Below are 113,371 nucleotides of genomic sequence, written 5' to 3' on the forward strand. Positions count from 1 at the left end.
GATTCACTATATACGCCAACACACTAAGAGCAGAAAGTTCTAACGGTTACTATAGGCATCGTGTTCGCTCTCCACTTTGACTCAGTTGGGAACGCGTCAAGTCCAATAACGCAGCGTGCTTCGCTGAAGTCCGGCACGGCTTGGAGCAGCCGGATATTATACTCCTTGTCCAGCACAATTCGTATTTGAATGCGTTGCTCCGGGCTGTCCGCATACGGATTGAGGTCCGGATAGAGGTAAAGCGTCTCACCGACCCAACGGTTGTGAGATTCCTTCTCCGCCTTCAGGATTGCTTCCACAATCCCTGGTATCAGGGTATGAGCATCGTCGGCCTCAAAAACCAGTTCGTATCCGGTGTGGGGAACTCATGCTGTAAGAAGAGGTTGACATCCCTGTCGAGATACTGAGTTACGAGGTCTTCATGCGTCTCTACCGGCGCGTCTATGTGATTGAGATAATCCGTAACAGACCTACGGATATCCGACACACGCACGTTTTCGGTGAAATCAGGTTCGCTCGTCTACGACGAGGAGCGCGGTACGTCGGTCTGTAGCGTCTGTGGCGCCGCCGACGAGAGACAGGGGGAGTGACCGCGTCTCGGGCGGTGGCAGGGGGCCCAGTTCCCGTCGGCACACATCCCGTGTGGACTTTTGTTCCTGGACCCCGGAACTGACACCGACGTGATAGCCCCCCACGCCCGGTCCCCGACCGAGGACGTCCGACCCGACAGCACAGCCGGCACCACGACCATCGCCGGCCGGCGCCGCGTGGACACCGGTGCGGTCACACGGTACCAGGCCGAGCACCCGACGACGGGCCGACAGTCGTGAGCGACGCCGAGGAGCCGACGAAGGTCGCCATCGCGTGCCAGGGCGGCGGGAGCCACACCGCCTTCACCGCCGGCGTTCTCGAACGGATGCTCGAGCGGTGGGACGACGAACGGTACGAACTCGTCGGCATCAGCGGCACCTCCGGCGGCGCGTTCAACGCCGTCGGCACCTGGTACGGGCTAGTCACCGGCGACAGAAACGACGCCATCGACGTGCTGAACGGGCTCTGGTCGGACCTGGCCGCCAAAGGCGTCAACGACAGGGTGTTGAACGGGTGGCTCACCGGCTACTCCCGGCTCGAGGGCGCGGGCTTCCCGCTGCCGATGACCAGCCCGTACCAGGTCGCCGGCGACGAACTCGGCAAACAGCGCATCGTCGACGCGCTCGAACGGCACATCGACTTCGACGCCGTCCCGGAGCTCTGCGGGCCGGACTGTCCGGAGCTCGTCGTCGGCACGGTCAACGTCAACGAGGGTATCTTCGAGACGTTCACCAACAGCGACGTCACGCCCAAGACGGTGCTGGCCTCGGCGGCCGTCCCGAACCTCTTCGAGGCGGTCAAGCTCAACGGCCACTACCACTGGGACGGGCTCTTCTCGCAGAACCCCCCTGTCGACGACCTGCTGAAGGTCCCGCGGGAGCCGAAGCCGGACGAGCTGTGGGTCATCCAGATAAACCCACAGGAGTACGAGGGCGAGCCGGCGAGCCTCGACGCCATCGCCGACCGGCGGAACGAACTGTCGGGTAACATCTCGCTCAACCAGGAGCTCCGGTCGGTCGCCCGCATCAACACCTGGATAGAGGAAGGTTACCTCCCGGAGGACCAGTTCAAGTACACGGAGATTCACCGCATCGAGATGGGCCAGCGCTACAGCTACTCGACGAAGCTCGACCGCAGGCCGGCGTTCCTCGCGGAACTGTGGGACCTCGGGCGCAGCCAGGCCGAAGCGTTCCTCAACGAACGACAGGCCTGACTCCGGGTCCGGCCGCCGACACCTCGACCGAGCGGACAGACTGGCCGCTGCGGACACGCTTACCGCCGTCGGCCGTCTGTGGCCGGTATGGTCCGGTACTACTGCTCCTCGCACCGTCGTGAGACGACCAGTCCCGGCTACCGGGGCCACTCCGACGCGGACTTCCGGGAACTGACCCCGTCGGACCTCGACGGCGGCGAGACCTGTGGCTGTGCGGACGGTCGCTGCACCAACCGCGCGGAGTACGCCTGGGACGGCGGGGGCGACGGCCCCGACCCGGAGACGGCGGACTGAGACCGGTCGTCGAGGCCTTAGGTGGCCACAGACCCGTCCACGCGGCGCCGTGAGCCCCGTCGGTACCAGGGAACGGACCGAACGATTATACACAGTTGTCACCTACCTCGAACAATGACCGAGTCGGTCCGGCTCCTGCACGTCGAGGATGACCCGGAGTTCGCGGAGCTGACTGCACAGTTGCTCCAGCGCGAGGACAGCCGACTCAGCGTTGAGACCGCCGCGAGCGTCGAGGCAGGGCTCGACCGCCCCGCCGAGAAGTCCTTCGACTGCATCGTGAGCGACTACGAGATGCCGGGGCGGAACGGGCTCGAATTCCTCGAAGCGGTCAGTGAGCGGAACTCCGACGTCCCGTTCATCCTCTACACGGGCAAGGGGAACGAGACGGTCGCCAGCGACGCCATCTCCGCAGGAGTCACCGACTACCTGCAGAAGGAGGGTGGCGCCGACCAGTACACCATCCTGGCCAACCGCATCACGAACGCCGTCTCGCAGAAGATGGCTTCGACCATTGCCTCATCGGCTCCGTCAGTCTCTTCGCGGATAGTCGTATCCCCACATTCCGCGCACCACACTCGCCGCAGAACCCACCCGTCTCGCTCGTAGTGAGTCGCATACGCTCGCACAAGGTCGCCCGTCCGAACACGCTTGTTACATCGGTCGCAGATGTGGCTGAACGGACTCGACTGAGAGTCTTCGCAGGATTCGACCGGCTCATTCGTTGCTCACTTCGGCAGGCTTCTTGAAGCCGTCACGGTAACACGGCCAGCAGGGAAGATCCTCCATTGACGGAACGCAGTCGCAGCCGTCCGGTCACCTGTCTGGGTGATTGGACATGAAGTTCTCCACAGGAGACCACTGCCACCTTCTCGAAGCTGAGGTTGTGATTCTCGGCACACGCGAAATCCGATACTCAAGGATGGGCCTATGTGATACCGGATTCTATTTTTTTGAGCTTATACTCAGTTGAACATTTATTATCGTTTACCCGACTTGCGGCACAGTCGGGCCTTCGCTGCAGCGAGGTCCCGCCCGCTGGTCAGGTCAGAGCCTCACCCCCGATGCGAACGCGCTCTTCCTTTGGCATAGACCTTCGACGGATTAATCGGTGATGAGTGGTCAAGCCAGACCTATCAGACCCGAGGTGTGTCAACCAGTATTTGACTAACCTCTGCGATTACTCGTGGTCGTTTCGGGGTTAGGCCGTGACCTACCGTGTGTTCCTTCGTTAGTCCATCCGTCCGATTCCCCAGTTGGCCCATAGCCAAACCTCGATAACTATGCCGCACCTACGGATTCTGCTCCAGTCGCTCCACCAGTAGCGGAATCTACATCGCCACACACCTCCCGCCGGACTCCCTTGCCACTCATGGCTGGGTCGGTGGTGGAGTCACATGGTTGGCCCATGGTCATCGGTCACCCAACAGGGGAACCCCATCGCTGGTATCGAACCACTGGAACGGGCTCGCCCACGCTACAACCTCACCTTCGAGAGGGGTATCCTGTGAGTTGTCTCTATCTGAGTCCCAGAAGTCCTCGGGCGGAAGACGAGTTGACTGTAAAGAGATGTTGGGCCCCTCGGGCGTGCGTGACAAGCCCAGACGACCCCTCGATTCGGTTTTCTTTCATCTACGAGTGCTTTATTATAACGAATTGAAATAGTCGAGAATGACCGAACCAACCAATTTGTATAGTTAATACTGGATGACCTCAGCAAATAAACAGCACGGCAGCCAAGCATTCATCGTCATTTTGAAAACAACAGTGGACGCTGAGAACGCGTGGGGACTGTTCCCCTCGATGCTATCTGGAGATGTGTCATAGAAGGTCGGGGGCAGCCGCACGTTTCGCAGGATGTGTCCAACTGGTACCACGACCGTGCAGCAGAAGCCATAGAAGAAGAGGAATCTCCCTGTCCGACACGCAGGCTGGAGAAAGATTTAAACCTCCACAGTATAGGTTATTAACTGAGGGGAATCAGTAGCTACCGAACTGCTGTCTTCTCCAGCCATCACCGACACAGTAGTCACTACCAAGTCGGCTGCAGTTCACCAAGCTCCACTCCCCTGTTTTACATGTATACTGGTAGTCACAACTCTAAGACTGCTGATTCATCGAGTATCGAACCCGCTGACCCGGATTCTGTGGACCACGAATCGCGCTATGGAGTCTCGCTGGCGAATCAGGTATCACTGATAAACGGCAAACAAGTCTATACTGAATGTGGGTGTGAAGAATGCCCCGAACTTGTAGACCCACTCTCCGACGCCGATATCGCTGAGCCTGCCAACTACACCGCCTTTGAGCAATGTGAGTCGCCAAGGGTGGTCGACATCGGGCGCGCACGAGAGATTAACGTGACCTATCAGCAGGCATCACGGAGGACGGACCGGACCTCGAAATACGAACGACATCGATACCAGCTCTATCCGCGTCTGCTTGAGGCAGACCGCCATTTTCGACAGAAGTATGACGGACTCACTACAGTCATGCTCACTCGGCGGCTCCGACCCGTCGACAAGAACGGCGAATGGTTCACCCCGATGATACTCGACAAGCTACTTCACAACAACATAGTGATGCGATGTATCCGGGAATGCTTGGGCTATCATCTCCGTGAGTACGATTTTGAATATGTCCGAGTGACCGCGACAACAAAAAGTGCTGCAACACCCCACGAGCATCGATTCATCTGGATAGATGACCCTGGCGACGAGATTACGGTTGAGGACGTTTCCCCAGCGTTAAACAAGCATCTCAATTACATCCCATGTGCGCACGAGCGACATCATGAACTTGACCCAGCCGGAGACGACGGCCCCATCCGCATTCAGCACGACCCATCGCTCGTAGATGAGGTTCCAGAAAAAGCCGAATCTGTCAAACTGAATTGTAAAAAGCGGTACGACACCGATGGGCGAATCCGAAACACACGAGGCGCACAGTACATCGCTTCACAGCTGGCGCATCTCCCCCTTGGCGACAAATGGGATGCAGACAAAAACGACCCGCAGGACACGCTACTTGAGGGCAGTGCGATAGCGTGGGCCAGCCCTAACCGCTGGTTCGGGGCCAGTCATGGTGTTCCCAGTTTGCGAGATTGATTACCATGGGCCAATCAAGAGAACGATACCCCTCGGGGAGCAGACTCGGGATGTTCCGTGCGGGTTCGCCTGGGAAGCCTCTGGAGTGCGCCCGGCAATCTCAACTCCTGAGCTGATTCCGGGTGGTAGCACATGGTCGTCGGCCGGGCCCTGACAACGCGGTGAGTACCGGAGTCACACAGAACGTAACTCGACACCTAGAATCCCGTAGGATAACGAGAAATAATAGTGGAGACGGCAGCGTCTCAGTACGATATGAGGTCGTCGGGGTGATGGGCTAATCCAGAATTAACGTGAAGGTTTCAACAATGGGCTAAGCGTGGAAGCACCCGAAACATGAAATTCCGCGAGTCAAGAGGATAGCTCATGCCGCTCCGTGGTCCAGATTGCCCGGATTAGGCTGCATTGACGTTCTTGATACCTGCAAACTCTATGACTGAACCTGGATACTATCTTAATTGTATAACAGCTGATTGCGCCGGTGCGAATTATGTCGGAAAAGTGTAAGAATATTTACTATGAATCAATATCATAAGAATAATTATATTATACGGGCGGATATCTCGGCATACCTATCAACCCATTGGCCGGAGCCGGGAGTATCAACGGGTCATGTAGCGCCAATACGAAGTTTATCATATTCTGTCGCGAGTATTGGTGGTTATTAAATACTGGCAATTATTGAATACTTTGCGCAGTAGCTTACATAAATATCGAGATTTTTGCGTTGTTTGTTGTCAAAATCGCATTGCTATTTATATACCTGTTGTGCTGATTCGAATCAGTCGAAATAGGTGGGGGTTGCAGTAGTGTTGGGGGCATCATACTACAGTCTATATAACACTATAACATGTACTCTAGTACTGTTTGAGTTGCATTGAGGCGCAAGATAATAGTATGAATCTGTATGATAGAATTAATATAAAGAGGCATATAGTAGAGTTTGTACTGCATTGAGGACTCTTAGATTAAAGTATAACAAGCTGCATTATAATATGGGGTGGCCCTGAAACCACAACCGCGGTCCTCACCGCCAAGCAAACGCAGTCAGTACAACTGGTGCAGAGCATCTGCGGGTTCCAGTGTCAGCAAATGCTATCGGTGATACGATTCTGGAGCAGTAGGTGTGGGCTGGAATCCAGTTAGACGACGCTGGTGGCCTTCTAAGACGTTTCTCAGAAGATTTTGATGCGTCCCTCTCGACGCCTGATAGAATCGCTTAGAGCCTTGCTGATAGATTCTGGCGGCACAGGTGGTCTGTGGTACTGAGTAAGTACGAGTTGCGAGCCAGAATACTCGGAATCGTATAATAAAAATTACTATTATATAAGTGTGATACTTTGACCACTGTAGCAAAGCCAATTGTATGAACCCCGATAATAATAGTAGTCCATGCGAGACGTAGGGTAGTCTGACACAAACTGAGTTTAATAATAGGGGATTGCTCGCGGCTCTATGTTACTCCAGCTAACGGTTCAGTGAGTTCCTTCGCAAGAGCCGTTTTGCTCCAAGTGCGTCGTCGGTGACTGCTGAGTGAATTACTTCCAGCTCTGACTGGCTGAATTTTGGCTTCTCTGTCTGTGCTTGTGAGCGGGTTTTCCATACGGTTTCGGCAAGCACCCGGTTCTCAATTTCTCGCTTCCTCTCGCGGCTGTCTGCTTCCCGGTACTGCTCCATGCATTCGGCAAGCTGCTCAGTGTCAATCTGGTTATCATCAATGTTCTCAGTCATGGTTTACTCCATCCTGTCGAGTGCATCTCTCCGCTCCTCTACGGGAACTTGGTCATACCGCATGGTCGTCGTCTCGGAGTTGTGTCGGAGCTGTGCCTGTGCCGCCGCCAATCCTTCCTCACGGGTCATGTACGTCCCGACAGAGTGACGAATCATGTACCAAGAAATCTTCCGCCCCTTCGCCTCAATGCCGCTAATTTCGAACAGTCGCTTGAGGACGTAGCGAAGCGCGGCCGTCCCGTAGGGGTTTCCCTCGCGGGTCAACCACAGCTCCTCGCGCCCGTCATAGACCTCGTATTGGTCACGTTCAGTCAGCCATGCGTCAAGAGCGTTTGCCGTCTGTCGACGCAGGCTGACGGTCCAGTTGCCGACGTTCTTACTGCTCTCCTCTTTCGGGATACGGAGCACCGCGCTCCCAGTATCGACCCACGAGACTGTTGCCCGCTCGACCTCGATGGGCCGTAACCCGGCGTCCAAGGATGTCCACACGAGACTCGGGAACTTCCAACTATTCACCTTGTCCCAGTCGTCTGGTGTGACCTCTGATTTGGGCTTTGACAGTCGTTGTGCGAGATATGCCTTCCACTGGTCTCGCTCTGCTGCGGAAAGGCCGTTGTATCCTGGAATTGAGCCGTACTCCAGAGCTGCCTCGCGTATTTGCCGCCGCTCCTCTTTGAGCAAGAAGTCGCGTGGTTCAGCGCTTGCACTCGGCTCTGTGAAGCTAATCTTTGGTTCCCATGGGTCGCCGCCCCGCTCGTGGGCGTGCCACTTGAACAGTCGCTTCAGCGCGCTCTGAGTGTTGTTTCGGGAGTAGTCTCCCTCGTCCTTGCGCGCGAGGTGACGCATGTAGGCATCTGCATCGTCGTGGCTGATGGCGGTTGTAAAGCCGCTACGCTTGCTCCAGACCCAGCGATAGAACAAATCAAGCCGCTGTGCGGTGTTGAGGACAGTCCGTTGTGCGTAGCCCTCGGCTTTGTCTGGGTTTTTACCGAAGACCAGCAGCCAGTCGATGAGGTTCCGCCGGTGGTCGCGGTAGGTCATCCGCTGGCGGTCATCTAGTCTCGCGCGCGAGGGTTCCGGAACGAGTGGGATGCCGTTCAGTTCTTCAGGCATTGAGGGACACCTCAGCAGATGGGGGCTGTCGCGCCGCTCCATGTTGTCTGGCCGCGCAGTTCTTATACTTGGTCTGACAGGTTGGTCGAATCGCCGGACGGCGGCGGGATGGTCGGTTCAACAGAGTCGTCTTGGCTATAGGCGGCATCGTTGTGTGCTCCTGTCGATGCCGGAAAATTGTCGATAGAAGCCGTGGCACGTCCGGTCAGCGATTTGAACGCTGGTCCCTGGCTCCGCAAGCCAAGAGGATAGTCCACTACCCTAACCGGACTCATGAACCGGTAGCGCGGACGTTCGTATAGGGGTTTCGGAACCACCCGTCTCCCCCGATTCCACCTCGACCGACTTGACGGACCATTCGGGCCCTCTAACGACCGATCTCTCCCGTGGCCTCCGGGACGGGCCGCCCCCGGTGCCACCCCGGTCCGGCCGTTCCGCGGGTAAGCACCGTGTTTATGACACACGGGGTAGTACCAGAACAGTATGCCGGCGGGGGAATCGGCAGAGACGGAGCCCTCCACGGGCGGAGCGGCCCCCGACCTGACCGACGCTGCGAACGTGCTGGTCCTCTCCGAGCGGCTGGATAGCGCCGCGCGCGCCACCTACGTCGACGACCTGGTCGCCTCCGGACTGGCGAACCTGCTGGTGGTCTCGTTCACCGAGGACCCCGCGCGGTGGCTCGACGCCTGGGGGACGGTCGACGAGCGCCCGGGCACCACGGTACTGGTCCAGGAGTCCGCCCCCGAGGCGGCCGACCCGCCCGGCGTCGAGCGCGTCGCGGAGGAGCCCGCTGACCTCACCGGCCTCGGTATCACCGTCAGCGAGCGGCTCACGAACTGGCAGCGCAGCGAGTCGCTGCTCATGTTCGAGTCGCTGAACACGCTGTTGGCCCACATCGAACTGAAGCGGGTGTTCCGCTTCCTCCACGTCCTCGTCAACCGCGTCAAGTCCACCGGCGCGACCGCCCACTACCACCTCGACCCGAGCGCGCACGAGGACCGCACCGTCGCCACGCTCACCTCGCTGTTCGACACCGTCGTGGCGCACGAGGAGGGGCGCTGGCAGGAGACGACCTGGCCGTAGCGCCCCGCACGCTCGGGTCCCGGAGCTTCAAACCGGAAGCCGCGGCAGACGCGGTATGGAGCCGAACACGGCCGACGAGCCCCCTGATGAGCGGGGGTCGGGGGCTCGCGACGGCGACGCGACGACAACGCTTAACGGAACTGCCACCCCCAACATCCACACACCGATGGGCGCTATCGAGGACATCTACGCGGAGGTCGATGCGGACATCCCGGAGGAGGAGTTCCGGGCAGCCGTCGAGGAGAAGGTCGATGAGATGGGGGGGCTCGTCGACGAGGAGGTCGCGGCCATGCTCATCGCCGAGGACCTCGGCGAGAGCGAGGTCGAGGGCATCGCCGACATCGAGCCGGGGATGGAGGAGGTGCAGTTCCTCGGGAAGGTGGTCTCCGTCGGCGACGTCCGCACGTTCGAGCGCGACGAGGAGGACGCGGAGGGCCGCGTGGTCAACGTCGAGGTGGCCGACGGGACCGGCCGCGTGCGGCTGGCGCTCTGGGACGAGGACGCCGCCGCCGCGACCGAGGAGCTGGAGCCGGGCCAGGTGCTGCGCATCAAGGGCCGCCCCAAGGACGGCTACAGCGGGCTCGAGGTCAGCGCCGACCGCGTCGAGGTCGACGAGGAGGCCGAACTCGACGTCGACCTGGAGGGCGGCGCGACCATCGACTCGCTGGCGATGGGCCAGTCCGACGTGACCCTCGCGGGGGTGGTGCTCGACACCGAGTCGGTCCGCACCTTCGACCGCGACGACGGCAGCGAGGGCCGGGTCGGCAACCTCGTCATCGGCGACGAGACCGGCCGCGTCCGGGTGACGCTCTGGGACGAGCAGACCGAGGCCGTCGAGACGTTCGAGGCCGGCGACACCGTCGAGATCGTCGACGGCTACGTCCGCGAGCGCGACGGCAGCCTCGAGCTCCACGTCAACGACCGGAGCGCCGTCGAGGCCGTCGACGCCGACGTCGAGTTCGTCCCCGAGGCGACCGACATCGGCGCCGTCGAGATCGGTGAGACGGTCGACATCGCCGGCGTCGTCCGCTCGGCCGACCCCAAGCGGACGTTCGACCGCGACGACGGCAGCGAGGGCCAGGTCCGGAACGTCCGGCTGCAGGACTCGACGGGCGACATCCGGGTCGCGCTGTGGGGTGACAAGGCCGACCTCGACATCGGCCCGGGGGACGAACTGCTGGCCGCCGAGGTCGGGATAGAGGACGGCTGGCAGGACGACCTGGAGGCCTCGGCCGGCTGGCAGTCGACGGTTACGCCGCTGGACGGCGGTCTCGCCGCGACGGGCGACGAGGGCGGCGGGAGTACCGACGGGGCTGACGATGGCGGCAGCACCGGACTCGACGCGTTCGCGGACGAGGACGATGCCGGCGCGACCGCCCCCGAGACGACCGACGACGGTCCGGTCGAGTTCACCGGCACCGTCGTCCAGACGGGCGACCCCGTCAAGATCGACGACGGCGAGGAGACGGTGAAACTCCGCGGGGACCCGGACGTGACGCTCGGCCAGAGCGTCACCGTCCGCGGGACCCGCGACGGCGAGTTCATCGACGTCGAGGAGACGTTCTGACGGCCGCTCGAGGTCGGTCGTCCGCCATCTCCTGCCTGACGACCCGCTACCCGGGCGTCTCGAACGTCTCGCCGCAGTCCGGACACTGGAGCTGCATTCCGTCGTCGCCGGGCACGAACCGGAGGCTGTCCGACTCCTCGCAGGCCCCACAGGGCTGCGGGACGCGCACGTCGGTCGAGCCCTTCGGCGCGCCGATGCCGAGCAGGCGGACCGGCCCGCCGGAATCGTTGACGCCCTGCTGGTAGTCGCCGGGCGCGAACCGGACGACCTCGCCCGCGCCGACCGCGACCTCCCCGTCGGGGGTGCGGAAGGTGAGCGTCCCCTCGAGGACGTGGAAGATCTCCTCCTGGTCCATGTGGGTGTGGATGCCGCCGGAGAGGTTCTGCCCGGCGTCGAGTTCGTAGTAGCTCAGCCCCACGTCAGCGGTGCCGAGCGCCTCGCCGACGCGGCGGGCGGTCTCCCGGCCGCCACCGGGGTTGTTGTCCGGGGCCAGCGTCTCGACGGTCACTTTCTCCATACCCGGCACCACGGCTGGCGGTCACAAGAAACAGGAGGCCACGGTGCGGGCGGCCCGCCCACGCCGGGCTGCGACGGTCAGTCCGCCCCGTCGGGGGCCGCGACCTCGACCGCGGGCTCGTCGACACCCTCGGGGGCCAGGAACAGCCCGAGGATGCCGACCTCGACGAGCAGCCCGACGACGCTCTCTCGCGTGACGGCCTCGCCGTGGCGGAAGGAGAGGATCCGCGCGATGACGACGCTGAGCCAGACGAGCGCGACGGGGCGGTCCTCGCCGGCCAGGCCGAGGAGGCCGAGCGTCGTGAACACGCCGCCGAAGACCGCGGCGATCTCCGAGCGGCCGGCCGCGTCGACCGGTGCGAGCGAGACCGCCCCGGCGATGGCGTCCGGTTCGACCAGCGAGACGACGCCGAACAGGAGCGTCGCGAGACTCCCCAGCAGCGAGGTCGGTGCCATGCGAGTACGGGCCACGCGCCGCCCGGTTAGCGGTTGTGGTCCGGGCCGCCGGCAGGGTTCGGTCGGGGCGCTCGCCCCTCGCGCCAGCCGCGTTCAGGTGACGCCGCCGCCCGGCTCGCCGTAGGCCTCGTGCGCGCCGGTGTCGAGCACCTCGCGGATGGCGTCGACGGCGTCCCAGCAGTCCGCGAAGCCGACGTGGGTCGGCCCCGGACAGAGCCGGACGACGTCCGGCGGGCGGTAGTCGACGACCACGTCCCGCTCGGCCAGCGCCTCGCTCACCCCGTACGCCTCGGGATGGGCCAGCGCGACGTGGCCGCCGCGCTCGGCCGGGGCTCGTGGCGTCGCGACCTCGGTCTCGGGCAGTCGCGCGTCCGCGAGTTCGAACAGGTAGTCCGTCAGCGCCAGCGACCGCTCCCGGAGGTCCGCGACCGTCACGCCGCGCTCGTCGAGCAGGTCCAGCACGCCCCGGAGCGGTGCCATCGCGAGCAGCGGCGGCGTCCCGATCTGCCAGGCGCCCGCGTCCGCCGCGGGCGTGAACCGCTCGTTCATCTCGAACTGGGTGGCCTTCTCGTGGCCCCACCAGCCCGAAAGCGACGGCATCGTCCCGTGGTGGCGCCGATGGACGTACAGCCCCGCGACCGCGCCCGGACCGCCGTTGAGGTACTTGTAGCTACACCAGACCGCGAAGTCGACGCCGTGGTCGGCGAGTTCGTGCGGGACGACGCCGACGGAGTGTGCACAGTCGAAGCCGACGACCGCATCGTGTTCGTGGGCGGCCTCCGCGATGGCCGCGACATCCAGCAGCTGGCCGGACCGGTAGAGGACGGACGGCATCAGGACGACGCCGACCTCGGGGTGGGCGTCCAGCGCGGCCGCGACGTCGGCGGCGTCGATGGTGCGGCCGTCCCGCGAGGCGACCTGTACGAGATCGGCTTCGGGGTCCAGTCCCCGCTCGCGCAGCCGCGCGCGGACCGCGTAGTGGTCGCTCGGGAAGTCCAGCTCGTTCACCAGCACCTTCGAGCCCGACGACTCCCGCAGGAAGGTCCCGACCAGCGTGTGGAGGTTGACGGTCGTGCTGTTCGCGAGGACCACCTCGTCCTCGCGGGCGCCGACCATCGGCGCGACTCGCGAACCCAGGCGCTCGCCGTAGTCGAACCAGTCCGACTCGCTCCACCCCGCCACGCCCAGCTCGCGCCACTCCGCGAGCAGCGCCTCGACCGCCTCCGCGGCGGCATCGGAGACCGGCCCCAGCGAGTTCCCCTCCATGTACGTCCCCGGCGCGTCGAAGGCGTCCGCCAGCGACCAGCGCGCCCCGTCCGCGGCGACCGCCCACTCGCGGGTACGCCGGTCGGCGTCGGTGTCGTGAGCGTTGCCGCCCGGTGTCTCGGTCATTGGTCCGGGATACGCCCGCTCGGGTATGCCTCTTGTGCGTCGCTCGGGCCGGCGGACGGTTCGCCGCCGTCCCGCTCCTGTGACGACCACGGGACCGGGAGCTGCGTCGCCGGCCCTGTCGCTCCTGTCCCGCTACCTCGATCCGCGGCCAGTCGAGCGAAAGGATTAGTCCGTGCACCCCGAACTGCTCGCAGTGGTCGAACCGCGACGTCTCGATGGCCCCCTGCGGGTGCTCTGCGTGACTGGCGAGACGGCCCACGGCGACACCGTCCGCGCCGCGCTCGAGGACGACAGCCTCTATGTCGCGACGGTGTCGGGCGCCGCCGCCGCGCTCGAATCGCTGTCCGAGTCCCCGGTCGACTGCCTGGTCACCGTCCACGACCTCCCGGACGGGACCGGGCCCGAACTCATCGGGGCGCTCGCCGAGCGGCACCCGGAGCTGACGACGGTCCTGTACGCGGACCGGCCGGCCGACGCGGTCGCCGTCGAGGCCAACCGGGCGGGCGCCGAGGCGTACATCCCGCACCGACCCGCCGAGGACACGCTGGCGCTGCTCGCGACCCGGGTGAACTCGCTGGCGGAGACGGCCCGGGACCGGCGCCGGCAGGGACGGACGAACCGCCGGCTGGAGTCGCTGGTCGCGGCGGCCCCCATCAGTATCATCGAACTCGACTGCGACGGCGTGGTCCAGCGCTGGAGCCCGGGCGCCGAGCGGATGTTCGGCTGGTCGGCCGAGGCGGCCGTCGGCGGCCCGCTCCCCATCATCCCCGAAGGCGAGCAGGAGACGTACCGGGACCGGCTCCGGCGCGTGCTGGACGGGGGGACCATCCGGCGCGAGGAGACGCGGCGCCGGACGAAGTCGGGGCAGGCGATCGACCTCCTGCTCTCCGTGGTCCCCGTCCCCGGCACGGCGGGTGAGCCGACTGGCGTGCTCGCCGTGTTCGAGGATATCACGCCACAGAAGCGCGTCGAGCGACAGCTACGAGCCCTCCAGCGGACGACCCGCGAGCTCAACGTGGCCCGGTCCATCCCGACGGTCGGCGAGATCGCCGTCGAGGCGGCGGCCGACATCCTGGAGTTGGACATGACCGGGCTCTGGCGCTACGACGCCCGGCAGGACGCCCTCGTTCCGGTCGCGATGACCGAGCGGAGCTACGAGGTCATCGACGAGCAGCCACGGTTCGAGCCGGGCGGGAGTCTAGCCTGGCGGGCGTTCGAGGACGGCGAGCTCGAGGTGTACGACGACCTCACCGACGTCCCGGGCCGGCAGAACCCGGACACCGCCATCGGCAGCGAGATCATCGCCCCGCTGGGTGAGCAGGGGCTGCTCATCACCGGCGCCACGACGACGCGGGAGTTCTCCGACCGCGACGTGGACCTGTTCCGGGTGCTCGGCGCCAACACCGAGGCCGCGATGGCCCGCGCGGAGCGCGAGGCCGAACTCCGCCGGCAGAACGAGCGTCTCGACCGGTTCACCAGCGTCGTCAGCCACGACCTCCGGAACCCCCTCTCCGTCGCGAAGGGCTACCTCGACCTCGCGCGCGAGAGCGAGGCCCCCGAGGACTTCGCCCGCGTCGAGGAGGCCCACGAGCGGATGGGCGACCTCATCGAGGACCTGCTCGCGCTGGCCCGCGGCGGGACGACCGTCGAGGACGGAACCGAACTCGACCTCGGTACCGTCGCCCGCGACGCCTGGGGCCACGTCGACATCGGGGACGCGTCGCTGACCGTCGCGGAGGACCTGCCGACGCTCCACGGCGACCGGAGCCGCCTTACGCAGCTGTTCGAGAACCTGTTCCGGAACTGTGTGAAACACGGTGCCACCGGGTCGGCGGCCGACGACGCCGTCTCGGTCACGGTCGCCTCCCTCCCCGACCGCGCGGGCTTCTACGTCGCCGACGACGGTCCCGGCATCCCCGCGGACCGCCGCGAATCGGTGTTCGACCACGGCGTCAGCTTCGCCGACGACGGTGGCACCGGGTTCGGCCTCTCCATCGTCGCCGACATCGCCCGCGCCCACGGCTGGGGGGTGTCGGCCACCGAGAGCGCGGACGGCGGCGCCCGCTTCGAGTTCAAGACCGACGTCGTGCCCCTCGACGCGTAACCGCTCGCCCCGCTCGCCGGCTGCCGAAGCCGGGGCACGACCCGGTCCCCGGGCGGCCGGAGCGGGGAACGCGCTTGCCGGACGCTACCGACCCCGGAACGTACGGAGCGCACGCGGGTCCGCCACGCCCTCCCGAACCGGACCGTCCTCGCGGTGCACTCTGCCTCCCCACTGCTCACGGGTGGGTTGCCGTTCGACTCGTAGGCCGGGCCCGGGAACTCGCCACCGAGACGGGCGGCCTCCTGGGATGCGGGTCGGTGTCGTCCGTGCCGCTGTTGCTCGTCGCGTTCCTCCGCTACACGCACGCACTGGCCGTCGCGCTCGGGACGCCGTGTCGTGTCTCGCACGATGCCGTCCGATGAGACGGGTACCGAGCGGTCTCCCTCCGGAACACACCTGAACCCCGGGACGGCTCCTGCCGGGCCTCCCCCGAGCGCCCGGCCCGTGCTACCCCCGACCGGCGCTCGCGACGGCCGTGGCAACGGCGCGATGGCTCGGTGGCGTCGTCGCTGGGGTCGTGGCGGAACGGGGTGTTGGAGCTGGCCCCTCGTATTCAGCGCGTTCCCCTCCGATCACCGCTCGAACCGCATCGAGCGTGCCACCCAGCAGTTCGGCATCGTCATCGGAGTAGACGAACCGAACCTGCATGTTCCCGGTCCAACGGAAGCAGACAGGAGTGTATGCACGGGTGCCGCCGCCGGCCACGGTGGCTTATGACCCATCGCGGGTAACGACCGGTGTTGATGGCCCGGTCACGCCCCGACGCGCTCCTCGGCCCGGACCGCGACCTCCGCCCGGACGCTCCCAACGGTGTCCTCCCGTGGGCCGCCGACCTCGTGGCCGGTTGGCCGACCGACCGCCGCGAACGGGTCGCCACCCGCGCCCGACTCCTCTTGCGGGCCGGACTCGCCGTCTTCCTCTCGCTGACCGCCCTGTTCGTCCTCCTCCCCGCGCCGGACGGCCTCGCCAGCCGCCTCGTCACCGGCGCCCGCTGGGCGAGCCTGCTGTCGCTGCTGACCGGCACCAGCCTCCGAGCGCTCCTCGGCGTCGTCCTGACCGACACCGGTAGCCGCTCGCCGGACATCATCCCCTACGACCCCGACGCCGACCCCGAGGCGGTCGCCCCCGCCCCGGACGATACCACCACGGACGGCGCGGGCACCGACGACACCACGCCGGCGGCCGCCCGCCTCGGCCCACTCGTCGTCCGGGGTGACAGCCTCCGCGTCGAGGGCGACCGCACGCTCACCCATGCCGGCGCCTCTCTCGGCGCCGTGTTCCTGTTCGCTCTCCGGTTGGCCGCCGCCCGGCACCCGCTCGGGACGGTCCTCTACATCGGCGTGGCCCGCCCCACGCTCGCGGCCACCGACCCGGACCCGGGAGTCCCACGCTGGCGCCGTCGGCTCCGCCGGTCGCTGCTGGCCTACGCCGCTGTGCTGGTCGCCATCATCGGTGCCCAGGCACTCCCCGCGCTGGCCCAGCGTGGGCTCATCCCACGGCCCGACCGCGGCGGCTCCGTCGACCCCACCACGCTCCCGGCGCTCGACCCGGCCAGCCCCACGGGGGGCCTCCTGCCGGCGCTGGGCCCGGGCGGCTGGCTGGCGGTCGCGGTCGCCGCCGCGCTCCTGGGCAGTGTGGTCGGTCTCGCCGCCGCAGCCGCCCGCGACACCTGACCCGGCGCTGTGGGACCGCTGCTCGCCGCGTTGCTCGCCGTCCCCAGCTCGGCTCGCGTGCCTCGTCGCCCCCGATACGGCCAGTGCTGTCGCCGGAGCCCCGGCCGCACCGACGGTTCCGTATCGTGGGGACTGGTTTATCGAGCGTGCGCGTGGCCCCACGGGCGCCGGCAGGATTCGTGGGTTGCTCCCGAAAATCATCTGTACAGGGACTGTAACGTGAAAACATGGCACGAGATGACGGAAACGCACAGGTATCGAGAGATACGCCCGATGCCCGTTCCCCGTCACGGGATCGCCCGTCGGCACTCACCGCCGTGTTCGTGGACCACCCCGCTCCCGACGGTCAGCGTGCAGCCACCATCGCGGAGCCACGTCCCGGAGGTCGGCGTGATGCCGGGCCTCACCGTAGGCGGCGACGCTGCCGCCACCGGGAGCCGTGGCCGTCCGAGTGCCTGGCCAACCGTTCGCGGTCGAGTGGTACGGCCGCCGTCCCCGCAACGCCACGGGCCGCGACCGCGGTACCGGCCAGTCCCCGGACGACCGAGCGACGCGTCGGTGTCATCCCGATACCCAGTGCGGCCCCGGGCTCCCCGTGACGCCGAACCGTCCGGTCCCCTTGCCCGGACCGTTTTGCCCGGGGCCCCGCGAGGGGGGACATGGACCTCGACCCCGACTGCGCCGCGGTCGTCCGCGAACTCCCCGACGTCCCCGTGTGGTCGTCGCTGTCGGTCGCGAGCGCCCGCCGTCTCGAGGCCGAGCTGTTCGCCGGGAGCGGAACGCCCGAGATGGCCGCGATCCGCGAGTTCGCCATCGAGGGCCCCGCTGGCGACGACCTGCCGCTCCGGGCGTACCGACCGGTCGGCGACCCGCCGGGTGACGATGAACCGGATACCGCGATATCGAACCGGCCGACCGTCGTCTTCTGCCACGGCGGGGGCTGGACGCTCGGGACGCTCGACTCGGCCGACGACGTCTGCCGGGCCCTGGCGGACCGCACCGGCGCGCTGGTGCTGTCGGTCGGCTACCGACTCGCACCCGAGCACCCGTTCCCCGCGGCCGTCGATGACGCGTACCGCGCGACGCGGTGGGCCGCCGCCAACGCCGGGTCGCTCGGCGGCGGTGGCCCGCTGGCGGTCGCGGGCACCTCCGCGGGCGGCGGCCTGGCGGCGGCGACGGCGCTCCGGGCCGGTGGTCCCGACGGCCCCGACATCGCCGCGCAGGCGCTGCTGTATCCGATGCTCGACCGCCCGGGCGCGGACCCGCCCGAGTCGTACGCCGAGCACGGCGACGCCCCGCTACTGACCGCCGCCGATGTCGAGTGGTTCTGGGCGCAGTACTGTCGCTCGCCCGTCGACGCCCACAACCCGTTCGCGGCGCCGCTCCGGGCCGACGACGACCTGCTGGCCGACGCTCCGCCCGCGGTCGTGGCGACCGCCGGCGTCGACCCGCTCCGGGACGAGGGACGGGCGTACGCCGACCGCCTCGCGGACGCCCCCGTCGAGCGGGTCCACGGATCCGACCTCCCCCACGGGTTCTGCTCGCTGACCGACCGGGTGTCTGCGGCCGACGCGGCGATGGACCGTGTCTGCGAGGCGCTGGCGTCGTGGTTACGGTAGCGCCGCCGCCCCTCTACGGCTCCTCGCCCTCGGGCGCCTCCTCGGTGTCGGGGTCGAGGAACCCCTTGTACGGGCAGACGTACTCGTCGCGGATGAGCTGCTCGTCGACGATGTCCAGCCCGAGGCTGTCGAGCTCCTTGCTGATTCGGTTGAGGTCGTCGTGGTCCGTCCCGATGGCGTTGACGTAGACGTTCCGCTTGCCGGTCATGATCTCCCGGACGGCGGTCACGCCGCGGATGTCGCGCGCACGGTTCGCGAGCACGTCCCGCTCCGGGATGGGCGCGGTGCAGATGAGCTTCGTGTACAGCGGGTAGCCGGCCAGGTCGTAGTCGATGTCGATGTGGTACCCTCGGACGATACCGCTCTCCTCGAGCCGCTTGAGCCGGGTCCGGACGGTGCTCGAGGAGAGGTCGAGTTCCGCCGCGATATCGCTGGAGGAGGTCCGTCGTGCGTCCTGCTGGAGGTAGTACAGGATACGGCGGTCCGTCGCGTCCAGTTCGCCGTTCTTCATTGGTCCCGTGCGGGCGCGCACGGCGTATCAATGTTTCCGCCGGCCGCCGACGGACGCCCGCCGCAACCGGCCCGCTGCCGGGGGGACATCGGAACGAACGTTGGTGACAGTTTCTGGTATGAGACCAACTCGTATTGACAGTCCGTCGGCAGAACCGGCTAGTTTATAGGGTTCCGTCATCTAAGTCCTGATAACGCCGCGTGCCCGGTGCCCGCGGAGACCAACACGTCATGAGTCTCAGCCGACCAACCGGTACCGACCGAGCGGAGGAGGAGCCAGCCGACTACTGCGTGCTGAGCGGCGATAGCGTCGGGAGCGAGATCGCCGACCGGCTCCACGCCGACGGCCACGACGTGCAGTTGCTCGACGTGGGGCCGCCGGTGGACGACAGCCGGGAGCCACAGTCGCCCGTGGTCGCGGAACTCGACGGCGTGCCGACGGTCGTGGTCGCGACGCGCTCGGACGGCCGGAACCTGCTCCTCGCACAGCAGGCCGAGACGCGGTTCGATGTCGACAGGGTGCTCGTCCTGGTCCACGACCCGCCGCGACTGGAGTCGTTCGAGGCGGCCGGTCACGAGCCGGTCTGCGCGACGACGGCGCTCTCCGATGCGGTGATCGACGAGCTATGAAGGAACTGGAACGCGACCTCGGGCTCCCGTCCGTGCTCGCAATCAGCGTCGGCGCGATGATCGGGAGCGGCATCTTCATCCTGCCGGCGCTGGCGCTGAAGATCGCCGGCCCCGCGGTCATCCTCGCCTACCTGCTGGCCGGGCTGCTGGTGGTGCCGGCCGCGCTGTCGAAGTCGGAGATGGCGACCGCCATGCCCGAGGCCGGCGGCACCTACATCTACATCGAGCGGGGGATGGGCCCGCTGCTCGGCACCATCGCCGGGGCGGGGACCTGGTTCTCGCTGTCGTTCAAGGGCGCGCTCGCGCTGGTCGGCGGCGTGCCGTACCTGCTGTTGCTGTTCGACCTGCCGCTGAAACCGGTCGCTCTGGCGCTCGCGGCCCTCCTCATCCTGGTGAACGTGGTCGGTGCCAAGCAGACCGGCCGCCTCCAGGTCGGCATCGTCGTCGTGATGCTGGCGGCGCTGGGCTGGTTCGCCGCCGGCAGCGCGCCGTCGGCCCAGACCGGCAACTACGCGGACTTCTTCGCCGACGGCATCGGCGGGCTGCTGGCGGCGACCGGCCTCGTCTTCGTCTCCTACGCCGGCGTCACGAAGGTCGCCAGTGTCGCCGAGGAGGTCGAGGACCCCGGGCGCAACATCCCGCTGGGTATCCTCGGCTCGCTCGCGTTCACGACCGTCCTCTACGTGGCCATCGTGGCGGTCCTCGTCGGCGTGACCGACCCCGGCAGCGTCGCCGGGACGCTCACGCCGGTCGCCGTCGCCGCGGAGGTCACGCTCGGACGGGCCGGCGTGGTCGCGGTCATCCTCGCGGCCATCCTGGCGCTGGTGTCGACGGCCAACGCCGGCATCCTCTCCTCGTCGCGCTACCCGTTCGCGATGAGCCGTGACAGCCTGGCGCCGCCCTCGTTGTCGGCCGTCAGCGACCGGTTCGGGACCCCGGTCAACTCCATCACGCTCACCGGCGTGGTGCTGCTGGTGCTCATCGCGTTCGTCCCCATTCTGGACATCGCGAAGCTCGCCAGCGCGTTCCAGATCATGGTGTTCGCGCTCATCAACCTCGCAGTCGTCGCGTTCCGCGAGGGGAGCGCGGAGTACGAGCCGGAGTTCAGCTCGCCGCTCTACCCGTGGATGCAGGTCTTCGGCGCCGTCACCGGCCTGGCGCTGCTGACGCAGATGGGGACCGTCGCGCTCGCCGGTGCGGCCCTCATCACGGTCGCCAGCGTGGTCTGGTACCTGGTCTACGTCCGACCGCGGGTCCGTCGCGAGGGCGCCGCGACCGACGCCATCCGGCGCCAGGTCGGCCGCGAGTCGCTCACCGAGGTCGAGACCGCCCGGGCGGAGGCGCCCCGCGAGGTGCTGGTCGCACTCACCCGTGCGGGCGACGCCGACCGCGAGCGGTCGCTCATCAGCATGGCCGCGGACCTGGTCCGCCCGGACGACGGGCGGGTCGTCGCCGTCCGCTTCCAGGAGATCCCCGACCAGGCGCCGCTGACCGACGCCGTGACCGTCCAGTCCGAGTCGGACATCTCCTTCGAGACCCGGACGGAGGCGTTGGCCGACGAGCTCGGGGTCGCGGTCGAGGCCGACGAGATCGTCAGCCACGACACCAAACACGCGGTCGTCAACTTCGCCGACGAGCGCGGCGTCGACACCGTCCTGACCGAGCACGAGCCGCTCCGGCTCCGCTCCCGGCTGCTCGGCGACCCCATCGACTGGGTCGTCCGGCATGCCCCGTGCGACGTGCTCCTCGTCGACAACCGCGGCTACGACCGCCCCGAGGGGGTCGTCCTCTCCGGGGCGGGGCCGTACCCGCCGCTGTCGGTGAACGTCGCGGAGGCCATCGCGGCCGCCGGCGACGGCCACGTCTCGCTCTGGTACCCCGCCGACGAGCACACCGACCAGCAGCGCCGGACGGTCGATGACTACCAGTCGGAGCTCTCGGAGCTGCTCAGCGTCCCGGTCCGAGGGCGGTCCCTCCGGACGGACGGGGGGCAGCCGTTCCGGCCCGACCTGCTGGTCCGTCGGGGGGCGGACGACCGCCTCCGCAGCCTGCTGCAGGGCGACGGCCCGCGCTTCCCCAGCCCCGGCTGCACGACGGTCACCGTCTATCCCCACGAGTCCAGCCGACCGTCCCTGTCCCGGCGGCTGTTGGAGCGACTCACCTTCTGAACCCCGGTCGCGGGCTGACCGCCCCCGCGAGAGGCTCCGAGTTTCGGGCGCAACGATGCCGGCCGTGACGGTGTCCTGCGCCGGACGCCGAGCGGCTCCCTGGCTCCGCGGCGCCACCCGACCCGCACAACGTCAGGCCTCCGATTTCGTATCGTCGCATACCGTTTACGCCGGTGACCGGGGCCGTCGCGGCCCGAGAGGTGGCGCTTTTGCCTGTCGCCGCGCTACGGCTGTCATGGTCCGGAACGTGGCCGGCGAGATGGCCGAACTCGAGCCGGAGGATTTCCACCTCCTGTCCGGCCTGGAGCACGGGATGCGGTTCTCGCGCTGGGTCGCTGAGGGGAAGCTCCCCGGCTTCTCCGGCCTCGACTCGGAGAACGTCGACTACCGGCTGGACCGCTGTGAGCGCCGCGGCCTCGTCGAGCGCAAGACCATCCAGTACACCGGCTACCGACTCACGTTCGAGGGATACGACGCCCTGGCGCTGCACACCTTCGCCGAACGGGAGACCATCGACGGCGTCGGGAGTTCGCTCGGGGTGGGCAAGGAGTCCGACGTCTACGAGGCCCGCTCGTTCCAGCCGCTCGCGCTGAAATACCACCGCGAGGGCTACACGAACTTCCGGGAGGTGGACAAGGAGCGCGACTACACCAGCGACAAGGAGCATATCTCCTGGTTCTACACCGCGCGCAAGGCCGCCGAGCGGGAGTACGAGGCGCTGGAGGCGCTCTACCCGGACGTGCAGGTCCCCCGCCCGGTCGACGGGAACCGCCACGCCATCGTGATGGAGAAGATGGACGGCGTCGAACTCTCACGGGCCGGCCTCACGGACGAGCAGGTGGTGCCCGTGCTCGACCTCGTACTCGAACAGATGACCGCCGCCTACCGCGAGGGCCTCGTCCACGCGGACATGTCCGAGTACAACGTCTTCGTCGCCGCCGACGGCGTCACCGTCTTCGACTGGCCGCAGGCGGTCCCGACCGACCACGAGAACGCCGAGGAGCTGCTGGCGCGCGACATCGAGAACCTGCTCGGTTACTTCGCCCGGAAGTACCCCCACGAGACCCCCGACATCGACGAGCGCGCGCTCGCAACGGCGATCCGGGACGACAGCTTCGAGACCGTCCGCACGTTCGCGTGAGGGCCGGCGTGCGTATCCGGCAGGTGATCCGGTGATGGCGACGACGGCGCCGCTCGCCTACCCCGTCCCCGCGGCCGCCTCGATGGCTTCGATGCTGATCTCCACGGTGTCGGGGTCGGGCGTCGCGTCGAGGGCCGTCTCGCCCGCCCGCAGCTCCGCCGGGGTGAACCAGTCCCAGACCTCCGGCCCGTCCTCGCCGTCGGCGGGGTCGACCTCGCGCGACGGGACGGTCGCGTAGTAGACGTGGTCGATGTGCTGGTGGCCCACGCGGCCGTCCTCGTGGACGTTGATGTCGTACAGTAGCTGGTGGCGGGGCTGTGGGAGCGCCCGGCCCGCGGGCGCGGGCACCTCGGGCGTCGCGTCCAGCAGCGTCGGCTCCAGCCCGGTCTCCTCGCGGACCTCGCGGAGCCCGGCCTCGTGGGGGAGTTCGTCGCGGTCGACGTGGCCGCCCGGCGGGATACAGCCGGGGATGCGGTGGTGGTCGTGCAGCGCCGTCGCCCCGTCGTTGACGATGTAGACGGTCGCAGTGAAGTGGCGGGTGGTCTCCATCCGTCCGTTCGTCGGGCCGCGGGCGGTTGAAGCCTGTCGGTGCCGGCTCCGCCGGCCGCTCGTTCCGGGTCGCTTAACCCCCTACCCGCCGCAGCGGCAGACATGACCGACGCGAACGCGGACGAGCGCGACGGCCTCGTCACGGCGCTCCGGGCGGCCGACGCCGTCCGCTTCGGCGAGTTCGAACTCTCGCATGGGGGTACCTCCGACTACTACGTCGATAAGTACCTCTTCGAGACGGACCCGGACTGTCTGGACCGCATCGCCGGCGCCTTCGCCGGGCGTGTGGGCGATGCCAAGCTTGCGGGCGTCGCGCTGGGGGCGGTCCCGCTGGTGGCCGCGACCAGCGTCGCCACCGGCAACCCCTACGTCATCGTGCGCAAGGCGGCCAAGGAGTACGGCACCGGCAACCGTATCGAGGGTCGCTTCGAGGCCGGCGAAGCGGTCGTCGTGCTGGAGGACATCGCCACGACGGGCCAGTCGGCCATCGACGCCGTCGAGGCGCTCCGCGGGGCGGGGGCGGTCGTCGACCGCGTCCTCGTCGTCGTGGACCGGGAGGAGGGCGCCCGCGAGAACCTCGCCGAACACGACATCGAACTGGAGTCGCTGCTGACCGCGTCGGACCTGCTGGCGGATACTGACGACGCCTGACCCGCCGGGGCTGCGGATGCCGCTGTCGGATCCCGACACCGACCACCGCTCGACGGTGGAGCGGCAGCGGACCCGGACGGTCTGGTGGGCCCGTGAATAAACCATTAAGTGCCATCTGCTCGCGTCGGACGTATGATACGCGAGCAGTTGGCCGAGTTCTTCGGTTTCGACGAGCACGGTACGACTCTCGAGACGGAGGTCCTCGCCGGGGCGACGACGTTCCTGACGATGAGCTATATCGTCATCGTCAACCCGGGCATCCTCTCGAACGCCATCACGCCAGAGGGGTTCAGCCAGGGGGCGGTCATCCAGATGCTGGCGGTCGTCACCATCCTCTCGGCGTTCGTCGCGACGCTGACGATGGCGCTGTACGCGAACCGGCCGTTCGGGCAGGCGCCCGGCCTGGGGCTGAACGCCTTCTTCGCGTTCACCGTCGTCCTCACGCTGGGGGTGCCGTGGCAGACGGCGCTTGCCGCCGTCGTCGTGGAGGGGGTCATCTTCATCGCGCTGACCGCCGTCGGCGCCCGCCGCTACCTCATCGAGGCGTTCCCCGAACCGGTCAAGCTCTCCGTCGGCGCCGGTATCGGCGCCTTCCTGGCGCTCATCGGTCTCCAGGAGATGCGGGTGGTCGTCGCCGACCCTGAGGGCACCATCGTCACGCTCGGTGCCATCGCCAGCGACCCCGTTGCGGCGCTGTCGGTGCTGGGGCTGCTGCTGACGTTCGCGCTGTACGCCGCCGGCGTCCGCGGCGCCATCATCCTCGGCATCCTGCTGACGACTGCCGCCGGCTACGCCGCCGAGTTCGCCGGCATCGTCACGTCGGGGACCCTCACCAACCGGATTCCCGGGGCGACCTACGACATCACGCCGCTGGCCGGCGCGTTCGTCGACGGCCTCCAGCAGGTCGAGCCGTTCAGCTTCGCCCTGATCGTGTTCACCTTCTTCTTCGTCGACTTCTTCGACACCGCCGGCACCCTCACCGGCGTCGGCCAGGCCGCCGGCTTCCTCGACGACGACGGCAACCTCCCGGAGATCGAGAAACCCCTGATGGCCGACGGCATCGGTACCACCGCCGGCGGCATCCTCGGCACCTCGACCGTCACGACCTACATCGAGTCCGCCACCGGCGTCGAGGAGGGCGGCCGCACCGGCATGACCGCGCTCGTCATCGCCGTACTGTTTCTCGCGTCGCTGGCCCTCGTCCCGCTGGCCGCGGCCATCCCGCTGTACGCCAGCCATATCGCGCTCGTGGTCATCGCGGTCGTGATGCTGGGCAACATCGTCGAGGTGGACTGGGACGACATCACCCACGCCATCCCCGCCGGAATGACGATTCTCATCATGCCGTTCACGTTCAACATCGGCTACGGTATCGCGGCCGGCATCATCTCCTACCCGGTGGTCAAGACCGCCACCGGGGAGTGGCGCGACATCGGCGCGACACAGTGGGCGCTCGCCGCCGCGTTCGTCGTCTACTTCTTCGTCCAGACCTCCGGCGTCCTGCAGGGTAACCTGTAGGCGCGGGGTTCAGGGTTCCGCCGTTCCTCGTCCCGTTCGTGACCGACGCCGCCGACCTCGAGGCGCTGCTCGCCGCCGCCGGCCCGCTCCCGGACGGCTGGACCGGCGGTGAGGCCACGCTGGCGGACGGGACCCTCACCCGCCGCTTCGCCACGCCGGACGGCGAGCGTGTCGTGTTCTACGCCGTCCGCGAGGGCGGCCCCGCCACCCTCGCACGGGCGACCCGAGCCGACGACCGCGGGGAGTACGTCGTCGGCCCGGACCTGTCCGAGCGGTTCCTCGACGACGGGCGGGCGACCGACGAACGGCTGTTCCGGGCCGCGCTGGCGTTGATGGCTCCCGACTGACCGCCCGCCACCCTCTCACTCACCGTCGGCGTCCCGCACCGCGTCCAGCCGCTCGCGGAGGTCGCCGAGTTCGACGGGCCCCCACGTCTCCAGGTCGTAGCTCACGTCCAGTAGCCGCTCGACGAGGGCCGCGTCCTCGCTCGCGACCGCGCGGGCCACGTCGCCGCGGAACCGCTCCTCGACGGCCCGCCCCAGCGCCTCGCGGTCGACCGCGCGCGACTCGATATCGAGGATATGTGGCAGGTCCGCGGCCCCCTCGGGCAGCGTCGGGAACGCGGCCGGCCCGGGGACCAGCCACGGGTCGGCCCCCTCGCCCTCCCCGTGCGGGTACGCGACCAGCGCGTACTCCCGGACGGCCGCGTCGACGGCGTCGTCGGGCGGCGGCTCGGTGCCCACCCGGAACGCCAGCTCCCCCAGGGCCTCGTCCAGCTCCGCGCGGGTGAGCCCGCCGAACAGGTCGACCACGCCGGCGAGCTCGTCGGTCGCGAGCGCCAGACGACCCTCGCCGTCCGTCTCCAGTCCCTCCGCGCCATCGTCGCTCATCCGTGTGCCTCCTCGGCGGCGTCCAGATCCGCCCGGACGGCGGTCCGGACCGCCTCCGCCGAGATGGGCGCCTCGGCCCACGGCGGCAGCCGCGTGTCCGTGCCCGGCGGCTCGATGCTGTCGGCGTACGAGGCGACCTGCTCGCGCTCGCTCCCGCGGTCGTACTCCAGCCCGTTGAACGCCGCGTCGGTCGCGTAGGCGTCGACCAGCCGATGGGCGGCGCCCCGGTAGCGGGCCGGGAGCGTCCCGTAGTCGGGCTCGACCCCGCCGTCCTCGACGGCGCGCAGTAGCGCCGCGCCCACCTCGTCGGCCATCGTCGACAGTCCGGCCGGCCCGCTCACCGCGCGGTGATCGTGCTCGTGGAGGCCCAGGTCGACCTGGGCGCTGCCGTCGAGGCCGGCGGCACGGAAGGCGTCGCCGAGTGTCCCCACCTCCAGCCCCCAGCCACGCTGGACGTGCAGCGAGCGGATCACGTCGCTCGTGGCGGCGAACTCCCCGGCCAGCGCGTAGCGGAACGCGCCGAGGTAGTCAAGCACCGCGGCGTCGTGGGTGTCGGCCAGCGCCCGGACCAGCGGCGCGTAGAACAGCCGGAACAGCCGGCCGTACAGTCGCCGGTTCTCCACCCGGGCGTAGTACCCCTTCGAGAACCCGAACCCGTGCGCCAGCGGGGACAGCAGCCGCGGCACGTGCGCCCGTGAGTAGGTCGAGGCGTCGGCGTCGTGGACGGCGACGTACTCCGACTCGGCCGCCCGGCCGAGCGCCAGCCAGACGTCCCGGCCCTTCCCGCGCCGGCCGTCCAGCCCCTCGTCCGCCAGCAGCTCGCCCAGCCGCGGCCCGTCGCACCACAGCGTCTCGACGGCGAGGTCGAACGAGTCCAGCCAGTCCCGGACCGCCGGCACCCGCTCGGCCTCGGCCCGCAGCGCCACCACCACCCGCCCGGGTGCCACGTCCTCCAGCGCCGTCAGCACGCGCTCGGCCGCGAGGCTGGCGTGCTCGCGCTCGGTCATCGGCACGACGACCGCGGCGTCGTCGACCGGCGCCTCGGGGACCGGGTCCGTGAAATCGTGGAGCGTCGTCACCCGCTCCTGGACGTACTCCATTGCCGTCAGGTAGTGGCGCCCTGCGTATCAATCCCGTCACTCGACGCCGGCCCCTCCGGGTCGCGTCCACACCGGACAGGCGCGTCATGGTGCTCGCCAGAACGGGATGCACGCGTCGTGGAGGAAACGACTGCGTGTGCGCCCCGTCACGCTACCAGGGCGTAGACGTCGGAGTCGCCGTATAACGAGTTTCTGCCGAGTATATCGAATCGAATTCAGATGTTGATCGTCTAAATGTGAGAATAGGGATGAAACACCCAAACAACCGACTACTCCCGTTCGGGCCAGTCGGCGGGGGCGTCGTGTTCCCCATCCGGGTCGGGACCCAGCGCCGCGCCGCGGTCCGGTGGGTTCCAGTCGGTGGTGAGGTCGAGCAGCGTGCGGACGATGAAGCCGGTCAGCCCCCAGACGACGTGGTCGTCGACGCGGAAAAAGGGGAGGCGGGCGGTCCCCCGGTCGGGGTGCGAGCGGGTCTCGTTCTCGTAGACGCCGGGCGCCGTCAGCTCCGAGACGGGGATGAGGGCGACGCTGGCGACCTCGCGCTCGTCGGGGTCGTACGTGCGGTCGGGGACGCGGGCCACGAACGGGCGGACGACGTGACCGTAGGGGCCGGGCAGGTCGTCCAGCGGACCGACGACATCGGCGGTCATCGGGGCGAGACCGATCTCCTCGTCCGCCTCTCGGAGCGCGGTCGTCTCCAGGTCACCGTCGTCGGCCTCGTAGCCGCCGCCGGGGAAGCTCATCTCGCCGGCGTGGGTCCGCATGTCGGCGGCGCGCTCGGTGAACAGGAGGTGGTGGCCGTCCCGGCGCTCGATGACCGGGACGAGGACGCCGGCCCACTCGCTCCGGTCGGTGCCGGTCACCTCGCGGGGGCGGTGGGTCCCGACGGCGTCGAGGCCGAGTCGGTCGACGTGGGGCGGGCCCGCGTCGCCCGTGCCGTCAGTCATCGTCCACCTCCGCGAAGAAGTCCAGCAGGGCGTCGTTGAGCGGCCGCGAGGCCTCGACGTGAGCGAGCCGCCGCCCGGCGACGGCCTCGAACCGGCCCCGCGGGAGGTCGGCGGCGAGGGACTCGACGGCGGCCCGGTCGACGACGGGGTCGTCGGTCCCGCGGCAGACGACGGCCGGCGTCGTCGCCTCGTACAGCGGTTCGGGCTCGTAGTCGAGCCAGGCGTCGACCTGGGCGTGCCGGACCCGCGGCGGGGCGTCCTCGGCGCGGCGCCAGTCGACGACCCGGTCCAGTAGCGACGGGTCGGCATCGCGGAACGCGCCGGAGAACAGCGCGGGCAGGGTCGCCCGGACGGCGGCCGCGTCGGCGGCGCCGGGGTAACAGCGTGCCAGCCCTGCCTCGTCGACGGCGTCGCCGGGGGCAGTCCCGACGAGGGTGAGCGAGCGGACGCCCCGCTCGCGGGTGTAACGGAGCGCGACGGCGCCGCCGAGGCCGAAGCCGACCAGATGCGCGGGTTTGGCGTCGGCGGCTGCCAGCACCGCCCCCAGATCGGCCGCCAGCCGGTCCACGTCGTAGGGGCCGTCGGCGTCCGGGTCGCCGGTCCCCCGGTGGTCGTAGGTGACCACGCGGCGCCGCCCGGCCAGCGGCTCGTGCTGCCAGCCCCAGGCCCACGCCCCGTAGCCGGCGTCGTTGACGAGCGCGACCGGCGGTTCCGCCCCCTCGCCTGCGACTGCGTACCGGAGTTCGGTCCCGTCGTCGGCGGTTGCGGTCGGCACACTCCGGTCTGGGGCGGGTCGGCACATACGGTTTGCGGGGCCCCGCCGCGCCGGGACCGACGGGTCGGATTCTTGAGTCGTCGCCCCGAACCGGGGGTATGCGACCGACGGACGTCGCCGCCGACATCGACCTCGACGGAACGGCGTATCTGAACTGGGGGGCCAGCGGCCCCTCGCCCGAGCGGGTGCTCGCGGCCGCCCGCGAGGAGCAGCGCCGCCACGAGCGCCACGCCCACTCGACCGCCGACCCGTACGAGTACGCGAGCGAGGCGTTCGCGGCGACCCGCGAGGCGGTCGCCGGACTCCTCGACACCGTGCCCGAGCGGATCGCCCTGACGGATTCGACCGCCGACGGCATCAGCCGCGTCGCCAACGCCATCGACTGGGCCGAGGGCGACGTCGTCGTCCGGACGGACCTGGAGCACCCGGCCGGGGAACTCCCCTGGGACCGCCTCCGCGAGGAGGGCGTCCGGGTCCGGGAGGTGGCCTGCCCGGGGGGGCGTTTCGACCGCGACTCGTACCGCGAGGCCGTCGACGGGGCGCGGCTGGTCTGTTTCAACGGCATCTCATGGTACCACGGCACCCACCTCGACGTCGGGTGGGCGACGGAGGTGGCCCACGACGCCGGCGCCGAGGTGCTGGTCGATGCGGTCCAGTCGCCGGGGCAGGCCCCGCTCCCGGTCGAGGACTGGGGCGCCGACTTCGTCGTCGGGGCCGGCCACAAGTGGCTCGCCGGCGTCTGGGGCGCCGGCTTCTGCTACGTTCGGGACCCCGAGCGGTGGCGCCCCGGCCACCTGGGCTACTACGCCGTCGACGACTACGATGCCGACGACCAGCCGGCGTACCACGCCGACGCCCGTCGGTTCGAGGTCGGCACCAACTCGCTGGCGCCGTACGCGGCGCTTCGCGAGGCCGTCGCGGTCCACCACGAGGTCGGACCCGAGGCCATCCGGGAGCGCCAGCGCGGCCTCGTCGAGCGGCTGGTCGACGGTCTCGGCGACCGGCTGGTCTCCCCCCGCGACCCCGAATCCGGACTGGTGACGTTCGACTGCGGCGACGAGACCGCCGCGACGGACCTGGTCGAGCGGACCCGCGAGGCCGGTGTCGTCGTCCGGTCGGTCCCCCGCGACGGCTGGGTGCGGGCCTCGGTCCACGCGTTCAACACCGAGCGCGACGTCGAGCGGCTGGCCGAACTGCTGTAGCCGCTCGGCATCCGCGGCGTGGCGCGAGGTTTAACCGCGGGACCGACCCACTACCGACATGAGCGATTCGGAGCGACGCGACGACCGTGGGTTCTGCCCGCGCTGTGGCGACCCCATCGAGCGGCCGCCCGGGGTCGACCTGCCGGGCGCGCCCGGCGACGCGGACGCGGTGCTGTGCGACGGCTGCTACTTCGAGGACTTCGACCTGGTCGACGCGCCCGAGCGCGTGGAGGTGCAGGTCTGCTCGGACTGTGGCGCGGTCCAGCGGGGCAACCGGTGGGTGGATGTCGGCGCCCGGGACTACACCGACGTGGCCATCGAGGAGGTGACGGACGCGCTGGGCGTCCACGTCGACGCCCGCGGCGTCGAGTGGGTCGTCGACCCCGAGCAGGTCGACGAGAACACCATCCGGATGCACACCATGTTCACCGGCGTCATCCGGGGGACGCCCGTCGAGGAGGAGGTCACCGTCCCCGTCTACATCTCCCGGGGGACCTGCAACCGCTGTGGCCGCATCGCCGGCGACTACTGGGAGGCACTGGTACAGATCCGGGCCACCGACCGCACGCCGACCGACGAGGAGTGCGAGCGGGCCGTCGAGATCGCCGAGTCCTACATCGCCGAGCGCGAGGCGAAGGGCGACCGGAACGCGTTCATCACGTCGGTCGGCCGGACGGAGGGCGGGGTGAACCTGAAGATCAGCGCCAACCAGATGGGCGAGGCCATCGCCCACCGCGTCGTCCGCGAGTTCGGCGGCGAGGTGTCGGCGGCCGAGACCCTCGCGACGGAGGACAGCGACGGCAACGAACTCTACCGCGTCACGTTCGTCGCGCGCCTGCCGCCGTACACCCCCGGCGACGTTATCGACCCGGCCGACGACGAGGGGCCCGTGCTCGTGCGGAGCGCCCACGGCAACCTGAAGGGGGTCCGCCTGACGACCGGCGAGCGCTACGAGGCGGCCTACGAGGAGGGTATCGACCCCGACGCCCGGCGGCTCGGCACCCGCGACGACGGCCAGCGCACCACGGTCGTGGCCGTCGAGGACGAGCATGCCGTGCAGGTGCTCGACCCGGAGACGTTCGAGGCCCGCACCATCGCCCGGCCCGACTACATGGACCCCGACGCCGACGAGGTGCCCGTGCTCCGGTCCCGGGCCGGGCTGCACGTCCTGCCCGACCGCGACGGGACGGCCGACGACGGGGCGGACGATGGCTGAGACGGCCGACGACCCCCGCGATACCCCCGGGCTGGCGGCGCTCGTCCCGAAACCAGCCGCCGAGCGTGCCGAGCGCGAGCTGTCGGCGCTCGGCGTCTACGACGAGACCCGCGGCATCGAGGCGTACGACGAGACCCGCGTGGCGCTGCCCGTGACCGGGACCGACCCCGCCGACCGCGAGGGGACCGTCGAGGCCGTCGCCGCGGTCGAGTCCGTCGTCGCGCACGCGCTCCCCTCGCGCGACCGGACGCTGGCCGACCGCCCGCGGGCCCGCGGCTGGAACGAGGCCGACATCGCCCGTGTCCCGGGCTCGTGGGCCGTCATCGGCACCGTCCTGCTGGCGGATTTCGACGGCTGCCCGCGGCCCGAAGTCGTCGCCGACGCGCTGCTGGAGCTCCACGGCGAGGCCGACACCGTGCTCGACCGCGGCCCCGTCGTGGGTCGGACCCGCGACCCCGACGTCCGGGTGCTCGCGGGCACGGGCGACACGGAGACGGTCCACACGGAGCACGGGACCCGCTACGCGCTCGACCTGTCGGTGACGATGTTCTCGCCCGGCAACAAGGCCGAGCGCGCCCGGATGGGCGAGGTGGCCGGCGCCGACGAGCGTGTCTTCGACATGTTCGCCGGCGTCGGCTACTTCGCGCTCCCGATGGCTCGGGCCGGCGCCACGGTCGTCGCCGCCGAACTCGACCCCGCGACCTACCGCTACCTCGTCGAGAACGCCGTCCTCAACGACGTGACCGACCGGTTCCGTGCCGTCCGAGCCGACTGTGCCGACGTCGACCTGGCCCCCGTCGACCGCGCCGTGATGGGCCACTACGACGCGCACGAGCGGCTCCCGGCCGCCGTCGCGGCGCTGCGCCCCGGCGGCCACCTGCACATGCACGAGGCGACCCCCGAAGCCGACCTGCCGGACCACCCCGTCGGGCGAGTCGAGGCCGCGGCGGCGGACGCCGGACGCTCCTGTGAGGTGCTGGACGTCCGCGAGGTCAAGAGCCACGCAGAGGGCGTCCAGCACGTCGTCGTGGACGCGATTATCGGATAGTTCTCCAACCTACCGGGATGTTCCACGATCGGACGTAATATTCGCCGTATTACCCACCTGAGACGGGTTCCCTGCACTACTCCCGCGACTGGCATACGACGACGGGACCGTCTCCGAAGCCCTCGCCTCCGGCCGGGTAGCGGGCGGTCGGCAGGAGACGCGCGAGCGCGGGGCGGTGTTGGGGGTGCCCTGCTCCGCTGGGACCATCATACGCGAACGTCCGGGGCGACAGGCACGGGGCGGGCCTGGGAGCGGGCGGGGGCTCTCGAGGGCTGTCCGTCGGCGTCGGCGGGGGAACGACGCCGAGCGATCCCGCTCCGGGCGACCCTCACCCCCCATCCACGAGGGCACGGGCGGCCAACAGCGCGTTGGACGTGCGCTCCATCACACGCCGGTAGGAGTAGGACAGCCACTCCGTCCCGTGCGGAGCGTACTGGTAGACCGGGACCTCCGCGGCCAGATCCGTCTGCGCTGCCTCGGACGCCCATGAGCATCCGGCCCTCGTACGAACTGCCGTACCAGTCTGGGGGCCGCGAGCGGGGTCGTGGCTGCCGACGGCGACGCCCTCGTCGAACGAGCGGAACGCCTGCTCCAGCAGGTCGCGGTACGCCCCGTCGACCCGGCGCTTCTCGCGGTGGGCCACCTCGTGCGGTGGTTCGTACGCACCCTCCACCAGCCACACCGTGCCGGGGAGGGCGGCCAGCCGGTCGGGACCGTCCGGCGTCCGCCTCACGTCGACCTGCGGGCAGAGCCCCATGCCGTGGTGGTCGGCGACGAGGTCGCAGAGGGCGGCGTGGTGTCGACCCGGATGAACGCGCCCCGGCGGCCGGCGTGGGCGGCGATGTCGCCCAGGTTCCTCCGGAGGAGTCCGGTCCGACGTCCAGATCCGAGCGGACGATATCGTCCTCTGAGCGTGGCCCCACATGTGGCTGTTTCCGTCCGATAAACTTCATGACGCGATACCAAACTGCGGGCGGATGGACGTTGAGACTACAGCGGGATCAGCGGGGCTGTGATACGTGAATCTGACCGATTCGGCCAGGGGTACTGCCCCGGATGGCCCTCCAGGCGGCTACTCTCGTTACACATCCAACTACATGGACGGGTTTTCGGGACCTCCAGCAGCGTAGCCACTCAGACGGCACGCCAACCCGAACAGAGTTCCTCACTGCCTGATTCAACTTTCCTTCTTCAGCAGTGTCAGCGTGTTGTCCGCTGTAATCACCGGTGAGTGCTCATACTCGCCGGCCAATCCGGTTTGGACGAGGAGACCGACAGCGCGCCAAATCGAGTACAGCAGACATGCGAACGCGAAACACAAGAGTCGCAGCCCGAAATCCTCCGACGTCGCCGCCGGTATGAACCGTTTGATCGACCTGTTCCCCTCTCGATTTCCCACCGGCAGCCGTACCCCGTGAGATGTCCGCTCCCCCGATCGGTCATGAACACCGAATACTGCCGGTGATCGTCGTGCTCGGAGTCCCCTTTCCGGTGGTAGATCAGGGTCGTCTCGTGCCACTCATTCTTGCCCGGATTGAGTTCGCGGTCGGTCTCGTATCGGTCCTGATTCCGCTGGAGCAACCGCTCGGCCTTGGCCTTCTCGCTGGTCTGCATCCGTTTCGGGACGACGTAGGAGAGCCCACGCTGGCTGACCATCCCCAGGACATGCTGGCTATCGAACTCCCGATCCATTCGCACATTATCGACGTGAACGAGGTCCTCAGCCGAATCCAGCAACTCCTTGAGGATCTCCTTGCGTGACTCGCCTTTCCCCACGGGGCGAGCATCGGGGACGAGCGGAACAGCGTTACCGACCAACTGGACTGTGGCCCACTGGCAGGCGTACTCGTCGGTGTTCTCCTTCTTCCGATGATCTCGTCCTCGTGGCCCGTACGGTCGCCCCTGAAGGGGTCAGCTTCGGTGATGTCGATCGCGACGATGCCTGCGCGAGGGACCTCCCCCGCCTTTGCGACCTTGCCGATGAGTTGCCGGATCGCCCGTCGATACATCGCTCGAACCTCCGGTATCGAGAGGTCACGCAGGTGGTCGCGGTGAGCCTGTCCGAGTGGTGTCCGCTCCCGTGTTGACTCGTAGATGAAGCTGCGAGCGCCCTCGTTGGCGGCCAAGTTCTCACGCAGTCCGAGATAAGTTTGTAAACCCCAGTAGGCGTTCTCGTGAATCTCACACCCGTTACCACGGTCTAGCGAAAACGCCGGGAAGACAACGCGGCTGACCTGTTCTATGATCGTCTCTGCCCTGCCCAAGATGCGTTGCTCGTTCGGTGCCGAATCCTCGACGTCGCTGTCCCGGTAACAGAGCTTCTGCTCAGGGTCGCGTGGAACCGAGACATCTGCATTCTGGGCTTTAATGAGAAGAGTCCGGGCAGTTGTCTCCACCGTCTCACGAAGGTCGGCGGTGAACCGGGTGTTCCAACTGCGCCACAGCGTCGACTGATCTGGAACCGTCTCTAACCCCAACTGATCGCATACGACTGGCGCGTTTCCCAGATAATCAACGAGGGCCGTTTCGTGCTCCCAGCCGTGGAGTTCCTTCAGTACAAACATCCGAAAGAGTGTGTCCATCTCGTAGCGGGTTGAGCCCTCGTAGCGGTCGTGGACATTGAATTGGAAGTACGCCATGGGAAGTGAACAGACGAGCTGCTCAACCGAGTCGTGACTCTTGTGACCGAACCACGTCTCCGAGACCGTCCGAACATCCGATTCTAGTCCGGCAAGCGACGTCCGATCATACAACGGCGACGTATCGTAGACTGGCCAGTTGGCGTACGGTCGTTGCGCGATGTCTCGGAAAACAGCTCGGCGAGACTCAAGAGTCGGAGCCATCAACAGACGCTGGATAGGGCACGCTCAAGAACGCATCCACATCTTTAGATACGCCGACGTACGGACTACAGGACTCTGTAACCGTTCTGTACGAGACCCGCATATAGTTTTCCACGGAGCGCCTCGTCTGGTTTGTACCGACCAACTACCTCAACTGCCTGCCACAGCTCCGGGTGGAAGAGTCCGCTGAGAGCGCTCGTTCCTCTATTTTGGGGTTGCACGGGTTGCTGTCGCCTTGAACGACGCGACGATGTGACGACCCGACTCGAGTTGGAGCCGCTCTCGACTGTCTTCAGTTACAAGAGCATACAGAGGGTCTTCGGCCCCTACATCGACAGAAACCAGCGAAATCGCGTCACCGCGGTCGATACTGAGTACGCACCCGTCGAATCGGTTTCGGGCACTCGTTGCGCTCTCCGTCGGCGTCTCAGCCGGATCGTGTAGCGTTACCGTATCAGCACGAAGACTCACCTGCACCGTGTCAGTATCGACCGGGACAATTGCCCGTACATTTCCAGCAGCGGTCGTTACAGTTCCGAGTTCGCCAGTCCGCGTCACGACGGTCCCGTCTAATACTGCTTCGGTGGTTTCCGCAACCGACGAGTATCCCGTACAAAGCCGCTCAAATCGGGAGAGTAACTCGTATGCATTTTCAGTGAGCGTGCTTCCGCCACCACCAGATCCTCCGCGCTGTCGTTCGACCAGCGTCCCGAAAGCTTCCTCCAGTACAGTTATGCGCTGGTGCGAGCGGGAGTACGACCGGCCGAGTTCGTCAGCAGCCTTATGAATCGATCCGATCTCGTCTACAGCTTCGAGGAGTGACACGTCCTGCTGTGTGAATTCCACACTATCTGCCCGAAGCTGTGCGTCGAAGCTCGCGTCCATACCGGGTCAAGATGGGCAGGGAGCAAAACAGTTATGCCGGTATCGAAATAACGCCGATGTATCGATGACAGAACATCGTACACGACGTGCGTTCCTCGCGAGTAGTGCAACAGCAGCGGCCATCGGTCTCGCCGGTTGTACCGGTGACGGCGGTAGCGATGGCGGTGGCAGCGGTGACGGCGGTAGCGATGGCGGTGGGGACAGTGGAACCCCGACAAGCACGCCGATGTCGGACTCCATGACCATCTTCCACGCCGGATCGCTCGCGCCGCCGTTCTCGGCTGCCGAACCGCAGTTCGAGGAGGAGTTCGACGTCGACGTGAACCGAGAAGCTAAGGGATCCGTGGCCTCGACACAGAAAATCACCCAGCAGGGTCGGTCAGCCGACGTGCTCGGTACCTCCGACTTCCGGCTCATCCGCAACCGGGTACTCCCCGACTACGGCGACTGGTACGCCATCTTCACGACGAATTCGATGTCGATCCAGTACCGAGAGGACTCCCCCGGGGCAGACGACATCTCGGCCGACAACTGGTGGGACGTGCTCTCGCGGGACGGCGTCACCATCGGGCATTCGGACCCTGCGGTCGACCCCGGCGGCTATCGCGCGGTGATGACGCTACAGTTGGGCGCCGAGGAGTTCCAGGGCGAGCGGCTCTACGACGAGGGAACGCTTGACGCCCTGATGAGCAACACGACCGTCCCAACGGGCACCGAGACGAACCTTGAGGGCCAACTCGAGTCTGGCGAGCTCGACTACGTGCTGTACTACCAGTCCATCTCGGCCACCTCCGGGCTGCCGTACGTCGACCTCCAGCCGGAGGTTGACCTCTCGCAGGCGACGAGTGAGTACGCACAGCACTACGCCAAGGCAGAGGTCGAGACCGACAGCGGCACCTTCACCGGTGCACCGATCGCCTATGGTCTGACCGTTCCGAGCGTTGCCGAGGCCCCTGGCCGCGGCGCACAGTGGATCGAGTATTTCGCCACCGAGCCGGGTCGGGCGATCCTCGAAGAACAGGGCCTCGTTCCTGTTGATCCCATCGTCGTTCCCGCGAGTTCGGAGGACGCCGTCCCCGACAACGTGATGGAAGTCGCCAGCGCACAGAGTTCTCTCGGGCCACTGGAGCTCTAGTGGGGTCTGTCGCCATTTCATCGATATTTATGCACAACGTGCCCCGCTTCACAGACCATGGCAACGGAGACTGAACGCCGGTTCGAGATCGCCGCAGTCGGGCGGACACCACTAGTCGTGGCGTTCGTCGTCGTCCAAGCGCTGGCATTCGCCGCTGCGTACTCGGTCGGCCAGCCGACCTGGTACGCCTACTTCATCGTGGGCAGCACGGCCGTCACCGCGTACGCGCTCGACGGCACCTCATTCACCGTGGCGACAGCGACCGCCGGTAGTCTCCTCATGGTCGCTTTGGGGCTGCCCCTGTTCATGTTCGTCGCACGGCAGACGCCTGCACTCGTGATCGAGAAGGCACTGGATCCAGACGTCCACCGCGTACTCTATCTCGGTGTGTATGGTCCACTGTTAGCGGCCCTGCTCAGCCTCCTGTTTGGTGTCCCACTGGCACACCTGCTGGCAAAAGGGTTCTCAGGTCAGCCACTCGTCGAGAGTCTCGTCGATCTCCCGCTTGTCGTTCCCCACTCTGTCGCAGGTATTATTATCCTGTTCGGCTTTGGGAAGGGCGGCGCTTTCCCGCAGTTCTCGGTCCTCGGAACGATGGTTGGACTGGTGTTGGCGATGGCGTTCGTCTCGGCCCCGTACGCGGTCAACGCCAGCCGCGAGGCGTTCGAGGCCATCGATGACCGTCTTGAGTACGCCTCTCGCATCCACGGTGCTAACAACTGGGAGACGTTCCGGCGAGTGACCGGCCCGCTCGCTGTCCGCGGCATGATCACCGGCGGCGTGCTCGCGTGGGCCCGCGCCGTCTCCGAGTTCGGTGCCGTCGCGGTGGTTGCTTACTCCGTGGAGTTCTTCTACCCGTTCGCCGGTGGGACGGTGACCGCCCAACACGCGCCCGTCTTCGTGTACAACACGTACCTCCAGGGAGGACTCGAGGAGAGTGGGGCGGTCGCGTTCCTGCTCCTGGCCGTCTCAGCCGTCATCTTCCTCCTCGTCCGCTACCTGACCGACGATGGCACAGCAGGAGGGATGCCGTGACCCGGCTTACTGCCGACATCCGCTCGACGTTTACCGCCGACGGTGCGGAACCGTTCACCGTCGATGCCGCACTCGAGGTCGAGTCCAACGAGACCTGCGTTGTGCTCGGTCCGAGTGGGAGCGGCAAGACGCTGCTGTTAGAGACGATCGCCGGCTTCCACGAGCACACCGGGGTAGTGACGGCGAACGGAACGGATATCACGGGGCAACCGCCGGAGGAGCGGGGGTTCGGCTTCGTGTTCCAAGATTACGCGCTCTTCCCGCATATGACCGTCCGAGAGAACGTCGAGTACGGCACCCGGTACCGGGAATCGTCGCGTGATGCCGCCGAGCTGCTCGCTGAACTCGGTGTAGCCCATCTCTCGGAGCGAAACCCGCCGACGCTGTCGGGCGGAGAGAAACAGCGGGTCGCCCTCGCCCGAGCGCTCGCGATTCGCCCCTCTGTGATGCTGCTCGACGAACCGCTGGCAGCACTCGACGTCCCGACACAACAGGCCCTGCGAGACGATCTCGTCGATGTACTTGCCGACGTGACCGCGGTATACGTGACGCACAACCGCACGACGGCCCGCGCTGTCGCCGACCGGATCGTCGTGATGCAGGACGGGCGGGTCGTTCAGCGTGGCACGCCCGAGGACGTGTTCGAACGGCCCGCTTCGCCGATGGTCGCCCGGTTCACCGGGGCGAACGTTATCGACCTCTCGGCGGCGCCCTCGCTACGCCGTATTCTCGATGACGACATCGGGTCCCAGGCACGCTCCGACGGGAGCGGTCGGGGGCCAGTCGATCGCGACAGCGGTACCGACGCGGCGGACCACGTCGCCATCAGACCGGAGGCGATCACCCTCAACGACGCTGACGGGGATCTGTCTGCGACCGTCGAGCGCGTCGTGCGCGAGGACGCAACGAGCCGCGTGACGCTCGCGTTCGACGACGTCACTGTTGAAGCGTTCGCCACCTCGCCACCGGTCGTGGGCACAGAAGTCGCTCTGTCGTTCCCGCGCGATCGCCTCCATCCCTGTTAGCGGCGCGCCCATTCGGCTCGGTAGCCCGTTCAGCCGTTCGTTTCACCCGGTTTGACCGGGCGATGCCAGCGGCATCCGTGTTCGATGTATTGAGAACAGTAGTGGGAGTCACACCCACTGCCGTCGTATCGTGGTCATGTGCGCTACCGGCTGAGTCGATGGACTATACGGCACTCACATCGGTACATCGGACTGTCGTTCGGAGGAAGCACTCGTTTCACAGTTCTGCCGATATCCCAGGAATTGAGGCCGAGAAATCCGACTTTTCGGCCACAATGGGTATCTCTCCGTCGTGCACGTTTAGACGCTGTGGCACTCAGTGCACGCAACAAACTCACCGGCACCGTCAGGTCCGTAGAAGAGAGCGAGATTATGCCAGAATCGTGATAGAGCTTGGCGACGGACAGATCATCACCTCCACGATTACGCGCGGATCAGCCGAGCGACTAGAACTGACCGAAGATGACGAAGTGGTGCCGTGATCAACCCCAGCGAAGTGCTGGTAAACAAGGACTGAGACGGTTTCACCTGCTTGTAGCGAGTCACTCCGATTTAGAGACCCATTACTGACCTATCAGCTCACATCGGCTGAATGACGGAGCGTCCTCGAGTGCAAATACCGAGGGCGGCGATTCCGGGAGCGTTCAACGGAGAATGAGAGTTCTTCCCTATGAACTGGTTCAGAACCGTATGTATCGAGATGGCCAGCCTCACCTTCTGTCGGGCGGACGCCCGCCGGCGCGTGTGGACGCCCCGTCCCGTGTGCCGTCTGCGGCTCTCGGGGCCGGCGGGTGCACGCGACCCCGCCGGAGCATGGCCCGCCCCGCCGCCGACGGGGATGCACCGACGCACGGTGCTCCCGTCTCGCTCCGGGTGTGGCCGCCGGACGGGCCCCATCGCGACGAACCCCGGCGGTTAAGCCCCGAGCGGCCGCACGACCGTCATGTCGCTGCTCGGAACGACGCTCGGCGCGCTGTGGGCGATGCTCCCCGCCTACGTCCCGAACAACGCCGCCGTGCTGTTCGGGGGCGGCGAGCCCATCGACGGTGGCCGCGAGTGGGGCGGTCGCCGTCTCCTCGGCGACGGGAAGACCTGGCGCGGGACCGCCGCCGGCATCACCGCGGGCGCACTCCTGGCGGGGGCGCTCAACCTGGTCCGCGGGCGCGCGGGCGAGGCCCTCGGCACCCCGGCGACGGGCGCGGACGCGCTCCCGTCGTTCCCGCCGCTCGCGGCGGTGACCCTCCCGGCGGGCGCGATGCTGGGGGATATCCTCGCGAGCTTCCTGAAGCGCCGAGCCGGCCGGGACCGCGGGGCCTCGTTCCCGGTGCTTGACCAGTTGGACTTCGTCGCCGTCGCGCTGGGCCTGACCGTGCTGGCCGTCCCGGACTGGTTCGAGGAGACGTTCACACCTGCCCGACTGCTGGTCGTGGCCGTCCTCACCCCCGCGCTCCATCTCGCCACCAACGGCGCGGCCTACCTGCTCGGGCTGAAGGAGGAGCCCTGGTGAGGACGAAACGACCGACGGAGCGGCCGTGATCGGGCCGCTTCGACCGGTGGCGGCCGCTGTCCAAGCCCGAGCGGTTCCGGGCTCGGGCGGGTAGTGACGTCGCGACGCCGGTCCCCGGTGGCGGTTCGGTCCGACATCGCATGGATACGGACGTCCCAGGGACCGTCATCTACGGGGCCATATACAAACCTGTCCGGCCCAAGTGGTAGTACGGCTATACATGCAGGCCAACTTCGCGACGGTCGGGAACCTCGTCGACTTGCTCACGTACCTCGCCGAGGAGATCAGTGCGGGGTTCGACCAGTGGGACGACCGGTACGCCAAGGGGCCGAGTCTCTACTTCCTGGTCGTCTCGGAGGTCCGGATCGACGCCTTCGCCGACCCGCTCGGCTCCAACCGGTGGCCGGTCGAGACCGCCCGGATACTCCCCGAGGAGTTCACCGCCGCGGTGGAGGCCGCCTCCGAGGTCGCCTTCGACAGGGACGGGGCGGTCGTCGTCGCGGCCGACGGAACGGTACAGGAGCAGATGGTCCGGGTCCGGTCGGCGCCAGACGAGACGACGGCGAGAGCGACGTACGCCGACTGGATGAGCGCGAAACACCTGAGCGCGCTGGAGGTGTCGACCCGCACCGAGGTACTGGCGGCAGTCACGCTCAGCGAGGAGGACGGCCGCGTGACGGTGTTCAACGACGGTCAGTACGAGAACCGCCGCCGCGACGAACTCGGCGGCCGCTGGCCCGCCGCCGACCCCGCGCCGTCGATCGGCGCCGACCACCAGCCGGCGGGGGAGCGATGAGCGACTCCAGAGACCCGGGCGACGTGACCGGGACGCTGACCGGTGACCCGCTCGCCATTGTCCACTCCCGGACCGACGAGATAATGAGCCGACTGCTGGACGTCGCCGAGAGCCTCAGCATCGGGTTCGACCGCTGGGACGAGCAACACGTGAGCGGCCCCAGTCTCTACTTCATCGTCGTCGCGGACGTCGACTACGGCCCGTACGCCGACCCGCTCGGGGAGAACACGTGGCCGACCGACGTCTGCCGGTCGGTACACGACGGGGGAACGTCGCTCGTCGGGGCGGCCAGCGAGGTCGCCTTCTCCTGTGACGGCGCGATCGTCGTGACGGTCGACGGGACCATCCAGGAGCAGATGGTCCGGGTGAAGAGCCCGAGCGTCGGGACGTCCGAGCGGAGCGATGCCATCGAGTACGCCGACTGGATGGGGACGAAGCATCTGAGTGCCGCCGAGATATCCACCCGTGAGGGGGTCCTGGCGGCGGTCACGGTCAGCGAGGAGAACGGTCGCGTGACCGTGTTCCAGCAGGGACAGTACGACGACCGCCAGCGCGACGAGCTGGGCGGTCGCTGGCGCGCCGGCCGGGGTGAGTGAGCGTGCACGAGGAGGAGATGGCATCGGATGCGTCGGAGTTCTGGGAACGCCGTCGGGACCTCCGCCCGTCGTCGGACGCGGGCGACGGCGAGGGTGCGTGGCGACTCGTCCTGCTCGTCGACATCACCGACCCGCTGACCGAATCTGCCGGAGGCCAGGTCGTAGACAGGCTCGGGCAGTTCGACTGCTTCAGTGGGTCCGACGCCAGCGCGCTTCACCTCACGGTGAAACTGTTCGACATCCCGGTGGCCCCTTCGACGACCGAGGTCGCCGGCTCCGGGCCGGCCGTCCAACGCGTCGACGCGGTCGTCTCGGACGTCGTCTCGGACCGTGACCCGTTCGAGGCGGCGTTCACCCGACTCAACCTCTTTCCGGACGTGGTCTACAGTGAGGTCGCCGATGCCGGGCTGCTGGGCGAGATGAACCGCGCGCTGTGCGACCACGCCGGGATCGCGACACTCGACCGCGACGGGGACGGGTTCATTCCACATCTGACGCTGGGCCACTTCGCGGGCGACTCGGACTACGACGAACTGGTCGACTTCCTCGAGGCCAACCGGGAGGTCCGACTCCCGACGCTGACGGTGACGGAACTCGCCCTGGTCGCGTACGAGGTCGGCGGCCACCCGCCGGCGTACGACCGTCTCGAGACCTACGAGCTGTGACCGGCTGACGACCGTCCCGGCCACACGGCCCGAGACGACGCCGGCCGCGGCCCTCGTGCCACGCCGGGCGCGGGACGGGTGAACCGAGCCCGGGCGCACGCGGCTCCGGGCCCCGCGAACTCCGCGCCGCGGATTCGGTATCGCGATATGCGGTTTACCCGACCGCGCGCCCCGGCAGACGTCCTCGCGACCCGACAGCGGTTTCACGCCCGCTCGCGGAGGGGAGGACATGCCAGAGACACCCGTCCGGCTCGCGACCCGCGGCTCGGACCTGGCGCTCCGCCAGGCCGCCGCCGTCGCCGAGCGGCTGGAGGACCGCCACACGGAGGTCGAACTCGTCGAGGTGGAGACCGAGGGCGACCGGATCCGCGACGAGCTCATCCACCGGCTGGGCAAGACCGGCGCCTTCGTCCGCGCGCTCGACGAGCGCGTCATCGAGGGCGAGGTCGACGCCGCCGTCCACTCGATGAAGGACGTCCCCACGGACTTCCCGGAGGCCCTCGTCGTCGCGGGCGTCCCCGAGCGCGCCCCTGCGAACGACCTGCTGCTCACCCCGGGCGGTCGCTCGCTGTCGGCGCTCCCCGAGGACGCCACCGTCGGCACCTCTAGCCTCCGCCGGCAGGCCCAGCTCCTGGACGAGCGGCCGGACCTCGACGTCCAGCCGCTCCGCGGGAACGTGGACACGCGGGTCGAGAAGCTGCTCGCGACGAGCGTCGGCGCCGAGCACGAGCGCCGGGTCATCGCCGACGGCGAGCTCGACTCGCCGTCTGCAAGCGGGACGGAGTCCCGCCCTGCCGAGGAGGACCGGGACGAGACGTTCGACCAGCCGGTCGAGGACTGGCTCGACTCCCTCTCGGTCGTCGAGCAGGACGCCCTGGCGCGCTACCCGGTCGACCCGGCGTACGACGCCATCGTGCTCGCCGAGGCCGGACTCGACCGGATGGGCCTACTGCACCACGTCCCGCACCAGCGGCTCGACCCCGCGACGTTCGTCCCGGCACCCGGCCAGGGTGCCATCGCGGTGACCGCGCCCGATACCGACGCCGAGCGGTTCCGCGCGGCGCTCGACCACTCGCGGACCCGCGTCGAGACGACCGTCGAACGGACCGTGCTGACGGAACTCGGGGGGGGCTGCGTGGCGCCGCTTGGGGTCCACGCGACGCTCCGCGGGGAGTACGTCCACGTCGTCGCGCGGGTGCTGGACCGGGCGGGCGACGAGACCATCCGCGAGACTGCCGACCTGCCCGCCCGCGACCACGCCGACGCAGCCCGAGAGTTCGCGGCGGGACTCGCCGACCGCGGGGGCGCCGACCTCGTCGCCGAGGCGCGCCGGACCGCTGCGGAACACGAGGAGACGGAGGGGGCGCGATGAGCGGGGCCGACGACGCCGACGCGGCGGACGGGGCCGACGGCATGGTCTACCTCGTCGGGAGCGGCCCCGGCGACCCCGAGTTGCTGACGCTGAAGGCCCGCCGGCTCGTCGAGGAGGCCGACGTCGTCCTCCACGACAAGCTCCCGGGCCCGGAGATCCTGGGCTCCATCCCCGAGGCCAAGCGCGAGGACGTCGGCAAGCGCGCCGGCGGCGACCGCACCTCCCAGGAGTACACCAACGACCGGCTCGTCGAACTCGCCCGGGAGGGGAGGACGGTCGTCCGGCTGAAGGGCGGCGACCCGTTCGTGTTCGGCCGCGGCGGCGAGGAGGCCGAGCATCTCGTCGCTCACGGCATCCCCTTCGAGTACGTCCCCGGCGTGACCAGCCCCATCGCCGGCCCGGGCGTCGCGGGCATCCCCGTCACCCACCGGGACCACACCTCCAGCGTCTCCTTCGTGACGGGTCACGAGGACCCGACCAAGCCGGAGTCGATGGTCGAGTGGGAGGCGCTCGCGGCGACCGGCGGCACCATCGTCGTCCTGATGGGCGTCGGCAAACTGCCCGACTACACCGCGGCCCTGCGCGACGCGGGGCTGGCGGGCGACACGCCGGTCGCCCTGATCGAGCGGGCGACCTGGCCCGACCAGCGCGTCGCCACGGGCACGCTCGACACCATCGTCGACGTGCGCGACCGCGAGGGCATCGAGCCGCCCGCAATCACCGTCATCGGCGGCGTCGCCGGGGCCCGAGAGCGAGTGGAGGCGTTCCTCGCGAACGAACTCGGGGGATACGAGGACGGATGACCGAGCGGAGCGACGCCGCCGGAGCGAGCGAGAACGCCCGCGCTGCCGGCCGTCACGCCGGTCGCCGCGGCGTGGCCGACACGTGGTGGACTCGCTCCCGTAAACCGGTGAGGACGATACCGAACGCGACCCGGGCGCCCGGCGACTCGGGGGTGACCGCGAGATGAGGATCGCCGTCTTCCGGCCGGACGACGGCCGTGCAGCGGCTGCGGCGTCGGTGCTGGAGGCTCTGGGCGCCGAACCGGTCGTCGACCCGATGCTGGCGGTCGAGCCGACCGGCACCGTGCCACGGACGGACGCCGACTACGCCGTGTTCACCAGTACCTCCGGCGTCGAGCTGCTGGCCGCGGCGAACTGGCCGGCCGGCGAGACGGTCGTCTGTGCCATCGGCTCCTCCACCGCAGCGGCGCTGCGCGAGGCCGGTTACACAGTGGACGTGGTCCCCGACGACTACTCCTCGGCCGGGCTGGTCGCCGCGCTCGCCGACCGGGTGGACGGCGCCCGCGTGGAGGTCGCCCGCTCGGACCACGGCAGCGACGTGCTGCCCGACGGGCTGGTCGACGCCGGCGCGTACGTCCACGAGACGACCCTCTACCGGCTGGTCCGGCCCGCTGGCGCCGGCTCGTCGACCGACCTCGCGGCCCGCGGCCAGCTGGCGGGGGCCTGCTTCACCGCCTCGATGACCGTCGAGAACTTCCTCGCCGCCGCCGACGAGCGGGGCATCCGCGCCCCGGCGGTCGCCGGACTCAACGACGCGGTGGTCGGCTGTATCGGCGAGCCGACGCGCGAGCGCGCCGAGCGCGCCGGCATCGACGTCGACGTGGTGCCCGAGGTGGCGGCGTTCGAGGCGCTCGCCGAGGCCGTCGTTGAGCGGGCGCGCGGGCCGTGACCGGCGGCGGTCAGCGGTTCGGCGGCCAGTCGGCCGCGAGGTCGAACCCGCCGGGCGTGTGACCGCCCCGCCCCAGCGCGCGCTCGTGGTAGGTCGCGAGGGCGTCGCGGAAGTCAGGGTGTGCCACGTCCAGCATCGCGGCCATCCGCTCGCGGGGTGACCGGCCGCGCAGGTCCGCGACCCCCTGGTCGGTGACGACGACGTCCACGTCGTGCTCCGTGTGGTCGACGTGGGCCACGCGGGGGACGACCCGGGAGAGCGCGCCACCGTCGGCGGTCGAGGGGAGCGCCGCCACCGAGAGCAGCGCGTTCCGGAAGAAGTCCCCCGACCCGCCGATGCCGCCGACGAGGTCGGTCCCGATGTGAGTGGAGTTCACCTGGCCGGTCAGGTCCACCTCCACGGCGCCGTTGACCGCCACCACGCCGAACGAATCCACCAGCCCGGGGTCGTTGGAGACGTCGGCCGGCCGGAGGACGATGGCCTCGGCGTAGCGGTCGAGGTCGGCGAACAGCCGGGCCTGCCCCTCGTCGGAGAGGGCGAGCGAGGTGGCGCTGGCGGCCCCGAGGAGCCCGTCGTCGATGGCATCCAGCACGCCGTCCTGCAGCACCTCGCCGAAGTAGGCGACGTCGCGGTCGCCCAGCTCGACCGACTCGAGCGCCGAGACGACGGCGTTCCCGACGCTCCCCACCCCGAACTGGAGGTTGAGCGCGTCGTCGAACGCGGGGTTCCGGTCGAGCTCCGCGTCGAGGAAGCCCGCGAGTTCGCTCGCCAGCGCCCGGTCGGCGGCGGTCGGCTCGCGGAAGTCGTAGGTCGTGTCCGCCCGGTCGGTCCGGACGACGGCGGCCAGCGCGTCGGGGTCGAAGCCGATCCGCGACGAGCCCAGTCGGTCGTCGACCGCGTCGAGCGAGAGCGGCGTCCGGTCGGGCGGGGCCGCCCGAACGAGCAGGTCGTGGAGCGCCTCCAGGCCGCGGGGCTGGGCCGCGTTCACCTCGACCACGAGGCGGTCGGCAGCGGCCACGAGCGCCGGCGTCGAGCCGACGGAGGTGGTGGGGACCAGCCAGTCCGGGCCGACCGCGACCGCCTCGACGACGGCCCAGTCCGGCGACGGCAGGCCGCCGAAGCGGACCTCGTCGGCGACGGCCGCGACGTGGCTGTCGTGGAAGGCCACCGTCCCGTCGTTGACCGCCTCCCGACAGGGCGCCCGGGCGGTGAACGGGTGGCGCCGGGCGAGCGCGCCGGCCGCGACCAGTGCCTCGTCGATCTCCGGGCCGACGCTCCCGCCGCTGATGACCGTCAGGTCGAGGTCGGGGGTGGAGCGGTCGGCCAGCGCCTCGGGCACGAGCTTCGGGTAGCCGACGCTGCCGAACCCGGAGACGCCGAGCACGGCCCCGGGGTCGATGCGTGCGGCCGCCGCCGCGGCGGACTGGACGGGGAGTTCCCCCACCAGCCGTCCGTCGCTGTCCGCTGCCATGGCGCGGGTTTCGGCGGGCGGGTAGCTCAAGCTTGCGTCTCCCGGCTCGTCGTCACCCGGTCACTGCCGTCGCCGGACGGCGACGGGGACGTCGCCGGCAGGCTGGGTGGACATGCGGGGCGCCAGTTCGAGCGGCTCCTCGGGCGTCAGCTCGAACCGCGAGCAGAGCATCGCCAGGACGAGCTTCGCCTCCAGCAGCGCGAACCGCCGCCCGATGCAGGTGCGGGGCCCGGCCCCGAACGGGACGTAGGCGTACCCCTTCGACTCGGGGCTGGCGTCGCGCCAGCGCTCCGGGCGGAACGCGTCGGGGTCGTCGTAGAATCGGCCGTCGCGGTGGACGCTGTGGAGCGCGAGGTGGGTCTGCGTGTCGGCGGGGACCTGGTGGCCGAGGAGATCCACGTCGCGCGTCGTCCGGCGCGGGATGGTGTGCGCGGGCGGGTACAGCCGCAGCCCCTCCCGGAGGACCCGCTCGACGGCCGGGAGGTCGCCGGCGTCGGCGAGGGTCGGCCTCGCCCCGCCGAGTTCGTCCACCTCGGCGTGGACCCGCTCGCGGACCGACGGGTGTCGGCCGAGCTCGTACAGCGTGAACGTGAGCGCCAGCGCGGTCGTCTCGTGGCCGGCGAACAGGAAGGTGACCAGCTGGTCGAGGGCGTCCCCGCGGTCCATCGGGACGTCCGGGTCGGCGACGAGCCCGGCCAGCGCCGACGCCAGGTCCTCGCCCCGGCGGTCCGGGTCGGCACGCTCGTCCAGCAGCGTCCCCAGTTCGCGCCGCAGGCGCTCGTCGGCGCGGGCGAACCGGCGCCGCGACGGCAACGGCACCCACTGTGGGAGCGCGATGGAGGCCGGGGTGAAGTAGCCGTTCAGGTCGGCGGCGGCCGCCCGGAGGTCGGGCGCCTCGCCCGGGGCCAGCGACCGGCCCAGCAGCGTCTCGAACATGATTTCGAGCGTGAGCGCCGTCATCTCGCCGTGGAGCGAGCGCCGGTCGCCGTCGGCCCAGCGGCCCAACCGCCGCTCGGTCACCCGGCACATCGTCCCGGCGTACGACCGGACCCGCTCGGGGTAGAAGAACTCCTCCAGTAGCCCCCGCCGTGTCGCCCACGCCTCGCCGTCGACCGCCAGCAGCCCGTCGCCGAAGACGAACGACAGCACGTCGCCCTTGGCGAACGCCGCCCGCTCGGCCTCCAGAACCCGCTCGAACGCCGCCGGATGTGTCAGATAGCAGATCTCCCCCAGCCCCAGCGCCTCCGCCACGAACACGTCGCCGCAGGCCCGCCGGGCCTTGCGGACGAACCCGAACCGGTCACGGGCCATCCCGACTGTGTGCCCCAGCACCGGCAGTCCCGACGGCCGCGGCGGGGCCAACCCGGCTCCCGGCGGCGGTGCGTTCTCGACCATGGCCGCCCTTCGTGTGCGACCCGGAAAACCATACGCCGTGACGGGGTCCCGACCACCCCTCGCGATGGCCGCCCGGCGGCGGGAACCGGGCCGTTGCTACCGGGAATACGTGCTCTGTTCCGTGTATGTGTGCGGAACACGCCGGATACGGGGAAGATGTGCGAGAAACGCGCGCCGGAACCGCGATATCGTCGACCGTTCAGAACGGCGCCTCGGGCCCCTCGTCGGAGTCCGACGAGGAGGACTCCCCGGGGAAGGAGGGGCTCATGCCGCTGCCGCCGCCGGCGCCGCCGGCCATCCCCTCGTTGCCGCCCATCCCGGTCTCGGCGTGGACGGTACTGATCTCGGTAATCTCCTTCGTCATGCGGGACTTGATGGCCTGGATGGTCATCGGGGAGATGCCACAGCCCGAACAGGCGCCGCCCAGCATGATGGTGACGGAGCCCTCCTCGCGGTCGAGGTCCTGGATGGCGGCGCTGCCGCCGTGCATCTGGATCTGCGGGAAGTTGCGGCGGAGGAAGTTGCTGATCCGCTCGCGGAGCTCGTCCTCGGCGTCGCCGTCCTCGCTCTGGGTACTCATGATATACCGTTGACGACGACGGCGCTTAGACCTTTGGTTGCCGCCCACGGCGGTGCCCGCCGAGACCACCCCGTGGTGTGCCGGTTGGCCGAATGTTTAGGTGATGACGGCCTCATGGACATCCGTGTCTGGTGCCGATCCGCCCCGCGGGGACGGGACGACCGCTGACGAGGAGACGATGTACGGGTGGCGCGTCCGGTCCGTCCGGCGCGCGCTGGCCAAGCGCGACCTGTCGGAGGGCGAGCTCACCGTCGAGGACCTGACGGCGCTGGGCCATCTCGACCAGTACCACTACTTCGGGCCCGCGGCCTGCGACGAGGCGGCGCACGTGCTCGGGGTCGACGACGCCACGGCGACCGGCGACCACCCGCCGCGCCGCGTGCTCGACGTCGGCAGCGGCGTCGGCGGCCCGGCCCGCTATCTGGCCGCCACGACGGGCTGTGCGGTCCACGGCGTGGAGCTGCGCCAGGAACTCGTGTCGCTGGCGCGCGAGCTCACCGAGCGCGCCGGGCTGGCCGACCGCGTCCGCTACACGGTCGGCGACGCCGCTGCCGTCGACCTGCCCGCGGACGGCTACGACCACGCCATCGCGTGGCTGGTGCTGCTCCACCTGTCCGACCGGGGGCCCGCGCTCGAACGGATGCGCCGGGCGGTCCGCCCCGGCGGGACCGTCCTCGTCGAGGACTTCACGCTCGGCGACCCGACGCCGGCCCAGGAACGCGCGCTCCGGGAGGTGGTCGACGCGCCGAACGTGGTCGAGCGGACGGCGCTCGCCGACGAGTTCCGCGCGGCCGGCTTCACCGACGTGCTGACCTGCGACCTGACCGACGCCTGGACGGCCTGGACGGACGCGCGCTACGACCGGTTCCGCGAGCGCCGCGCCGAGTTCGCCGCCGTCCACGGCAGCGAAACCTACGAGTCACGGGCCTCCTTCTACCGGACGGTCCGGGACCTGTTCGCCGACGGCGCCGTCGAGGGGGTCCGCGTCACGGCGCGGGTTCCGCCGACGACGGGCACCGCCGCTGCCGAGCCGCTCCCGCTCCGGGACCGCGCGGACTCGCGGCTCGGGGAGCGCGACCTGACGGGCATCCTCGAGGGAGCGCGAGCGAACTGACGACGCGACCGGACCGGGGCCGCGGTCACTCGGCCGCGGTCGCCGAGCCCTCGTCGGGGTCGAAGCCGAAGCGGCGGGCGATCTCGCGCTCGACGGTCTCGGCGTACGTCCCCAACACGCCGTCGAGCTTCTCCTCGTCCACGACGACACCCGTCACGCGGTCGGCGGGGTCCTCGGGCAGCTCCAGCCGGAACCGGCCAGCCCCCTCGTAGAACGGTTCGGACTCGTTGAGCACCTGCTGGTCGATGGCGTGGACCAGCTTGGAGTCGAAGCGGTCGTTCATCCGGTCGAACGCGTTCTTGTACGCCTGCTGGAGGTCGGTGAGGTAGTCGACGTACTTCGCCTCGGCGAACCGGTCGGCGTCGAACTCGGGCATACGTGGTCGTGGGCCGCCGGCGGGTAAAACCGGTCGGGTGTCGGGCCCCGCGACCGCCGTCGTGTCGCGGGCCCGTCGATGGCGGCCCCGCGGGCGGCTGGGGCCGACGGAGAGCCGGCGGCGCTCGCACCAGTGCCGCGACCCGCCGGAACCGCCCGGCGTGTCGTGTGTCGTCCGCGGCGGTCAGTCCGAGGTCGCGGGGTCACCGCCCGTCGCGGGCTCCTCGTACGGGAGCTCCAGCAGCCGGGAGCCACACGCCTGGCAGTTCGCGGCGACGACCTCGTGGGAGCGACAGCAGGACTCGACGGTCTCGCGGCCGGCCACCACGGGCCCGCCGCAGTCCGGGCACTCGTCGATGAAGATGCGGAGCCCGCCGAGCAGCTGTGACCGGGCCCCGATACCGAGGTCGTCCCACCCGTCGACCCAGTCCGGGAGGGTCCGGGCGGCGCCGAGGTCGGCGACCAGCGCGGCCCGGGACTCCCACTGCCCGGCGCGGCGCCCCTCGTAGAACGCGACGAACGCGCCGCCGTGCTCCTCGAAGCGGACCTCGTCGGGGTTCAGGTCCAGCTGGGCAGCGAGCTCGTCGCGCTCGGCCCCCTCCTCGCGGATGGCGGCCATCCGCTCGCGCCAGGTCCCCCGGAACCCGGGTGCCAGGCAGAGGTCGTCCTCGTCGACACAGGGCTCGACGACGCCGGCCTGCACCAGCACCGCCTCGGGGTTCACCTGCCCCTCCGACTCCGACCCGGGGGCCCCGTCCTCGGCGGCCGCGTCGCCCAGCCCGCTCGCGGCCGCCGGCCCCTTGTCGAACGTCGCGAGCAGCCAGTCCGGGAAGTAGCGCTTCGTCAGTGCGGGGGTCCCCGGGACGAGGTAGCCCCGGAGCCAGATGCTCAGTGCGCCCGCGACCAGCACGACGCCGGCGGCCGCGACCGCGCCGGTGCCGGGGGCGACCAGCGTCCACCAGCCGGCGCCGACGACCGCCGCCAGCCCGATGGCGATGGCACTGTTGGCGACGGTACAGGGGACACAGCGGTTCTCGCCGGTGTACTCCGGCTGGCGGACCCGTTCGACGAGTGACATACGGGGAGCTACGCGTCCGGCGGCATATGATTGCTGTCCCGTGCGGACGGCCGGCGGGCTCAGTCGTCGGCACTCGACGGGGCTGTCGAGCTCGGTCGCGGTGGCTCGAACTCCGGCAGCGCGGCCTCGATCTCCTCGCGCTCGCCTTCCAGCCGCTCGGGCAGGGTGAGCCGCTCGCCCAGCGACTCGACGGGTTCGTCGGCGTCGAAGCCCGGACCCATCGTGGCGAACTCGAACAGCACCCCCTCCGGTTCGCGGGCGTATATCGCCTTGAAGTACTTCCGGTCGATGATTTCCGTGGCGTCCAGCCCGACGTCGGCGAGGGCCTCCTGTGTCGCGCGCTGTTCGGCCTCGTCGGCCATCCGGAAGGCGACGTGGTGGACCGTGCCGACGCCCATCCGGCCCTGCGGGGCGTCCGTCTCGACGAGGTCGACCCAGGTCCCGGGCCCCTCGGCGCCGGTGTCGTAGCGGGTGGCGTCGCCGTCCGTCGCGACCCGCTCGTAGCCGATGGCGGTCAGCACCTCGGCCGTGACCGACGGGTCCTCGAGCGCGAGCGTGACGCCCGCGAAGGCGACGAGCTGGTGCTCGGCCGGGACCGGCGAATCGGCCCACGGCGTGCCGGGGCGCTCGGCGTCGGTCGGGACGAGCTCCAGCCCGATGCCGTCCGGGTCCGCAAAGCGGAGCCGCTCCTCCCCGAACACCGTCACGCGCTCGGCGTCGACGGAGTGGTCGGCGAGCCGGTCGGCCCAGTAGTCCAGCGAGCCCGTCGGGACCGCGTACGCCGTGTACTGGGTCTGTCCGGCGCCGAACTCCCCGGGACGGCCCTCGTCGGTCCACGGGAAGAAGGTGATATTGGTGCCGGGCGTCCCCTCGCCGTCACCGAAGTAGAGGTGGTAGGTATGGGTGTCGTCGTGGTTGACCGTCCGCTTGACCAGCCGGAGCCCGAGCGTCTCGATGTAGAACGTCGCGTTGCGCGTCGGGTCCCCACTGATCGCTGTCACGTGGTGGATTCCGTCCGTTTCGACCATACCTCCGTTACGGTCTCCAGCGGGATATACTCCCGCGTACGCGCGTGTCCGCGGGTGACACGGGCGTTACCGGGAATCCGAGGATACCGAGAGCCGCCGGCCGGTGCGGGCCAGGATAACGGCGATACTGTCGCCCTGTCCCCCGAGAATCGGGGCTGGATCGGAAAGGACGCCCGTATTCGGAGAAGCATCGCTATCTCTCGGCTACCACGCTCGTTCCAGTACGGCCTCAATGTCGTCGGCCGTGGGGTCGTACCCCGCCGGCCGGTTCGGCATGAAGCCGTCGTCGACGACCGCCTGCGCGATGGCCGGGAGGTCCTCGCGGGGGATGGCGGTGTCGCGGAGCCGATCCGGGAGCCCGAGCGCGTCACGGATGTCGGCGACGGCCTCGACGACGGCCGTGGCGGTCGCCTCGGGGCCGCCCCCATCGACGCCGAGCGCCTCGGCGAGCTCGTCGCGTCGGCCGTCGACGGTGTCGAAGACGTCGGCGACGGCGTGGGGCGCGATGACGCCGTGGGCGGCGCCCTGCTGGACCTCGTAGCCGCGTGCGAGCCCGTGGCCGAACGCGTGGATGACCGACAGCGTCGTCCCCTCGGCGCGGGAGGCGCCGTACTGGACGAGGATGGTCCCGACGATGGCGTCGTGGAGCGTGTCGGCGTCGCGGTCGCCGGCGCCGAGCGCGGGGAGCCCCCGCGAGAGCAGCCGCAGCCCCCGGAGCGCGGTGCCGTCCGTGACCGGCGTCCCGTTCCGGGCGTAGACCGTCTCCAGGCCCTTATCGAAGCCGTTCATCGCGGAGGCACAGAGGACGCCGCCCGGTGTGGTCCGGAACAGGGCGGGGTCGTAGACCAGTGCCGCGGGCATCAGCCGCCCGTCGAACACGCCGCCCCGGAGCGTCTCGCCGTCGCGCTCGCCGGTGATGCCGGCCACGACCGAGAGGTCGGCGCCCGCGAGCGTCGTCGGGACGGCGACGATGGGCGGGAGGTCACCGCCGGAGATGGGGACGGTGCCGGCCCGTTCGAGATCGTTCAGCGCCGACTCGTAGGACTGGCCGCTGGCCACGAGCGCGCTGGCGACCTTCGCCACGTCCAGGCTGCTCCCGCCGCCCAGCGCGACGAACGCGTCGGCCGACTCCGCCTCGAAGGCCGCGGCCGCGTCGGCGGCCTGCTCGATGCGTTTCTCCGGGGTGGTCCCCGCGAAGACGCCGGCCAGCCGGTCGCCCAGCCCCGCCCGGACCGGGTCGACGACGGCGTCGGTCGTCCCGACGGTCTCGCCGGCGACCACGAGCGCCCGTCCGGCGCCGACGGCCGCCAGCTCCCGCTCTAAGTCCGCCACGCGGTCCTCGCCGTAGACGACGGTCCCGGGCTCGTAGTCGAACCGGAACCCCTCGTCGGTCATGGCTCCCCTCGCGTCGCCGTGTCGGCGGTGTTCGTATCCATAGGTGTTGCTTCTCGCGGCGGCGGCTTCAAACCAGCCGTCGTGTCCGGGGGGGCACCCGTCGCCCCGCTTCTACCCCCGGTGTCCGACGGCCGCAGCGTTTTGCGTGGGGCGCACCCGCCCTCGATCGATGGCGACGGTCCACGTCCTGCTGACGCTCGCCGGACTCGGGGTGATGGCCGTCGGGTTCCTGCTCGGGCGGGTCGGCGACCGCACGCGGAAGCGCCACAGTCGGCTGGCGACGGCGCTGCCGGCGCTGGGCGGCCGCACGATGACCCGTGGTCCCGTCGAGCTCCGCGGGACGGTCGTGCCGGCGCCGGACGCCCTGGAGCGGGCCGTCGAGCCGGGCCCGGACGGCTGCTTCACCGCGCCCGTCGGGGGCCACGACGACGCCGTCCTGACGGCCTGGCGGGCGGTCGAGGGCCCGTCCGGAACCGAGCTGGTCGGCTCCCGCCGCGTCGCCACCGGCTTCCGGTCGGTGCCGTTCTACGTCGACGACGGCGGCGAGCGCGTGCTGGTCGACCCCGGCACGCTCGCGACCCGCGATTTCCGGTTCGACAGCGAACTCGGCAGCCCGACCGCCACCGTCCGGACGGGCCGGGCCATCGTCGATGTCGGCCCGTTCCGCGACGAGGCGTACGTGCCGGACCGCGGCGCCGCGGCGCCGGCGCTGCGCGAGTGGGTCCAGGACTCCATCCACCTCCGCGCGGGCGACGGCTTCGACGACCGGCGCTACGAGGAGACGAGCCTCCGGGCCGGCGACGAGGTGTACGTCCTCGGGCACGCCCGCCGGGACACGGGTCGGGCCGGCGGCTCCTCGGAGCTGCTCGACGGGGGTGCCGACGAGCGCTTCCCCGCCGCGGACGCGGTCGTCACGCATCCGGTCGACGGCAGCCGGATGCTGGTCTCGACCCGGGGGAGGCGGGCGCTACTGGCCGAGAGCGCCGACGGCACCCGGATCTACCTCGCCGGCGCCGCGGTCGTGCTCGGCGGGCTAGCGCTGGCCGTCACTGCCCCCCGGTTCGTGCCCCAGCGGGCGTGCGAGCGGTCCGCACGCGACGAGCGGAGGCTTATACCGCTCCGTCGCCAACAGATGTGTATGAGCGACACCAGGACTGCGACGTTCGCCGGCGGCTGCTTCTGGTGCATCGAGGCGGCGATGAAGGAGCTCGACGGCGTCCACGCCGCCGAGTCGGGCTACACGGGCGGGCACACCGAGGACCCGGGCTACCGGGCGGTCTGCTCCGGGAGCACGGGCCACGCCGAGGCCGTCCAGGTCGAGTACGACCCCGAAACCATCGGTTACGGCGAGTTGCTGGAGGTCTTCTTCTCCATCCACGACCCGACGACGGTGGACCGCGAGGGGCCCGACGTCGGCTCGCAGTACCGCTCGGCGGTCTACTACCACGACGAGGACCAGCAGGAACTCGTCGAGGGGTTCATCGAGGCCCTGGAGGCCGAGGGCGTCTACGAGGGCATCGTCACGGAGGTCGAGCCCCTGGGCGAGTGGTATCGCGCGGGGGAGAAACATCAGGACTACTTCGAGAAGAACTCGAACCAGCCCTACTGCGCCGCGCAGGTCCGGCCGAAGGTGGAGAAGGTCCGCGAGAAGTTCACCGAGAAGGTCCGGGCCGATGGGGGGCTCCCGCAGGAGGAGTCGCTGGCCGACCGCGTCCGCCGGCTGTTCCGGTAGGCTCGCCCGGCGTCGCCCGACGACCCAAGACCTATACCGGAAAACTCCGATTCCTCGCCCATGTCCGCCCTCGGGGTCCTCCGTCGGTTGCGGCGTGAGCGGCCGCGCTGGACCGCGCTGGCGGTCGGCACGCTGACGATACTGCTGGCGTGGCCCGCGGTCGACTGGTGGCTCCGGGGCATCGGGGTCGCCCCGCAGTTCCGCTTCTGGGATTTCGGCGCGTACGGCAACGCCGTGGCCGCCTGGGAGGCCGGCGAGCCGCTCTACACCCGGAACGAGAACGGCGGCTTCCACACGAGCTTCCTCTACCCACCGTTCTCGGTGTTGCTGTTCTCCCCGTTCATCGAGCTGTTCGAGCCCGACGTGACCCGCATCGCCTGGAGCGTCGCCACGGTCGGGTTCCTCTGGCTCGGGCTGCAGGCCCTGGTCGCGGCGCTCGGCCGGTCGCTCTCCCTCCCCGAGCGGGCGGTCGGCCTGGTCGCGCTGCTCGGCTTCCAGCCGCTCCTGCTCGGGGTGAAGATGGGCCAGACCGTCGGCCTCACGGCGGGCCTGCTCTCCGTTGCCGGCGCCGGCGTCGTCCATGACTCCCAGGGCGACCGGTTCGCCGGCGCCTGGGGGACCGTTGCCGGCGTCGCGACCGCCGCGGTCGGGCTGCTGAAACTCCCCTTCGCCCCGGCCGGCGCGCACCTGTTGCGGAGCCGCCGGCGCTTTGCCGCCGCCGTCGGCACCGGCGTCGCCCTGCTGGCCGTCTCGCTCGCCGTCTTCGGCCTCGACACCCACCGACTCTACATCGACGTGCTCGCGTGGGGTGTCGAGTCCGGCGGGAGCGCCCGCAACCCGGCGCTCTGGCTCCCGCCGTACTACCGGCCGCTCTACTGGCTCCCCGGCCCCGTGCTGCTTCGTGTCGCGGCCAGTGCCGTTATCGCGGTCTACGCCGCCCTCGCGACGGGCGCCGACCGCGAGACCTTCGCGCTCGGGGTCGCCGCCATCCCACTGCTGGCGCCGCTGGCGTACGCCTACTACTTCGCCGCCGTCCTCCCCGCCGTGGTGGTCCTCCTCGCGGTGGAGTTCGACCACCCCCGCGGTCGGCCCGCGCTCCCCCTCGTCGGCCTCCTCCTGCTGCATGCCCACAGCTACGGCCTGAAGTTCGTCGTCGACGTCGTGCCGGCCGTCCTCCCGGCGTTCACCGCGCTCCGGCCGGCCTACCCCCTGCTCCAGCCCGGGCTCTGGGGGAACGTCCTGCTGGTCGGGCTGGCCGCGGTCCGGGTGGCCGAGCGGGTGGCGACGCCGGACTGGGTCGACGCGCAGCTGACGGGGCTCCGGTCCGAGGAGAACGAGATCGAGGCGGACTGAATAACCGTCGGAGTGGCCGTATCCCCTCAGAAGCGGCTGTGTCCGAATCAATCACCACCGAACGGAACGAATCGTGGGAATATCATCTATCGTAGCCTATCCCCCTAACACTGCTACTCCGACAGGGACTACGAACCGGTAGGATTGCCCTCAAAACACCTATCCGAGATAAAGGAGCGGGAGTACGACCGGTTTCAGTATCCCCGGTCCGACCGCGGAAGGGTTCGCACCCAGTAGTTTCCGCGCGAGCGCCGTTCTTCGAGTTCTGGATGTTGTGTGGCGATGGCTGTTGTAGCCCGAACACCCACACCGTATAGAAGAACAGCTCTAACTCGCCGGATCGTATCTGTGGTCGACTCTCTTCCTCGAAGATGGCCGATTTATTCGATTATGCTGTGTTTTACCACGCTCTCAGTCCCCGAACGGGCCGAGCCCGCCCATCCCGCCACCGCCACCGCCGCCCTGCATCTGCTTCATCATCCGCTGCATGTCACCGTCGCCCATCCCCTGGAACTGCTTGAGCATCCGGGCCATCATCTTGTGCTGCTCCAGCAGTTCGCGGACGGTCTCCTCGCCCTGGCCGGAGCCGCGGGCGATGCGCTCGACCTGGGACTTGCCGACCGAGCGGGGGTTCCGGAGTTCGTCCTCGGTCATCGCGTCCATCACGACCTCGAAGTTCCGCATCCGGTCCTGGGTGACGTCCATCGCGTCGTCGGGGAGCTGGTCCATCAGCCCGCCGCCCAGCCCCGGAATCATGTCCATCACCTGGTCGAGCGGCCCCATCTTGTTCATCGCGTTCATCTGCTTGCGCATGTCGTGGAGGGTGAACTCCCCGTCCATCAGGTCCTCCGGGTCCCAGTCGTCGTCCTCCGCCCCGGTCTCCTCCATCGCGCGCTCGACGCGCTCGGTCAGCTGTTTGAGGTCGCCCATCCCGAGCAGCCGGGAGATGAACCCCGACGGCTCGAACCGCTCGATGTCCTGGACCTCCTCGCCGGTCCCGAGGAAGGCGATGGTGGAGTTCGTCTGGTCGACCGCCGCGAGCGCGCCGCCACCCTTCGCCGTCCCGTCCAGCTTCGTGATGGCGACGCCGTCGATGCCGACCGCGTCGCCGAACGCCTTCGCCTGGTCCTTGGCGCCCTGACCGATGGCGGCGTCCAGAACCAGCAGGTTGTGGTCGGGGTCCACCTCGGCCTCGATCTCCTCTAGCTCGTCGACCAGCTCCTCGTTCAGTCCGGAGCGACCCGAGGTGTCGACGATGCGGACGTCCGCGTCCTGGGTCCGTTCGAGCCCCTCGCGGGCGATCTCGACGGGGTCGTCCTCGTCGGGGTCGCCGTAGAAGTCGACCTCGGCGCGCTCGGTCATCTGCTTGGCCTGGTCGTAGGCGCCCGGCCGGAAGGTGTCCGTCTGGATGACCGCGGGACGGAGCCCCTTCTTCGAGAACCACCACGCCATCTTCGCCGCCGTCGTCGTCTTCCCCGACCCCTGGAGGCCGGCGAGAACGATGGTCTGTGGTTCGAGGGGGATCTCCGTCGAGTCGCCGACCAACTCGACGAGTTCCTCGTAGACGATGCGGAGGATGTGGTCGCGTGCCGTCGTCCCGGCGGGCGGCTCCTCCTCCAGCGCGCGGGCCTTGATATCGTCGGACAGCTCCTGGACGAGGGAGATGTCGACATCGGCCTGGATGAGCGCCCGCTGGATCTCCTTGACGATCTCCTCGACGTCCTCCTCGCTCAGTCGGGACTGGCCCCGGAGCTTCTCCAGGGAACCGCGCAGCGAGGAGCCGAGATCATCGAGTACCATTTACAGGCGGTTAACGGTGGGGAGGCTAAACGCTTTCCGTGGGTCCGTCAGCCGCCGCCCGGCGCGGAGTCCGCCCCGTCCGGGTCGACATCGGTCCTGACGCCGCCGTTCGTCGCGTCCGGGTCGACGTCCTCGTCGACGGGCGGGTCGTCCGTCGACTCCTCCTCGGCGGCCGCCACGTCGTCGTGGTCGGCCTCGATGGGCTGGCTCGGCGCCTCCGCGTCGTCGGTGTGGTCGTCCTCCGCGGGGGCGCTCGCCTCGGCCGTGTCCGCTTCGGACTCGGCCTCGCCATCGGTGTCCGGGGCGAGGTCCTCGGCCGATTGCCCGTGGCGGGCGACGCGCTCTGAGACGAGCAGCTTCCGCTTCCGGTCGAGCGACCCCCAGTCGAGCGCCTCGGGCGGGTCCGCCTCGAAGGCGTCGTACTGGTCGATGACGCGCTGGTTTGCGTGGCGGTCGAACTCGTCGCAGGCATCGCAGGTCCGCGTCAGATGCGACACGTCGTACGTGCGAGTGACGGTGCCCTCCATGCAGTTCAGACAGCGGTACGTTCGAGAGACTGGCACTACATCCTCATTAGGGCCCGAGCCGCTAATACCTGCGGGCCAATCGACGCGGGTGCGGGACCGAGCCGGTGACGGTCACGTTACCGCGACGTTTCGCTACTATGTGGGATTCCTCCGGGCTACGCGCCACGTATCCGGCGGAACGGCTCGTTCGCCCAACAGTGGGCCGAACGGGGTCGGACCCGGCGCGGGGCGACCGTTGAAGTCCGGCCGGCGCGACCGGCGGGTATGGACGAGCCGACCGACGCGGAGCTGGTCGCCCGGGCCCGGGCGGTCTGCGACCGGGCGTACGCCCCGTACTCCGGCTACGACGTGGGCGCGGCGCTGCTGACGAGCGACGGCGCCGTCTTCGCGGGCTGCAACGTCGAGATGGTCACCTTCACCAACACCATCCACGCCGAGAGCGCGGCGCTCGGCGCGGCCGTGGCCGCGGGTCACCGGTCGTTCGAGACCGTCGCCGTCTCCTCCGGCGCGCGCGACGGCGTCACACCCTGCGGGCTCTGCCGGCAGACGCTGGCGGAGCTCTGCGACGACGACCTCCGCGTGCTCTGCGACACCGGCGACGGCACCGAGGAGTGGACGCTGGGGGAGCTACTGCCGGGCGCGATGTCCGGCAACGAGGTCGACAGGGCGGGGTAGCCCCGTCTCGACCCGGTCAACCGCCGGAGCCGGTCCCGACCGCCCGGAGGAGGCCGCGACGGGGGATGCCGTCTCGCATGCTCGGGGGCGCGACACACGCCCGGAACCGTCCCTGGAACCCGTCAGAACGGGCCGTCGGGGTCTTAGGCCGACCGCGGACAGGCGTTCGCGTAGCCGCGCTCACACAGCAGTCGCCGGGCGATGCGTTCCGGCGCGTCGCGGTAGTCGGTACGGCAGACCACACAGGAGTGGTGGGCGGTGGCCGACATGGCATCACTCGATACGGTCGGGACCGTGTTACCCGTTCTCGAACGCTGGGGCAACTCGGTTACACGTGAGTAAGCGGCCGACCGGACACGGCTGTGGGCGGTACGGACCTCGCCTTTCCCCGGCCCCGTCAGGTCGGCGATGCGAGTGCGGAGCAGAGCGACGAACGAGCGCGGTGGGATTCGAACCCACGACCGTCGGATTAGAAGTCCGATGCTCTATCCGGGCTGAGCTACGCGCCCTGGTCGGTGAGAGGGCCGCCCGGCGCAAAAGCGGTGCGGGTCGGACCCCGGCGGGGCCACCGAAGGAGTGACCTTTGTCCGTCCCTACTAGCCAATAATGGCAACGCAGGACGTCGACCCGCTGGATGTCGAGCGCGTTCGCGCGGATTTCCCCATCCTAGAACGCGATATCGACGGCCAGCCACTGGTCTACCTCGACAACGCGGCTACTTCACAGACCCCCGAGCGGGTTATCGACGCCATCTCGGAGTACTACCGGTCGTACAACGCCAACGTCCACCGTGGCATCCACCAGCTCTCCCAGGAGTCGAGCATCGCGTACGAGGATGCACACGACCGTATCGCCGAGTTCATCGGCGCCGACGGCCGGGAGGAGATCGCCTTCACGCTGAACACGACGCAGGCGATGAACACGGTCGCCTACGCCTGGGGTCTGAACGAACTCGGCCCCGGCGACGAGGTCGTGCTCACCGAGATGGAGCACCACGCCTCGCTGGTCACCTGGCAGCAGATCGCCAAGCGGACCGGCGCCGACTGCAAGTACATCCCCATCACCGACGACGGCTACCTCGACATGGAGGCCGCCGCCGAGCTCATCACCGACGACACGCAGATGGTGTCGGTGGTCCACGTCTCGAACACGCTGGGGACGATCAACCCCGTCGCGGAGCTCGCTGATATCGCCCACGACCACGACGCGTACATCTACGTCGACGGGGCCCAGTCGGTCCCGCACAAGCCGATCGACGTGAAGGCGATGGACTGTGACTTCTTTGCCTTCTCCGGCCACAAGATGTGTGGCCCCACGGGCACCGGCGCGATGTACGGCAAGCGCCACATCCTCGAGGAGATGCAGCCGTACCTCTACGGCGGCGAGATGATCCTGAAGGTCGACTTCGATGAGGCGAGCTGGAACGAGCTCCCCTGGAAGTTCGAGGCCGGCACGCAGAACATCGCCGGCGGCATCGCGCTGGCGGAGGCGTGTGACTACCTCGACGACATCGGCCTCGAGCGGATCCAGCGCCACGAGCAGCAGCTCACGGAGTACGCCTACGACCGACTCACCGAGCACGAGGACGTGGAGGTGTACGGCCCGCCGGGCGACGACCGTGCCGGCCTCGTGGCGTTCAATATCGCCGGCGCCCACGCTCACGACCTCTCGTCCATCCTCAACGACTTCGCCGTCGCGGTCCGGGCCGGCGACCACTGTACCCAGCCCCTCCACGACGTGCTCGGGGCCAGCGCCTCCGCGCGGGCGTCGTTCTACCTCTACAACACTCGCGAGGAGGTCGATATGCTGGTCGAAGCCGTCGACGAGGCGCGCCAGCTGTTCGCCTGAGCGACAGCTCAGCCCCGCCGTCGCGTCATCGTTCCGGGGTGCTCGTGTGCCCACGTCAGCGAACTTATACCGATGCCTGCCGAACCCCGAGTCATGCGTGTCACGCTGTCGGACGAGGCGCGCCGGCTCGTCGCCCTGTTCGAGGACGAGACCGGCGTCGCGGCTCGGGACTGTCTGGTCGACGACGAGTTCGACCGCGTGGTGTTCGTGGTGCCGGCCGGCGAGATGGGCCAGGCCATCGGCCCGGACGGCCGGCACGTCAAGCGGATGGAGGACCGGCTCGACCGGGACGTGGAGCTGGTCGAGCACGCCGACCGCCCGGAGGGGTTCGTGGCGAACGCGCTCGCCCCGGCGGCGGTTTACAACGTCACCGTCAGCGAGAACGGGGACCGCGTCGCGTACGCGGAGGTCGACGCCGCGGACCGCGGCGTCGCCATCGGCACGGACGGCCGGACCATCGGTCGGGCTCGCGAACTGGCCCGGCGCCACTTCGACCTCGACGACGTGGAGCTGACCTGACCGGCCGCGAACGGGCGCGTCGCCCGGTGAATCCGGGTTGCTCGCGCGCGCCGGCGGAGTGGTGGTTCGACGGCCAAACCCCTGTGCATGACCGGTTCGGACGGCACCCGCCGATCCGATACCCGCTTCGTCCAGATTTGGGCCGTATTTCTGGACGGACAACGCCCTTAAATTCGTAATACCCGTCCCAATTCCGGACTCACGTCCACTCCGACGACGAATATATCCATTTCGTAAACGATAGCGCTTATGCAGGCCAGGTTCATCTGGATAATCCGTGATGGAGTGGACCAGCGTTCAGTGGAATAGAGAATCAGTGCACGAACGGAATGCGGAATCGCGTGGTGCTGCCCGTTCCCGCGAGGGGGTGGACGTATGGGTCTGATCCGGATGACGAAGTACCGGACGCTGCTGCTCGCGACGATCGGGTTCAACTTCTCCTTCCTCATCTGGTTCTCGTTCGCGCCGTTCACGGGGCCGATGGCGGAGGAGTTCGGCCTCTCGCTCGCCGAGATCGGTATCCTGGCGAGCGCGGCCATCTGGCTCGCCCCGTTCGGCCGCATCCTGACGGGGTGGCTCTCGGACAAGTTCGGTGCGCCGACGGTGTTCGCCATCGTCCTGGGGTACGTCGGGGTGTTCTCGATGGCATCGGCGTTCGCCCAGTCGTACACGGTGTTCTTCATCGAGCGGCTCATCGTCGCGACGGCCGGCATCACCTTCGTCATCGGCATCCAGCACGTCTCCGAGTGGTTCGAGGAGGGCGAACTCGGGACCGCCGAGGGGGTCTACGCCGGCATCGGGAACGCCGGCGCCGCGGGCGGAGCGCTCATCCTGCCGCGGGTGTTCCCGACCGGCTGGAGCGGGCCGCTGTTCTCGACGAACTGGCGGGCCGCCTTCTTCTACACCGGCGTCGTCTCGATCGGGCTGGCGGTCGTCTACTACACGTTCGGCGAGGCCGCCAAGTCCGAAGCCAAGCGCGAGGCGACGAAGCAGAACGCCGGCTTCAAGGACTGGCTCTACACCGCCACCCGCTACGGGACGGTCGTGCTCGCGCTGGCGTACGTGATGACGTTCGGCCTGGAGCTGTCGATGAACGGCTGGCTGGCGACCTACTACCGGGAGGGATTCAACACGCAGAACCTCACGCTGGCGGCGACCTTCGCGGCGACGTTCTCGGTGGCCGCGGGGCTGCTGCGACCCATCGGTGGCTACGTCAGCGACCGGGTCGCCCGCAACGAGACGAACATCCTCCCCGTGTTCCAGGGGCACTACCGCGAGCAGTGGACGTTCGTGGCGCTGTGCTTCGTCGTCCTGACGATGTTCGGGATGACGCTCGCCGGACTCACCGGGCAGGTACTGCTGGCGGTCGGCGCGGGCTTCCTCGTCGGGATGGGCTGTGCGTTCGCCGAGGGGGCCATCTTCGCGCAGGTGCCGGCAATGTTCCCCGATAGCTCCGGCGCCGTGGCGGGCGTCGTCGGCGGCGTCGGCACGGTCGGGGGTATCGTCTACCCCCTGGTCTACGCCGCGCCGTTCCTGGCCAACCTCCACATCGGCTACGCTATCGTGGGCGCGTCGATGATCCCGATCGTCCTGCTGACGGCGTGGGTGTTCCAGCCACGCATCGCCAGCGTCGCCGACGAGGCGGGCTTCGTCGGGAGCGACCCGTCCTCCCCGCCCGCGTCGAGCGACGACTGACGCCGAGCGGCTCCACGGCGGACTCACGGCCCGTTTTCGCGGAACGCTGAAGTACAGGGGGCGCCGTGGTGACATAATGGAATCGGGCATCACGGTGCTCTGCGTCGACGCCGGCCCCACGGCCGAGGCGACGGGGCTGGCGCTGGAGATGCGCACCGACGGGGTCGAGGTGCTGGACGCCTCGAACCCCCGGGTGGCGACGGCGACGCTGGACCGCGAGCCGGTCGACGTCCTCGTGTTCGAGCCGGGGGTGGGACAGGACGACGACTGGGACGAGGCCCTGCAGACCGCCGCCGATGGCGGGGCGACGGTCCTGACGTTCAGTGCCGGTCGCCCGGCCATCGCCGACCGCCCGGAGGTGGCGGGGCACGTCGACAAGGCCCAGCCCGACCAGTTCGAGCGGCTGGCCGACCGGGTGCTGGAGGCCATCCAGGCCGACGAGACCGACTACCCGCTCGCCGAGGAGGAGGCCCGCGCGGTCGCGGCCGACCAGTACGGGATGGCGCCGCTACTGGCCCGGGGGAGCCTCCAGCGGCTCTGTCGGCTGGCCGCCGAGACTATCGGCGTCTCCGCGGCGCTGGTCGGGCTCATCGACCGCACCCGCTACCAGGCGCTCGCGGCCTACGGCACGCCCGACACGACCCAGCCCCGGCGCGAGAGCATCTGCGCCCGGACGTTCCTCGACCCCGGCGTGGTCTGCCTCCCGGACCTCCACGACCACGAGTGGCGGTAGTACGCGCCCGACGAGGGCTTCCGGTGGTACGCCCGCGCCCGCCTGGTCGCCCCGGACGGCCACCCCATCGGGACGCTCGCGGTCTACGACGAGGACCGGACGGCTCCGCTCTCCGAGGGCGAGGAGTGGCGGCTCTCGGCGCTCGCCGACGAGGCGATGGAACAGCTGGAACTCCGCCGGCTGGTCGCCCGGCCGCAGGACCCCGACGTCTCCATCTCCACGGCCGACGAGGTCCGCGAGCCCTGAGCCGGACCCCGCGAAACCGGCGGTAGCGCCGCCGAGCCCCGGCCCGTGAGCCAGTCACGGGGTTCGCAACGAAAAGGGACTCTTAAGTCCCTCCGTCGTGAACAGCCATGCACTATGGCGAACGGCAAGTACGCCGCGCGCAAGCTGAAGAAGGACCGCCAGAAGCACCGGTGGTCCGACTCGGACTACGCACGGCGGGCACGCGGGCTGGGCAAGAAGTCCGACCCGCTCGAAGGCGCCCCACAGGGTCGTGGTATCGTACTGGAGAAGGTCGGCATCGAGGCCAAGCAGCCGAACTCGGCCATCCGGAAGTGCGTCCGGGTCCAGCTCATCAAGAACGGGAAGCAGGTCACCGCGTTCTGTCCCGGTGACGGTGCTATCTCCTTCATCGACGAGCACGACGAGGTCACCATCGCCGGCATCGGCGGCGCGAAGGGCCGCGCGATGGGCGACCTCTCCGGTGTCAACTACAAGGTTGAGAAGGTGAACGGCGTCTCCATGATCGAACTCGTGCGTGGGAACGCGGAGAAGCCGGTCCGATGAGCGCCGAGCAACCGGACCCCGACGCGCCCGCCTCCACCGATGACGAGCGCGTCTCCGCGCTGCTGTTCGAGCGCTACTCCGTCGACGACATCGAGTACGACGACCCCTCGACGCGACGCTACATCACGGTCACGCCCGTTGCCCACACGATGGGCCGGCACGCGAACAAGCAGTTCAAGAAGTCCGAGATCTCCATCGTCGAGCGGCTGATCAACCGCCTGATGCAGACCGACGAGAACACGGGCAAGAAGCAGCAGGCCACGCGCATCGTCCGCGAGGCGTTCGCCACTATCGAGAACCGGACCGACGAGAACCCGGTCCAGACCCTGGTCACGGCCGTCGAGAACAGCGGCCCCCGCGAGGAGACCGTCCGCCTGAAGTACGGCGGCATCTCCGTTCCCAAGGCCGTCGACGTGGCCCCGCAGCGCCGCGTCGACCAAGCCCTGAAGTTCATCGCCCAGGGCGTCAAGCAGAACTCCTACAAGACGAAGACGACGGCCGCCGAGGCGCTCGCCCAGCAGCTCATCGGTGCCGCCGACTACGACCTGCAGACCTACGCCATCTCCCAGAAGGAGGAGAAGGAACGCGTCGCGGCTGCAGCTCGGTAATCCGGCGTATATTCTTCCTGTTTTCGGTATAATCGTCTAGACGCACTATCATTGGACAATATGGCTGGAGAACGGTGTAATATCCGTGGCGGCGACGGCTACGACGAGAACCTGCCGAAAGCCCCACCCTGTTGCCTGTCCCGTCGAGCATTCGCACCTGGTGGTTCCGGCGGGCCAGGGTACCCCCACACCTCCCCGCGCGAGCGCCGGGAGCCTCGACCCCCTCGCGCTGCTCGGGGTCTCGGCAGTGAGGCGCTCGCGCGCTTCCTGCACTCGGAACCGGCCGGCCGACCAACCGCTCTCCGGCCGGGAGCGCGTGCCGGGGGACTCCGTCCCCCGTACCCTGCGGCGCAGTCGTTCGAGACGGCGAAGCCGTCTCGCGATGACGAGAGACGCTCCGCGTCCTTCGAACCACCGCGGGAACCCGGGGAAGGGCAGGGGCGCCGCGGGCCTCCACAAGCCGTGTGCCTGGCGGAATCGAAGGTGAGCCGAGCGCAGCGAGGCCCCCGAGTCGAGAGCGCGAGGGCTTCGTAGCCGTCCCCGCCGCTGTCGTCGCCCCGGACACCAACCGTCCCCGACATCCTCCCGCACCAGTTCAACCACAGGGCTTTCACCGAACCGCACCAACGTTCGCGTATGAGCGGCGCACGCAAGCCCGACTGGCTGAAGATGCGGCCGCCGTCGGGCGAGCGGTTCACCGAGATCAAGGAGACGCTGCGGGAGCACGACCTCCACACGGTCTGCGAGGAGGCCTCCTGCCCGAACCTGGGCGACTGCTGGTCCGGGCGGAACGGCCCCGGCACGGCGACGTTCATGCTGCTGGGGGACCGCTGTTCGCGGGGGTGTAACTTCTGTGACGTCCAGACGGGCGGCATGGAGCCGCCGGACCCGGACGAACCCGAGCAGGTGGCCGACGCGGTTGCCGAAATCGGGCTGGACTACGTCGTCCTCACGTCGGTCGACCGGGACGACCTGCCCGACCAGGGTGCGGGGCACTTCGCCGACACCATCCGGGCCATCAAGGACCGGGACCCCTCCATCCTGGTGGAGGCGCTGACGCCGGACTTCCAGGGTGAGCCCGAACTCGTGGCGACGGTCGCGGAGGCGGGCGCGGACGTGCTGGCGCACAACGTCGAGACGGTCGCCCGGCTCCAGTGGCCGGTCCGGGACCGGCGGGCGGGCTACGAGCAGTCCCTGTCGGTGCTGGAGCAGTACGCCCGCGAGTCGGGCGCGTACGTCAAGACGAGCCTGATGCTCGGCGTGGGCGAGTACGACCACGAGGTGTACCGCACCCTGGGCGACCTGCGGGAGGTGGGGACGGATATCGTCACGTTCGGGCAGTACCTCCAGCCCTCGCGGTCGCATCTGGAGGTGTTCGACTACGTCCACCCCGACAAGTTCGAGGTCTGGCGCGAGGTGGCCGAGCGGGAGTTCGATTTCAGCTACTGCGCCTCGGGGCCGATGGTCCGGTCGTCGTTCAAGGCCGGCGAGTTCTTCGTCGAGGCGGTCGAGCGGGAGGGCCGGACCGTCGAGGACGCGCGAGCCGAGGCCCGCGCCCGCGGGGACTGACACCGGCGGTGCCGACGCGGACACCGACACGCGCCGGCCCTCGCCACCGCCCGTCGCCCGACGACGGCCCCCGTCGGGGATTCGACGTCCGCACGCCGGGCGCCGGCCAACCCGTCATACCCGGCAGTTGATACCGGACGGGGCGACCGTCCGTCCGTTTCGGGCAAATCTTACGTAAACTATACGGCACCGGCGGCGGCAGTCGGAGGTATGTCGTACCGCAGGGTGAGACACTCATGAGCACGTTACAGCGGGACCCGCACGAGCAGGTCCAGATCCTCGACGAGGACGGGCACGTCCTCGACGGCGCCGCGGTTCCCGATGTCCCCGACGAGGACCTCGTCGGGATGTACCGGGATATGAAACTGGCACGCCACTTCGACCAGCGCGCGGTCAGCCTCCAGCGCCAGGGGCGGATGGGGACGTATCCGCCGCTCTCCGGGCAGGAGGGGGCCCAGGTCGGCTCCGCGTACGCCCTCGACCAGGGGGACTGGGTGGTGCCGTCCTACCGGGAGCACGCCGTCGCCCTGGTGCGAGGCCAGAGCCTGAGCGGGACGCTCCGCTACTGGATGGGCGACGAGCGGGGCAACCGGCTCGAGGACTGCAACATCTTCCCCGTGGCGGTCCCCATCGCGACGCAGATCCCCCACGCGACCGGAATGGCCTGGGCCTCCCGGCTGCAGGGCGCCGACGAGGCGTTCATCTGCTACTTCGGTGACGGCGCCACCTCGGAGGGTGACTTCCACGAGGGGCTCAACTTCGCCGGCGTCTTCGACGCCCCGGCGGTGTTCTTCTGCAACAACAACCAGTGGGCCATCTCCGTCCCCCGGGAACGCCAGACCCGGTCGGAGACGCTCTCGCAGAAAGCCATCGCCTACGGCTTCGAGGGCGTCCAGGTCGACGGGATGGACCCGCTCGCGGTCTACAAGGTGACTCGCGAGGCCGTCGAGAAGGCAAAGGACCCGGACGAGGACGAGCTCCGACCGACGCTCATCGAGGCGGTCCAGTACCGCTTCGGCGCGCACACGACGGCCGACGACCCCTCGGTCTACCGCGACGAGGACGAGGTCGAGCGATGGAAGGCCAAAGACCCCATCCCGCGGCTGGAGACCTTCCTGCGGGAGCAGGGGCTGCTCGACGACGAGCGGGCGGCCGGGATCCAGCAGGCGGTCGAGGAACGGGTGGCCGACGCCATCGAGGCAGCCGAGACCGTCGAGCGGCCCGACCTCGAGGAGATGTTCGAGCACGTCTACGCCGACCAACCCAGGCGGCTGCAGGAGCAGGTCGCGTACCTCCAGCGGGTACGGGAAACGCACGGCGACGAGGAACTCCTGGAATGAGCACGCAAGACACGAAGACGGCAGGCGACACGCAGAACCTCACCCTCGTACAGGCCGTCCGGGACGGGCTGTACGGCGAGATGGAGCGGGACGACTCGGTGTTGGTGATGGGCGAGGACGTCGGCAAGAACGGCGGCGTCTTCCGCGCCACCCAGGGCCTCTACGACGAGTTCGGCGAGGAGCGGGTCGTCGACACGCCGCTCGCGGAGGCCGGCATCGTCGGCACCGCGGTCGGGATGGCGGCCTACGGGATGCGCCCCGTGCCGGAGATGCAGTTCATGGGGTTCATCTACCCCGCGTTCGACCAGATCATCTCCCACGCCGCCCGCATGCGGACGCGGTCGCGCGGACGCTACACCTGTCCGATGGTCGTCCGGGCGCCGTACGGTGGCGGCATCCGCGCCCCGGAGCACCACTCCGAGTCAAAGGAGACGTTCTTCGTCCACGAGCCGGGGCTGAAGGTGGTCATCCCCTCGACCCCGTACGACACGAAGGGGCTGCTGGCCTCGGCCATCCGCGACCCGGACCCCGTCGTCTTCCTGGAGCCGAAGCTCATCTACCGGGCGTTCCGCGAGGAGGTGCCCGACGAGACGTACACGGTTCCGCTCGGCGAGGCCGCGGTCCGCCGGGAGGGTGCCGACGTCTCCGTCTACACCTGGGGGGCGATGACCCGGCCGACGATGGAGGCCGCCGAAGCCCTCGCCGACGAGGGCATCGACTGCGAGGTGGTCGACCTCCGGACGCTGTCGCCGATGGACACGGAGACGGTACTGGAGTCGTTCAAGAAGACCGGCCGTGCGGTCGTCGTCCACGAGGCACCAAAGACCGGCGGCCTGGCCGGCGAGATCACGGCCACCATCCAGGAGGAGGCGCTGCTGTATCAGGAGGCACCGGTCAATCGCGTCACCGGGTTCGACGTCCCGTTCCCGCTGTACGCGCTGGAGGACTACTACCTGCCCGAGGCGGCCCGCATCGCCGACGGCATCCGCGAGACGGCGGAGTTCTGACATGGTCCGCGAGTTCAAGCTCCCCGACGTGGGCGAGGGGCTGACCGAGGCAGAGATCGTCAGTTGGCTGGTCGAGGTCGGTGACGCCGTGAGTGAGGACCAGCCCGTCGCCGAGGTGGAGACTGATAAGGCGGTCGTGGAGGTGCCCGCGCCGGTCAACGGGACCGTCCGGGAAATCCTCGCCGAGGAGGGGGAGATGGTCCCCGTCGGTGAGGTCATCATCACGTTCGATGTCGAGGGCGAACCCGTCGAACCCGCCGACGAGGGTGAGTCCGAGCCAGCCGACCCCGGCGACGCCGACCCGGCCGCCTCCGAGGCGAGCGGGCCGGCGGCGAGCACAGACGGCGAATCCGACGGCGAGGTTTCCGCCAAGGGCGGCCGCGTGTTCGCCGCGCCCTCCGCCCGGCGGCTGGCCCGCGAACTGGGCGTCGACATCGAGACGGTCCCGGGGAGCGGCCCCGGCGGCCGCGTCACCGAGGGCGACGTGCGGGCGGCCGCCGAGTCCGGCGGCGAACCGGCCGGCACGGAGACGGCCGACGAGGAACCGGAGCCCGCGGTCCGGTCGGCCACCCGGAAGGTGACCGACGAGGCCGAGAGCGAGGCCGACGCCAAGCCCGCGCCCGCCGACGCACACCCGGGCGGCGCTCCCGAGGCCGCCGGCCGCGACCGGACGCTCGCCGCGCCGGCGACCCGGCAGGTCGCCCAGGAGGAGGGTATCGATATCAACGACGTGCCGACCGACGAGATCCGCGACGGCGAGCCGTTCGTCGACGCCGAGCAGGTCCGGTCCTACGCCGAGGCCCAGCGCGTCGCCCAGGAGGCCGACGCGGCGGCCGTCCGGCAGGAGTCGGCGGCCGTCGACGCGACTGCCGAGACCCCGCCCGACACCGAAACGACGGCCGAGGGGGAGGTCGAACGGCGACCCTACCGCGGCATCCGCCGGACCATCGGGAAGGCGATGGAGAACTCGAAGTACACCGCGCCCCACGTCACCCACCACGACACGGTCGTCGTCGAGGACCTCGTGGACACCCGGGCCCGGCTCAAGCCGAAGGCGGAGGAGCGGGGCATCAAGCTGACCTACATGCCGTTCGTGGTGAAGGCCATCGTGGCGGCGCTGAAGGAGCATCCGATTCTCAACTCGCAGCTGAACGAGGACGAAGAGGAGATCCTCGTCAAGCGCTACCACAACATCGGCATCGCCGTCGCCACGGACGCGGGCCTGATGGTCCCCGTCGTGAAGGACGCCGACGGGAAGGGCATGCTCACCATCGCCAGCGAGGTGAACGAGCTCGCGGCGAAGGCCCGGGACCGCTCCATCAGCCGCGAGGAGATGCAGGGCGGTACCTTCTCCATCACCAACTTCGGTGCCATCGGCGGCGAGTACGCCACGCCCATCATCAACTACCCCGAGACGGGCATCCTCGGGCTGGGCGAACTGAAGCAGCGCCCCGTCGTGGAGGACGGCGAGGTCGTCGCGAAGTGGACCCTCCCCATCTCGCTGTCCATCGACCACCGCGTCATCGACGGCGCGGACGCGGCGCAGTTCGCGAACACGCTGATGGAGTACCTGTCGAATCCGGAGCTGCTGTTGCTGGAATAGCGCTTCTCTGGTTTCGAGTTCTCGTCGGTTGGGTCGGCGGACAAGCTCTAATACTCGCTGTCATCGGACGGTACCCATGGACTCCCGCGAGTGGAGGGACGGGACGGCCTCTCGACGCCGGTTTCTCGGATGGGCCGGCGTGGCGAGCACCTGCGTGACTGCCGGATGTCCATCGCAGGGGAAGCTCTGTGCCAACAGGGGGAACATCAAGGCCTTCCTCGTCGACGAGGCGCCGAATCCAGCGCAGGGCCAGGCGTACGAAGACCAACCCGAGGTGGTGCAGCAGTACGCCCGTCGAGCCATCGAACAGAACGCGACCGAGGACGACCCGATAGCCGAGCAGCTTTCCATACAGGAGACGAGAGAGTACACCAACTCAGTGGACTCTCCGATATACGTCGAACGCCGCGGCGAAACCGTCCGTATTAGCCTCGGGGTACCCTGCTGACCGGTCCACGTTCATCAGAAGTGTTCGAGTACCGGCCCTGTCGGCAGGCTTCCAGACGGCGTCCCGCTGCACGGCGAAGTGAACCGTTGGATTTCCCCTTCATTGCATACCGCACGAGCGAAGCGAGCGCGGTTTCACCGGCCGGAGCGCCCGTAGGACGCGGAGGCCGACTCTTTTGCTGAACGTTTTTTGCGGCGAGTGGCTCTCCGCAGCGCGAGCGAAGCGAGCGCGAGGAAGCCCGAGCCGGAAAAAAGCTCGAGTCTCAGGCCCGCAGCCGCTCGACACGCTTCTCCATCGGCGGGTGGGTCGCGAACAGCCGTGCGAGCAGACCGCGCTCGGCGTTGAGGATACAGAGTGCGTTCATGCTGTCATCGAGTTCGGATTCGCCGCCCTCGGCGGCGCGGGAGATCTTCTCCAGCGCGCGGGCCAGCGGGTCACCCCTGCCGATCGCCTCGCGAGCGTCCGCGTCGGCGACGTACTCCCGGTAGCGGGAGATGGCGAGCACGAACACCATCACGAGCGCGTTCGCCAGCGAGGAGGCGATCATCGCCACGATGACGCTCCCGATGTTGCGCTCCCCGCCCATCAGCACCGCGAAGTAGGCGACGTAGCCGACGATCATCCCGATCGACTGGCCGATGACCATCGTCACGACGTCGCGGTTCTTGATGTGGGCCAGCTCGTGGGCGATGACGCCCTCCAGCTCGTCGCGGTCGAGCAGGGCGACCAGCTCCTCGCTCACGCAGACCACGCCGGCGCCCTTCCGGCCGACGGCGAAGGCGTTGGGGACGCCCATCTGCATCTTCATCACCGTGGGCTCGGGGACGTCCATCTCGCGGGCCAGGTCCAGCGTCATCTTCCGGACGTCGCCGTAGCGACCGGTCGTCCCCCTGGGGATCTCCTCTGCCTTCCGGGTCGCCAGCCACTTGCCCAGTTTGTACTGGAGCGCCGGTACGACGAGGATACCCACGGCCAACACCGGAACGAGCGGCAGGCCGAGCATCGCCGCGGCGAAGGTGCCAGCCGCCAGGTAGAACGCGAACAGGATCGCCCCGACGACGACCATCCGCGCCTGTAGTCCGAAGTCGGTCATACGGAAACGGATAGGGCGTCGTCGGATATAAGCGGTGCGGCCCGGGCTCGGAGAGATGTCGTCGAAACCCGGCGTTCGTGGCTTCTGATTCGACTGTTGAATGAACGACCGGTGTTTATCGACTAATACCTGGTGCTGTTACGCGGAATGCCGAATCAGGCGGAAAAATCGCTCAGAGGTCGGCACGCCGGAACACGGCGTATCCGACGACCGCCGAGACCGCGAGCCAGACCAGCAGGTAGGCCAGCACGGCGGCGTCGGTGAGGTAGAACGGGATGCCCTCCTCGGTGAGCCGCTGTGCGTAGATCTGCTGGACGATGCCCGCGCGGCGGGAGAGCTGGATACCGCCGGTGACGCTGGCGCGGGCGAGCGCGGTCGACTCGGCGCTGAGCGCCGCGACCAGCGAACTGTACGCGCCGAGCGGGTTGAGGAGCTTGAGCGTCAGCGACGCCTTCACGGTGGTCGCGGGCTCCCAGCTCAGGGCGTCCGAGAGCCGGCCGACGATGGGGTCGGCCGCCCGGTTCCAGAACACGAGCAGGAACAGGTACGACCCGACGGAGCCGACGACGGCGCGGCGGCCGGTGCTGGCGGCGGCGGAGATGCCAACCGAGAGCGCGACGAACACCAGCCCCAACAGTGCCGTCAGCGCGGTGAACGCGACGTAGTTCAACGGCGCCAGCGCGACGGAGGTGAGCGGGAAGACCAGCATCGAGAGGAGCAGCCCGCCGACGGCCGGGACCGCGACCACGCCGCCGCGGCCCAGCAGCTTCCCGAGCACCACGTCCCGGCGCGAGTGGGGCAGCGAGAGCAGGAGTTTCAGCGTCCCGCTCGCCCGCTCGCCGATGACGGCGCTGTACGAGGCGACCACGGCGACGATGGGCACCAGCAGCGTCACGCCCGATGAGAGCGTCCGGAGGAAGGCATCGGAGTCGACCGGGTCGCCGCCCTGCTGGCCTCCGGACTGGGCACTGGCCTGTGCGGCCTGCGAGACCTGGTCCGCGAAGAAGTACGCGCCGAAGACGAACAGCGCGACGAACACCGCCGAGACGAGGAGCACTCCCCGCGAGCGGATGGCGTCCTCGAAGTCCTTCCGTGCGACGACGAGAGCGGAGTTCACCGCGACTCACCCCCGTCGTCGTCGGTGTCCGTGTCGGCCCGCCGGTCGCCGCTCCCGCCCCCCGTGTAGGCGGTGAACAGGTCCTCCAGTGAGGTCTCGCGGGTCTCGAAGTCGGCCACCTCGACACCGGCCGACTCCAGCGCGTCGAGGACGGCGGTCTTGCGCACGTCGCCGCCGAGGGTGACCGTTACCTGGTCGCCCGCGGCCCGGACCTCCGAGACGCCGCCCAGCTCCCGGACGGCGTCGAGCGCCGCGGCCGACGGGTCGCCGCCGACGGCGATCTCCAGGACCGACTCGGCGCCGCTGGCCTCGCGCAGCCCCGCCACGGAGTCGACCGCGATCATCTCGCCGTCGCGGATGATGCCGACGCGGTCACAGACCGCCTCCACCTGGCCCAGGATATGCGAGGAGAAGAAGACGGTCGCGCCCCGGGCGGCCTCCTCGCGGACCACCTCACGCATCCGCCGGGCCCCGTTCGGGTCCAGCCCCGTCGAGGGCTCGTCCAGCACCAGCAGGTCCGGCTCGCCGACCAGGGCCATCGCGAGGACGAGTCGCTGTTGCATCCCGCGCGAGTAGTCGCCGGCCGGCCGGCCCCCGTCGCCGGTCAGCCCGACCCGCTCCAGCAGTTCGTCGGGGTCCTGGTCGGCCGCCTTGGAGTCGACGGCGAACTCCAGGTGCTTGCGGCCCGAGAGCCGGCCGTAGACGCCGAACCCCTCCGGGAGGACGCCGACGCGGTCCCGGATGGGCGCGCTCTCCTCCCGACGGATGGGGTCGCCGAGCAGCCGCACCTCCCCCGCGTCCGGCTGGACGAAGTCCAGCAGCACGTTGATCGCCGTGGATTTGCCCGCCCCGTTCGGCCCGAGGAACCCGAACACCTCGCCCTCGTCGACCGTCAGCGACAGGTCATCGAGGGCCGTGACGGCCCCGTATCGCTTGCTGACGCCGTCCAGTTCGATGGCGGCCATATACCCCGACTGTGCCCCCCTCACCCAAAAGGTTCCACACTCGCTGCGTGGTGTGATAACGTGCCGAGAGCCGAACCGAGTGGGGGTACCCCTCGCGTGGGCGCGACGGACACCCCCACCGGGACGTATATCGCGCCGCGAGTGCCGGGGACACCCGAGGCGTGGAAACGGCCGTTCACATGAAGTCGGCGATCCCGCTCTGCCTGTTGTGGTCGTTCTCGAATACGGACTCCAGCGCCTTGTTCAGTATCTCCAGGCGCTGTTTCGTGTACGGTCGGGCGCCGTACTCCTCGGCGACGCGTCGGGCGGTCTCCATGTACTTGCTGACCGACCCCTGGTAGACGGTCAGCGAGACCTCGCCGCCGCACTCCCGGCAGTCCCCCGAGAGGGGCATCCGACGGTACTTCTCCCCGCAGTCCCGGCAGCGGGTCTCCTGCCGGGAGAACGCCCGGAGGTTGCCGATGAGGTCCGGGAGGAAGTGGTACTCGATGATGCGCTCGGCCACGTCCGTCTCGTCGACGGCGTGGAGCTTCCGGGCCAGCTCCAGCTGCCCGTCCATCTTCTTGTCCATGTCGTCCAGCGTCTTGTACGCCGACAGGTCCGGTCCGGCCGCGATGTCCGTCGTGTCGTGCGTGTGGTCAAACCCGCGGTACTCGTCGTCCGTCCCGAGGGTCGACTCGGCGATGGGGATGTCCACCTCCTCCGGGTCGGCCATCTCCCGGGTCGCCTCGTAGAACTCGCGGGGGTACGAGGTGGCGATGTCGATGTTGTGGGCCTCGTCGTCGATCTCCGAGGGGTCGATGCGCGAGGACATGACTAACGGCGCGTCCATCGAGTTGTGCGCGTAGAGCCAGTTGGTGGTGAATACGGGGTCACCGCCGACCTGCAGGTCGTAGAGGTAGCCGTCGTAGTCGATTCGTTCGATGTCGGTCACGCGGAGATACGAGAGATCACCGTCCACGAGCGGGCGGAGGTCGTCGAGTCGAGCGCGAGCCCCATCCGGGAGGTCACGTCGCTCGATCTCCTCGATCATCTCGCGGATTTTCCCCAGAGAGACGTTGTCGCGGCGCTTGAGGTACTTGGGAACGGTCTGCTTGATCCCCTCGATATCCATCTCGCGGAGTTCCATCAGTGCGTCCGGGATACGGACGACGAGACTCTTCGGGAGGTATCGCTCCCCATCTTCCAGTACCCGATGGAGCGGGTTGTCCGACGCGCCGCCGGAGGTTGTGACTGTGAATATCGGCTGTCGTGACTCGTCGCGTTCACGTCGAGAGACGTTGGCAACGATACCGAACCGGTGGAGCAGGAGGACGATGCCGTCCTTCACGTCCTCGCTGGTGGTATGGAATGCGACCGTCGTGACATTATCGTCGGTTTTGTCGCTGCCGTCTCCCGCGATGAATCCACGGAGGAAGGATAGTGCGACCTCGTCCGGAGCCCGGAGTATCGCGTCCGGAATCACCTTCTCGCTGGAGTCGTACGAGTCCTCGTCCGCGAATCCAAGGCCGTACAGCACCTCGCGGAAGACGGCCGGGAACTGGAGTTCGTACGCCCCGTTCGACCATCTGACGTGCGGGTCGACACCGAGCGTCTCGCGTGTGATGTCGGCGGCGCGCTCGATGAGGGCCTCGTCGGCGTTGCTGATCGCCGGACAGACACTGGATGTGGACCCCTCCGCGACGAACAGGCCGAGCAGCCACGCGAACTCCTCGTTCACCTCGACGAGCCGGCGGATGCCGTTCGTCGAGCCCCAGAGCGCGATTTCCGCCTCGGCATCCACGGCGAAGTCGCCGTGTTCGAGGATGCGCTCCAATCGGTCGTACGGGATCTTGTCCTTGTCTAGTCGATACGAGAGGCCGTTATCGAACGCAGCGTGGGCCTCGCTTCCGCGGTCGGTCGACTCCCAGACGGTCCGCAACAGGTCCTCGACGTGGTCGTTGATCACCACGTACGGCTCGTCGACGAGTTCGGCGACATCGAGGGTCGTCCATTCTGTCTCGACCTCCAAATCGCGGGGGGCGAGAATCAGGTCACCCTCCGACAGTTCGTCCCCGGCGACCTCCTCGATACCGTTCTCGTATCTGAAGAGGCTATGGTTCGTCGTGATGTCGACGGAACGGCCGAACTGGGTCGAGATTCGCAGGAGTTCCTCGTCGTCGCTCGCCCGGTACCGGATGGCCTTCTCGATAGGGCGGGGGGCCGAGTCGTGGTTCTCATCGAACGCGTACGTCTCCCAGCCCTCGGACAGGCAGGTCCGTTTCTCGAACTTGCCGTCCCGTTCGATCGGGCTCTCGAGTTTATTCCAGAACTCGTCGAACGTGAGGAACTGCGTCTCCCCATCCGGCCCGAACGTGACGAGGCGGGACTCTTCAGCAACGCTCCCGCCACGTTGATCGGGAAGATACGATTTTGAGAAGTTAAGCAGCCCGTCCATGAGCAACATTACACAATCCTCGTCTCCATCGCAGTTACGGCGCTTACTTGCGTGGAAATACGGATGGGCATACCCGACCGCAGCACTCGTGAACCCGACCACCCGCCCGACCACGGCCGCGGAGGTGTGCGGCGCCATCCCGAACACCAGCTCCCCGACCAGATCCTCGCGGGTGCCCACGTCGTAGAACGGCTCCGTGTCGTAGTACTGGGTGAGGAGGTCGTCGACGAAGTCGGCGGTCCGGAGCATATGCTCGGCGGCGCCGTCCGAGAGGACGATGTCCTGGACCTTCAGCTCGACCAGCTGGTCGTCGTGGCGGAGCGGCTCGCCGTCGATATCCTCGTGATAGCCGAGTTCGCGGAAGTCCTCGGCGGTGACGTCGAGTTCCTCCGGCCGGACCGAGGTGACCGGGAGGTCGGTCATGTCGTAGCGGACCGTGCCGTCCTTGAACACGCTCACGCCGTTCTTGGCCCGGAGGATGCCCTTCTGGACGGATTCGGGGACCTTCTCCTTCGAGGTGAGCCCCTTGACGCCCTTCAGGGTCCCGAAGGCGTTCTCGCGCTCGCCGACGCCCGTCATGGCGTTCCGGTACTCGCCGTTGGCGTCGAGCGTGACGTACTGGGTGGGTGAGGCGAGCGTCTCGCAGCGGGGGCACTCCGCACGGCCGGACTCGTCGGGCTCGACCTCCCGGTCGCAGTCCGGACAGACGTAGACGGCGTCGGTGGGGGCGTTGCAGTCCGGGCAGCGGGCGCGGAACGTCTCCGTCGCACAGTCCGGACACGCCCGCCGGCCCAGCTCCACGTCCACGCGGCCCTGCGGGTGCTCCATCGTGGGGGCGTACTTGGCGGCCTCGGCGAACGAGCGGGTGTTCCCGCCGGCCTCGCCGATGGGGAACAGGGTGTGGACCGCCGGCGAGAGGTCACGGCTCTCGGACTTCTCCGGGCGGCCCATCCGCGCGCCGATGCGGGTGGGCGCGCGCTCGCGGAGCCGGAACGGCGCCACCGCGTTGGCCGCCTCGACGGCGTTATCGCCGTCGTCGTGCTGCCGAACCTCGGCCGGCAGGTCGGCGAGCGTCCACGTCCGTTCGAGGGCCGGCGTCAGCCCGAGCGACCGGACGAACGGGAGCGCGTCCGGCACGGTGACGGTGTCCTCACCCTGCGTGTGTGCGACGAGGAGCGTCTCCAGGGCGTCAGTCACCGTCTCCGAGCGGGGGAGCACGAGCGTCCGGCCCTCGGCGCCGTGGCCCCGGCCGTCGTCACGGTCGTCCGGCATCGCTAGCCCGTCGGCCTCGGCCCAGGACGCCTCGCTCGCGGCCGTCGCGAGCGCGTCGAACGCCGCGACGGGGATGTCGTGCCAGCAGTAGGTGTAGGTCGGGTGCAGCGGCGCGTCGTGGGTCGTGGCCCACTCCAGTGCCTCTGCCGCGGCGGGGTGCGCGAGGTCGACGTGCGGGTCGTCCTCCAGGGCCTGCAGGTCCGCGCCCGCGGCGTCCATGTCGTGGCACCACCACTCCACCGTGTAGGAGGCCGGCGCGAGCGGGTGGTTGTTCTCGACGAACTCCCCGTAGTTGACGAGGTACTCGCCGAGGTCGAGGATGGCGTCGACGCCGTTGCGGATCGCCTTGGCCTCGTCGACGTCGTCGACGCGCCGGACCTCGCCGCTAGCCAGCTTGACCGTCGGCCCCTCGATGGTGTCGACGGGGACGATGCCGTGGGCCTTCCCCGGGCGTTCGGTCTTGATCTGCGTGCCGGTGGCGAGGAAGTCGTCGACGAGGTGCATCGTCGCCGGGTGGATGCCGCCGGTCGCGAAGCCGTGGTTGCGCGCCCGTCCGTACCGGAGTCGGAACCCGCCGGGTTCGGAGGGGTGGCCGAACACCGGCCGTCCGGCGATGAGGTCACGCAGGTACTTCTTCGAGGGCTCCGGGCGGGGCGGGCCGGCCGGCGCCTCCTCGGCCGCGCCGGTGTCGACCGCGCCGTCCTCGCCCGACTCGTCCCCGCCGTCCTCGTCGCCGTCGGCCGTGCCGGCCCCGTAGTTCCCGTCGATGAGGTCCTGGAGCCACGGCCAGTCCACCTCGTCCAGGCCGCGGGTGTAGCGCTGGATCTTCGGCGCCTTCAGCGCGATTCCCTCCGCGAGGACGAGACACATCCCGCCGCGGGCGTTGTTGGTGTCGACCCGCTCGAGGTCGCGGAACCCGGAGACCTCCTCGTCGCCCGTGGCCTCCCCGTCGAGCATGATCGGGAGGTGTTCGGCGATGAACCGCGTCTCGGCGTCGCTGGGGGTGTACTGGAGCCCGGTCTCCTTGTCGTAGAGGCCGATCTCCTCGGCGTAGCGCTCGACCTCGTCGCTCCGGGCGCGATACCCCTCGATGCCCAGCAGCGCGCGGGCGTAGTCCGCGACCAGCACGGACAGCGCCTGCGCGGTCCCGCCCGCCGAACGGATGGGGCCGGCGTAGTAGACGTTGACGAACTCCGTCCCGTCGTCGTTCTCCAGCAGCTCGACCCGGTCGATGCCCTCGATGGGGGCCGCGACGACGCCCTCGGTCAGCAGCGCGACCGCCGTGCGGACGGCCCCCTCGACCTTTCCGGCCCGGCCGTCGTAGTCGCCGACGGTGCCGTCGACGAAGTCGGTGACCAGTTCAAGCGCGGCCTCCTCCCGGGACATCTCCCCCTCCAGCTCGCGGACCCGCTCGGCGACGCCGTCGATGCCGAGGATGTTCTCCACCCGGTCGGCCATGTCCCTGGCGACGGGGATCTCGATCTCCTCGGAGGGGTCGCCGCCACGTGCCTTGGCCTCGCGCGCGGCTGCGAAGGCGTCGTCCAACTCGGCCTCGATGCGCTCGAAGTAGCGCTCGTCCTCAGGCCGCATTATCGCCGCCTCCTGTCGTTGTCCTGCATCACGGTTTTCGTGTTCTCCGCAGCTCCCGTCCTCTCTCTACCTGTTTCGACGTATATTCCGGATTTATGCCGGTTATCTCGGCGGATCAGAGGTTGCCCCACAGGTCCAGGTCCGTCGTCCCGTCGTGTTCGCGCACGAGTTCGGTGTCGAACTCCCGGACGTACAGCTCCCCGGCGAAGGTGGTCGCCTCGTTGAGGTGGCCCGCGACACAGGAGCCGTCCTCCCGCGAGAGCACCATGTGCGTGTGGGCGAACCGCTCGCCGTCGCCAGACTGCGTCCGACTGCCTGAGGGACTCCGTCCCTCTCCGTCGAGCCAGGAGACGTTGCCCGTGCAGGAGGCGACCTCCAGCGGCTCGTCGAACCGCTCGGGGTAGTACTCCTGCGTGTCCTGGTCGTAGAAGTAGAGTTCCGCGTCCTGCACGGCGCCGAGGCCGACGAAGAAGGCGGCGTCGATGTCCTCCTCGTCGGCGAAGGCCTCGATCTGCGCGCGCCAGTCCCGGCCGTGGTCGAGTCGGGCGACGTACTCCCGGGCGCCCTCGACCTCGCGGTAATCCATGTCCTGCCGGTGGGTCGGTCCGGGCTAAAAGCGTTCGGTGGCGGAGCGGAAGTGGTCGGCCGTCGCGGCGCCCCTCGCCGGCGTGACTCAGACGACCTCCGAGACCCGCCTGACGGCTGTCTCGATAGCCTCGCGGTCCACGTCCCAGTGCGTGCAGAAGCGGACCTGGTTGTCGTCGAACGGCACGCCCAGCACGCCGACGGACTCACAGCGCTCCAAGAACGCCTCGGCGGGGGCGTCGGTGTCGACGAGCACGATGTTCGTCTCCGGCTCGTGAGCGGCGAGCCCCTTCAGCCGGTCGAGCCCCCGTGCCAGCCGCTCGGCGTTGCGGTGGTCGTCGGCGAGCCGCTCGCGGTTCTCCAGCGCGACCAGCCCCGGGGCCGCGACCATCCCCGCCTGGCGCATCCCGCCGCCGAACAGCTTGCGGACGCGGCGCGCGTCGTCGATGAACGCGGCATCGCCGGCCAGTACCGAACCGACGGGCGCGCCCAGCCCCTTCGAGAGACAGCACATCGCGGAGTCGACCGAGCGGGTCAGCTCGGCGACGGGGACGTCGAGCGCGGCGGCGGCGTTGCACAGCCGCGCGCCGTCGAGGTGGACCGGCACGTCGTGTTCGTGGGCGGCCTCGGCGGCCGCGTCGATACGCTCGGGTGCGATGGCGGTTCCGCCCTTCGAGTTGTGCGTGTTCTCCACGCAGACCAGGCCGGTGCCGGGACGGTGGCCGTCGGCCGCGACGTGGCCCTCGTGGACGGCGTCCGGCCGCACGATGCCGCGGTCGCCGCCGTCGATGGTGCGGGCCTGGAGCCCGGCGTGCTGGGCGAACCCGCCGAGCTCCCACTTGTAAATGTGGCTCTCGCGCTCGACCAGCACCTCCTCGCCGCGGTCGGTGTGGGTGCGCGCGGCGACCTGGTTTCCCATCGTCCCGGTCGGGACGTACAGCGCGGCCTCGAAGCCGAGGACGTCGGCCGCGCGGGCCTCCAGCTCGTTCACTGTCGGGTCCTCGCGATAGACGTCGTCGCCGACGGCGGCGTCGCGGGCGGCCTCGCGCATGGCGTCGCTGGGTCGGGTGACCGTGTCCGACCGGAGGTCGATGGCGTCGTCGGAGTCGGCCATACCACCCGTTCCGGGCCGAACGTCATAGAGCCAGCGGCTGCGCGCCCCGCGGCGGCCCCGGCCCCCGAAGCCCCACCCAGCCCGCCGCACCCGTTGTGCCTTTGTACCTCCGCACGGGAGTCGGAGGTATGGACACGTTCGAGGCGCCGGCCGACACCGGCGTCCCCCGTGGCCGGTTCGGGTTCGACCACCAACCGGTCACGGACCAGTCGTTCGAGAACGCGCTCGCGAAGGCCCGTTCCCGCGAGCGCCTCGACGTCGACGACGCGGTCGAGCTCCTCACCACGGGCACCGACGACGACGGCATCGACCACGCCCGCAAGGAGCTCGTTCTGGAGGCCGCGGACCGGCGCCGTGCCGAGGTCGTCGGTGACGAGGTCACCTTCGTCGCCAACCTCAACAACAACGTCACGACCGCCTGCAACACCGGCTGTCTGTTCTGCAACTTCAAGGACACCGCCGCCAACTTCGAGACCGACAGCGGGGTCGAGCACGCCGGGTTCACGAAGACGCCCGCGGAGTCCCGCGCGGCCGTCCGGGACGCCCTGGAGCGGGGCGTCTACGAGGTCACCTCCGTCTCCGGGCTCCACCCCGCGTTCGCGCTCGATGCCGACCACCACGAGGCGCTCGCCGCCCACGACGACCCTGCCAGCGAGGTCAACTACAAGCCGCCCGAGCGGTACGACACCGACCCCGGCACCTACCTCGAGCAGATGCGCGCGATGTCCGTCGACGGCGCCCACCTCCACTCCATCACCCCGGAGGAGGCCTACCACGCCAAGCGCGGCACTGACCGCTCCTACCGCGAGACCTACCGCCGACTCCGCGACGCCGGTCTCGACAGCGTCCCCGGGACGGCGGCGGAGATCCTGGTCGACGAGGTCCGGGACGTCATCTGCCCCGGCAAGATCGGCACCGGGGGCTGGCTCGACGCGATGGAGGCTGCCGCCGCCGCCGGCCTCCCCACGACCGCGACGGTCATGTACGGCCACGTCGAGAACGAGGCCCACCGCGCGCGCCACCTCCAGCGGGTCCGGGACCTGCAGGACCGGACCGGCGCCATCACGGAGTTCGTCCCCCTCACCTTCATCCACCGGACGACGCCGCTGTACGAGCGCGGCGTCGTCGACGGGGGCGCCACCACGACGGAGGACGAACTGATGATCGCCGTCTCCCGGCTCTTCCTCGACAACGTCGACCACATCCAGTCCTCCTGGGTGAAGTACGGCGACGAGCAGGGCCTGAAGATGCTCTCCTGCGGTGCCGACGACTTCATGGGGACCATCCTCTCCGAGGAGATCACCAGGCGGGCCGGCGGGGACCACGGCCAGTTCCGGTCGTTCGAGGAGTACGCCCGGATGATCCGCGCGGTCGGCCGGACCCCCGTCGAGCGGTCGACGGACTACGAGCAGCGCCGTGTCCTCCCCGACGAGGGGACCCACGGCCCCCGACTCGGCCCGAACGCCGACGGGACACCGCTGCTGGGCCCCGAGCGCGACCCGACCAGCGGGGCCGCCAGCGCCGACGACTGAGCGTGCGAGCCGGGGACGCCCCTCCCGTGTGGCTATCTATCGAGAACGTCGCATGAGCGGATAGTGCGGGCCATGAATACGCCCGTCCGGACTCCCGACGGCGTATCGGTCCGGAACCGGCGACGTTCAGTCCCCGGCGACGCCCGCCTGACCTCCGGCCAGCACCCTCCGGTAGCGCGCGCCGGCGTCGTCCTCGGCCCGCAGCGCACGGCGGACCGGCGGTGCCACCCACGCGCGGCCCTCCTCACCGAGGAACCGTTCGTAGACGGGGAGCCGCTCGCGCAGCGGGACGCCGCCGACCTCGGCGACGGCCTCCAGCTCGCGGAGCTCGGGCCACTCGTAGTCCGGGTTGATATGGTCGACGGTGACCGGCGAGACGCCGCCGAGGTCGTCGATGCCGCAGTCGAGCAGCTCCCGGACGGGGGCGAGGTTGGGCGGGGCCTGGATGCTCACCTCGGGGGGGAGGCAGAACCGGGCCATTGCGACCGCGTGGCGCAGCTCCGCGAGGTCCGGCTCGCCGCCGCGCCAGCGCTCGTTCTCGGTCACGGGCTGGACGATGATCTCCTGGACGTGGCCGTACCGCTCGTGCAGATCGCGGATGGCGAGCAGCGATATCGCGCGGTCGCGCCGGGACTCCCCGATGCCGACGAGGATGCCCGTGGTGAACGGCACGCCCAGCTCGCCCGCGGTGCGGATGGTGCGGAGCCGTTGCCCCGGGTTCTTCGCTCGCGGGCCGCCGTGGGGGCGCACGTCCGCAGTCGTCTCCAGCATGACCCCCATCGAGGCGTTCACGTCCGCGACGGCGGCCATCTGCTCGCGGGTCTGGTCGCCCGGGTTCGAGTGCGGCAGCAGCCCGGCGTCCAGCGCGATCTCGCAGGCCTCGCGGAGGTACGTGTGGATGGAGTCGTGGCCCCACTCCCGGAGCTGGTCGTGGACGGCGTCGTAGCGGTCGTCGGGGTCGTCGCCGAAGGTGAACAGCGCCTCCGTGCAGCCCGCGCGGGCGCCGCGCTCGACGGTCTCGCGGATCCCGGCGGGCGACATCAGGCTCGCCTCCCCGGGCGGGTCGTAGTAGGTGCAGTAGCTGCAGGTGTAGCGGCAGGCGGTCGTCAGCGGCAGGAAGACGTTCCGGGCGAAGCTCAACTCGGGCGCGGCGGCGACGTCCGCGGGCGTCGTCCCCAGCAGCCGCTCGACGGCAGCCTCGCGGACGTCGACCGACACGCCGTACGCCTCCGTCCCGGGTATCGATACCACGTCGCTGCATCGGGTGGCGACCGACTAAACGGTTCCGTGTCAAAAAGGGGCGACCGGGTGGCCCGGCACGTCGGGTGCCCTCAGCTACTCTCCCGGGCCACTTCCCGGCACACCGCGCGAGCAGTGCTCACGCGATTCTGTGTCGGACGGCGGGCGGCAAAACCCTTGGCCACGTGGTAGTATCCGCCACCGTCCCGTCAGCGGTCCCGGACGGCCGTTACGCGGCCGTCGCCGGTATCGACGGTGATGCCGGCCTCGCGGAGCCAGACGGCCGATTCCGTCCCCCGGGCGTGCAACAGCACCTCGACGAGGTCCGCGGGTTCGTCGACGTCCGTGGCCAGCCGGAAGGAGTCGACCGTCGCCAGCTCGAGGCCCCCCCGACGCGCCGCCTCGCGGTGGTCCCGGCAGGAGGTGCCGTGGTAGTCGACCCGGAACGTCGGGTCGCACACGCAGAGCGCGTTCGTCCCGCCGGCGCGGCCGGGGGCCATCGTCACGTCGGCGGCCCCGGACAGCAGCCGCCGGAGCGCCCCGGGGGTCGCCAGCGGCAGGTCCGCCATGACCACCCCTACCGGCCCGGCCGGCGAGGGGCCCGGCGGTTCGACCTCGCCGACGGTGTCCCCGGCCAGCCGCGCGTTCACCGCCGTTGTCAGCGACCGGTCGTCGACGGCGACCGGTGCCGGGGTGTCGACCGGGGCGGTCGCGAGGACGGTATGGTCGACGCCCAGCTCCCGGAGGGCGGCGAGCACGTCCGTCAGCATCGTCCGGGCGAGGGCCTCGCGCTCGGCACGGTCGAGCAGCGGGGAGAGCCGCGTCTTCGGGTCGACGGCGTCGAACGGGACGATGACGTGCGGGTCGGCGTCGGTCACGTCCCCGGAGTGGGGGTGGAGCCCCTTAGAACAGCGGTTCCAGCTCGTCGTCGTTGTCGTTGACGAGCTGGTCGAGGTTCTCCGCGGAGGCGTCGCGGAGGTCGTCGATGTTCTCCTGGGCCTCGACGGCGACCTGCTGGAGCTCCTTGATGCGCGGGACGTTCGTCACACCCGACAGCAGGACGACGGAGGCGACCTTCTCGGAGCGGGACCGCGGGTAGTCCCCACCCCGAACCTCCATCGAGCCGGTCTCGTCCTCGACCCATTTCCGCCCGCGCTCTATCCCCTTCCGGTTGAGGTATTTGGGCGGGCCGGCGAGCACGAGCAGCGCCCGTTCGGTGCCGCCGACCTCGCAGGGGAGGGTGAGCCGTCCCAGCGTCCCCTTCCGGACGAGCGAGGTGATGCGGTTGGTGGTCGAGGTGGAGTCGACCTCCTCCTCGGCCTCGCCGGTGAGCTTCGAGAGGAGGCCGCCCTTCCGCTCGCGGTCGAGCGTCTCGCTGGCGTAACCGACCGTCGAGACGCCGCCGCAGGCGAGCGTGTTGATCACCTCCGAGGAGTCGACGACGGACTCGGCGACCTCGCCGCCCTCGCGTATCTCGCCGGCGCCGAACAGGATGCCGAACCGCTCGACGATCTCCCGGTTGATCTCCGCGTAGCCCGACTCGACGGACTCGCCGGACTGGCGCCAGTTGTCGTTGTCGAACACCAGCAGGTTGTCCGTCTCGCGGACGAACGTCTGGAACGAGCGCGCGGCGTTCAGCGTGTAGATGCCGCCCTCCTCGCTCCCGGGGAGGATTCCCAGCGCGTACACGGGCTCCGTGTAGATGCGCTTGAGATGTTTCGCGAGGACGGGGCCGCCGCCCGAGCCCGTGCCGCCACCCAGCCCCGCGATGATGAGGAACGCGTCAACCTCGTGGACGGGGATGTTGTCGATGGCGGACTGGACCTCGTCGATGTCCTCCTCGGCGACCTCGGCGCCGAGTTCGTTGTCGGCGCCGACCCCGTGACCCTTCACCCGGGCTTGGCCGATGAGTACCCGATTCTCCTCGGGGATGTTCTCCAGCCCCATCAGGTCGGCCTTGGCGGTGTTGACCGCGACGGCCGCGCGGACGATCTCGCTGCCCTGTTCGCGGTCGTACTCGAGGAACCGGTCGAGTACCTTCCCGCCCGCCTGACCGAAGCCGATCATCGCGAGTTTCATCTGACGGTCACTACCTCAGAAGCGGACGCGGGTGTAGGATAAGCTTTCGGCCGAAACAGGTCCGCTACGGCTCTCTGTGCGGCGTGCGTCAGACGCCCGCACGCCCCGTCGAGCGCGCCCGACGGCCGGAGGCTCCGGGCGGGTCACGCGGTCGCCCGGCCGTCGCCCTCGGCGAGAGCGGCGTCGACCCCGAGGTAGTCGGCCAGCGTCCGCAGGTCCGACGGCTCGAAGCCGAAGACGCCGATGTCGTTGTCGTCGGTGGTGTTGTCGAACTTGAGCGAGCGGAACTGGTCGCCGCCCATCGGCGCGCCCGGCAGCGACCCGAGCGTCTTCAGCCCGATGCCCGCGAGCGCCATCGGGACGTTGACGACGCTGATGGGCTTGTTGTCGGCGGCGTGGGCTAGTCGCGCGACCTGCGCGAGCGTCAGTACCTCGGGGCCGCCGACCTCGTAGGTCGCGCCGACGTGTGGGTCAGCGCGGGCGGCCTCGGCCTCCTCGATGCGTCGGATGGCGGGGGTCGGGCCGTCGTCCGATTCGTCCTCGGGCACCTCGCCCTCGACGGCCATCCGCAGCATCGGCACGAGGTCGCCGACCCAGACCGGCTGGAAGCGGGTCTTCCCCCCGCCCGGCAGCGGCGTGAAGTACGGCGGCGCCAGCAGCTTCGTGAACGGGACGAACTCGCCGCCGTCGCCGAACACGACGGAGGGCCGGAAGATGGTCCAGTCCACGTCGGCGTCGCGGGTGGCCCGTTCGGCCTGCCCCTTCGCGCGGATGTAGTGGGTGTCGCCGTCCGGGTCGGCACCCAGCGCGCTCATCTGGACGAACTTCCCCACGCCGTGTGCCTCGGCCGCCTGCAGGCAGTTCTCCGTCCCGCCGAGGTGGACCTCGGAGTGCCGCTCGTCACCGCCGCTGGGCTTGAACAGCGGCGAGAGCGCCACGAGGTTGACCACGACGTCCCGGTCCGCGAAGGCGGGCTCGATGGAGTCGTACGCCGTCACGTCGCCGACCACCGTCTCCACCTCCGGATGCAGGTCGGCCTCGTCCGGCGTGCGGGCCAGCGCGGTCACGTCGTGGCCCGCTCGGGCGAGCGCCCGCGTCAGATGCTGGCCGACGAAGCCGGTGCCGCCGGTGACTAGTACGTTCATACGTGGGGATCCGTCGGCGAGCGACGTAAAGCCACCCGAATCGGGGCGCCCCGTGCCGGCGGGACTACCGTCCGACCGTCGGCGGCGAGGGCTCCGCCGGCGGTCGGACGGCGACCGTCGCCCAACAGTCCGGGCAGACGAGCCGCGTTCCGTCCGTCTGCTCGACCCGGACCCAGTCCCCGTCGACGTGGCTCCGGTGGGGACACTCGGGACAGAACAACGTCGCCTTGACCGGCGGGGAGGTCACTGACATAACATTACGAACGAAGTCTTTCAGCGGCAAGAGTGTTCCGTACTAGTAGCGTATTACAACGGAACTGCCCCAATACTCGAGCGTAACGGGAAGAATAACACGGACATTCATCGAAAGTCCCGAACCGGACGGGCGATGCGGGGGGCACGTCCCGCGTCGCGCGGAGGGACCGACTCAGTCGTTCGCCGCCGGCGAACCGCTCTGGGGCGTCGTCCCGGGCTCCGGCCGGCGAGTCTGACGGAGAGCCGCCCGCTGGCAGGCGACGCCGAGCGCGACACCGGTGGCCAGGGCGGCCGCGCCGACCCCGACCCCGAGCAGGAGCAGCGTCCGGGCGACGCCGAACGGGACGACGACGGCGAGCGCCGAGAGCACGCCGAGCGCGGCGCCCGCGGGGAGCGTCGTCGCCGCGACCGGCGGAACGCCCACAGGGAGCGTCCGGACGCAGCGCGCCACCGCCCGGACCTGGACCGCGTAGCCGACCAGGAAGGCGAGGGCGCAGGCCACGCCTGCGCCGAGCGCGACCGTTCCCATGAGGGTCTCGCCGACGAACAGCAGCACCGCCAGCCCGTCAGCGGCGACCGCTGCGCCGATGGTGCCCCCGCGGAGGGTGGACCGGACCTGATGGAGGTCCGCGGCGTCCAGCGGCTCGCCGCCGCCGGCGAGCACTGCCGGCACCTGCGAGCCCCGCACGGCGTGGAGCCAGCCGATGCGGTCGTGGTCCGGGCGGAGAGCCATGCTACCAGTACCAACTCGCCCGAAGGATAAGGTCGTTACGCGGCGCATATCTGGTGCGTTAACCCGGCGCGGAGCGGTGGCTTTTCGCCTCGCGGCCGCGGAGGGCCGGTATGCTCATCACGCTCGAGGGGATCGACGGCGCGGGGAAGTCGACGGTCCACGAGGCGCTCCGGGACCACGACGCCCTCGACGGGGCCGTCTTCACCCACGAGCCGACCGACTCGTGGTACGGCGAGGCCGTCCGCCGGTCGCTCGGCGACGGCGACGCCGACCCGCTCGCCGAACTCTTCCTCTACACCGCCGACCACGCCGACCACCTCGCGAACGTCGTCCGGCCGGCGCTCGCCGAGGGCCGCGTCGTCGTCTCCGACCGCTACGTCGACTCGCGCTACGCCTACCAGGGCGCCGCCCTCGACGGGGAACTCGACCGCCCGCTGGAGTACGTTCGGGGTATCCACGAGGCGTTCACCCGCTCGCCCGACGCGACACTCTACCTCGACGTGGACCCGCGCAGCGGCGCCGAGCGCGCGGGTGCCTCGGACAAGTTCGAGACCGCCGGCCATCTCGCCGCCGTCCAGGCGAACTACGAGCGGCTCATCGAGGCCGAACCGGAGCGGTTCGTCCGTATCGACGCCACCCGCCCGCCGGAGGACGTCGTCGCGGCCGCGGAGGGCGCCATCGACCGCATCATCGCCGGGCGGGGCTGACCGGCGCGCCGCCGCCGGACCGACAGCCCGAAGCCGCCCGCCGACCGACGGTCGGGTATGGCACGGAGCATCCTCGGCACTCTCGGGCTCGCGCTCACGCTGGCCTTCGCACTGCCGGTGGCGTATCTCGGCGCCGAGTTCCTGCTCGACGGCCGGACCGTCCAGGGACTGCTCTTCCTCGGTCTCGCGGCGCTGATGGTCGGCGTCGAGCGGTACGTCACCACCCCCATGGACCTGCCCGGGGAGATCGCCGGCCGGGTGCTCGGCGGCATGGTCAAGGAGCCCTCCGACGAGCCCGATACCGCGGACAGGGGCGCTCGACCGGAAACGGGGGGCGGCGAGGCGACCGCACCCGACGACGGAGGTGCGGACGGCGCCGCGGACCCGGGCGACGACGAGGTGCTCATCCCGGACGCGGAGAGCGACCGGCCGCAGTCGTAATCGAGCTGTTCTGCTGATTTACGGTGAGTGTTCGAGTTCGTCGATATGTTCCGGCCTTGAGAGATGAACACTCTATCTTCGTGCGAAACCGGGACTGCTGATGGATTATGGGTGGCGCGGCCACGTCCAACGACACCCCAAGACCGATACCGCTGGATCGCCCGGTCGGCGGTGATGGTCGAGAAGCGAGCGGTGCGGCAGGCCTACGACGAGATGGCGCGGGCCTACGACGCGGCCCGCACCCGGGACGGCCGCGGACTGTCGGTGCTCGAGTCGTTCCTCGAGTTCGGCCCGGAGCGGGTGCTCGACGCCGGTTGCGGCGGCGGACAGCCGGTGCTCGACCGGCTCGACGACGCGGCGACGGCCGTGGGGCTGGACGCCTCGGGCGAGCAGCTGCGACTGGCCGCCGACCGGGTGCCGGGCGCGGCGCTCGCGGCGGGAGACATGACGCGCCTCCCGTTCGCCGACGACACGTTCGATGCCGTCGTCGCGTACTGGTCGCTCATCCACGTCCCGCTGGCGGAGCACGGGACCGCCATCGAGGCGTTCGCGCGGGTGCTCCGGCCCGGCGGCCGGGTGCTGGTCTGTGAGGGGCGCGAGGAGTGGGTCGGCGAGAACCCGGACTGGCTCGACAGCGGCGTCGGGATGGCCTGGGAGATCGCCGGCCTGGAGGCGACTCGGGCGCAACTGCGGGCGGCGGGGTTCACCCTCGCCCGGGAGTGGGGCGTCCCCGACAGCCTCGACGACTCCGAGGCGGACGCGTGGGTGTTCCTGGAGGGGCGGCTCGACGGGGCGTGACCGCTCGACCGGACGCACGGGATAAGGGTCAAGCCGCCCCCGGCTGACGGCCGTGATATGGGAGACACCAACCGCCAGTGGCGGCTCGCGGCGCGGCCGACCGGCGAGCCGACCCACGACACGTTCGAACTGGTCGAGGCCGGGGTCCCCGACCCCGAACACGGCGAGGTCCTCGTCCGCACCATCTACCAGTCCGTCGACCCGTACATGCGCGGGCGGATGCGCGACGCCGAGTCCTACGCCGAGCCGTGGGAGCCGGGCGAGCCGATGCGCGCCGGCGTCGTCGGCGAGGTCGTCGAGAGCCGGGCCGACCGGTTCGACGAGGGCGATGTCGTCACGGGCGACCTGCTGTGGGCGGAGTACGCGACCGCCACCGCCACCGAACTCCGACGGGTGGACCCGTCGCTGGCGCCCGTCTCCACGGCCGTCGGCGTGCTGGGGATGCCCGGTGTGACCGCGTTCCACGGGTTCATGGACAAGGGCAAGCCACAGGCCGGCGACACGGTCGTCGTGAGCGCGGCCGCGGGCGCGGTCGGCAGCGTCGTCGGCCAGCTGGCGAGCGCGATGGGCTGTGACGTGATCGGCATCGCCGGCGCCGAGGAGAAATGCGACTGGCTGACCGACGACCTCGGCTTCGACGCCGCGGTCAACTACGAGGAGGAGGACGTCGGGCGGGCGGTAGCCGAGGCGGCGCCCGGCGGCGTCGACGTCTACTTCGACAACGTCGGCGGCCCCGTCACGGACGCGGTGTGGCCGTCGCTCAACGACTTCGCTCGTGTCGTCGCGTGCGGACAGATCTCCCTCTACAACGCGACGGAGCTGCCGACCGGGCCCCGGAAGCTGACCGACGCGGTCCAGAAGCGACTGAAGATCGAGGGCTTCATTGTGCGGGACTACGACCGCTGGGGCCACGCCCTCCGGCGACTGGGTGGACTCGTTCGGGACGGCGACCTGCAGTACCGCGAGCACGTCATCGAGGGCTTCGAGAACGCCCCCGACGCCTTCCTCGGCCTGTTCGAGGGTATCAATATCGGGAAGACGCTGGTGAAGGTCGGCGAGGAACCCGAACTCCCCTGACAGCTCGCGCTCGCTTCGCTCGCACGGACGGAGGTACTCAGCTGAGGCCGCATCACAACCGTCGCGTTCTGCCAGTATCGCCCCGACCGACCTGGATCGAACGGGGCACGGGCCGTCCCGGCTGGTGCTGAGACGTTCGCGGTATAAACAGGCTAGCTGTGCCGTGAGAACTGACCTACCCGTGACGTACGTACAGTCGCCCGATGAGCCCCCGACAGGAGGAGAACCACACCGACGGCGTGTCGACCACTACCGGTAATGACGGCGCGAACTCCCGGCCGACCTACCCTGAGCGTGGCGGCATCGACGTCCTCGACTCGTTGCTGGTTCGCCAGCCGATCGCTGAGGGGCGAACTCGGACCGTCAGCGACTTGCTGGCGGACTGGGCAGCGGACAACAGCGACGGCGACGCCCGCACACTGTTGCCCGTCGATGGCGTAACGCTGGTGACGCTGTTTCTCGACGACGGTGGATTCGGCTGGACCGACGACGCCGGCCACGCTTCAGGACGTGGTGACGCACTGCTGTGGTATATCGAAGTAGTCGATGACGACGCCGAGGCGTGGACGAACCCGGACACGACTATCCGAACTGTGTCACCGCTGTTCGAGGGTGAGTTGGACGACTCGCTCACCGACGAGGCGACGGTTCACGCCGCCGGTCGTAGCAGCCATCGATACGTCACCCACGTCACCAACCCCCACCGGAAGTCGCGGTACGCCGACGCAGTGGGGCGGTCGCTGGTCGCTCCCGTCGCTGGCGACGAGTTACCGATCCCGGTCGCGATCACCTCCCTCGCGGTGAAAGCCGGACCGACCAGCACACTCGTCGCACGCGCCGTCGATCTGGTGAACCAGCTCAAGCGGTTCGACCGTGTCCGGTCCTGGGCCCGTGACGAGACGGAGACCGTCGAGGCGGAAGCGATGTACACCGAGTCGCTGCTACTGGAGGCAGTCGGCGACCGTCAGGTGGTCCACTACTACATGGAGACCGAGGACATGGACCGCCTCTACGAAGCGTTCTACGGCGCCGACGATTGGGAAGCACGCCTCTCGGAGTGGGTGCTGCGGCGCGTACTGGCGACTCCCGAGACGTTCCTCGAACCGCCGTTGGAGACGGACTGTGAGGTCCTGATCCATGCTGTCGACCCCGAGCGACCCTGATCTCTATGTCGGCTCGGTCCACAGGGACCAGTATGCAGGCCGCGCGCATCGCCCTGGAGATACCGGCCGAACATCTCCACCCGATGCATCAGTTCGTCTGCGAGTCGCCAGCGATCGACAGGGAGACCATACTCGAACGGGACGCCAGTGGTGAGACGACCACACTGTTGCTCCACGTTGCGGGCGACCGCCAGCGCTACGAGCGGACGATCGACGGGGTTCCAGAGGTGGCGGAATGGACGACCACCGCGGCCCAAGAGGGGTTCTACGTCTACGTTCGGACGGAGTTGCGCACCCGCGAGCAGCAGTACCGCCAGGCATTGGACCGTGACGCCGTGCTCGTGGTGCCACCGGTGGAGTTGCGTTCGGATCGAACTGTCAGACAGACAATGGTCGGCCACAGCGATGCCCTCTCCGCGGCGATAGACGCACTCCCCGACACCGTCGACGTCGAGGTGCTCCGGACCGGTACGTACGACCGCGCGAGTGGCGCCCAGGTGAGCGAGCGCCAGCGGGAAGCGCTCGCCGCAGCGTGGGACGTCGGCTACTACGAGGTTCCCCGTGAGGGGGACATCGAGGCAGTGGCCGGCGAGTTGGACTGTGCCAGTTCCACGGCCTCGGACCTGCTTCGGCGGGCCGAACGGCGAGTCGTGGCGGCCACACTGGACGAGCGAGCGTGAGGTGACGCTCAGCTACACACGGCCAGTTGTCGACCGAAACCCTCTGCATACCAGTAGCTGGGAACACGCGTTCTCTATCAACTATCGCGATGAGACCGGACCGGGACGCCGGGACGCGGATCAACCGTCCGGATGCCTGAGGACTTCATCATATGTCCTCCACGGCGTGCGAGATACAGCGGGTACGTTCCCCTACCGGTCTCTATTCCGAGGCAGGGGTCCTGAGGGTATCGTTTAGTAGTTCCTCAGGGAGGCGACCCCCCGTTCCATCCTACTCAACGGGCAACGCCTCGATGATATACTCCAGTTTCAGTGGGCCATAGACATGAGGGAACGTACTCCCTCTATCGTCCTCATCCGTCCCGTATCGAACCGGAGCTTCGACCCTGGATTCATCCAGGAGTAGGAGAACTAACTCCTTGTCGTCGACACGGTCGTAGTCCGCGACGACGACCACCCCGGCTTCGAACAGTGGACGAACCCTTGCTCAGCAACTGACCCGGGGCGGTACTCCCCCTGCTGTTCGGATCTCCGCCCGCCCGTCCGTGGAAGGGCGTGGACGATGTGGGGCATACGAACCGTTGCTACGAATCGAGTAAATAGATCATCCGCGCACGACACCCCCGTATCGTTCCATGACTGACGTGTGCCCTCTATCCGGCAAAGGATCGACGACCCTCCCGACAGCTGTCGTCTCGGGCGTGCTGAACACGGAGGCCGTATTCGGCAGTCCACGTCCTGCCATCGCGCGCCCGTCTCAGAGCCCGCAACAGCGAATGTACTATTAAGACGGATCGGTCCGCCCGGGGACCATACAGTGGATACGAAAACGGAAACGGGGAGAGCGGTTTCGATAGACGACGATCCGAAGTGGCTACTGGTCTTTCTCGTCGTGGTCGCGGTGTATATCGGGATCAGCCAGTTCGTTGATGGGCCTGTGGCGAGCGAGTCAGCAGTGATACAACACACCGTTGAGGCCGTGTGGTTCCTCGGCCTCGCGATGATAGGGGCTGTCTTTCTCCATATTGATAGCGCTGACGCGACAGATATCGGACTCTCACGCCGGTTCGTCCTTCCCGGTGTCGGTGCCTTCCTCGTCATCTGGATCGGGCTGAACGGTATCGGCGTGGGGCTCGCAGTCCTGAGTGGCAACCCCTGGGGGTTCGATCTGCTTACCCCGGTCGCCGTCGGGAGCCTCGTCGCGGCAATGAGCTATGCGTTCATCGAGGAACTCGTGTTCCGCGGGTACCTGCAGGGAAAGGTTCGGAGCGTTCTCGGGGCGAACAGTACGCTCTCGCGGGGAGTGGCGATCGTCACGGCGGGTGTCCTGTTCGGACTCGGCCACGTGCCGCGGATTCTGGTTGAGGGGGGATACGTGAGCGGTACGTCAGTCGCCGGGACACTGCTCGTACTCACACTCAGCGGAATCGGGTTCGGGGTGGTGTACGAACTCACGGAGAACCTCTATCTGGTAGGGCTTCTTCACGGCCTCGGCAACAGTTGGCCACTACTGGTAGATGGGTTCGCGTGGGACGGCGCCGTCCAGACTGGTTTCTTTGCTACCATCGGTGTCGTCTATCTCGGTGTCACCGGTGCCTACAGGGCGTTCACGGCGGAGACACGAGTGACACCACACGTCCGAATCGGCGAGCATGAAGAGGAGATATCGTGACCTGCCGCAGTAGTAAACTACCGCCCTCCACCCAAGCGGAGCCGGCTGATCCCCTCGACGACTGTCATCTCGGGCGTGCTGAGTATGGGCCACGTCCCCCTCACGGCGCCACTCACCTACCACTGAGCGATTCCGTCGCGGCTGTCGACCGGTCCGCCCTGTACACCACGTGAACGGAGCACGGCCCCCGGCATCTCGAGCGTTCTCCGCGGCGAACGGATCGTCGGCTGCGCCGGCGATGTCGGCGCGAGGAAGCCCGAAGCGTAAGACGGCTCGTGGCTACCGACCCAGCTTCTCGCGGGCGACCTTCATGCCGCCCGGCGTGATGATGACCTGGTCGTCGTCCTTCTGGACCACGTCGCCGCCGACCTCCTGGGCGACCTGCTTCAGTTCGTCGTAGATCTGCTCCATCGTCCGGTCGGTGGTGGTGTGCCGGGTGATGTCGGCGATGACGAGGCCGCCGTCGTAGACGGCGTCCTTGATGTCGACGACGTCCTGCCGGTCGCTGATCTCGGCGATGTGGACCTGCCGGTCGGCCGCGCCGGCGTCGGCGTCGAAGTCATCGATGTCGAGTTCGACGTACTCGTCGGCGCTGCGCTGTCCTCCCCCGATGAGCTTGCTCATCAGTCCCATAGCAGTCGAACGAACTGCCGTCCTGATAAATCCGCGTCAGACGCGCGTCACACAGGCGTTCCTGACACGTTCGTCTCGTCCCCGCCCGGCGGCTCTCCCGGCAGCAGGGGCGCACGTCGGCCCGTGGACCGGACGCGATTCCGGCGGGGGGTCCTCCCACAGCCGACCGGGACATCACATAGGCTCGCGCCCGCGCGGAATGGCGAACGGTTCGACACCGGCATCGATGGAACGGTTCGACACCGGCATCGATGACGGAATCCACCCCGCCGGCACCCGCTGCCCCGACGGCCGTCCCTTCGGGCGAATCCACGGGTACAGGAATGAGGGGGCCAATTTGCACGGTTTACGAACGAGGTTTCAGTCGCGGCGCCCCCCTGCGCCGGGTACAGCACGAAGGAGCGTGGCTCACTAAGGGCTGTCTCGCGGCGGGCCGTCCTCCGGACCGTCGGCGCGGCTGCGGGGACGGCTGCCGTGACCGGCCTCGGCGCCGCGGAGCAACCGGAGGAGACGAACGTGGGCATCAAACCGGGGGCGCGAGGCGCCGAACGGGAGGCGAACCGTCGGGCCGACTCCGTCCGGAAGACCATCGACCTCGGTCACGTCGGGCGGGTCGTCGTCGGGCGGTTCTCCGAGCAGGCCCACAGGAAGCTGGAGAACCGGCGCGGCGTCCAGTACGTCGAGCCGAACTACACCGCACAGAAGCTCGGGGAGACGCTCCCGGCCGGTATCGACCGCGTCGACGCGGACGTGCTCCACTCCGAGGGGACGGCCGGTAGCGGGGCGACGGTCGCCATCCTCGACACGGGCGTCGACGACGACCATCCGGACCTGGCCGACAACACCGACCCGTCGCTGGGGGCGGCCTTCGGCTCCTCCTGTGGCTCCGAGTCGGGCGACTGCCGGTTCGGCCGCGAGGGGTACAACGGCAACGACTGCAACTACGAGTGGTCCGACGACGACCACGGGAGCCACGTCGCCGGAACGGCCAACGCCGTCCGGGGGAACAGCGAGGGTGTCGACGAGGTCCGGAGCAAGCAGAACGGCACCGACATCGTCGTGACCGCGACCGACACCGACGGCGCCACCGGTTCAGGCTCGCGGGGCATCTGAGCGCGGCCGCGGCCGCGCTCGCCGGGGCACCCACGTTTTTCCTCGTCCACCGCGACGACTCGGCCATGACCTTCAGCATCTGCGTCCACGAGTCCTACGAGGACGACGACGGCACCGAGCAGCACCGGTTCGGCGTCGCGGTCACCACGCGTCTCGCGGGCGTGGGGACGCTCTGCCCGTTCGTCAACGAGCACGGCGCGGTCGCCACCCAGTCGCTGGTGAACGTCTCGCTCGGCGAGCGTGGGGTGGCGTACCTCGCCGACGGGCTCGCGGTCGAGGACGCCCTGGAGTCGCTGCTGAACGCCGATGACGGCCGCGAGAACCGCCAGCTCCACGGTGTCGATCGGCAGGGTACCTTCGCCTTCTCCGGCGACGAGTGCGGCGACTGGTACGGCGATGCCGAGGGTGAGGACTACACCGTCGCGGGCAACCTGCTCACCGGACCGGAGACCCTGGACGCCGTCGCGACGACGTGGGAGGCGGCCGACCCCGCGGACCCGCTGCCGGCGCGGCTCGTCGCCGCGCTCCGGGCCGGCCACGAGGCCGGCGGCGACAAGCGCGAGGAGCTCGCGGTCCAGAGCGCCGCGCTCAAACTGGTCGACACCGCCAGGGCCGACCCCGCCACCGCCCCCTACCAGCACGACCTCCGGGTCGACGCCACCGAGACGCCCATCGACGACCTGCGCGAGACGTACGAGCTGGCGGTGCAGAGCCACGAGACGGCGATGGAGCGCTACGAGGACGCGTACGAGGAGGACGAGATGGACGACGCCGAGGGGGTGGAGTAGGCGGCCCCTCGCCGGAATCCGGCCGCCGACGCCGGTCGCCCTCGTCGAGGGGATCGAACTTTCTGCCCGGGCGGTGTGCGGCCGCCATGACGTCCATCCCGGACGACTACCACGATCTGTTCGAGAAGCCGACCATCGCCCACCTCTCGACGCTGCTGCCGGACGGGGCGCCCCACAGCGCACCGGTCTGGATCGACTACGACACCGACGCCGACCGGCTGCTGGTCAACACCGAGCGCGAGAGCCGGAAGGAGAAGAACGTCCGTGGGGACCGCCGCGTCGCCGTCAGCATGACTGATCCCGACGACCCCTACCGGATGCTCTCCGTCCGCGGCGCGGTCGCGGCGGTCACGACCGACGGTGCTCGCGAGCATATCGACGAACTCACCCAGCGCTACATGGGCGAGTCCGAGTATCCCAGCCCTATCCGGACCGAGCGCGTTATCCTCTCCATCACGGTCGAACACGCCACCGGGATGGGAGAATAGGTCCCCTATCCGCCACAGGCAGGGGATAGTTCACACATCGGGAGCGACAGCCGGGACACGGACGGGTAGTCCTGCCCCCAGCACGAACGCGTGAACTGTCACCTCGTCGCGGTACTCGTCGCCGTCGCCATCCTGCTGGCGGCGACCCCCGCGGTGTTCCAGTCGCGCTTCCGCACGGTGTCCTGGGTCGTCGGCGCGGCCGCCGCGACCACCATCATCGCGATGTCGCCGCTGGCGGTGCTGTCGCCGGGCGGTCTCCAGGACTTTGCCATCGCCACCATCGTCGGCGTCCTGCTGGGCGTCCTCGTCACCCGCCCGGCCTCCGGAGCCCCGTCCTGGGGGCGTAGGAAGCGACATCCGTCGTCCAGGCGCGACAGTTCTTCCAGAAGCTGCATAATAACCGCCGAATCGGCGAACTCGTTCGGATACTGGGCGGGTTTTTGACATCTGACTCCCACAGGTCACGTGCAATGCTGCCTGCAGCAGCCGAGACATCCCGCTACAGATCTAGGTCGTACAGCGCGCCGTACTTCTCGCGGACGTAGTCGAGGAAGTAGTCGGCGGTGAACGCCTCGCCGGTCGCCTCCTCCAGGAGGTCGTTCGTCTCGTGTGCCGCGCCGTGGTGGTGGACGTTCTCGGTGAGCCAGTCGTGCAGCGGCTCGAACTCGCCGGCGTTGATTCTCCCCTCGAGGTCGTCGATGTCGTCCTCGGCGGCGGCGTAGAGCTGGGCGGCCATCACCGAGCCCAGCGTGTACGTCGGGAAGTAGCCGAAGGAGCCGTGCGACCAGTGGATGTCCTGCAGGCAGCCCATCGCGTCCGTCTCGGGCCGGAAGCCGAGGTACTCCTCCATCTTCTCGTTCCACACCGCCGGCACCTCGTCGACGTCGAGGTCGCCGGCGACGAGCGCCTGCTCGATCTCGTAGCGCAGGACGATATGCATGTGATAGGTCAGCTCGTCGGCCTCGACGCGGATCGGGTTGTCGTCGTACACCTGGTTGGCGGCCTCGTAGGCGTCGCGGGCCGAGAGCCCCTCGCCGGAGGGGAACTGCTCCTGGAAGGTCGGGAGGAACCGCTCCCACCAGGCCTGCGAGCGGCCGACGTGGTTCTCCCAGAGCCGGGACTGGGACTCGTGGACGGAGAGGCCGCGGTGGCTCCCGAGCGGCGTGCCGTACTCGTCCTGCCGGAGGCCGAGCGTGTAGGTCGCGTGCCCGAACTCGTGGATGGTCGAGGAGAGCGCGTCCACGGGGTTCGCCGGGTCGAACCGGGTCGTGACGCGGGCGTCGAACTGGGTGCCCGTCGAGAACGGGTGGGTCGAGCGGTCGAGCCGGCCGTGGTCCCACGGGTAGCCCAGTTCATCGAGCGCGTCGCGGGCGACCGCCTCCTGCGTGTCGGGGTCGTACTCGCCGTCGAAGGCGTCCTCGGCGAGGGTGACGCCGGAGTCGGCGATGGCGTCAATGATGGGGACCAGCTCCTCGCGCAGGCGCGTGAGGACCCGGTCGGCGACCTCGAGGTCGAGGCAGGGCTCGTAGTCCGCGAACAGGACCGCATAGGGGTCCGCGTCCGGGTCGATATGCTCGGCGTACTCCCGCTTCAGGTCGAGCAGCGTCTCCACCGTCGGCGCGAACCGCGCCCAGTCGGACGCCTCGCGGGCCTCCTCCCACACGGGGAGCGCGTTGCTCGTCTCCTCGGAGATGCGCTCGACCAGGTCGCCGGGAACGGCGGCCTCGCGCTCGTACTCGCGGCGGATCTCCCGGACGACCGCCGACTGCTCGGCGGTCAGATCGGCGTCGACGAGCTCGTCCAGCCGGTCGCCGACCGCGTCGGCCGTGAGCGTCTCGTGCTGGACGCTGGAGAGCGCGGACTGCTGTTTCGAGCGGGCGGGGGTGCCGCCCTCTGGCATCATGGTCTGCTGGTCCCAGGAGAGCAGCATCCCGGCGTCGTTCAGATAGGTGGCCTGCCGGTAGCGGTCCAGCAGGTCGTGGTACGCGTCCGGCGCGCCGGCGTGAGGGCTGTCCGTCTCGGCGTCCGCGTCGGTGGATTCGGGCTCGGTCGCCATACCGATGGCAGGGCCGGGCGGGGTTTCAACCTCCCGGCGGCGGCCACGACGCCGGCGGCTCAGTCGAGGGTGAACGTCCCGGCGACGCGCCGGTAGAGCCGGTAGCAGCGGTCCACGGTCGCCAGCGAGACGGACTCGTCGGCGGTGTGGGCCTCGCCGCGCTCGGCGGCGCCACAGACCACCGGTTCGGTCCCGGCGCGGGCGGCCAGCCAGCCGGCATCCGTCGCGTGCGGTTTCACGACGTGCTCCGGCCGGGGCGGCCGGTCTCCGTCGCCGAGCGGGTCGTCCGGGTGCTCGTGTGCGGCCCGGGCGGCGGCCAGCACGGCGTCGGCGAACCGCTCGTCCCGGCAGGCCATCGGCGGGAGGTCCTGCTCCACCTGCCAGTCGACGCCCTCGCCGGCCGCCCGCTCGACGTCGGCACGGTCGCCCGGGACCGTTCGCTCGTCGACGGTCACCTCGCAGCGCTCGGGGATGACGTTCCACGCGCTGCCCCCCTCGATGCCCGTGACAGCGACGGTCCCCGCGAGGTCGTGGCCCAGCACCTCCGCCCGGGGCGTATCGAGGTCGCGGACGGCGACGATGGCGTCGCCCGCCCGGTAGACCGCGTTCTGGCCGCGGTCGGGCTGGCTCGCGTGGGCCGCCCGCCCGTGGGCGACCAGCGTGGACGCGCGCCGGCCCTTGTGTGCGACCGCCACGTCCGTCACGCCCTCGCCGGAGTAGCCCGTCGACCCCTCGCCGACGACGGCCCAGTCCGGCGCGAACCCGTCGTCGATGGCCGCGCGACAGCCCTCGCCGCCGACCTCCTCGCCACCGAACGACGCGAAGGTCAGGCGGGGCCCGTCCGCGGGGAGGGCGGCGTCCCGGAACGCGCAGGCCAGCGCCGCGAGCGAGCCCTTCATATCGGCGCTCCCGCGGCCGTAGAGGCGCCCGTCACGCGTCCCGACGACGTAACTCCCGTCGTCGTTCGCCTGCGCGTCGTCCGGCGGAACGACGTCGTGGTGGCCGACGAACGCCAGCGTCGGCGCGTCGGTCGCGGGCGGATACGTCGGCTCCGCGCCCGGCGCTCGTGCGGCGAGGACGTTGCCGTGCGCGTCACGGGTCACGGCGGCGTCGGTCGTCCCGCGGAGCCACCGCTCCAGCAGGTCGCCGGCGGCGGTCTCGTCGGCGTGGCTCGGCGTGGCGACGAGGTCGCGAGCCAGGTCGCGGACGTCGTCGGTGGCGGCCGGCGGGTCGCGGTCGGGCATGTGTCTCCGGTGGCGGCCGGGCGTCTAAACGCTCACGCCGGGCATCGCCCCCGAACCCAACGTCCGTGTGACCGGCTGCCGCGGTCACAAGGGTTATGAGATGGTGTGTCGTACCATACCGTGTATGTCGACCACGGACGAGAGTGTTCTGGACGAGTTCCTGGCGGACCGTGGACACGAGACCGAATCGGCTGGCTGGGAGCGCGACTATAACAAGAAGCGCTGCCCCGAGTGCGCCGGTATCCACGATCTCGAGGCCTCTGCCTGCTCCGTGTGTGGCTGGTCCCCGACCTGAGCCGACGGCCTCGTTGCGGCGTCTCCGTCGGCTCCGACGACGAACAGCGTTATACCGGAGGGGGGCCTGTGGCCGATAATGAGCCAATCGCACGTGACACGCCTCTTCGGTGGCCCCGGGAGCGGGAAGACCACCGCCCTGCTCGACAGGGTGGACGGGATGCTCGACGACGGGGTCGACATGCGCGACATCCTCGTCGTCTCCTACACCCGCGCCGCCGCCCAGGAGATCCGTGAGCGGCTCGCGGAGCGGCTCGACCGCTCGCCGAAGTCGCTGAAGGGCAACGTCTGCACGATGCACGCAAAGGCCTACGAGCTGTTGAACCTCTCCCGCGGGGACGTGGTCGACGAGGAGCACAAGGAGGCGTTCTGCGACGACTACGGCATCGAGTTCGAGGACGAGAACGACAGCGGCCGGCGCCGCTCGGCCCGCTCGACGACCATCGGCAACAAGATCATCGCCACCAGCCAGTGGCTCCAGCGGACCCGCCGCGACGTCGCCGACTGGTACGACGTCCCGTTCAAGTGGGACGACGACGAGGTCCGGCTCCCGCCTGATATCGACGAGAACGCACAGACCGGCAACAAGTACACCCCGACCTGGCCCTCCGACGACGACCGCATCGACGTGCCCGAGGCGATCCGCGCCTGGCGGGCCTACAAGGGCGAGGAGGGGGTCGTCGGCTTCGCGGATATGCTCGAACGGGTCCAGCAGCGCTCGAAGGTCCCCAGCGTCGACCACCTCGTCATCGACGAGTTCCAGGACATCACCACCCTCCAGTACGACGTCTTCGAGGAGTGGCGTCCCCACATGGAGTCGGTCCTCATCGCCGGCGACGACGACCAGGTCGTCTACGCCTGGCAGGGCGCGGACCCGAACCTCCTGCTCGACGAGGCCGTCGACGACGACGAGGTGCTGCCCAACTCCTACCGGCTCCCCTCGCGCATCCTGAACGTCGTCAACCGGCAGATCCGCCACCTGGACAAGCGCCAGGAGAAGGACCTCAAGCCGCGCAAGCAGGGCGGCGCGTTCGAGGCCGTCCGGAACCCCTCCATCATGGAGCTCTCGCGGAACGTCCGCAACACCATCGAGCAGGACGAGGACGGGACCGCGATGATCCTCTTCCGGGCGCGCTACCAGATGTTCCAGTTCGTCGACGAGTTCATCGACCAGGGGATGCCGTTCGTCTCGCTGACCGACACCCGGCTCTGGACCGACCGCCTGCAGGGCTACGTCCGCGCCGTCGAGACGTACGACGAGGACGAGCCGCTCACGGGGCTGGAGGCCCGGCGGCTGGCGGAGATGCTGGCCGACTCGGCCTTCGGCACCGGCGGCCGCGACGAGATGTTCGACGCCCTCGACGAGCTGCAGGACGCCGAGGGTGTCGACGACCTGACCGAGATGGAGGTCCCCCCGGAGTTCGTCAAGGAGCACGCGCCGTTCGCGCCCGGCCCGGCCAGCGCCAGCGACATGCTCACCCGGGTCTCGAACTTCCAGGAGCGCTCCGTGGACGCCTACTTCTCGGGTCAGTACACCGGGATGGACCCGAACCGCATCCGCGTCGGCACCATCCACTCCGCGAAGGGGCGCGAGGCCGACCACGTCTTCGTCGCCACCGACCTCACGGAGAAGGTGGTCGAGCAGATGTCGGCTTCCGTCGACGAGGACGACCTCCCGCCGGGGGTCACCTTCGACAAGCGGGCCGACCCCGTCCCGATGCTGACCGACAACGAGCGCCGCGTCTTCTACGTCGGCATGTCCCGGGCTCGCGAACGCCTGGTGCTGCTGGAGAACCTCATCGACGGGGCGCCGACGCTCCCGCTGGACGTGCTCATCGAGAACGCGCCGACCGACCACTCGCTGGACGAACTCCGGAAGCGGGCACAGCAACCACTGGCCGAGCCCGCGGAAGTCGAGTAACGGGCGTCTCCGCTGCCGCCCGTCCCGATACCGGAGTCGCTACTCCGCCCCGGGCTGGAACCCGATACCGTCGGGCCACCCCGTCGGCGCGGCCGCGCTCGGCTCCGCGAACTCGCGTTTGAGCACCATCGGCGTCCGCTCCAGCGAGAGGACGAGCTCGTCGTCCTGGTTGAACGCACGCAGTTCGGTGGTGACGATGCCGACGTGCTCGCGGGAGTCCAGTTCCCGCTTCGACAGCACCTCGCTCTCGGCGAAGATGGTGTCCCCGTGGTAGACCGGAGCGTGATGCCGGACGTTGTCGTAGCCGAGGTTGGCCGTCGCGTTCGCGCTCACGTCGATGACGCTCATCCCGACGGCGAGCGCGAACACGTATGTGCCGTCGACGAGGCGCTCGCCGAACTCCGTCTCCGCGGCGTACGCCTCGTTGAAATGCATCGGGTTGACGTTCATCGTCAGGTTGGTGAACCAGACGTTGTCCGTCTCGGTCACCGTGCGCCCGTACGGGTGCTTGTAGACGTCGCCGACGGTGAAGTCCTCGTAGAAGCGGCCCTGCCAGCCCTCGACCAGTCGGCGGTCGTGGTCCTCGCCCCCGGCGTCCGTGTCGTTGTCGTTGGTCATACGCCCGCCTCGCGGGGCGGCGACTAACCGGTTGTGGCGACCCCGTGGCCGGCCGACCGCCGACCGGCGGCCCCGACGGGAAGGTTTAGGCGCTCGCCCGGCGACCCGCCGACGTATGTCCGAGGCAACGCAGAGCGCGGGCCGGGCGGTCGCCACCGCGTCGTCGCCCGCCGACGAGTTCCGGCAGCTCCCGCCGGACGAGCAGCGGGCGACCTTCTTCGGGCTCCCGGAGACGGTCCGCGAGTCGCTCGTGGCCGACATGGACGAGGACGCCCTGCGGGCGTTCGTCCGCCGGCTCGACCCGGACGAGGGGGCGGACGTGCTCGGGTTCGCCGACCAGGTGACACGGGAGACGGTGCTCCGGCGGCTCGACGAGGACCGTCGCGAGAAGGTATCGTACCTGCTGGAGTTCAGCCCGGAGACCGCGGCCGGGCTGATGCATCTGGACTACGTCACCGTCGACGCCGACCGGGACCTGTCGACGGTCGCCGAGCGGGTGCAGCGACACGAGGACCGGACCGGCCGGGTACCGACCGTCTTCGTGACCGACGGGGACGAACTGCTGGGCGAGCTGCCGGGGCAGACGCTGGCGCTCGAGGGCCCGCTCGACCTCCGCGACCACGTCGTCGGGACGCCGGCCGTCGCCTACGACAGCCCCGACACGGAGGTCGTCGACGTGTTCCGGGAGAACCCGGAGCGGTCGGTCGCCGTGCTCGACGACGACGGCGCTATCCTCGGGGTCATCTACGCCGGGGACCTCCTCCGCGTCATCGAGGAGGAGGCCGGCGAGACGCTGTACGAGTTCACCGGCGTCCGGGAGGAGGAGAGCGTCCTCGACGGGCCGCTGTCGAAGATCCGCTACCGGTACCGGTGGCTCATCATCAATCTCGGGACCGCGTTCCTGGCGGCGGGGATGGTCGGGGTCTTCGAGGACACCATCGCGGCGTTCACGCTGCTGGCGGTGTACATGCCGGTCGTCGCGGGGATGGGCGGGAACGCGGGCACCCAGTCGATGGCGGTCACCGTCCGCGGACTCGCACTGGGCCAGGTGTCGCTCGCGACGGGGGGGCGGGTCATCGTGAACGAGGTGATCGCGGGAGCGGCGAACGGCGCCATCACGGGGATCCTGGTCGCGGTCATCGCGTCGGTGTTCAACCAGAGCCCGCTGCTGGGGCTGGTCCTCGGGGTGTCGATGGTCCTGAACCTGATCATCGCGGGCTTCTTCGGGACCCTCATTCCGCTCGCCCTCGACCGGGTCGGGAAGGACCCCGCCACGTCGGCGACCATCTTCATCACCACCGCGACGGACGTGCTGGGCTTCTTCATCTTCCTCGGGCTGGCGCAGGTCGTCCTCGCGGCGCCCGCCTGACGGGGCCGGCGGCCTCGACGCTGGCCCCTGGACCGGGACTCACTCCGCCTCGACCTCGCCTCCCTCTCCGGGCTCCCCGAACCGGTCCCCGAGCGCGCCGAGTTCGTCGTTGATATCGTCCCGGAGCTCTCGCCCGGGAGGATGTCACCCAGCGCCGCGCCGAAGGCGGCGACCGTCCAGACGACGCTGATACGGGCCAGGGCGACCACCGGCTCCTGCCACTCGCCGACCCGGCCCCACATCGTCATCAGTGCTGCGGCGGTGAGGAAGGAGACGACCGCGATGCCGACCAGCCGGCGGGGGATGACCCCGAAGACCGGGCGGTACACCTGCACGTCCTGGGGGCCGGCCCAGTAGACAAGCGCCGCGATCATCAGCACGACGAAGACGGCGTTCAGCATAAAGAACACAGGGAAGGCGCCGAGCCGGAAGGAGAGGAAGTAGGCCGCCACCTCGAAGACGCCGTCCTCGACGAGGAAGGGGACGGCAAAGAAGATGCTCCCGACGAACCCCTCGGCGATATCCCGGCCGGTGTACTTCCGGATACGGTCGCCGAGCGCCCGGTCCATGGCGGCCTCGACGGCCTCGACCCGGAGTCGCTGGACCTCGCGGCGCTCGGCGGCGTTCCCGACGGCGGCCTCCAGCTCGTCGAACTGCTCCTGGAGTGCCACCACCAGCGCGCTGTCGGTCAGCTCCTCCGACTCCACCAGGTCGCCGCCGACCCGGCTCGCCGGACGCTTCGGGGTCGGGTGGTCGGTCGCCGCCGCGACCGTCGGGGTCGTCTCCGCATCGCCGGCGAGGATATCCCCCAGCGCCGCGCCCAGCGAGCCCACCGTCCAGATGACGTTGATGCGCGCGAGCGATTCGGTCGGTCGCGCCCAGGACACCCGCCCCCAGACGGTCATCAGTGCCGTCGCGACCACGAACGAGACGGCGAGGATCATCACCACCCGCAGGGGGATACGGCCGAACAGCATCGCCGTCTCCTCGCGGTTCCGGCCGGTCCACTCCAGCAGCGCGTGGGTCATCAGCACCACGAACAGCGTGTTCGCGGCGAGGAAGACGGGAACCCCGCCGAACGTAGCGGTGAACAGGTAGTCGCCGATGCCGAAGATGCCCCCCTCGACCAGCAGCGGCGAGGCGAAGACGACGCTGCCGACGAACGCCTCGGCGGCGTCGCTGGCCTGGAGTTCGCGCCGACCGGACTCGATGAGACCCCGCTCGTGGGCCGCCGCGACCAGGTCCTTCGTCTCCCGGATCTCCGTCCGGGCCTCGTCGGACTCCGCCCCGCCCAACCCGTCGAGGTCCTCCAACAGGTCCTCGACGCCGATACGGTCGGCCCGCGGCGCCTCGACGGGTTCGTCCGGCGGCACTCCGCCGTCCGACGGGTCGGTCACCCCGTCGGGGCCCCCGGTCGGTCGTTCCTCTGGCATGCTGTATCGATAGGGCGGGTAGCGGCAGGTGACGTATAGGTCTGTCCGACAGTCGGTCGTCCCGGGCGTTACGGGAACGGTTCGGTGCTCTCCTCACCGTCGCGGTGTCGTCGGACGACGACCGGGCCGAGCGACTGTGCGGCCAGCTGCTCGGCGGGTTCGCCGGAGCGAAACGACCGGAGCGACGGCCCCCTCTCGCCCATCACGACGGCGTCGTGGCCAGCGGCTGCCAGCGCGATGGCCTCCCGTGGGATCCCGGCGGTCGTCACGGCGGTCCCGACGACGGGCGCCTCACCGTCCCTGTTGGTCGTCCCGTCCGGCGAGGGGGGGCCGGTATCCGACACGCTGAGCATGCGTATGCTCTCACCCATCCGACAGTTCCCCCCGGTGGCACCGACGACCGTTCCGTCGGCGCGGGGGACGGTTCATCGATCGGGGGCGGACGTATAGAGATAGCCGCCGGACAGATCGATAGTTCGTGTTTCCCAGAAGGAGTCGGCGAAGCTTCTCGGTAGTTCCTGGAGTCATAACTCTCTCCCGAGGGACGTATCGGAACACGACACTCGACGACAACTCGGAGGGACCGCTGACGCGACCGTGCCGCGAGCGCATCGGCGAACCCGCGACGACGGACGAGGCGACGGGGTACGCCTTCGAGGGCGGCGCCTGCCGCGCGGTGCGGAACGTCCGGTCCGACGCCGAGTCGTCCCGACTGAACCCGTCGCCGGTAGCTATTCCCCCGTGGCGCCGGTCCGGGAGGTATGGCCGACATGACTGTCGAGGAGGCGATGGCGAAGTACGGGCCCAGCGAGATCACCCGCGAGGACCTGCTGGAACTGGACGACCCGGCGTACGCACCCGGGAACGTCGCGCTCGTCACCGGCGGCGCCGCGGGCATCGGCCGGGCGACGACGCTTGCGTTCGCGGCCAACGGGCTGACGGTGGTCGCGACGGACCGTGACGAAGAGGGCCTGGCCGAGGTCCAGGAGCGAGCAGCCGACCTCGACCTCCCCGGGACGGTCGAGACCGTCGCGGGGGACCTCGCGGACGACGCCGACCTCGAACGCATCGTTGACGAGGCCGCCGGACACGGGAACCTCCGCTATCTCGCGAACATCGCGGGCATCCAGACGGTCGCGCCCATCGAGTCGTTCCCCGTCGAGAAGTACGACCTGATGCACGACGTGATGCAGCGGGCGCCGCTGCTGCTCACCAAGCACTGCATGCCCCACTTCGAGCAGGGCGACGGCCGTGGGGTCGTCGGCAACATGTGCTCGGTCCACGGTCACATCGTCACGCAGGACAAGGTGGCGTACAACACGACGAAGTTCGGGCTCCGCGGGCTCACCCAGTCCATCGCTGCCGAGGGTGGCGGCAAGGTCCGGGCCTTCACCGTCTCGACGGCGTACGTCAAGACCGGACTGGTCGCAAAGCAGCTGCCCGACACCGCCGACCAACGCGGCCTGACCGTCGACGAGGTGGTCGAGCAGGTGATGCTCGAGCAGACCCGGGTCAAGGAGATGATGGAGCCCTACGAGGTGGCGAACCTCTACGTGATGGGCTGCTCGCGCCACAGCAGACACCTCAACGGCGGCGACATGACCCACGAGGGCGGCATGAGCCTCACCTACTGACCGCGCTCCCCGTCGAGCGCGGCCCGGCGTAGCTCCTCGCAGCGCTCCGATCCGACGGTCAGGTCCGGCACTGGCACCGGGCTGCCGTCGTCAGCGATGGCGACGAAGACGAACCGGGAGTCAGTGGTCCGCTCGCGCTCGCCAGTGCGGGGGTCCTCGTGGAACGCGCGCAGCCGGACCCGGATGCTCGTCCGCCCGGTCGCGTAGGCGTAGCCGACGACGACACAGGTCTCGCCCTGCGGGATGGGTTGCTCGAAATCCAGGTCGTCGACGCTCGCGGTCACGCACGTCTCGCCGGCGTGTCGCATCGCGCAGATCGCCCCGACCTCGTCCAGCCACCGCATCACGTTCCCGCCGTGGGCCGAGCCGTGGTTGTTCGTGTCGTTGGGCTGGATGCGCTCCCGGTTCTCGATATGGGTCTCGCCGATCGTCGCCATGGCGCCCGTTCCGCCGCCCGGGACAAAGCTCCCCCGGCGGACCCGCCCGGCGACCCTGTCGACCGGCCCGACCGCGCCACGACCGACGGCCCGTATGAGCGATGCGCTCGCCGACGGCCGTCGTGACCGCCGCCCCGTCGACGTGCCTGCGCAGGGCGTGTTCTCTCTCGGCGGGCGGTCGGCGCGGGAGCCGGAGAGGGGAGGCGGCGGCTCAGTCGATGTAGCCCAGCGCGTTCTCGATGCGGCCCAGCTCCGGGCCGGAGGTGTCCTCGCCGACGACGAAGCCGTTCCCGTTGGCGACCAGCCCCGAGCCGACCAGGGGGCCGCCGTAGTTGATGGTGCCGAGGTCGGCGGGGACGCCCAGGAGGTCCTCGAGGAAATCCAGTTCCTCGTCGGTCGACTTCGGATGGCAGAGCACTCCCCGGTTGGTGGCGACGGCGGCGGTACCGACGGTGCGGACGCCGGCGAGGTCGCCGCGCTCGACGGGGACGTCGAGCGTGTCCTGCACCGCCTGGACGGCGTTGCGTGAGAGGTCCGGATGGACGAAGGCGCCGTGGTCGTTGCAGAGCACGACGTTACCGGCGGCGTTGACGCGGCCGGGGAGCTCGCCGACGGGGTGGTCGGTGGCGGCCTCCAGCTGCTCTACCTCGCGGTCGGTGGCGCGGCTGCTCACCAGCAGCCCGTTGGCGTTCCCGGTCGCCAGCGCCCCCACGGTCGAGGCGCCGCCGACGGTCGTCGACACCGCGGGCACGCCGAGTTCGTCGACGAACGACTCTCGGAGGTCACGGTCGGCGTCGGGACGGAGCAACAGGCAGTCGTCGGTGGCCCGGCTGAAGACGCCGATGTACGACGAGCCGGCGAAGGCCGCCCGGAGCACGTTACGCAGTCTCTGCTTCGACGACCGCCGCGCCCTCCTCCTCGAAGCGGGCGGCCCGCACGCGGAGCTTGGACGGGGGCTTCTTGCGACCGCGCTCCCAGACCGCCTCGTTGATGGAGGGGTCGAGGCGCACGTCGTCCTCGTCGACCTTGAAATGCTTCGCGAGATGGGCGCGGATGATGCTCATGGCCTTGTCCGCGCGCTGGTGTTTGGCCTCGGCCTGCACGTCACGCAGCGGCACCGTCACCACGCGCTCCTCGAAATCACTCGCGCTCATCTACTCGTCCGTGTCGTTGCGCCGCCAGTTCCGGCGCTTGGGGTTTCGCGTGGTGTCGCGGTCGGTCTTCATGATGACCCAGGCCGGCACCCGGCTGTTCTGGTTCTCCAGCTTGGCCAGCCGCTTCTTCTTGGCCTTCGACTTCTTGCTCATGGTACCGATGGTTCCGACGGAGCGGTTAAAATCCTGTTCCTTTGGGCGCCCGCTCGCCGCCCTCCCACCCCGTCCCCGCCTCAGAGCGCGTCGGCCACCGCCTCCACGGCCTCGACGGGCACGTCGTACTCCGCGGCGATGGCCTCGGCCTCGGCAGCGGACAGGCCGCCGTCGCTCGCGACGCCCGCCGAGGGATCGCCGCTCCGGCCGCTCACCTGGTCACTCCGACCGCCCGGGCCGTGGCCGTGTCGATGGACTGGAGCGAGCGTCTCGTCGCTCACCTCTAGGTTGACCGCGTCCCACCGGGTGTAGTGGCCCATCGCGTCGAAGTAGGCCTTGGTGGCCCGGCGCTCGTCGCGGTCGAACTCCGCCGTCAGCAGCCCCTCCTCCCCGACCAGCGGCCCGGCCTTCACGATGCCGGCCGGGTTGATGAGCATGCTTCCCCCGGCGGCGACGTTGAAGCCGAGTTCCTCGTGACTGAACTCCTCGGGGATGTCGTCGCTCATGTAGGCCGAGCAGGCGGCGACGTAGGACTGCGTCTCGAAGGCGTACTCCCGCATCGCCGGGTAGATGTCGCAGGTGTCGACCGCCTCGGCGCTCTCGGCTCGGGACTTGTCGCCCGGGTGGCCGTCCTGCTCCCAGAAGCCCGGCCAGACCGCTGCGTGAATCTCCTCGCCCTTCGCGGTGAGGGCGGCCTTCGAGAGGGTCATATGGTTCTCGTAACAGACCAATCCGCCGAGACGCCCGATATCCGTCTCGTACGTGGCCAGACTGGACGGGTCGCCCCGCCCCCAGATGGCCCGCTCCTCGTGGGTCGGCATCAGTTTCCGGTGCCGGCCCCGCAGCGCGCCCGACCGGTCGAAGTAGAAGATGGAGTTGTACAGCGTGTCGCTGCCGCGGCGGTCGCTGCGCTCGTTCGTCCCGAGCGCGACGTGGACGTCGGCCTCGGCCGCGGCCTCGCCGATGATCTCGACGGCCTCGTCGTCGACGTGGAGGCTGTTCTTCTGGAGGTCGACCATCAGCTCCGTCCAGCGCGGGATGGAGACGCTCCCGCGCCAGTACGGGTAGCCCGGGAAGTACGTCTCCGGGAACACCACCAGGTCCGCGCCGGCGTCGCCGGCGCGCTTGATCCACTCGCAGGTTCGGTCCAGGGTGCCCTCCTTGTCGTGGTAGACGGGTTCGACCTGCGCCGCGGCCAGGGTGAACGTCTCGGCTGGCATGCACGGGTATGCGTGTGGAGGTACCAAACCCCTTTGCCCACTCCGGAGACGCCGACCCGCTCCTCAGGCCACGTCGATGCTCTCGACG

Annotated in this window: 105 protein-coding genes, 2 tRNA genes and 3 pseudogenes (1 of these 110 cut by a window edge); 60 read left to right on the forward strand and 50 right to left on the reverse strand. The window is 69.3% G+C overall.

The genetic code is table 11. The features are described from left to right. Positions 1-826: 826 nt before the first annotated feature. The 4 genes and pseudogenes from DP107_RS13150 to DP107_RS13165 all read left to right on the forward strand — a co-directional run bounded on the left by DP107_RS13150 (position 827) and on the right by DP107_RS13165 (position 5,202). Positions 827-1,804: a patatin-like phospholipase family protein gene (locus tag DP107_RS13150; RefSeq protein WP_144262614.1), complete on the forward strand. Its 978-nt coding sequence runs from the start codon at positions 827-829 to the stop codon at positions 1,802-1,804. A gap of 87 nt (positions 1,805-1,891) precedes the next feature. Further along, positions 1,892-2,098 carry a hypothetical protein gene (locus tag DP107_RS13155; RefSeq protein ID WP_144262615.1) on the forward strand — a complete coding sequence of 69 codons (207 nt, stop codon included), beginning with the start codon at positions 1,892-1,894 and terminating at the stop codon, positions 2,096-2,098. Positions 2,099-2,212: 114 nt separating this feature from the next. Beyond that, positions 2,213-2,602 (forward strand): annotated as a pseudogene (locus DP107_RS13160) (response regulator); the annotation flags it as partial. Between the two features lie 1,640 nt (positions 2,603-4,242). Beyond that, positions 4,243-5,202: a hypothetical protein gene (locus DP107_RS13165; RefSeq protein WP_144262617.1), complete on the forward strand. Its 960-nt coding sequence runs from the start codon at positions 4,243-4,245 to the stop codon at positions 5,200-5,202. A gap of 1,467 nt (positions 5,203-6,669) precedes the next feature. Here the strand turns inward: DP107_RS13165 and DP107_RS13170 are convergent. The 3 genes from DP107_RS13170 to DP107_RS13180 form a co-directional block, all read right to left on the reverse strand. Further along, positions 6,670-6,933, reverse strand: coding sequence for a hypothetical protein (locus DP107_RS13170; RefSeq protein ID WP_144262618.1), 264 nt, complete (start codon positions 6,931-6,933; stop codon positions 6,670-6,672). A 3-nt stretch (positions 6,934-6,936) separates the two neighbouring features. Then, positions 6,937-8,046, reverse strand: coding sequence for a tyrosine-type recombinase/integrase (locus DP107_RS13175; RefSeq protein ID WP_144262619.1), 1,110 nt, complete (start codon positions 8,044-8,046; stop codon positions 6,937-6,939). A gap of 198 nt (positions 8,047-8,244) precedes the next feature. After that, positions 8,245-8,317, reverse strand: a tRNA-Arg gene (locus DP107_RS13180). Positions 8,318-8,529: 212 nt separating this feature from the next. Here DP107_RS13180 and DP107_RS13185 point away from each other — a divergent pair. Further along, complete coding sequence (locus tag DP107_RS13185; RefSeq protein WP_144262620.1) at positions 8,530-9,129, forward strand: DUF7504 family protein; 600 nt, start codon at positions 8,530-8,532, stop codon at positions 9,127-9,129. 166 nt (positions 9,130-9,295) lie between these two features. Continuing rightward, entirely contained in the window at positions 9,296-10,696 is a 1,401-nt protein-coding gene (locus DP107_RS13190) for a single-stranded DNA binding protein (protein WP_144262742.1), read from the forward strand. Positions 10,697-10,742: 46 nt separating this feature from the next. On the opposite strand, the gene DP107_RS13195 is transcribed toward DP107_RS13190, so the two are convergent. The 3 genes from DP107_RS13195 to kynU form a co-directional block, all read right to left on the reverse strand. Next, the gene (locus DP107_RS13195) at positions 10,743-11,213 is read right to left on the reverse strand and encodes a cupin domain-containing protein (RefSeq protein WP_144262621.1); all 471 of its coding nucleotides are present in this window, start codon (positions 11,211-11,213) and stop codon (positions 10,743-10,745) included. A gap of 77 nt (positions 11,214-11,290) precedes the next feature. Then, entirely contained in the window at positions 11,291-11,668 is a 378-nt protein-coding gene (locus tag DP107_RS13200) for a hypothetical protein (RefSeq protein WP_144262622.1), read from the reverse strand. Positions 11,669-11,761: 93 nt separating this feature from the next. Further along, complete coding sequence (gene kynU, locus DP107_RS13205) at positions 11,762-13,060, reverse strand: kynureninase (RefSeq protein WP_144262623.1); 1,299 nt, start codon at positions 13,058-13,060, stop codon at positions 11,762-11,764. Positions 13,061-13,253: 193 nt separating this feature from the next. Between kynU and DP107_RS13210 the strand changes: the two genes are divergently transcribed. The 3 genes from DP107_RS13210 (at position 13,254) to DP107_RS13220 (ending at position 18,456) form a co-directional block, all read left to right on the forward strand. Further along, positions 13,254-15,164, forward strand: coding sequence for a hybrid sensor histidine kinase/response regulator (locus tag DP107_RS13210; RefSeq protein WP_185977308.1), 1,911 nt, complete (start codon positions 13,254-13,256; stop codon positions 15,162-15,164). Between the two features lie 743 nt (positions 15,165-15,907). Further along, positions 15,908-16,837 carry a hypothetical protein gene (locus DP107_RS13215; protein ID WP_144262625.1) on the forward strand — a complete coding sequence of 310 codons (930 nt, stop codon included), beginning with the start codon at positions 15,908-15,910 and terminating at the stop codon, positions 16,835-16,837. A gap of 659 nt (positions 16,838-17,496) precedes the next feature. After that, positions 17,497-18,456: an alpha/beta hydrolase gene (locus DP107_RS13220; RefSeq protein ID WP_144262626.1), complete on the forward strand. Its 960-nt coding sequence runs from the start codon at positions 17,497-17,499 to the stop codon at positions 18,454-18,456. A gap of 13 nt (positions 18,457-18,469) precedes the next feature. On the opposite strand, the gene DP107_RS13225 is transcribed toward DP107_RS13220, so the two are convergent. Then, positions 18,470-18,967: an Lrp/AsnC family transcriptional regulator gene (locus tag DP107_RS13225; RefSeq protein WP_144262627.1), complete on the reverse strand. Its 498-nt coding sequence runs from the start codon at positions 18,965-18,967 to the stop codon at positions 18,470-18,472. Between the two features lie 230 nt (positions 18,968-19,197). On the opposite strand from DP107_RS13225, the gene DP107_RS13230 reads away from it, so the two are divergent. The 3 genes from DP107_RS13230 to DP107_RS13240 all read left to right on the forward strand — a co-directional run bounded on the left by DP107_RS13230 (position 19,198) and on the right by DP107_RS13240 (position 22,905). After that, positions 19,198-19,596, forward strand: a complete 399-nt coding sequence (locus DP107_RS13230) for a potassium transporter TrkA (protein ID WP_144262628.1) — start codon at positions 19,198-19,200, stop codon at positions 19,594-19,596. Next, positions 19,593-21,764 (forward strand): amino acid permease, encoded by a 2,172-nt coding sequence (locus tag DP107_RS13235; RefSeq protein ID WP_144262629.1) that lies wholly within the window; start codon positions 19,593-19,595, stop codon positions 21,762-21,764. The genes DP107_RS13230 and DP107_RS13235 overlap by 4 nt, the downstream gene beginning before the upstream one ends. Before the next feature lie 235 nt (positions 21,765-21,999). Beyond that, the gene (locus tag DP107_RS13240; RefSeq protein ID WP_144262630.1) at positions 22,000-22,905 is read left to right on the forward strand and encodes a serine/threonine-protein kinase RIO2; all 906 of its coding nucleotides are present in this window, start codon (positions 22,000-22,002) and stop codon (positions 22,903-22,905) included. A 57-nt stretch (positions 22,906-22,962) separates the two neighbouring features. Here DP107_RS13240 and DP107_RS13245 read toward each other — a convergent pair whose 3' ends face one another. After that, the gene (locus DP107_RS13245) at positions 22,963-23,454 is read right to left on the reverse strand and encodes an NUDIX domain-containing protein (protein ID WP_144262631.1); all 492 of its coding nucleotides are present in this window, start codon (positions 23,452-23,454) and stop codon (positions 22,963-22,965) included. Between the two features lie 102 nt (positions 23,455-23,556). Between DP107_RS13245 and pyrE the strand changes: the two genes are divergently transcribed. The 3 genes from pyrE to DP107_RS13260 all read left to right on the forward strand — a co-directional run bounded on the left by pyrE (position 23,557) and on the right by DP107_RS13260 (position 25,970). Further along, positions 23,557-24,105 (forward strand): orotate phosphoribosyltransferase, encoded by a 549-nt coding sequence (pyrE, locus tag DP107_RS13250; RefSeq protein ID WP_144262632.1) that lies wholly within the window; start codon positions 23,557-23,559, stop codon positions 24,103-24,105. A 132-nt stretch (positions 24,106-24,237) separates the two neighbouring features. Further along, positions 24,238-25,623, forward strand: a complete 1,386-nt coding sequence (locus tag DP107_RS13255) for an NCS2 family permease (RefSeq protein ID WP_144262633.1) — start codon at positions 24,238-24,240, stop codon at positions 25,621-25,623. A 38-nt stretch (positions 25,624-25,661) separates the two neighbouring features. After that, positions 25,662-25,970 carry a hypothetical protein gene (locus DP107_RS13260; RefSeq protein WP_144262634.1) on the forward strand — a complete coding sequence of 103 codons (309 nt, stop codon included), beginning with the start codon at positions 25,662-25,664 and terminating at the stop codon, positions 25,968-25,970. Positions 25,971-25,985: 15 nt separating this feature from the next. Here DP107_RS13260 and DP107_RS13265 read toward each other — a convergent pair whose 3' ends face one another. The 4 genes from DP107_RS13265 to DP107_RS13280 form a co-directional block, all read right to left on the reverse strand. Then, the gene (locus tag DP107_RS13265; protein ID WP_394348546.1) at positions 25,986-26,513 is read right to left on the reverse strand and encodes a DUF7109 family protein; all 528 of its coding nucleotides are present in this window, start codon (positions 26,511-26,513) and stop codon (positions 25,986-25,988) included. Further along, positions 26,510-27,613 carry a glycosyltransferase family protein gene (locus tag DP107_RS13270; RefSeq protein WP_144262635.1) on the reverse strand — a complete coding sequence of 368 codons (1,104 nt, stop codon included), beginning with the start codon at positions 27,611-27,613 and terminating at the stop codon, positions 26,510-26,512. The genes DP107_RS13265 and DP107_RS13270 overlap by 4 nt, the downstream gene beginning before the upstream one ends. A 269-nt stretch (positions 27,614-27,882) precedes the next feature. After that, positions 27,883-28,560 carry an NUDIX hydrolase gene (locus tag DP107_RS13275; protein ID WP_144262636.1) on the reverse strand — a complete coding sequence of 226 codons (678 nt, stop codon included), beginning with the start codon at positions 28,558-28,560 and terminating at the stop codon, positions 27,883-27,885. Then, on the reverse strand, positions 28,553-29,335 hold the full coding sequence (locus DP107_RS13280; protein WP_144262637.1) for an alpha/beta fold hydrolase: 783 nt from the start codon (positions 29,333-29,335) through the stop codon (positions 28,553-28,555). Before DP107_RS13280 ends, DP107_RS13275 begins: the two co-directional genes overlap by 8 nt. A 98-nt stretch (positions 29,336-29,433) precedes the next feature. Here DP107_RS13280 and DP107_RS13285 point away from each other — a divergent pair, with 98 nt between their 5' ends. Genes DP107_RS13285 through DP107_RS13295 form a run of 3 tightly spaced genes read left to right on the forward strand, consistent with a single transcriptional unit; the run spans position 29,434 to position 32,801 of the window. Then, the gene (locus DP107_RS13285) at positions 29,434-30,537 is read left to right on the forward strand and encodes an aminotransferase class V-fold PLP-dependent enzyme (protein WP_144262638.1); all 1,104 of its coding nucleotides are present in this window, start codon (positions 29,434-29,436) and stop codon (positions 30,535-30,537) included. Positions 30,538-30,595: 58 nt separating this feature from the next. Continuing rightward, the gene (locus DP107_RS13290; protein WP_144262639.1) at positions 30,596-31,753 is read left to right on the forward strand and encodes a 60S ribosomal export protein NMD3; all 1,158 of its coding nucleotides are present in this window, start codon (positions 30,596-30,598) and stop codon (positions 31,751-31,753) included. Continuing rightward, the gene (locus DP107_RS13295; RefSeq protein ID WP_144262640.1) at positions 31,746-32,801 is read left to right on the forward strand and encodes a class I SAM-dependent methyltransferase; all 1,056 of its coding nucleotides are present in this window, start codon (positions 31,746-31,748) and stop codon (positions 32,799-32,801) included. Before DP107_RS13290 ends, DP107_RS13295 begins: the two co-directional genes overlap by 8 nt. A gap of 328 nt (positions 32,802-33,129) precedes the next feature. Here the strand turns inward: DP107_RS13295 and DP107_RS13300 are convergent, their stop codons facing one another. The 3 genes and pseudogenes from DP107_RS13300 to DP107_RS13310 form a co-directional block, all read right to left on the reverse strand. Next, positions 33,130-33,558, reverse strand: a complete 429-nt coding sequence (locus tag DP107_RS13300) for a hypothetical protein (protein WP_144262641.1) — start codon at positions 33,556-33,558, stop codon at positions 33,130-33,132. Positions 33,559-33,978: 420 nt separating this feature from the next. Then, positions 33,979-35,644: pseudogene (locus DP107_RS13305) on the reverse strand (transposase). Positions 35,645-35,848: 204 nt separating this feature from the next. Beyond that, positions 35,849-36,529, reverse strand: coding sequence for a TOBE domain-containing protein (locus tag DP107_RS13310; RefSeq protein WP_144262642.1), 681 nt, complete (start codon positions 36,527-36,529; stop codon positions 35,849-35,851). A 64-nt stretch (positions 36,530-36,593) separates the two neighbouring features. On the opposite strand from DP107_RS13310, the gene DP107_RS13315 reads away from it, so the two are divergent. The 11 genes from DP107_RS13315 to DP107_RS13365 all read left to right on the forward strand — a co-directional run bounded on the left by DP107_RS13315 (position 36,594) and on the right by DP107_RS13365 (position 46,352). Continuing rightward, positions 36,594-37,664 carry an extracellular solute-binding protein gene (locus tag DP107_RS13315; RefSeq protein WP_144262643.1) on the forward strand — a complete coding sequence of 357 codons (1,071 nt, stop codon included), beginning with the start codon at positions 36,594-36,596 and terminating at the stop codon, positions 37,662-37,664. 57 nt (positions 37,665-37,721) lie between these two features. Beyond that, positions 37,722-38,699: an ABC transporter permease gene (locus DP107_RS13320; RefSeq protein ID WP_144262644.1), complete on the forward strand. Its 978-nt coding sequence runs from the start codon at positions 37,722-37,724 to the stop codon at positions 38,697-38,699. Continuing rightward, positions 38,696-39,724, forward strand: coding sequence for an ABC transporter ATP-binding protein (locus DP107_RS13325; protein WP_144262645.1), 1,029 nt, complete (start codon positions 38,696-38,698; stop codon positions 39,722-39,724). Before DP107_RS13320 ends, DP107_RS13325 begins: the two co-directional genes overlap by 4 nt. 275 nt (positions 39,725-39,999) lie before the next feature. After that, positions 40,000-40,206 carry a TOBE domain-containing protein gene (locus DP107_RS13330; RefSeq protein WP_238330883.1) on the forward strand — a complete coding sequence of 69 codons (207 nt, stop codon included), beginning with the start codon at positions 40,000-40,002 and terminating at the stop codon, positions 40,204-40,206. 461 nt (positions 40,207-40,667) lie between these two features. Further along, the gene (locus DP107_RS13335; RefSeq protein WP_144262646.1) at positions 40,668-41,231 is read left to right on the forward strand and encodes a CDP-2,3-bis-(O-geranylgeranyl)-sn-glycerol synthase; all 564 of its coding nucleotides are present in this window, start codon (positions 40,668-40,670) and stop codon (positions 41,229-41,231) included. Positions 41,232-41,451: 220 nt separating this feature from the next. Beyond that, the gene (locus tag DP107_RS13340) at positions 41,452-42,027 is read left to right on the forward strand and encodes a diadenylate cyclase (RefSeq protein WP_144262647.1); all 576 of its coding nucleotides are present in this window, start codon (positions 41,452-41,454) and stop codon (positions 42,025-42,027) included. 83 nt (positions 42,028-42,110) lie between these two features. Beyond that, on the forward strand, positions 42,111-42,623 hold the full coding sequence (locus tag DP107_RS13345; protein ID WP_394348547.1) for a diadenylate cyclase: 513 nt from the start codon (positions 42,111-42,113) through the stop codon (positions 42,621-42,623). 2 nt (positions 42,624-42,625) lie between these two features. Then, on the forward strand, positions 42,626-43,288 hold the full coding sequence (locus DP107_RS13350; RefSeq protein ID WP_144262649.1) for a 2'-5' RNA ligase family protein: 663 nt from the start codon (positions 42,626-42,628) through the stop codon (positions 43,286-43,288). A gap of 229 nt (positions 43,289-43,517) precedes the next feature. Next, positions 43,518-44,660 carry a hydroxymethylbilane synthase gene (hemC, locus tag DP107_RS13355; RefSeq protein ID WP_144262650.1) on the forward strand — a complete coding sequence of 381 codons (1,143 nt, stop codon included), beginning with the start codon at positions 43,518-43,520 and terminating at the stop codon, positions 44,658-44,660. Then, on the forward strand, positions 44,657-45,463 hold the full coding sequence (gene cobA / locus DP107_RS13360; protein ID WP_144262651.1) for a uroporphyrinogen-III C-methyltransferase: 807 nt from the start codon (positions 44,657-44,659) through the stop codon (positions 45,461-45,463). The genes hemC and cobA overlap by 4 nt, the downstream gene beginning before the upstream one ends. Before the next feature lie 163 nt (positions 45,464-45,626). Next, entirely contained in the window at positions 45,627-46,352 is a 726-nt protein-coding gene (locus DP107_RS13365) for a uroporphyrinogen-III synthase (RefSeq protein WP_144262652.1), read from the forward strand. Between the two features lie 10 nt (positions 46,353-46,362). On the opposite strand, the gene DP107_RS13370 is transcribed toward DP107_RS13365, so the two are convergent. The 3 genes from DP107_RS13370 to DP107_RS13380 all read right to left on the reverse strand — a co-directional run bounded on the left by DP107_RS13370 (position 46,363) and on the right by DP107_RS13380 (position 49,798). Further along, positions 46,363-47,823, reverse strand: coding sequence for an acetyl-CoA hydrolase/transferase C-terminal domain-containing protein (locus DP107_RS13370; protein ID WP_144262653.1), 1,461 nt, complete (start codon positions 47,821-47,823; stop codon positions 46,363-46,365). Between the two features lie 60 nt (positions 47,824-47,883). Continuing rightward, positions 47,884-49,218 (reverse strand): cytochrome P450, encoded by a 1,335-nt coding sequence (locus DP107_RS13375; RefSeq protein WP_144262654.1) that lies wholly within the window; start codon positions 49,216-49,218, stop codon positions 47,884-47,886. Between the two features lie 199 nt (positions 49,219-49,417). Continuing rightward, complete coding sequence (locus DP107_RS13380) at positions 49,418-49,798, reverse strand: NifU family protein (RefSeq protein ID WP_144262655.1); 381 nt, start codon at positions 49,796-49,798, stop codon at positions 49,418-49,420. A gap of 124 nt (positions 49,799-49,922) precedes the next feature. On the opposite strand from DP107_RS13380, the gene DP107_RS13385 reads away from it, so the two are divergent. After that, positions 49,923-50,912 (forward strand): class I SAM-dependent methyltransferase, encoded by a 990-nt coding sequence (locus DP107_RS13385; protein WP_185977309.1) that lies wholly within the window; start codon positions 49,923-49,925, stop codon positions 50,910-50,912. Positions 50,913-50,937: 25 nt separating this feature from the next. On the opposite strand, the gene DP107_RS13390 is transcribed toward DP107_RS13385, so the two are convergent. From DP107_RS13390 to DP107_RS13405, 4 genes are all read right to left on the reverse strand, one after another. After that, on the reverse strand, positions 50,938-51,288 hold the full coding sequence (locus tag DP107_RS13390) for a DUF5783 family protein (RefSeq protein ID WP_144262657.1): 351 nt from the start codon (positions 51,286-51,288) through the stop codon (positions 50,938-50,940). A 183-nt stretch (positions 51,289-51,471) separates the two neighbouring features. Then, entirely contained in the window at positions 51,472-52,365 is an 894-nt protein-coding gene (locus tag DP107_RS13395) for a hypothetical protein (protein ID WP_144262658.1), read from the reverse strand. A gap of 59 nt (positions 52,366-52,424) precedes the next feature. Then, the gene (locus tag DP107_RS13400; RefSeq protein ID WP_144262659.1) at positions 52,425-53,393 is read right to left on the reverse strand and encodes a ring-cleaving dioxygenase; all 969 of its coding nucleotides are present in this window, start codon (positions 53,391-53,393) and stop codon (positions 52,425-52,427) included. 204 nt (positions 53,394-53,597) lie between these two features. Then, the gene (locus DP107_RS13405) at positions 53,598-54,788 is read right to left on the reverse strand and encodes an iron-containing alcohol dehydrogenase family protein (protein WP_144262660.1); all 1,191 of its coding nucleotides are present in this window, start codon (positions 54,786-54,788) and stop codon (positions 53,598-53,600) included. Between the two features lie 1,138 nt (positions 54,789-55,926). Between DP107_RS13405 and msrA the strand changes: the two genes are divergently transcribed. Beyond that, a complete protein-coding gene (msrA, locus tag DP107_RS13410) occupies positions 55,927-56,520 on the forward strand; it encodes a peptide-methionine (S)-S-oxide reductase MsrA (RefSeq protein ID WP_144262744.1) in 594 nt (197 codons plus the stop codon). A gap of 60 nt (positions 56,521-56,580) precedes the next feature. Further along, positions 56,581-57,873 carry a glycosyltransferase family 87 protein gene (locus DP107_RS13415; protein WP_144262661.1) on the forward strand — a complete coding sequence of 431 codons (1,293 nt, stop codon included), beginning with the start codon at positions 56,581-56,583 and terminating at the stop codon, positions 57,871-57,873. Between the two features lie 411 nt (positions 57,874-58,284). Here the strand turns inward: DP107_RS13415 and DP107_RS13420 are convergent, their stop codons facing one another. Next, positions 58,285-59,673: a signal recognition particle protein Srp54 gene (locus tag DP107_RS13420; RefSeq protein WP_144262662.1), complete on the reverse strand. Its 1,389-nt coding sequence runs from the start codon at positions 59,671-59,673 to the stop codon at positions 58,285-58,287. Between the two features lie 47 nt (positions 59,674-59,720). Continuing rightward, the gene (locus tag DP107_RS20130) at positions 59,721-60,236 is read right to left on the reverse strand and encodes a hypothetical protein (protein WP_185977310.1); all 516 of its coding nucleotides are present in this window, start codon (positions 60,234-60,236) and stop codon (positions 59,721-59,723) included. A gap of 228 nt (positions 60,237-60,464) precedes the next feature. Between DP107_RS20130 and cdd the strand changes: the two genes are divergently transcribed. Then, complete coding sequence (gene cdd / locus DP107_RS13430; protein WP_144262663.1) at positions 60,465-60,875, forward strand: cytidine deaminase; 411 nt, start codon at positions 60,465-60,467, stop codon at positions 60,873-60,875. A 143-nt stretch (positions 60,876-61,018) separates the two neighbouring features. On the opposite strand, the gene DP107_RS21135 is transcribed toward cdd, so the two are convergent. Both DP107_RS21135 and DP107_RS13435 read right to left on the reverse strand, forming a co-directional pair. Continuing rightward, entirely contained in the window at positions 61,019-61,144 is a 126-nt protein-coding gene (locus DP107_RS21135) for a hypothetical protein (protein WP_272949846.1), read from the reverse strand. Between the two features lie 165 nt (positions 61,145-61,309). After that, positions 61,310-61,384: transfer RNA gene (locus DP107_RS13435), tRNA-Arg, on the reverse strand. A 97-nt stretch (positions 61,385-61,481) separates the two neighbouring features. Between DP107_RS13435 and DP107_RS13440 the strand changes: the two genes are divergently transcribed. The 11 genes from DP107_RS13440 to DP107_RS13490 all read left to right on the forward strand — a co-directional run bounded on the left by DP107_RS13440 (position 61,482) and on the right by DP107_RS13490 (position 73,034). Next, positions 61,482-62,723 (forward strand): aminotransferase class V-fold PLP-dependent enzyme, encoded by a 1,242-nt coding sequence (locus tag DP107_RS13440; protein WP_144262664.1) that lies wholly within the window; start codon positions 61,482-61,484, stop codon positions 62,721-62,723. 93 nt (positions 62,724-62,816) lie between these two features. Beyond that, positions 62,817-63,242, forward strand: a complete 426-nt coding sequence (locus tag DP107_RS13445; protein ID WP_144262665.1) for a NusA-like transcription termination signal-binding factor — start codon at positions 62,817-62,819, stop codon at positions 63,240-63,242. A 375-nt stretch (positions 63,243-63,617) separates the two neighbouring features. Beyond that, the gene (locus DP107_RS13450) at positions 63,618-64,937 is read left to right on the forward strand and encodes an MFS transporter (RefSeq protein WP_144262666.1); all 1,320 of its coding nucleotides are present in this window, start codon (positions 63,618-63,620) and stop codon (positions 64,935-64,937) included. A 76-nt stretch (positions 64,938-65,013) separates the two neighbouring features. Then, positions 65,014-65,670 carry a hypothetical protein gene (locus DP107_RS13455; protein WP_144262667.1) on the forward strand — a complete coding sequence of 219 codons (657 nt, stop codon included), beginning with the start codon at positions 65,014-65,016 and terminating at the stop codon, positions 65,668-65,670. A 360-nt stretch (positions 65,671-66,030) separates the two neighbouring features. After that, positions 66,031-66,459 carry a 30S ribosomal protein S12 gene (locus tag DP107_RS13460; protein ID WP_015410678.1) on the forward strand — a complete coding sequence of 143 codons (429 nt, stop codon included), beginning with the start codon at positions 66,031-66,033 and terminating at the stop codon, positions 66,457-66,459. After that, positions 66,456-67,067 carry a 30S ribosomal protein S7 gene (locus DP107_RS13465; RefSeq protein ID WP_144262668.1) on the forward strand — a complete coding sequence of 204 codons (612 nt, stop codon included), beginning with the start codon at positions 66,456-66,458 and terminating at the stop codon, positions 67,065-67,067. Before DP107_RS13460 ends, DP107_RS13465 begins: the two co-directional genes overlap by 4 nt. Positions 67,068-67,646: 579 nt before the next feature. Beyond that, complete coding sequence (lipA, locus tag DP107_RS13470) at positions 67,647-68,636, forward strand: lipoyl synthase (RefSeq protein ID WP_272949848.1); 990 nt, start codon at positions 67,647-67,649, stop codon at positions 68,634-68,636. A 236-nt stretch (positions 68,637-68,872) separates the two neighbouring features. Next, positions 68,873-69,976, forward strand: coding sequence for a pyruvate dehydrogenase (acetyl-transferring) E1 component subunit alpha (pdhA, locus tag DP107_RS13475; protein WP_144262670.1), 1,104 nt, complete (start codon positions 68,873-68,875; stop codon positions 69,974-69,976). Then, positions 69,973-70,983: an alpha-ketoacid dehydrogenase subunit beta gene (locus DP107_RS13480; RefSeq protein ID WP_144262671.1), complete on the forward strand. Its 1,011-nt coding sequence runs from the start codon at positions 69,973-69,975 to the stop codon at positions 70,981-70,983. The genes pdhA and DP107_RS13480 overlap by 4 nt, the downstream gene beginning before the upstream one ends. A 1-nt stretch (position 70,984) precedes the next feature. After that, on the forward strand, positions 70,985-72,586 hold the full coding sequence (locus tag DP107_RS13485; RefSeq protein WP_144262672.1) for a 2-oxo acid dehydrogenase subunit E2: 1,602 nt from the start codon (positions 70,985-70,987) through the stop codon (positions 72,584-72,586). A gap of 76 nt (positions 72,587-72,662) precedes the next feature. After that, positions 72,663-73,034: a hypothetical protein gene (locus tag DP107_RS13490; protein ID WP_144262673.1), complete on the forward strand. Its 372-nt coding sequence runs from the start codon at positions 72,663-72,665 to the stop codon at positions 73,032-73,034. A 262-nt stretch (positions 73,035-73,296) separates the two neighbouring features. Here the strand turns inward: DP107_RS13490 and DP107_RS13495 are convergent, their stop codons facing one another. From DP107_RS13495 to DP107_RS13520, 6 genes are all read right to left on the reverse strand, one after another. Continuing rightward, complete coding sequence (locus DP107_RS13495) at positions 73,297-74,127, reverse strand: M48 family metallopeptidase (RefSeq protein WP_144262674.1); 831 nt, start codon at positions 74,125-74,127, stop codon at positions 73,297-73,299. A gap of 172 nt (positions 74,128-74,299) precedes the next feature. After that, positions 74,300-75,244, reverse strand: a complete 945-nt coding sequence (locus tag DP107_RS13500; protein ID WP_144262675.1) for an ABC transporter permease subunit — start codon at positions 75,242-75,244, stop codon at positions 74,300-74,302. Then, the gene (locus tag DP107_RS13505) at positions 75,241-76,209 is read right to left on the reverse strand and encodes an ABC transporter ATP-binding protein (RefSeq protein ID WP_144262676.1); all 969 of its coding nucleotides are present in this window, start codon (positions 76,207-76,209) and stop codon (positions 75,241-75,243) included. The genes DP107_RS13500 and DP107_RS13505 overlap by 4 nt, the downstream gene beginning before the upstream one ends. 175 nt (positions 76,210-76,384) lie before the next feature. Continuing rightward, complete coding sequence (locus DP107_RS13510; RefSeq protein ID WP_144262677.1) at positions 76,385-81,508, reverse strand: DNA polymerase II large subunit; 5,124 nt, start codon at positions 81,506-81,508, stop codon at positions 76,385-76,387. A 115-nt stretch (positions 81,509-81,623) separates the two neighbouring features. Further along, positions 81,624-82,094, reverse strand: coding sequence for a PPC domain-containing DNA-binding protein (locus DP107_RS13515; protein ID WP_144262678.1), 471 nt, complete (start codon positions 82,092-82,094; stop codon positions 81,624-81,626). Between the two features lie 87 nt (positions 82,095-82,181). After that, the gene (locus tag DP107_RS13520) at positions 82,182-83,207 is read right to left on the reverse strand and encodes a threonine aldolase family protein (protein WP_144262679.1); all 1,026 of its coding nucleotides are present in this window, start codon (positions 83,205-83,207) and stop codon (positions 82,182-82,184) included. Positions 83,208-83,335: 128 nt separating this feature from the next. Between DP107_RS13520 and cofH the strand changes: the two genes are divergently transcribed. Next, complete coding sequence (gene cofH, locus DP107_RS13525) at positions 83,336-84,739, forward strand: 7,8-didemethyl-8-hydroxy-5-deazariboflavin synthase subunit CofH (RefSeq protein WP_144262680.1); 1,404 nt, start codon at positions 83,336-83,338, stop codon at positions 84,737-84,739. A gap of 126 nt (positions 84,740-84,865) precedes the next feature. Here cofH and cofG read toward each other — a convergent pair whose 3' ends face one another. From cofG to DP107_RS13555, 6 genes are all read right to left on the reverse strand, one after another. Continuing rightward, positions 84,866-85,990, reverse strand: coding sequence for a 7,8-didemethyl-8-hydroxy-5-deazariboflavin synthase subunit CofG (gene cofG / locus DP107_RS13530; protein ID WP_144262681.1), 1,125 nt, complete (start codon positions 85,988-85,990; stop codon positions 84,866-84,868). A 197-nt stretch (positions 85,991-86,187) separates the two neighbouring features. Then, entirely contained in the window at positions 86,188-86,856 is a 669-nt protein-coding gene (gene cofC / locus DP107_RS13535) for a 2-phospho-L-lactate guanylyltransferase (RefSeq protein WP_144262682.1), read from the reverse strand. Between the two features lie 25 nt (positions 86,857-86,881). Continuing rightward, positions 86,882-88,057: a tubulin/FtsZ family protein gene (locus DP107_RS13540; RefSeq protein WP_144262683.1), complete on the reverse strand. Its 1,176-nt coding sequence runs from the start codon at positions 88,055-88,057 to the stop codon at positions 86,882-86,884. Between the two features lie 143 nt (positions 88,058-88,200). After that, positions 88,201-89,202, reverse strand: coding sequence for a complex I NDUFA9 subunit family protein (locus DP107_RS13545; protein ID WP_144262684.1), 1,002 nt, complete (start codon positions 89,200-89,202; stop codon positions 88,201-88,203). A gap of 64 nt (positions 89,203-89,266) precedes the next feature. Further along, positions 89,267-89,455, reverse strand: coding sequence for a hypothetical protein (locus tag DP107_RS13550; protein ID WP_144262685.1), 189 nt, complete (start codon positions 89,453-89,455; stop codon positions 89,267-89,269). A gap of 174 nt (positions 89,456-89,629) precedes the next feature. Then, the gene (locus DP107_RS13555) at positions 89,630-90,190 is read right to left on the reverse strand and encodes a hypothetical protein (RefSeq protein WP_144262686.1); all 561 of its coding nucleotides are present in this window, start codon (positions 90,188-90,190) and stop codon (positions 89,630-89,632) included. A 110-nt stretch (positions 90,191-90,300) separates the two neighbouring features. Here DP107_RS13555 and tmk point away from each other — a divergent pair, with 110 nt between their 5' ends. From tmk to DP107_RS13585, 6 genes are all read left to right on the forward strand, one after another. Beyond that, positions 90,301-90,897: a dTMP kinase gene (gene tmk / locus DP107_RS13560; protein WP_144262687.1), complete on the forward strand. Its 597-nt coding sequence runs from the start codon at positions 90,301-90,303 to the stop codon at positions 90,895-90,897. A gap of 57 nt (positions 90,898-90,954) precedes the next feature. Next, on the forward strand, positions 90,955-91,338 hold the full coding sequence (locus DP107_RS13565; protein WP_144262688.1) for a DUF7533 family protein: 384 nt from the start codon (positions 90,955-90,957) through the stop codon (positions 91,336-91,338). Between the two features lie 174 nt (positions 91,339-91,512). Continuing rightward, on the forward strand, positions 91,513-92,136 hold the full coding sequence (locus tag DP107_RS13570; protein WP_144262689.1) for a class I SAM-dependent methyltransferase: 624 nt from the start codon (positions 91,513-91,515) through the stop codon (positions 92,134-92,136). A gap of 57 nt (positions 92,137-92,193) precedes the next feature. Further along, positions 92,194-93,213 (forward strand): NADP-dependent oxidoreductase, encoded by a 1,020-nt coding sequence (locus tag DP107_RS13575; RefSeq protein WP_144262690.1) that lies wholly within the window; start codon positions 92,194-92,196, stop codon positions 93,211-93,213. A gap of 203 nt (positions 93,214-93,416) precedes the next feature. Continuing rightward, a complete protein-coding gene (locus DP107_RS13580) occupies positions 93,417-94,376 on the forward strand; it encodes a hypothetical protein (protein ID WP_144262691.1) in 960 nt (319 codons plus the stop codon). Between the two features lie 32 nt (positions 94,377-94,408). Next, positions 94,409-95,056, forward strand: a complete 648-nt coding sequence (locus DP107_RS13585) for a helix-turn-helix domain-containing protein (RefSeq protein WP_185977311.1) — start codon at positions 94,409-94,411, stop codon at positions 95,054-95,056. Between the two features lie 271 nt (positions 95,057-95,327). Here the strand turns inward: DP107_RS13585 and DP107_RS21470 are convergent, their stop codons facing one another. Continuing rightward, positions 95,328-95,513: a DUF952 domain-containing protein gene (locus tag DP107_RS21470; protein ID WP_185977312.1), complete on the reverse strand. Its 186-nt coding sequence runs from the start codon at positions 95,511-95,513 to the stop codon at positions 95,328-95,330. Between the two features lie 360 nt (positions 95,514-95,873). Here DP107_RS21470 and DP107_RS13595 point away from each other — a divergent pair, with 360 nt between their 5' ends. After that, entirely contained in the window at positions 95,874-96,728 is an 855-nt protein-coding gene (locus DP107_RS13595) for a CPBP family intramembrane glutamic endopeptidase (protein ID WP_144262693.1), read from the forward strand. A gap of 279 nt (positions 96,729-97,007) precedes the next feature. On the opposite strand, the gene DP107_RS13600 is transcribed toward DP107_RS13595, so the two are convergent. Continuing rightward, positions 97,008-97,361 carry a cell division protein SepF gene (locus tag DP107_RS13600; protein WP_144262694.1) on the reverse strand — a complete coding sequence of 118 codons (354 nt, stop codon included), beginning with the start codon at positions 97,359-97,361 and terminating at the stop codon, positions 97,008-97,010. A gap of 474 nt (positions 97,362-97,835) precedes the next feature. Here DP107_RS13600 and DP107_RS13605 point away from each other — a divergent pair, with 474 nt between their 5' ends. The 4 genes and pseudogenes from DP107_RS13605 to DP107_RS13620 all read left to right on the forward strand — a co-directional run. Continuing rightward, positions 97,836-98,474 (forward strand): S8 family serine peptidase, encoded by a 639-nt coding sequence (locus DP107_RS13605; protein WP_144262695.1) that lies wholly within the window; start codon positions 97,836-97,838, stop codon positions 98,472-98,474. 65 nt (positions 98,475-98,539) lie between these two features. Next, on the forward strand, positions 98,540-99,262 hold the full coding sequence (locus tag DP107_RS13610; RefSeq protein ID WP_144262696.1) for a DUF1028 domain-containing protein: 723 nt from the start codon (positions 98,540-98,542) through the stop codon (positions 99,260-99,262). 86 nt (positions 99,263-99,348) lie between these two features. Next, positions 99,349-99,750, forward strand: a complete 402-nt coding sequence (locus tag DP107_RS13615; RefSeq protein ID WP_144262697.1) for a PPOX class F420-dependent oxidoreductase — start codon at positions 99,349-99,351, stop codon at positions 99,748-99,750. Positions 99,751-99,903: 153 nt separating this feature from the next. After that, a pseudogene (locus tag DP107_RS13620) lies at positions 99,904-100,077 on the forward strand (preprotein translocase subunit SecD); the annotation flags it as partial. A 172-nt stretch (positions 100,078-100,249) separates the two neighbouring features. On the opposite strand, the gene DP107_RS13625 reads toward DP107_RS13620, so the two are convergent. Beyond that, complete coding sequence (locus DP107_RS13625) at positions 100,250-101,806, reverse strand: carboxypeptidase M32 (protein WP_144262698.1); 1,557 nt, start codon at positions 101,804-101,806, stop codon at positions 100,250-100,252. Positions 101,807-101,865: 59 nt separating this feature from the next. Continuing rightward, positions 101,866-103,050, reverse strand: coding sequence for a M20 family metallopeptidase (locus DP107_RS13630; RefSeq protein WP_144262699.1), 1,185 nt, complete (start codon positions 103,048-103,050; stop codon positions 101,866-101,868). A gap of 124 nt (positions 103,051-103,174) precedes the next feature. Between DP107_RS13630 and DP107_RS20135 the strand changes: the two genes are divergently transcribed. Together DP107_RS20135 and DP107_RS13635 are read left to right on the forward strand one after the other, a co-directional pair. Then, positions 103,175-103,345 (forward strand): HVO_0416 family zinc finger protein, encoded by a 171-nt coding sequence (locus DP107_RS20135; RefSeq protein ID WP_185977313.1) that lies wholly within the window; start codon positions 103,175-103,177, stop codon positions 103,343-103,345. A 78-nt stretch (positions 103,346-103,423) separates the two neighbouring features. Next, complete coding sequence (locus tag DP107_RS13635; RefSeq protein ID WP_144262700.1) at positions 103,424-105,265, forward strand: UvrD-helicase domain-containing protein; 1,842 nt, start codon at positions 103,424-103,426, stop codon at positions 105,263-105,265. 39 nt (positions 105,266-105,304) lie between these two features. Here the strand turns inward: DP107_RS13635 and DP107_RS13640 are convergent, their stop codons facing one another. Next, positions 105,305-105,883, reverse strand: a complete 579-nt coding sequence (locus DP107_RS13640) for a MaoC family dehydratase (RefSeq protein WP_144262701.1) — start codon at positions 105,881-105,883, stop codon at positions 105,305-105,307. 115 nt (positions 105,884-105,998) lie between these two features. Between DP107_RS13640 and DP107_RS13645 the strand changes: the two genes are divergently transcribed. Then, positions 105,999-107,252: a magnesium transporter gene (locus tag DP107_RS13645; protein ID WP_144262702.1), complete on the forward strand. Its 1,254-nt coding sequence runs from the start codon at positions 105,999-106,001 to the stop codon at positions 107,250-107,252. A 1,501-nt stretch (positions 107,253-108,753) separates the two neighbouring features. Here DP107_RS13645 and DP107_RS13650 read toward each other — a convergent pair. Beyond that, positions 108,754-109,038, reverse strand: coding sequence for a hypothetical protein (locus DP107_RS13650; protein WP_185977314.1), 285 nt, complete (start codon positions 109,036-109,038; stop codon positions 108,754-108,756). Positions 109,039-109,455: 417 nt separating this feature from the next. Here DP107_RS13650 and DP107_RS13655 point away from each other — a divergent pair, with 417 nt between their 5' ends. After that, positions 109,456-110,319, forward strand: coding sequence for an SDR family NAD(P)-dependent oxidoreductase (locus DP107_RS13655; protein WP_144262746.1), 864 nt, complete (start codon positions 109,456-109,458; stop codon positions 110,317-110,319). Here DP107_RS13655 and DP107_RS13660 read toward each other — a convergent pair. From DP107_RS13660 to DP107_RS13685, 6 genes are all read right to left on the reverse strand, one after another. Next, entirely contained in the window at positions 110,313-110,756 is a 444-nt protein-coding gene (locus DP107_RS13660; RefSeq protein WP_144262704.1) for an acyl-CoA thioesterase, read from the reverse strand. The two genes, DP107_RS13655 and DP107_RS13660, sit on opposite strands and share 7 nt — an antisense overlap. A gap of 211 nt (positions 110,757-110,967) precedes the next feature. Beyond that, a complete protein-coding gene (locus DP107_RS13665) occupies positions 110,968-111,633 on the reverse strand; it encodes a translation initiation factor IF-6 (RefSeq protein ID WP_144262705.1) in 666 nt (221 codons plus the stop codon). 1 nt (position 111,634) lies between these two features. Beyond that, positions 111,635-111,910, reverse strand: a complete 276-nt coding sequence (locus tag DP107_RS13670; RefSeq protein WP_144262706.1) for a 50S ribosomal protein L31e — start codon at positions 111,908-111,910, stop codon at positions 111,635-111,637. After that, complete coding sequence (locus DP107_RS13675) at positions 111,911-112,063, reverse strand: 50S ribosomal protein L39e (RefSeq protein ID WP_144262707.1); 153 nt, start codon at positions 112,061-112,063, stop codon at positions 111,911-111,913. It lies immediately after the preceding gene. An 80-nt stretch (positions 112,064-112,143) separates the two neighbouring features. After that, the gene (locus DP107_RS13680) at positions 112,144-113,283 is read right to left on the reverse strand and encodes a carbon-nitrogen hydrolase family protein (protein ID WP_144262708.1); all 1,140 of its coding nucleotides are present in this window, start codon (positions 113,281-113,283) and stop codon (positions 112,144-112,146) included. A gap of 63 nt (positions 113,284-113,346) precedes the next feature. After that, positions 113,347-113,371 carry the end of a long-chain-fatty-acid--CoA ligase gene (locus DP107_RS13685; RefSeq protein WP_144262709.1) on the reverse strand. Its footprint extends 1,556 nt past the window's final position, so 25 of the gene's 1,581 nt are visible here — the last part of the coding sequence; the start codon falls outside the window, past its right edge; it ends in the stop codon at positions 113,347-113,349.

This window comes from Haloglomus irregulare (genome assembly GCF_007421925.1).
Classification (GTDB): domain Archaea; phylum Halobacteriota; class Halobacteria; order Halobacteriales; family Haloarculaceae; genus Haloglomus; species Haloglomus irregulare.

Bases quoted from the DNA above. Each gene is read 5' to 3' on its own strand.
- DP107_RS13155 (WP_144262615.1), top strand. From the start codon at position 1,892: ATGGTCCGGTACTACTGCTCCTCGCACCGTCGTGAGACGACCAGTCCC.
- DP107_RS13170 (WP_144262618.1), bottom strand. From the start codon at position 6,933: ATGACTGAGAACATTGATGATAACCAGATTGACACTGAGCAGCTTGCC.
- DP107_RS13175 (WP_144262619.1), bottom strand. From the start codon at position 8,046: ATGCCTGAAGAACTGAACGGCATCCCACTCGTTCCGGAACCCTCGCGC.
- DP107_RS13185 (WP_144262620.1), top strand. From the start codon at position 8,530: ATGCCGGCGGGGGAATCGGCAGAGACGGAGCCCTCCACGGGCGGAGCG.
- DP107_RS13190 (WP_144262742.1), top strand. From the start codon at position 9,296: ATGGGCGCTATCGAGGACATCTACGCGGAGGTCGATGCGGACATCCCG.
- DP107_RS13195 (WP_144262621.1), bottom strand. From the start codon at position 11,213: ATGGAGAAAGTGACCGTCGAGACGCTGGCCCCGGACAACAACCCCGGT.
- DP107_RS13200 (WP_144262622.1), bottom strand. From the start codon at position 11,668: ATGGCACCGACCTCGCTGCTGGGGAGTCTCGCGACGCTCCTGTTCGGC.
- kynU (WP_144262623.1), bottom strand. From the start codon at position 13,060: ATGACCGAGACACCGGGCGGCAACGCTCACGACACCGACGCCGACCGG.
- DP107_RS13215 (WP_144262625.1), top strand. From the start codon at position 15,908: ATGGCCCGGTCACGCCCCGACGCGCTCCTCGGCCCGGACCGCGACCTC.
- DP107_RS13220 (WP_144262626.1), top strand. From the start codon at position 17,497: ATGGACCTCGACCCCGACTGCGCCGCGGTCGTCCGCGAACTCCCCGAC.
- DP107_RS13225 (WP_144262627.1), bottom strand. From the start codon at position 18,967: ATGAAGAACGGCGAACTGGACGCGACGGACCGCCGTATCCTGTACTAC.
- DP107_RS13230 (WP_144262628.1), top strand. From the start codon at position 19,198: ATGAGTCTCAGCCGACCAACCGGTACCGACCGAGCGGAGGAGGAGCCA.
- DP107_RS13235 (WP_144262629.1), top strand. From the start codon at position 19,593: ATGAAGGAACTGGAACGCGACCTCGGGCTCCCGTCCGTGCTCGCAATC.
- DP107_RS13240 (WP_144262630.1), top strand. From the start codon at position 22,000: ATGGTCCGGAACGTGGCCGGCGAGATGGCCGAACTCGAGCCGGAGGAT.
- DP107_RS13245 (WP_144262631.1), bottom strand. From the start codon at position 23,454: ATGGAGACCACCCGCCACTTCACTGCGACCGTCTACATCGTCAACGAC.
- pyrE (WP_144262632.1), top strand. From the start codon at position 23,557: ATGACCGACGCGAACGCGGACGAGCGCGACGGCCTCGTCACGGCGCTC.
- DP107_RS13255 (WP_144262633.1), top strand. From the start codon at position 24,238: ATGATACGCGAGCAGTTGGCCGAGTTCTTCGGTTTCGACGAGCACGGT.
- DP107_RS13265 (WP_394348546.1), bottom strand. From the start codon at position 26,513: ATGAGCGACGATGGCGCGGAGGGACTGGAGACGGACGGCGAGGGTCGT.
- DP107_RS13270 (WP_144262635.1), bottom strand. From the start codon at position 27,613: ATGGAGTACGTCCAGGAGCGGGTGACGACGCTCCACGATTTCACGGAC.
- DP107_RS13275 (WP_144262636.1), bottom strand. From the start codon at position 28,560: ATGACTGACGGCACGGGCGACGCGGGCCCGCCCCACGTCGACCGACTC.
- DP107_RS13285 (WP_144262638.1), top strand. From the start codon at position 29,434: ATGCGACCGACGGACGTCGCCGCCGACATCGACCTCGACGGAACGGCG.
- DP107_RS13290 (WP_144262639.1), top strand. From the start codon at position 30,596: ATGAGCGATTCGGAGCGACGCGACGACCGTGGGTTCTGCCCGCGCTGT.
- DP107_RS13295 (WP_144262640.1), top strand. From the start codon at position 31,746: ATGGCTGAGACGGCCGACGACCCCCGCGATACCCCCGGGCTGGCGGCG.
- DP107_RS13300 (WP_144262641.1), bottom strand. From the start codon at position 33,558: ATGGGGCTCTGCCCGCAGGTCGACGTGAGGCGGACGCCGGACGGTCCC.
- DP107_RS13310 (WP_144262642.1), bottom strand. From the start codon at position 36,529: ATGGACGCGAGCTTCGACGCACAGCTTCGGGCAGATAGTGTGGAATTC.
- DP107_RS13315 (WP_144262643.1), top strand. From the start codon at position 36,594: ATGACAGAACATCGTACACGACGTGCGTTCCTCGCGAGTAGTGCAACA.
- DP107_RS13320 (WP_144262644.1), top strand. From the start codon at position 37,722: ATGGCAACGGAGACTGAACGCCGGTTCGAGATCGCCGCAGTCGGGCGG.
- DP107_RS13330 (WP_238330883.1), top strand. From the start codon at position 40,000: ATGGGTATCTCTCCGTCGTGCACGTTTAGACGCTGTGGCACTCAGTGC.
- DP107_RS13335 (WP_144262646.1), top strand. From the start codon at position 40,668: ATGTCGCTGCTCGGAACGACGCTCGGCGCGCTGTGGGCGATGCTCCCC.
- DP107_RS13340 (WP_144262647.1), top strand. From the start codon at position 41,452: ATGCAGGCCAACTTCGCGACGGTCGGGAACCTCGTCGACTTGCTCACG.
- DP107_RS13345 (WP_394348547.1), top strand. From the start codon at position 42,111: ATGAGCCGACTGCTGGACGTCGCCGAGAGCCTCAGCATCGGGTTCGAC.
- hemC (WP_144262650.1), top strand. From the start codon at position 43,518: ATGCCAGAGACACCCGTCCGGCTCGCGACCCGCGGCTCGGACCTGGCG.
- cobA (WP_144262651.1), top strand. From the start codon at position 44,657: ATGAGCGGGGCCGACGACGCCGACGCGGCGGACGGGGCCGACGGCATG.
- DP107_RS13365 (WP_144262652.1), top strand. From the start codon at position 45,627: ATGAGGATCGCCGTCTTCCGGCCGGACGACGGCCGTGCAGCGGCTGCG.
- DP107_RS13370 (WP_144262653.1), bottom strand. From the start codon at position 47,823: ATGGCAGCGGACAGCGACGGACGGCTGGTGGGGGAACTCCCCGTCCAG.
- DP107_RS13375 (WP_144262654.1), bottom strand. From the start codon at position 49,218: ATGGTCGAGAACGCACCGCCGCCGGGAGCCGGGTTGGCCCCGCCGCGG.
- DP107_RS13380 (WP_144262655.1), bottom strand. From the start codon at position 49,798: ATGAGTACCCAGAGCGAGGACGGCGACGCCGAGGACGAGCTCCGCGAG.
- DP107_RS13390 (WP_144262657.1), bottom strand. From the start codon at position 51,288: ATGCCCGAGTTCGACGCCGACCGGTTCGCCGAGGCGAAGTACGTCGAC.
- DP107_RS13395 (WP_144262658.1), bottom strand. From the start codon at position 52,365: ATGTCACTCGTCGAACGGGTCCGCCAGCCGGAGTACACCGGCGAGAAC.
- DP107_RS13400 (WP_144262659.1), bottom strand. From the start codon at position 53,393: ATGGTCGAAACGGACGGAATCCACCACGTGACAGCGATCAGTGGGGAC.
- DP107_RS13405 (WP_144262660.1), bottom strand. From the start codon at position 54,788: ATGACCGACGAGGGGTTCCGGTTCGACTACGAGCCCGGGACCGTCGTC.
- msrA (WP_144262744.1), top strand. From the start codon at position 55,927: ATGAGCGACACCAGGACTGCGACGTTCGCCGGCGGCTGCTTCTGGTGC.
- DP107_RS13415 (WP_144262661.1), top strand. From the start codon at position 56,581: ATGTCCGCCCTCGGGGTCCTCCGTCGGTTGCGGCGTGAGCGGCCGCGC.
- DP107_RS13420 (WP_144262662.1), bottom strand. From the start codon at position 59,673: ATGGTACTCGATGATCTCGGCTCCTCGCTGCGCGGTTCCCTGGAGAAG.
- cdd (WP_144262663.1), top strand. From the start codon at position 60,465: ATGGACGAGCCGACCGACGCGGAGCTGGTCGCCCGGGCCCGGGCGGTC.
- DP107_RS21135 (WP_272949846.1), bottom strand. From the start codon at position 61,144: ATGTCGGCCACCGCCCACCACTCCTGTGTGGTCTGCCGTACCGACTAC.
- DP107_RS13440 (WP_144262664.1), top strand. From the start codon at position 61,482: ATGGCAACGCAGGACGTCGACCCGCTGGATGTCGAGCGCGTTCGCGCG.
- DP107_RS13445 (WP_144262665.1), top strand. From the start codon at position 62,817: ATGCGTGTCACGCTGTCGGACGAGGCGCGCCGGCTCGTCGCCCTGTTC.
- DP107_RS13450 (WP_144262666.1), top strand. From the start codon at position 63,618: ATGGGTCTGATCCGGATGACGAAGTACCGGACGCTGCTGCTCGCGACG.
- DP107_RS13455 (WP_144262667.1), top strand. From the start codon at position 65,014: ATGGAATCGGGCATCACGGTGCTCTGCGTCGACGCCGGCCCCACGGCC.
- DP107_RS13460 (WP_015410678.1), top strand. From the start codon at position 66,031: ATGGCGAACGGCAAGTACGCCGCGCGCAAGCTGAAGAAGGACCGCCAG.
- DP107_RS13465 (WP_144262668.1), top strand. From the start codon at position 66,456: ATGAGCGCCGAGCAACCGGACCCCGACGCGCCCGCCTCCACCGATGAC.
- pdhA (WP_144262670.1), top strand. From the start codon at position 68,873: ATGAGCACGTTACAGCGGGACCCGCACGAGCAGGTCCAGATCCTCGAC.
- DP107_RS13480 (WP_144262671.1), top strand. From the start codon at position 69,973: ATGAGCACGCAAGACACGAAGACGGCAGGCGACACGCAGAACCTCACC.
- DP107_RS13485 (WP_144262672.1), top strand. From the start codon at position 70,985: ATGGTCCGCGAGTTCAAGCTCCCCGACGTGGGCGAGGGGCTGACCGAG.
- DP107_RS13490 (WP_144262673.1), top strand. From the start codon at position 72,663: ATGGACTCCCGCGAGTGGAGGGACGGGACGGCCTCTCGACGCCGGTTT.
- DP107_RS13495 (WP_144262674.1), bottom strand. From the start codon at position 74,127: ATGACCGACTTCGGACTACAGGCGCGGATGGTCGTCGTCGGGGCGATC.
- DP107_RS13505 (WP_144262676.1), bottom strand. From the start codon at position 76,209: ATGGCCGCCATCGAACTGGACGGCGTCAGCAAGCGATACGGGGCCGTC.
- DP107_RS13510 (WP_144262677.1), bottom strand. From the start codon at position 81,508: ATGCGGCCTGAGGACGAGCGCTACTTCGAGCGCATCGAGGCCGAGTTG.
- DP107_RS13515 (WP_144262678.1), bottom strand. From the start codon at position 82,094: ATGGATTACCGCGAGGTCGAGGGCGCCCGGGAGTACGTCGCCCGACTC.
- DP107_RS13520 (WP_144262679.1), bottom strand. From the start codon at position 83,207: ATGGCCGACTCCGACGACGCCATCGACCTCCGGTCGGACACGGTCACC.
- cofH (WP_144262680.1), top strand. From the start codon at position 83,336: ATGGACACGTTCGAGGCGCCGGCCGACACCGGCGTCCCCCGTGGCCGG.
- DP107_RS13540 (WP_144262683.1), bottom strand. From the start codon at position 88,057: ATGAAACTCGCGATGATCGGCTTCGGTCAGGCGGGCGGGAAGGTACTC.
- DP107_RS13545 (WP_144262684.1), bottom strand. From the start codon at position 89,202: ATGAACGTACTAGTCACCGGCGGCACCGGCTTCGTCGGCCAGCATCTG.
- DP107_RS13550 (WP_144262685.1), bottom strand. From the start codon at position 89,455: ATGTCAGTGACCTCCCCGCCGGTCAAGGCGACGTTGTTCTGTCCCGAG.
- DP107_RS13555 (WP_144262686.1), bottom strand. From the start codon at position 90,190: ATGGCTCTCCGCCCGGACCACGACCGCATCGGCTGGCTCCACGCCGTG.
- tmk (WP_144262687.1), top strand. From the start codon at position 90,301: ATGCTCATCACGCTCGAGGGGATCGACGGCGCGGGGAAGTCGACGGTC.
- DP107_RS13565 (WP_144262688.1), top strand. From the start codon at position 90,955: ATGGCACGGAGCATCCTCGGCACTCTCGGGCTCGCGCTCACGCTGGCC.
- DP107_RS13570 (WP_144262689.1), top strand. From the start codon at position 91,513: ATGGTCGAGAAGCGAGCGGTGCGGCAGGCCTACGACGAGATGGCGCGG.
- DP107_RS13575 (WP_144262690.1), top strand. From the start codon at position 92,194: ATGGGAGACACCAACCGCCAGTGGCGGCTCGCGGCGCGGCCGACCGGC.
- DP107_RS13580 (WP_144262691.1), top strand. From the start codon at position 93,417: ATGAGCCCCCGACAGGAGGAGAACCACACCGACGGCGTGTCGACCACT.
- DP107_RS13585 (WP_185977311.1), top strand. From the start codon at position 94,409: ATGCAGGCCGCGCGCATCGCCCTGGAGATACCGGCCGAACATCTCCAC.
- DP107_RS13600 (WP_144262694.1), bottom strand. From the start codon at position 97,361: ATGGGACTGATGAGCAAGCTCATCGGGGGAGGACAGCGCAGCGCCGAC.
- DP107_RS13610 (WP_144262696.1), top strand. From the start codon at position 98,540: ATGACCTTCAGCATCTGCGTCCACGAGTCCTACGAGGACGACGACGGC.
- DP107_RS13615 (WP_144262697.1), top strand. From the start codon at position 99,349: ATGACGTCCATCCCGGACGACTACCACGATCTGTTCGAGAAGCCGACC.
- DP107_RS13625 (WP_144262698.1), bottom strand. From the start codon at position 101,806: ATGGCGACCGAGCCCGAATCCACCGACGCGGACGCCGAGACGGACAGC.
- DP107_RS13630 (WP_144262699.1), bottom strand. From the start codon at position 103,050: ATGCCCGACCGCGACCCGCCGGCCGCCACCGACGACGTCCGCGACCTG.
- DP107_RS20135 (WP_185977313.1), top strand. From the start codon at position 103,175: ATGTCGACCACGGACGAGAGTGTTCTGGACGAGTTCCTGGCGGACCGT.
- DP107_RS13635 (WP_144262700.1), top strand. From the start codon at position 103,424: ATGAGCCAATCGCACGTGACACGCCTCTTCGGTGGCCCCGGGAGCGGG.
- DP107_RS13640 (WP_144262701.1), bottom strand. From the start codon at position 105,883: ATGACCAACGACAACGACACGGACGCCGGGGGCGAGGACCACGACCGC.
- DP107_RS13645 (WP_144262702.1), top strand. From the start codon at position 105,999: ATGTCCGAGGCAACGCAGAGCGCGGGCCGGGCGGTCGCCACCGCGTCG.
- DP107_RS13650 (WP_185977314.1), bottom strand. From the start codon at position 109,038: ATGCTCAGCGTGTCGGATACCGGCCCCCCCTCGCCGGACGGGACGACC.
- DP107_RS13655 (WP_144262746.1), top strand. From the start codon at position 109,456: ATGACTGTCGAGGAGGCGATGGCGAAGTACGGGCCCAGCGAGATCACC.
- DP107_RS13660 (WP_144262704.1), bottom strand. From the start codon at position 110,756: ATGGCGACGATCGGCGAGACCCATATCGAGAACCGGGAGCGCATCCAG.
- DP107_RS13670 (WP_144262706.1), bottom strand. From the start codon at position 111,910: ATGAGCGCGAGTGATTTCGAGGAGCGCGTGGTGACGGTGCCGCTGCGT.
- DP107_RS13675 (WP_144262707.1), bottom strand. From the start codon at position 112,063: ATGAGCAAGAAGTCGAAGGCCAAGAAGAAGCGGCTGGCCAAGCTGGAG.
- DP107_RS13680 (WP_144262708.1), bottom strand. From the start codon at position 113,283: ATGCCAGCCGAGACGTTCACCCTGGCCGCGGCGCAGGTCGAACCCGTC.